The sequence below is a fragment of the Streptococcus sp. CCH5-D3 genome (genome assembly GCF_001556435.1).
Taxonomy (GTDB): Bacteria; Bacillota; Bacilli; order Lactobacillales; family Streptococcaceae; genus Streptococcus.
On the sequence record NZ_LSIW01000037.1, the window covers coordinates 57,672 to 168,902 of the forward strand.

Sequence of the window (111,231 nt, forward strand, 5' to 3'; positions counted from 1 at the left end):
GTGATGCTGTTGAATGCCATTGAATTTGGCTTAACGTTTTCAAGGAAGAAGGCACGAAGTGCTTCTTTGTCCTTATGCAAAGGAATTTGACCGTTAACAGGACGGTTAATTTCGTTGTTGAGGCGGAAGTATGAGACATCGCCAAGATTTTTTAAAGACATAATACAGATACCAGGCTTACTTAGTTTAATAGTATATTAAGGTTAAAACATTATACTAAGCAGACAAGTTCCTTTCTATTTAAAAACTTGATAATTAAAGGATTTCTTTAAGTTTAGTCGGTTGAAAACCTGAAAAGACGATATCGCCTGCTTCAATAACTGGAGCAGCAGTGAAACCAAGACTTTTTACGTAATCGATTTTCTCTGGTTGTTCATCAATGTTGATTTCTTCGAAATCAGCACCTTCCTTTTCCAAGAATTTTTTAGTCATTTTACACTGCATGCAGTTGTTTTTAGAAAACAATGTAATCTTTGCCATTGCAAATACTCCTTTGTAAAAAGATTTTAAGTGGCCAAGAGAGCCACTTTTTTAACTCTAATAGAATACCCAAAATATTGGGAAAAATCAAGCTAAATATCTTAAGGAAATACAATATTTTGTGTTTAGTATTGAAACACAACCCTATATCTTGTGTTTCAAAGGCTTTTTTAAGTTCTCTAAATTAAATAGAATTTGTTTATGAAAATGGCTAAAAAAGAAACATCTCACCATAAATGTTATATAATGTAACATCAAAATGCCGATTCTATTTGTTTTTTCAAAAATAACAGTGTAGAATAAAGAAAATTTTTAACTAATGGAGGTTCAAGTATGCAAGAATACTGTTCAAATCTAACTGTAAATGGTAAAACATTCTCTTTCTATGATCTCGAAAAAGCAGCAAAATCTCATGATGTTAAGGTCGGAGAACTACCTTATAGCATTCGAATACTACTTGAAAGTCTCCTTCGAAAAAAAGATGGTGTCGATGTTAAGGAATCTCACATTTCTAATCTAATAAAATTTCCGAATTTTCCAACAGTTTCTGAAGTACCTTTTAAACCAAGTCGTGTTATCTTACAGGATTTTACAGGGGTTCCTGTTGTTGTTGATTTAGCTTCCATGCGTGATGCTATAGTGGCTAATGGTGGTAAAGCCGAATTTATTAATCCCGAGATTCCAGTAGATTTGGTCATCGATCACTCTGTCCAAGTTGATTCATATGGATGTGATACTGCTCTTGAAGATAATATCAATCTAGAGTTTAAACGTAATAACGAGCGCTATGAGTTTCTTAAGTGGGCCGAACAGTCTTTTGAAAATTACCGTGCTGTTCCACCAGCAACAGGTATTATTCATCAGGTTAATATTGAATTTTTGAGTGATGTCATTATTGAAAATGATGGGCTCCTATATCCTGACTCTATGTTTGGTACAGATAGTCACACGACTATGATTAATGGTATTGGCGTTCTTGGTTGGGGTGTTGGTGGAATTGAAGCTGAAGCAGCTATGCTAGGTGAAGCGTCTTATTTCCCAATTCCAGAGGTTATTGGTGTACATCTGACAGGAGAGCTGCCTAAAACTGCCACAGCAACAGATTTGGCTCTCAAGATTACTCAGGTGCTTCGTTCTGAAAATGTGGTTGGTAAATTTGTTGAGTATTTTGGACCTGGCTTGAAGAGTTTATCTCTAGCTGACCGTGCTACTGTCGCTAATATGGCACCGGAATATGGTGCGACTTGTGGTTATTTTCCTATTGATGACGAGACTCTTAACTACATGCGTTTAACTAATCGTGATGAGGAACATATCCAAGTCACTGAAGCCTATACAAAAGCCAATCATCTTTTCTATGATCCAAGTAAAGAAGCCAAGTATACTAAGATTGTTGAAGTCGATTTGTCATCTATTAAACCTTCTATCTCAGGTCCTAAACGTCCACAAGATTTGATTCTATTATCTGATGCTAAGCAAGAATTTCAAGATGCAGTGGTACGTGAAGCAGGTGTCCGTGGTTTCGGTTTGAATAATGAAGAGTTAGCAAAAACTGCAAAAGTTGATTTTGAGGATCATTCAGAAACAATTCAAACGGGTCATGTTGCCATTGCAGCAATCACATCATGTACCAATACCTCTAATCCGTACGTTCTTATGGCAGCCGGTCTTTTAGCCAAAAAAGCGGTTGAGAAAGGATTAAAAGTATCTCCAACGGTGAAGACATCTTTGGCACCGGGTTCTAAGGTTGTTACTGGTTATCTCAAAGCTTCAGGCTTGCAAACCTATCTAGATAAGCTTGGCTTTAACTTGGTAGGTTATGGTTGCACAACTTGTATTGGTAACTCAGGAGATTTACGTCCTGAAGTGGCTAAGGCTATTGTAGACAATGATCTCCTAGCGAGTGCTGTGTTGTCAGGAAATCGTAATTTTGAAGGGCGTATTAATCCACTTGTTAAAGCGAATTTCTTGGCTAGTCCACCATTGGTTGTTGCTTATGCCTTGGCTGGTAACACAAATATTGATTTGACAACTGAGCCTCTAGGCTTTGACGACAATGGTCAAGCTGTTTATTTAGAGGAGATTATGCCATCTCGTGATGACATTGAGACTTATGTTGATAAATACGTCACCCGTCAACTCTTCCAAGATGAATATGCCAGTGTCTTTTCTGATAGCGAGAAGTGGAATGCCATTCCTACTGAACAAAGTCAAAATTATAAATGGAATCAAAACTCTACCTATATTCAAAACCCACCTTACTTTGATGCTTTAGGAGATGATTTGAGTATTAAACCATTGAATGATTTGAAGGTTTTGGCTAAATTTGGAGATACGGTTACAACAGACCATATTTCTCCAGCGGGTAATATTGCCAGAAATAGTCCAGCAGCTCGTTATTTGACTGAGAATGGTGTTGATTATCAAGAATTTAATTCTTATGGTAGCCGTCGTGGAAATCACGAAGTCATGATGCGAGGAACTTTTGCTAATATTCGTATAAAGAATGAGTTAGCAGATGGAAAAATTGGTGGATATACTAAATATGATGGTGATATTCTACCTATATATGATGCTGCTATGAAATATAAAGAAGCTAATCAAGATACGCTTGTAATTGCTGGTAAGGATTATGGTATGGGCTCTAGTCGTGACTGGGCTGCTAAAGGTGCAAATCTCCTTGGGGTAAAAGTAGTGCTTGCTGAGAGTTTTGAGCGTATTCACCGTTCAAATCTAGTTATGATGGGAATTTTACCAGTACAATTTATGGAAGGGGAAAATGCTGAAAGTCTTGGATTGACAGGACATGAGACCTTTAGCTTTGATCTTTCAGAAAATCCAGGTGTCCATGATGTTATCACTGTTACAGCTTCAACACCTGAACAAACCAAAACCTTTAAAGCCTTGGTACGCTTCGATGCAGATGCTGATATTCGCTACTATAAAAATGGTGGTATCTTACCAATGGTTGTAAGAAAAAAATTGAAGGGAGCCTAATATGACAACAGTTGAAATTAATGGACTTAAGGATATGATTGCCTGTAATACTAGGATTTCATCTATTATTGATGACCATTTATCCTATGCAGGATATGATATTTCCGAGTTTATGGAAAATAAAGCGTCTTTTGAGGAAGTGATTTATCTCTTATGGAATGGTCATCTTCCTACGCAAATGGAACTCAAGTATTTTGAAGCTGAGTTGCGTAAGAACTATGACATTTCAGATGCTGTAGAACAATGCATTCTTATCCAATCCCGTCCACATTTGCACCCAATGAGTGTTTTACGTTCAACAGTTTCACTTCTTGGGGTATACAATGTGGATGCTGAGGAGAGATCCATGGAAGCCGTTTATCAGCAAAGTATTGAATTGATGGCTAAATTGCCAACAATTATTACGACTTTTGCACGCTTACGCACTGGTAAAATGCCCCTCAAACCAAGAGAAGATTTAGGTTTTGCTGCTAATTTTCTTTACATGCTGAATGGTGTTGAACCTTCTGAAATTGAAGTTGAGGCTATGAATAAGGCCTTAATTCTACATGCTGATCATGAGTTGAATGCTTCAACTTTTGCAGCGCGTGTTTGTGCTTCGACTCTGACAGATATTTATTCTTGTGTTACAACAGCTATTGGTGCTCTAAAAGGCCCCCTGCATGGTGGGGCTAATGAACGCGTCTTTGATATGCTTAAAGAAATCCGCGAATCAGGTGATGTTTATGCTTACTTGCAGGAAAAACTTGACTCTAAAGAGAAAATCATGGGATTTGGGCACCGTGTATACAAGAAACAGGATCCTCGTGAAATTTTCTTAAGAGATATGGCTAAAAAGTTGACAGAGGGTACCGAGAATGAAGAATTCTTTAATATGTCTCAAGAAATTGAAGAGTTCATGAAAGATAAGAAGGGATTAATTCCCAATGTAGACTTCTATTCAGCCACCGTATACCATACTCTAGGAATTGACAGCGATATCTTCACACTTATCTTTGCAATGAGTCGTGTTGCCGGCTGGATTGCTCATATTCAAGAGCAGCAAAAAAATAACAAATTGATTCGTCCTCGCTCACAGTATATTGGACAAGAAAATATGACCTATATTCCTTTAGAAAAACGCTAGGGAGGAAAGCTATATGGCAGAAAAAATCGTAATGACAAATGGACAGCTTCAAGTTTCTGATAGTCCAATTATCCCTTTTATTGAAGGGGATGGTGTTGGACATGATATCTGGAAGAATGCCCAAGCAATCTTTGATAAAGCAGTAGAAGTAGCCTATGAAGGAAAGCGTCATATTGAGTGGCAAGAGCTCCTAGCTGGTAAGAAGGCTTATGATAAAACAGGAGAATGGTTGCCGAAAAAAACATTGGAGACTATTCGAGAAAGTTTAGTTGCTATTAAGGGTCCGCTTGAGACGCCAGTAGGTGGAGGGATTCGTTCTTTAAATGTAGCTTTACGTCAAGAACTTGATCTCTACGCTTGTGTTAGACCGGTTCGTTACTTTGAAGGAGTAGCAAGTCCTCTTAAGGAACCAGAAAAAACGAATATTACTATTTTTCGTGAAAATACTGAAGATATTTATGCGGGAATTGAATGGGAAGCAGGAACAACAGATGTTAAGCGCGTGATTGAGTTTCTCCAGACAGAAATGAATGTTAGTAAAATTCGCTTCCCAGAATCAAGTAGTATCGGAATCAAGCCAATTTCAATAGAAGGAAGTAAACGTCTCATTCGCTCGGCTATCGACTATGCTCTCAAGAACAATCTAAAAAAAGTGACCTTAGTTCATAAGGGGAATATTCAAAAATTTACAGAAGGTGGCTTCCGTAAATGGGGTTATGAATTGGCTCAGGAAGAATATAAAGAAGAATTGCTGGCTGGTCGTTTAGAGATTAATGATATAATCGCGGATAACTTTTTACAACAGATTCTTTTAAATCCAGAAAAATTTGATGTTGTTGCCTTAACCAACTTGAATGGTGATTATGCCAGTGACGCCTTAGCTGCACAAGTTGGTGGTATCGGCATCTCCCCTGGAGCCAACATTAACTATCAAACAGGCCATGCTATTTTTGAAGCAACACATGGAACAGCTCCGGATATCGCGGATCAAGATAAGGCTAATCCTTGCTCAGTTCTATTATCTGGCTGCATGCTTCTAGATTATATTGGTTGGACTGAGGCAGCTCAACTGATTACAAGTGCTATTGAAAAGACATTTAAAGCTGATATCTTTACAGCTGACTTGGCATTTGGGAAGCAAGCTTATTCAACGAGTGCCTTTAGCAATCAAATTCTTTCAATTATGTGATTGTTTTTGCTCGAAAATGAAAATTAACGATTGAAAACACCGTGAAAGAAATTTTCTGAAAATGTTGTAAATAACTAGAGACTAGTATTTGCTTATGATTTAAAAAATGAAAATGAGCAGTAAAATGAGAGACAGGCTTTTGAAAAACTTGTAGAAAGTACGTTTTAACCTTGATAATCTCAATTAGCTATGTTATAATTCTAAATTGTAAGGGTTATCATTGATAACTCAAATATTCCAAACTAAGAAGGAGAATCCATTATGGCTTCTAAAGATTTCCACATTGTTGCAGAAACAGGTATCCACGCACGTCCAGCTACTTTGCTTGTTCAAACAGCTAGCAAATTTGCTTCAGATATCACTCTTGACTACAAAGGTAAAGCAGTTAACCTTAAATCAATCATGGGTGTTATGAGCCTTGGTGTTGGTCAAGGTGCTGACGTAACTATCTCTGCAGAAGGTGCTGATGCTGATGATGCAATCGCAGCAATCGCAGAAACAATGACAAAAGAAGGATTGGCATAAGAATATGACAGAAATGCTAAAAGGAATCGCAGCATCTGATGGTGTTGCAGTTGCTAAGGCATATCTGCTTGTTCAACCGGACTTGTCATTTGAAACTGTAACAGTTGAAGATACAAGTGCAGAAGAGGCTCGTCTAGATGCTGCTCTAGCGGCGTCACAAGACGAGCTTTCTGTTATCCGTGAAAAAGCAGTTGAAAGCCTTGGTGAAGAAGCGGCAGCCGTTTTTGACGCTCACTTGATGGTTCTTGCTGACCCAGAAATGACTGGTCAAATTAAAGAAACTATCCGTGCTAAACAAGTTAATGCTGAAGCTGCTTTGACAGAAGTAACAGACATGTTTATCGCTATTTTTGAAGGTATGGAAGACAACCCATACATGCAAGAACGTGCAGCGGATATTCGTGACGTTACAAAACGTGTGCTTGCTAACTTGCTTGGTAAGAAATTGCCTAACCCAGCAACAATCAACGAAGAATCAATCGTTGTTGCTCATGACTTGACACCATCTGATACAGCTCAGTTGAACAAAAAGTACGTAAAAGCCTTTGTTACTAACATTGGTGGACGTACAAGTCACTCAGCTATCATGGCGCGTACACTTGAAATCGCAGCCGTTCTTGGAACAAATAACATCACAGAACTTGTCAAAGATGGTGATGTTTTGGCTGTTTCAGGTATTACTGGTGAAGTTGTTATCAACCCAACTGAAGAGCAAATTGCTGAGTTCAAAGCAGCTGGTGAAGCTTACGCTAAACAAAAAGCTGAATGGGCTCTCCTTAAAGATGCTCAAACAGTTACTGCTGATGGAAAACATTTCGAATTGGCTGCTAACATCGGTACACCTAAAGACGTTGAAGGTGTAAATGATAACGGTGCAGAAGCTGTTGGTCTCTATCGTACAGAATTCTTGTATATGGATTCTCAAGACTTCCCAACTGAAGATGACCAATATGAAGCTTACAAAGCAGTTCTTGAAGGTATGAACGGTAAACCTGTTGTCGTTCGTACAATGGATATCGGTGGGGATAAAGAACTCCCTTACTTCGATCTTCCTAAAGAAATGAACCCATTCTTGGGTTACCGTGCTTTGCGTATTTCTATCTCTGAAACTGGTAATCAAATGTTCCGTACACAATTGCGTGCATTGCTTCGTGCATCTGTTCACGGTAAATTGCGTATCATGTTCCCAATGGTTGCTTTGTTGACTGAGTTCCGTACTGCTAAAGGTATTCTTGAAGAAGAAAAAGCTAAATTGGTTGCTGAAGGTGTTGCCGTTGCAGACGATATCGAAGTAGGTATCATGATTGAAATCCCAGCTGCAGCTATGCTTGCTGACCAATTTGCTAAGGAAGTTGATTTCTTCTCAATCGGTACAAACGACCTTATCCAATACACAATGGCTGCTGACCGTATGAACGAACAAGTTTCATACCTTTACCAACCGTATAACCCATCAATCCTTCGTTTGATTAACAATGTTATCAAAGCGGCTCATGCTGAAGGTAAATGGGCTGGTATGTGTGGTGAAATGGCCGGTGACCAAACTGCTGTTCCACTTCTTGTTGGAATGGGCTTGGATGAGTTCTCAATGTCAGCGACATCTGTTCTTCGTACACGTAGCTTGATGAAGAAACTTGACACAGCTAAAATGGAAGAATACGCTAACCGTGCTCTTACTGAATGTGCAACAATGGAAGAAGTTCTTGAACTTTCAAAAGAATACGTTAACGTAGACTAATCATAAAAAGTGGAGGCTTAGGCTTTCACTTTTTTTATATCTAAACGGAGACAAAAAAATTGACTCATTCTTTAGTTAGGAGTAGAATACGGCTAACCTAGGTTAACAATTTTAACTATTTTTTGTCAAAATTTTCTGAATAATTCTCGTTTAAATCTTGGAATATTTCTAAAAAAATGATAAAATAGGTCTTATAATAGATAAAAGGAGTTACTATCTTGGCTAAACAATACAAAAACTATGTCAATGGTGAGTGGAAAACATCTGAAAACGAAATTACTATTTACGCACCTGCAAACGGTGAGGAACTTGGATCAGTTCCAGCGATGAGCCAAGCTGAAGTAGACGAAGTCTACGCAGCAGCTAAAGCAGCACTCCCAGCATGGCGTGCGCTTTCATATGCTGAACGTGCAGCTTACCTTCATAAAGCAGCAGATATCTTGGAACGTGATGCAGAAAAAATCGGTCAAGTTCTTTCTAAAGAAATCTCTAAAGGTTTGAAATCTGCAATCGGTGAAGTTGTTCGTACTGCTGAAATCATCCACTATGCAGCTGAAGAAGGTTTGCGTTTGGAAGGTGAAGTACTTGAAGGTGGTGCCTTTGACGCTGGTAGCAAGAAAAAAATTGCTGTTGTTCGTCGCGAACCAGTAGGTCTTGTACTTGCTATCTCTCCATTTAACTACCCAGTAAACTTGGCTGGTTCTAAAATTGCTCCTGCCTTGATTGCTGGTGACGTTGTTGCCTTCAAACCACCAACACAAGGTTCTATCTCAGGTCTTCTTTTGGTTGAAGCATTTGTTGAAGCTGGTATCCCTGCAGGTGTCTTGAACTCTATCACAGGTCGTGGTTCTGTTATCGGTGACTACATTGTTGAGCACAAAGCAGTTGATTTCATCAACTTTACAGGTTCAACACCAGTTGGTGAAAATATCGGTCGTTTGGCAGCTATGCGTCCAATCATGCTTGAACTTGGTGGTAAAGATGCCGCTATCGTTCTTGAAGATGCTGATCTTGACTTGACTGCTAAAAACATTGTTGCTGGTGCCTTTGACTATTCAGGTCAACGTTGTACAGCTATCAAACGTGTCCTTGTAATGGATAGCGTTGCAGATGAATTGGTAGAAAAAGTAACTGCTTTGGTAGGTAATATCACTGTTGGTATGCCTGAAGAAAGCGCAAGCGTTACACCACTTATCGATACAAAAGCTGCTGACTTCGTTCAAGGTTTGATTGATGATGCAGTTGAACAAGGTGCTACTGCTAAAACTGAATTGAAACGTGAAGGTAACCTTATCTACCCAGCAGTCTTTGACCATGTAACAACTGATATGCGTCTTGCTTGGGAAGAACCATTTGGTCCTGTATTGCCATTCATCCGTGTATCTTCAGTTGAAGAAGCAATCAAGATTTCTAACGAATCTGAATTTGGACTTCAAGGTGCTGTCTTCACACAAGACTACCCACGTGCATTTGCAGTTGCTGAACAACTTGAAGTTGGTACAGTTCACATTAACAACAAAACACAACGTGGTACAGACAACTTCCCATTCCTTGGTGTTAAAGGATCTGGTGCCGGAACTCAAGGTGTGAAATACTCTATCGAAGCTATGACTCGTGTGAAATCAACAGTATTTGATATCGCAAACTACTAAGAGTGTAGCTATTCAATCATTAAAAAAGTGTAAAGGGTCCCAATAATAGGGGCTCTTTTTCTTTTAAAATATGGTATAATAGAACTAAATTTCGAATATAGAGAGTTTTCTGACAATGAATAAATCTTATTTTTACTTGGTTATGAAGACGCATGAGTTAGAGGTACCATACACTGGTCAACTTCGTCGTGTGCGTGTTCTTCTACCTAAGAACTATGAAACGGATACAGATCGTTCTTACCCTGTCGTGTATTTCCATGATGGTCAGAATGTTCTTTATAGTAAGGAGTCGTTTTCTGGCTATTCTTGGAAGATTATCTCAACAATCAAGCGTAATCCTGATATTTCGCGCATGATTGTTGTAGCCATTGATAATGATGGTCCTGGCCGTATGAATGAGTATTCTGCGTGGAAGTACCAAGAATCTAATATCCCTGGTGTCCAGTTCGGAGGTAAGGGTGTAGAGTATGCAGAGTTTGTCATGGATGTGGTTAAACCCTTTATTGATAAGGAATATCGTACCCTCTCTGACCGTCAGCACACAGCTATGATTGGTTCATCTCTCGGTGGTAATATCACTCAGTTTATGGGGCTTGATTATAAGGAGCAGATTGGTTGTCTTGGGGTATTTTCTTCAGCTAACTGGTTGCATCAGGATGCTTTTGATTGTTACATGTCGCGTCAAAAGCTCGATTCAGATCAACGTGTCTACATATATGTAGGAACTGAGGAGGCTGATGATACTGACAAGACCTTGATGGCTGGTAATATTAAGCAGGCTTATATAGACTCTTCATTGAGCTATTATCATGATTTGATTGCTCGTGGGGTTGATTTGGAAAATATCAAGATTCACATTCAATCTGGTGCTGAACACAATGAAGAAGCTTGGGCCGAGAATTTACCAGACTGTCTTCGCTTTTTCGCTGAAAAATGGGACTAGTCTTTATTAACGCAAATTAATTTAATTTAGGAAAAGGAATATAAATATGAATATCGAACATCTTAGCCACTGGAGTGGTCAACTTAACCGTGAAATGTATGTTAACCGTTACGGGCACGCTGGTATCCCTGTTGTGGTTTTTGCCTCATCAGGTGGTAGCCATAACGAATATTATGACTTTGGTATGATTGATGCTTGTGCACGTTTTATCGAAGAAGGACGCGTACAATTCTTTACGCTTTCAAGTGTGGACAGTGAAAGCTGGCTTTGTGATTGGAAAAATCCACACGATCGTGCTGAAATGCACCGTGCCTATGAACGCTATGTTATTGAAGAAGCTATTCCATTTATCAAACACAAAACTGGTTGGTTTGATCCAATGATGACAACAGGTTGTTCAATGGGTGCTTACCATGCACTTAACTTCTTCTTGCAACACCCTGATGTTTTCAATAAAGTGGTAGCCCTCAGTGGTGTCTACGATGCCCGTTTCTTTGTGGGTGAGTTTGGAGGGGATGAAGCTATTTACCAAAATTCCCCATCAGATTATATCTGGAACCAAAATGATGGTTGGTTTATCGATCGCTACCGTCAAGCTGAGATCATCGTATGTACAGGTCTTGGTGCTTGGGAACAAGATGGTCTTCCATCTTACTATAAACTCAAGGAAGCCTTTGAACAAAAGAATATTCCAGCTTGGTTCTCTGAGTGGGGTCATGATGTCGCTCACGATTGGGAATGGTGGCGTAAACAAATGCCTTATTTCCTTGACAATATGAACCTATAATTTCTTTGTCCATCCCATCTAAATAACTATAAAAGAGGAATTACTAATGAATTATCTTGTTATTTCACCATACTATCCACAAAACTTCCAACAGTTTACAGTTGAACTTGCTAATAAGGGCATCACTGTTCTTGGTATTGGTCAAGAGCCTTATGAACAATTGGATCAACCTTTGAAAGAGGCTTTGACTGAGTACTTCCGTGTAGACAATCTGGAAAACTTGGATGAAGTTAAACGTGCGGTAGCCTTTCTTTTCTATAAACACGGACCAATTGACCGAATCGAATCTCATAACGAATACTGGTTGGAATTGGATGCTGCTCTTCGTGAACAGTTCAATGTTTTTGGTGCTAAGCCAGAAGATCTTAAGAAGACTAAATTTAAGTCTGAAATGAAAAAACTCTTCCAAAAAGCTGGAGTTCCAGTTGTACCTGGTGCTGTCATTAAAACTGATGAAGATGTGGATAAAGCTGTGAAAGAAATCGGTCTTCCAATGATTGCTAAGCCAGATAATGGGGTTGGTGCAGCTGCAACCTTCAAACTTGAAACAGAAGATGATGTCAATCACTTTAAGGCTGAGTGGGATCATGAAACAGTTTATTTCTTTGAAAAATTTGTAACATCAAGCGAAATCTGTACTTTTGATGGTTTGATTGATCATGATGGTAATATTGTCTTCTCGACAACTTTTGATTATGCCCACACACCTCTTGACTTGATGATTTACAAGATGGATAATTCTTACTACGTTCTTAAGGAAATGGATCCTAAGTTACGTAAGTATGGTGAGGCAATTGTCAAAGAATTTGGTATGAAGGAACGTTTCTTCCATATTGAGTTCTTCCGTGATGGTGACGATTATATTGCTATTGAATATAACAACCGTCCAGCAGGTGGTTTCACAATCGACGTGTATAACTATGCTCACTCTTTCGATTTGTACAAGGGGTATGCGGATATCGTTGCTGGCGAACCATTCCCAGCTTCTCAGTTTGAGCCACTTTACTGTTTGGCGACTTCACGTCGTGCAAACTCTCACTATGCTTATTCAGAAGAAGAACTTTTTGATAAGTATCGTGAACAACTTAAAGTTAAGAAAATCATGCCTGCAGCCTTTGCAGAGTTGCAAGGTGACTTCCTCTATATGTTGACAACTCCAAGTCGTGAGGAAATGGAACAAATGATTGAGGACTTTGGTAAAAAAGCCTAATCTGTATATGTTAAAAGCACTTCAGAGTAAACTGAAGTGCTTTTGTCGTGCCTTATTTTTCGTGAAGTTCTTGATTTTTAAGAACCAGTTCTGAAACTTTGGCGAATTTTTTAAGTTTTTTGAGGTCTTCTGGATGGGTTACAAAGCTAATGACGCTGCCTTCATTTCCCATACGACCAGTACGTCCTGCACGGTGAGTATAGGCTTCGCGATCTCGAGGAATATCGAAGTTGATGACTACCTCTAGATTTTCAATATCGATGCCGCGTGCCAAGAGGTCAGTACCTAGTAAGAGTGAAATCTCATGATTCTTGAATTTTTCCAAGATAACCTTACGGAATTTGACGTTGATGTCACTAGCCAATGATACCGCTGAAGCCCCGTTAAATTGGAGGCGTTCTTCAGTAGCCCCAAGGTCAGATAGACTGTTAAAAAAGACAAGGCCACGGAAGTCAGGGATATTGGAGAACTTACGGAGAAGTTCGACACGGTTACGTTTATCAACACTGATATAATAATGTTTGATGGTGTCAAGTTCTTGATCAGATAGGTCATAAACGATGGTATTTTCGACAAGATTTTGATCATCAATTTTGTTGGTTGCCGAAATATAAATCATTTGATGGTCACGAGGAACATGGTGGCTGATTTTTGTCACAAAGTGGTATTGGCTATCACTGAGAAGCTCATCAAATTCATCTAGGACGATGGTGTTGACATTCATCATCTTGATCTTTTTGAGTTTAATCAGCTCAAAGACACGGCCAGGTGTTCCGATGAGAATTTCCGGTCCTTTCTTCAGGCGTTCAATTTGTCTCTTTTGACTAGAGCCAGAAAGGAAGAGTTGGGCAGTGAGTCCTAGTGGCTCAGCCCATTGTTTGGTCACATCAAAAATCTGTCCAGCAAGCTCTGAATTGGGTGCTAGGATAAGCAATTGCTGAGATTTTTTGGGCTTGAGTGAGAGGAGCAATGGGAGAAGGTAGGCTAGAGTCTTACCTGTTCCTGTAGGACTGATACCTAGGATATTGTCTCCTTCAGTGATTGGTGCAAAGAGTTCTTTTTGAATGGCAGTCTCTGTAGTGATTCCTTTTTCTTTAAGGAGGTCTTGCCATTGTTCAGGAAAGTTTTTAAACATAAAAGTCTCATTTTCTATATGGATTTGCTTTTATTATATCATGATTTAGTGTAGAATAAATAAGAAAGACTATATTAGATAGGAATTTACCATGCCTAAAAAACCGATTATTATTGGGGTTACGGGTGGCTCTGGTGGAGGTAAGACCAGTGTTTCTCGTGCCATTCTATCAAATTTTCCAGATGAGAAAATTGCTATGATTGAGCATGATTCTTATTATAAGGATCAGTCACATTTGACTTTTGAAGAGCGTGTATCAACTAACTACGACCATCCCTTTGCCTTCGATACAGATCTTATGATTGAACACATCAATGAGCTGATTGCTGGGCGTCCAGTGGATATTCCGATTTATGACTACACCCAACACACTCGTAGTGAAAAGACTTATCGTCAGGAACCACAGGACGTCTTCATTGTTGAAGGGATTTTGGTACTTGAGGATAAACGCTTGCGTGATTTGATGGATATCAAGCTTTTTGTAGATACTGATGATGACATTCGTATTATCCGTCGTATCAAGCGTGACATGGAAGAGCGTGGCCGTAGCTTGGATAGTATTATTGAGCAATATATCAGTGTGGTTAAACCTATGTACCACCAGTTTATCGAACCTACGAAACGCTACGCAGATGTGGTGATTCCTGAAGGTGTCACAAATACTGTTGCTATCGATTTGATTAATACTAAGGTAGCAAGCATTTTGAAAGAAAGTCAGAAAGCCTAAGCAGGAGCTTGGCTTTTTTGGTATAATTGAAATGTTATGATTATTTTACAAGGAAACAAGATTGAGCGCTCTTTCTCAGGGGATGTGCTCTTTGATAATATTAATATTCAGGTAGATGAACGCGATCGTATTGCCCTTGTTGGACGTAACGGTGCTGGGAAATCAACCCTATTGAAAATTTTGGTTGGAGAGGAGGCGCCGACAAGTGGTGAAATCAACACAAAACGTGATTTGAATTTGTCTTACTTAGCTCAGGATAGTCGCTTTGAGTCTAGCAATACCATCTATGCGGAAATGTTAAATGTTTTTGCAGGTCTTCGTGCAGACGAAAAACGCCTTCGTAACATGGAAATGAAGATGGCTGAGTTAACTGGGGCAGACTTGGACAAGTTAATGACTGACTACGATCGCCTTTCTGAGGATTTCAGACAGCGAGGTGGTTTTACCTATGAATCTGATATCAGAGCCATTCTCAATGGTTTTAAGTTTGATGAAAGCATGTGGGAGATGCCTATTTCAGATCTTTCTGGAGGGCAAAACACGCGCTTAGCTTTGGCGAAAATGCTACTTGAGAAGCCTGAACTCTTGGTACTGGATGAACCGACTAACCACTTGGATATCGAAACCATTGCCTGGTTGGAGAATTACCTGGTCAATTATCAGGGAGCTCTAATCATTGTCAGTCACGACCGTTATTTTTTGGATAAGGTGGCGACAGTAACCCTGGATTTGACCAAACATAGTTTAGATCGTTATGTCGGAAACTATTCAAAATTCATGGACCTTAAGGCTGAAAAGTTGGCCACTGAAGCAAAGAACTTCGAAAAACAACAAAAGGAAATTGCTAAGTTGGAGGACTTTGTTAATCGTAATATTGTCCGTGCTTCTACAACTAAGCGTGCTCAAGCCCGTCGTAAACAGCTAGAGAAAATGGAACGTCTGGATAAGCCAACAGAAGGCCAGAAGTCAGCTAATATGACTTTTCATGCGGATAAAGTCTCTGGGAATGTGGTCTTGACAGTTAAGGATGCTGCTATTGGTTATGACGATGAGATTCTCTCAGAGCCTATTTCCCTGGATGTTAAGAAGATGGATGCCATTGCCATCGTTGGTCCAAATGGTATCGGGAAAACAACCTTTATCAAGTCGGTAGTGGGTAAATTGCCTTTTATCAAGGGAACGTCAACCTATGGTGCTAATGTTGAAGTGGGGTATTATGATCAAACCCAATCTGCCTTGACACCGTCGAACACAGTCCTTGATGAGCTGTGGAATGATTTTGCGACGACTCCTGAAGTTGAGATTCGTAATCGTCTGGGGGCCTTTCTCTTCTCAGGTGATGATGTCAAAAAGTCTGTTTCCATGCTTTCTGGTGGTGAGAAAGCTCGTCTGCTCCTAGCTAAATTATCAATGGAAAACAACAACTTCCTCATCCTAGATGAGCCGACCAACCACTTGGACATTGATAGTAAGGAAGTCTTGGAAAATGCCCTCATTGACTTTGATGGAACGCTTCTCTTTGTCAGCCATGACCGTTACTTTATCAACCGTGTGGCAACCAAAGTGATGGAAATTTCTGAGGATGGGGCAACCATTTATCTTGGAGATTACGATTACTACCTTGAGAAGAAGACGGAGCTTGAAGAGTTAGCACGTCTTGAAGCAGAGGAAAATCAAGTATCAGAGGAAGTCCAAGTCGCTTCAGCGGGTGCTACTGATTATCAAGCTCAAAAAGCCAATCAAAAAGAGATGCGTAAATTAAGCCGACGCATTGAGCAAATTGAAAATGAGCTAGAGACGATTGAAGAACGATTGGAGGAAATCTCTGCTGCCATGCTTGAAACAAATGACGTGGCAGAATTGTCTGACTTACAGAAAGAGCTGGATGACTTATCAGTTTCTCAAGAGGCTCTGATGGAAGAGTGGAGTGACCTATCAGAACAATTGGAAAGTTAAGGGATGATGAGAACCTTTTCATGTTTTGAGTTGTGAAAGGCTTACATTGTTGGTATAATAGTTTTAGTATATAAAAGGAGACTAACTTTATGAACAAAGTAAAGAAAAAAGTGTATCGTAACACAACATCTTTCAACATGATGGCATGGGGATCATTTGCCTTCTTCGTAATCTTGATGTTGGTAGGCCTTTATACCCTTAAAGAGCCTTTGATGGTTAAGGGTTACTACCTCATGGGATGTGTTGGTTTGATTTCATCTTCATTTACAGTATCTAAAGTTGTCCGTGATAACCAAGAAGATGAAGAAAACTATAATAAGCTCATCGCTCAACAAACTTTCGAACAATAAGAGGAGAAGCCTGAAAAGGCTTTTTCTTTTTGCAGAAAATGCACAAATATTCTGACTCTTCCCTAGTGGAAGTGTTATAATGGAGTGAAGAGGGTTAGATGATTTTGGAATGAGATAAGTCCAATTCATTATCCCAAATGCCTTATAAGACTAATTATCGTATAAGAATGCGTTAGTGAAAAGGTAGGTAATCTTATGGAATTCAAAGTGAAAGATGGTCAAATCATCTATTATCGTGATCTCGGTAAAGGCTTTCCAATTGTTTTTTTGCATGGCAATAATTTGTCAGGAAATTACTTTGGTAAGCAAGGAATTCTGTATCGAGACTATCGTTTAATTTTCATTGATAGTCGTAATCACGGCAGGTCCAGTCGTCAGAGTGTTAAGATGACCTTTGAACAGATGGCTGCCGATTTGGAGGAAATTTTGCAATATTTGAATATCAAGAAGGCCTTATTTGTCGGTCATAGTGACGGTGCTAATTTGGCTATGGTTTATGCTAGTCGTTATCCTGACCGGATTGCGGGACTCCTACTTAATGCAGGGAATATGACCTTTAATGGGTTGACGAGACGCTCAAGATTCGCGGTCTATATACAATATCTTTGCTTAAAAGCCTTGTCACCATTTTCATCTAAAATGGATATCATGGCTCAGGTAACGGGTCTGATGCTTCATGACTTGCCGTTAGATAGGGAACGTCTACATCAGGCTGCCTATCCTGTTTGGGTAGTTATGGGGCAAAGGGATGTTATCAGTATTAGGCATTCTAGAGAGATTTCAGAGCTCTTTCCGATTCATAAGCTCTATGTGCAACGTCGTGAAGGGCATCGTCTAGCTCAACGTAAATATAAGGTCTTTAATCAAATGATTCGTGAGCTTGTGAGAATTAGTCGAAACGAGGTGGTGGCATGAAGCGTCTTTTAGAGAGACTTCAACCTTTAAAAGCAGCCGTTAAATCCATCTTCTTTATCTCGATTACGGTTCTTGTCGTCATAGAATTGGTTCGTCTAAAACGGACCATCACTTTAGAGTCACTGGAGTCAGCTCTGTCCGGTTTGTCTATTTGGCATCTTATTTTGATGGCTGTCATCGGACTAGTCGCTGTCTCCCCCATGCTCTTTTATGACATCATACTGAATAAGGAGCTAGAAACGGATTATTCCAAATCCTATATCTTAGAAACAAGTTGGGCTGTCAATACCATTAATAACTTGGCTGGTTTTGCTGGTTTGGTCGATGTGGGACTACGATATTCCTTTTATTCTGAGGATGGGCAGGAAAAGACAGGTGTTAAGGCACTTTCTCGTTTATTGCCTTATTTTATGTCGGGTCTATCCCTTTTAAGTGGTTTGGTATTCGCTGTCTTTTGGTTCTTTCCTCTAAGTCCGGATTTAAGAAAGTATTGGTTACTCTTATTGGGTATTTTCCTTTATCTGCCTTTTATTTTCTTTGTTTCTAGTCGAGAAAAGTTAGCCTATTTTGGTCAAGTACCATTGAAAACGAGGCTAAGTCTTCTTTTAGCTTCGACAGCTGAATGGGGAACGGCCCTGGGGAGCTTTGTCAGTGTGGCTTATTTAATGGGCTTACATGTTCCACTTTATAATCTGGTTCCACTTTATTTCCTAGCGGTTATTATTGGTATCTTCTCTATGATTCCGGGTGGGATTGGTAGTTTCGATTTGATTGTGATTACCGGTCTGACCTCTATGGGGGTTAGCAATGCTCTTGCGGTTAGTCTGCTCTTGCTCTTTCGTTTAACCTACTACGTTATTCCCTTCTTGCTTGGTGTTGTCTTCTTTTTCAAACACATGGGAGGACGTATCAACGAGAAATACTTCAAACTTTCTTCACGAGTATTTGGTGGAAGTCTCCACCGTTTTCTCGTCTATTTGCTACGTTTTTTAGGGATTTTCTTGATTTTGTCTGCCCTAATCCCTGAACGCTTGGCTAATGTCTACTTTATTAGCCGTTTTGATCCTATTCAGGAGCAGTTGATTTGGCAATTCCCAAGTATCCTATTTGGAACCCTATTTGTTTTCATGGCTCGTCTCATTAGACGTCGGGTTAAGGGTGCTTTTGTTGCCTCCTTGATAACCTTTGTCTTGGCCTTAATTTATGTCAATCTCAATGGTATTTCATGGGCCATGTCTTTCCTAATTTTACTCTCTTTGGTGCTTATGTTGATCATTAGAAAGAGGTTGTATCATCGTTACTTTGTTTATAGTTGGGAAGACAAAACCAAGGATTTTCTTTTCCTAGCCTTTACGATTCTGGTTCTTCTCGTTTTGGGTGGCAGTGGTTTTTGGTCTCATTTGTTGCCACCTAAGAACCGGGATGTTCTTGGACATTTTGTTCATATTTGGTTTGATATTTTACTGGCATCAGTTATCATTGCAACCATAGTTTGGGGAGTCTTGAGAATTTTGGCACCCCGCAGGCCTTTTGGTCAAAGCATGGATGATGAGCGCTTCACAGCTCTCCTTGAGAAATATGGAGGTGCATCAGAAAGTGCCCTGGCTTATTTACATGATAAACGCCTCTTTTGGTATCGTGTCGATGGACAAGACCAGGTAGTTTTCCAATTTGCACAAACCAGTAACAAGTGTGTGGTTATGGGAAATCCGATAGGTAATGAAAACTATTACCGAGCAGCTTGGGAATCTTTCTTGAAGACCTTATCCGATTGGAATTTACAAGCCTTGTTTTATGAGGCAGATGAGAGTATTACCCTAATGCTTCATGATTATGGCTTTGATTTTATGAAATTTGGGGAAAATGCCATGGTTGATTTGACGTCATTTTCTGTTGATGGTAAGCATGGTAAGAAGTTCCGTAAGCCAACCAATCGTGTTGAAAAAGCAGGTTTCCAGTTTAAGTTACTTGATCCTCCATTTTCAGAGACTCAGATGCAAGAAATGAAGGCTGTCTCAGATATTTGGCTTAACGGTCGTAAGGAGAAGGGTTTCTCCCTTGGTTTCTTTGATGTAGCCTATTTGCAGCAAGCACCGATTGCTATTGTTGAGAGTGAGGAGGGAGAAATTGTAGCCTTTGCCAATATCATGCCAACCAAAAACAAACGTGTGGCAACGATTGACCTTATGCGTTATGACTTTGAAAAGGCTCCTGAAGGCATCATGGATTACCTCTTTGTGAAACTCTTCCAGTACTTCCAAGCAGAAGGAAAGCAGTATTTTGATATGGGAATGGCTCCACTTGCGAATGTGGGTACTGAAGAAGATAGTTTTTTGGAAGAGAAGGTTGCCAATTTGGTCTATGTCTTTGCGCAGCGTTTTTACTCTTTTAGTGGGCTCCAACGTTATAAGGAGAAGTTCTCTCCAATTTGGTCTCCCAAATACATTGTTTATCCTAAACGAACTTGGCTCTTGTTTGATATGATTGCCATTCTAAGGATTGATAATCGAAAAATTGAAGACAGATTGAAGAAAAGACGACTTTGGAAATAGATATGAAAAAATAGCGAAACCCTTAGGGTTTCGCTATTTTGCTATGTCATAGAATTATTTTTCAAATTCTGCTTTTGATTTAGTATCTGCGTATTCTTCAGCGACTTCGCTTGAAAGAATGTCATTGTAACTTGGCAATTTAATGTCTTGGCCATATTTGTTACGAAGGGCAGTAGTGACCAAACGGTAGGCCAGGTTGGCGTTACGAGAAAGAATTGGTCCATGGAAGTAGCTACCATAAACATTTTTATAGTGGACACCCTCAGAACCGTCTTCCTTGTTATTACCATTACCGTAGACCACTTTTCCTAGTGGTTTCTCATCATCAGAGAGGAAGGTACGCCCTTGGTGATTCTCAAAGCCATAGTAAGTTTCATCGAACTCTTCGTTATGGATCTTGATGTCACCAATATAACGATTATTTTCTTGATTGAGGGTGTAGTGGCCCATAACACCGATACCATCAATGCGAACACCATTAGCCTGGATGTAATATTGACCAAGAAGTTGGAAACCACCACAGATGGCAAGAATTACTTTGTTATCTTGGATGAATTGACCAATAGCCTCACGCTTAGTTGGGAGGTCTTTAGCAACGATGGATTGTTCGTAGTCTTGACCACCTCCAAAGAAGACCATGTCGTAGTGGTCCTTGTCGAAGTCATCACCAACTGAAACGATGTCGAAGGTCATCTTAGCACCAAGTTTTTCACCCACGTATTTGATCATAAGGACATTTCCGTTGTCACCGTAGGTATTGAGTAGATTACCATAAAGGTGGGCAACATTTAGGTCATAGGTGTAGTCACGATTTTCTGGAGATTTGAGTGAAGTATAAGTCATTAGTTCATCTCCTTTCCGACAGCATGACGTTGGGCAAGAATATCACGGAATTCAAGCATGGCAGTATAGGTCGCTAAGATATAGGCATGATCGCAATCTTGTTTTTCAATCAAGACCATAATATCTTCAAGTTTTTCTGCTTGCGTAATCTTTTCTTCTGGATAGCCGGTTACACGAAGACGGCGGGCAATTTCAGAATGGCGAACACCACCAGCGTTAATCTCAGGGATATCCATCTCGAGAATGCTTTCGAAGTTGGCATCCCAAATCCAGCTGGTGTCAATACCATCAGCATAGTTGGCGTTAAGAAGGACTGACAAGCTAAATGGATAATCTGAAAGTTTAATCATATCGAGAGCTTGGCTGGCTCCTACTGGATTCTTAATTAGTACGAGAGTACATGATTTGTCACCAATCTTAAAGGTTTCTTGGCGTCCAAAGACAGCACGACTCTTATCAAAACCAGCCTTGATTTGCTCTGGAGCTACTCCGAAGAATTCAGCGACAGAGACGGCAGCAAGGGCATTGTAGATGTTATAAAGACCACCGACATTAATCTTGTAATCTTGTCCATCAATGACAAATTCAGAAGTAGTGTTAGTGATTTTAGTCAACTCTGTTAGCTTATAGTCTAATTCTGGACGGTGGAAGTCACAGTTGAGGCATACATAGTAACCCAGATTAGCATAAGTATTGAGGCGATACTGAAGAATGCTCTCACATTTAGGGCAGACAATTCCTTCGGTATTATAATGCGCCAGCTCTGGAGCGTGTTTTTCAGTGTCAAAACCATAGAAGCGTACAGGATTGACCACTTCTTTAGAATTAAAGAGAGGACTGTCTCCATTGGCCAAAATAGTGGCCTCAGGTGCCTTAGCAGCACCATCTAAAATCATCTGATAAGTGGTATAGATTTCACCATAGCGGTCCATTTGGTCACGGAAAATATTTGTGAAGACAAAAAGACTTGGAGTGATGTATTCAGTGATTTTTGGAAGGCTAGCCTCGTCAATTTCCAAGACAGCGATTTTCTTACCAGACTTGGCTTTTTTTGCTGTTAGGAAAGTAGAAGTGATTCCTGTGATCATGTTGGCTCCACTAGGGTTGGTCACAATCTCACCAAAAGCTTCTTTAAGAATTCCTACTGTTAAAGCTGTTGTCAGAGTCTTACCATTGGTTCCAGTGACAACGACAATCTCGTAATCCTTGGCTAAAGTGTCTAAAATATCTTTGTCAAATTTAAGGGCGATTTTTCCAGGCAGGGTTGAGCCACGTCCCAATTTTGAAAGGACGAAATGGCTAGCTTTTCCCGCCAGAATTCCCATGGTAGTTTTCATAGTCATGAATTTATTTTATCACAAAAAGTAGTGATTGTAGTCTCAAAATAGTTAGAATTCGTGGTATAATAGAAACTGTTTAAAAATTAAAAGAAAGTGTGATATGTATGGGAATACTTTCGTCCATTGATATTGATTTTTGGCGGTCACTCTTTGATAGTCCGCTGAAAGTTATCGTCAATAGTTTGGACATATTGATTGTTGCTTTTTTAATTTATCGCTTTATTAGGGCCCTACGAGGGACAAAAATTATGACCCTTGTTCAAGGGGTTGTCTTGTTTATTTTAGTCAAACTGATTTCTGATTTTATAGGCTTCACGACGATTTCTTATTTGATGAATCAGGTTATCAACTATGGAGCCATTGCGGCGGTTGTAATCTTTGCACCAGAGCTTCGTTCTGCACTTGAAACCTTTGGACGGACACCTCAGCATTTTTTGCAAAATAAAGAGGTTAGCTCAGACGAGAAGTTGGTTCAAGCCTACGTTAAAGCTGTTAAGTACATGAGTCCTCGTAAGATTGGGGCGCTGGTTTCTATTGAACAGACTCAGACCTTACAAGAGCAGATTGTGACTGGGATTCCACTTGATGCGGTGGTGACTGGGGAACTTTTAATTAATATATTCATCCCAAATACACCGCTTCATGATGGGGCAGTTATCATCAGAGATAACAAGGTTGCGACGGCTTGTTCTTATCTGCCATTGACGGAATCTAATAAGATTTCCAAAGAGTTTGGGACTAGACATAGGGCTGCTATTGGTCTTTCAGAACAGACAGATGCACTGACCTTTGTTGTGTCTGAGGAAACTGGTGCGATTTCAATTGCGTACAAGGGAAATTTCATCCATGATCTCTCTGTTCAAGAATTTGAACAAGAGTTGAGTCTTATCTTGTTGAAAGAACAAGAACCACGTCAGTCATTCTTCCAACGTTGGATGGGAGGTAGCAAAAAATGAAGCGTTTTGTAAATTTCTTTAAAAACGATCGTCTATGGCAGATGCTAGTTGCTCTCTTCTTTGCTGTGGTACTCTTTTTCACGGCATGGTCGGGAAATACGCAAAATAAAAACAATAGCTCAAGTGCATCTAATACCTTTACACAAACCGTTGAGTCGGTTCCTGTGGATATTAAATATGATAGTGATAAGTACTTTATCAGTGGTTATTCCTATGATGCCGAAGTCTATTTGACAGCGACAACACAGCTGGCTTTAACGACTGAGACAAGTAGTGATACGCGTCACTTTAAATTAGTTGCTGATTTGTCGAATCTGGGTCAAGGAACCAGTCGAGTACCTATTCAGGTTAAGGATCTTCCAGCTGGAATGTCTGCGCAAGTATCGCCATCAACCTTGACGGCGACTATTGGTAAAAAAGCCAGCAAGACCTTTGACGTTGTAGCTAACATCACATCAGATAAGTTAGCAAATGGCTATGAAGTTAAAAAAGTTAGCTTGGATGCAACCAAGGTAGAGGTGACTTCGAGTGAAGATATCATTAACCAGATTGATCATGTTCAAGCAGTATTGGAAGGCGATTCCAACCTGTCTGAAGATTATGATGGGAACTTGGTCCTTCAAGCAGTTTCGACAAATGGAACAGTCCTAGCAAGTTCAATCTCACCAGCTAAGGTGCATGCCAAGATTAGTTTGCGAAAATTAAGCAAATCTGTTCCTGTTAAGGTCGAACTGACTGGAGATAAGGCTAGCAATGTGTCTAGTATCAGCTATAGCTTTAATCGTGGACATGTGACTATTGTTGGTAGCCAAGAAGCTATGGATAAGATTGATAGCATTACAGTCCCTGTGGACATTAGCCAAGTGACTAAGGACACTTCAAAAACAATAGACCTTAAGGCAGAAGGTGTTACGGTTCAGCCTGGCACTGTTAAGGTTAACTTAAAAGTTACGCAAAAATAGGGGAGTTACATTTTTCCTAAATTCATGTATAATGGATGGGATTGAGAGGGACTAATCTCATAAAAATGTAACCAATTAAAAATGTTTAAAATCAAGGGTTGAAAATATTGGCGAAATCTTATAAAGTTAGATTGTCTAGATAGATTTCACTAGATTGACTCTTGCTAAACAGCATCACAGTTTAAGGAGGATTTAGTGCTCAAGCACTAATAATAAAATTATGGGTAAATATTTTGGAACAGACGGTGTTCGTGGAGAAGCAAACGTTGAACTTACGCCTGAATTGGCCTTTAAATTAGGCCGTTTTGGTGGTTATGTGCTTAGCCAACATGAGACTGGCCGTCCTAAAGTTTTTGTGGCACGTGATACACGTATCTCTGGTGAGATGTTAGAATCTGCCTTAGTAGCAGGTTTGCTCTCAGTGGGTATTGAAGTCTACAAACTTGGAGTACTTGCGACACCTGGCGTCTCATACTTGGTCCGTACGGAAAATGCAAGTGCTGGTGTTATGATTTCAGCCAGCCATAATCCAGCTCTTGATAATGGTATCAAGTTCTTTGGTGGAGATGGTTTTAAATTGGATGATGCGCGTGAAGCGGAAATTGAAGCCCTTCTCGATGCTGCAGAAGATACGCTTCCACGTCCTTCGGCTGAAGGACTTGGAACACTTGTGGATTATCCAGAGGGTCTTCGTAAATACGAAAAATTCTTGGTAGCTACAGGTGTTGACCTCGGTGGCATGAAAGTTGCCTTGGATGCGGCTAATGGAGCAGCTGCGGTATCTGCACGTAACATTTTCCTTGACTTGAACGCAGAAATCTCTGTTATTGGTGACCAACCTGATGGCCTTAACATCAATGCTGGTGTTGGTTCGACACACCCAGAGCAGTTGCAAGCCTTGGTTAAAGAAACTGGCTCAGCTATTGGTCTTGCCTTTGATGGTGACAGTGACCGTCTCATCGCTGTTGACGAAAATGGTGATATTGTTGATGGTGATAAGGTGATGTATATCATTGGTAAACATTTGTCTCAAAAATGCGAGTTGGCTAAAAATACTATTGTAACAACGGTTATGTCAAACCTTGGTTTCCACAAGGCACTTGACCGTGAAGGCATTAACAAGGCAGTGACTGCTGTTGGTGACCGTTATGTTGTCGAAGAAATGCGTAAAAACGGCTACAACCTTGGTGGTGAACAGTCTGGACACGTTATTATCATGGATTACAACACAACTGGTGATGGTCAATTGACGGCAATCCAATTGACTAAAGTCATGGTTGAAACAGGTAAGAGCTTGTCTGAATTGGCTTCAGAAGTGACCATCTATCCACAAAAATTGGTTAATATCCGTGTGGAAAATAGCATGAAAGATAAGGCTATGGAAGTTCCTGCAATTGCCGCTATCATTGAAAAAATGGAAGCTGAGATGGCTGGAAATGGACGTATCTTGGTTCGTCCAAGTGGTACTGAACCTCTTCTTCGTGTTATGGCAGAAGCACCAACAGATGATGAAGTGAACTACTATGTTGATACGATTGCCGATGTTGTTCGTGCAGAAATTGGATTGGACTAAGTATGATAGCTAAGCTCAGAGCCTTCATGGCCACCGAAGTTTTCAAGTACCTGTTCTTTGGTGTCTTGGCAACTTTGGTTTATATGGTCAGTCGTACTTTGATTTTCCAGTTTACCCAACAAGGAACACTTTCAGCAGTCTTAGCGAATGCGATTGCCATTATCTTTGCCTTTTTTACAAATGACATGTTTGTCTTTAATCAGGAAAAGACAGGTATGGTTACGCGCTTTGTTAAGTTCGTGGGTGCTCGCCTATTGACCTTGGTCTTGGATTTGGCTCTGGCCTATTTCTTGGTCGATACCTATCCAGAAATTATTGGTCAATTTGTTGGTCATAGTCATGCTTGGGTAAACGGTATCGAGAGCCTCTTCTCTCAGGTCCTTATCATTGTATTGAACTATATTATTTCTAAATTCTTCGTCTTTACAGGCGAGAAAGTATAAGCAAAAAGGAAGTTGTTAGGAAATGTGTTAAAAGCATTTCTTACCAATCTCCTTTTTTGATATAATTGAAGAGACTTAAAAAAATAGAAAGATGAAATATGTACGTACAATTATCTCAACGCCTCAAGGACGTAGCAACCTATGTTCCCAAAGGCGCAAAACTCTTGGATGTAGGCAGTGATCATGCCTATCTCCCGATTTATTTACTTGAAAAAGGTTTGATTACTTCAGCTATTGCTGGTGAAGTGGTAAAAGGGCCTTATGAATCTGCTTTTGCTAATGTCTCAGCTTCTGGTTTCCAAGATAAAATCGAGGTGCGCTTGGCTAATGGCTTGGCTGCCTTCGAACCCGCTGATGAGGTAACAACTATCACGATTTGTGGTATGGGAGGACGTCTTATTGCTGATATCCTAGATGCTGGAAAGGACAAACTTAAGGGCGTAGACCGTCTGATTTTACAACCAAATAATCGTGAAGATGATCTCCGTATCTGGTTGATGGAAAATGGTTTTGAGATTATTGCAGAGTCTATCATGACTGAAAATGGCAAATACTACGAAATCATGGTGGCAGAAGCTGGACACATGAACCTTTCGGACAAGGAAGTGCGTTTTGGTCCTCATCTCATGAAAGACCAATCTAAGGTTTTCCAGCTCAAATGGCAACGCGAAATCAATAAATTAGAGCTTGCTTTAGGATCCATTCCACTGGCCAATCAGGCTGATCGTACAGCTATTGAAGATAAAATTCAAACCATTAAGGAGGTTTTGAATCATGTTAGCTAGTGAACTTATTAAGACTTATGAAGAATTTTGTCCACCGGAGCTTTCTATGGAAGGTGATGTGGTTGGCTTGCAGATTGATAGTCTGGACAAAGAGATTCAGAGGGTTATGGTCACCTTGGATGTTCGTGAAAATACGGTAGCCGAAGCCATTGAAAAAGGTGTGGACCTCATTATTGCTAAACATGCTCCAATTTTTCGTCCAGTTAAGGATTTGGTGTCTTCGCCTGACCGAGATATTTTACTTGACCTGGTTAAGCATGATATTGCAGTCTATGTGAGTCATACTAATATTGATGTCGTTAATGATGGGCTTAATGATTGGTTCTGTGACTTACTTGATATTAAAGACACCACTTATTTAACGCAGACTTCTGAAAATCATGGAATCGGTCGAGTAGGTGATATCGTGCCTCAGACTATTGAAGAACTTGCTCTTAAAGTCAAGTCTGTTTTTGGCTTAGATAGTGTTCGCTTGGTTCGTTATAATCATGACAATCCTCTAGTTAGCCGTGTGGCTATTTGTGGGGGTAGCGGTCAAGGATTTTACCAGGATGCTTTGAAAAAGGGGGCACAAGTCTTCATCACTGGTGATATTTACTACCATACAGGACAGGAAATGATTACTAATGGTCTCTTGGCAATTGATCCTGGGCACCATATCGAAGCCCTTTTTATCTCAAAGATTGCTGAGAAACTTGAGGCTTGGAAACTTGAGCATGATTGGAATGTGACGATACTTGAAAGTCAGTCCTCAACCAATCCTTTTGACCATTTGTAGGAGGATGTGTCTGTGACTTGGCTTTTACATCAAAATGTGGTCTTTTTGGCCTTGCTTGCTGGTCTTTTTACTTGGGGCTGTACCATTGTCGGCTCAGCCATTGTTTTCTTCTTCAAGAATATTAGCCGTAAATTGCTAGATATCATGATGGGCTTTGCGGCAGGTGTCATGATTGCGGCCTCTTTTTGGTCGCTTTTGGACCCCTCTTTAACTTATGCGACTCAAAATGGCTATGGAAGTGGTCATGGTTCCCTGCGGCAGCTGGTTTCTTGCTTGGAGGTGTTGCCCTTCGTTTGATTGATGCCGTCGTTCCCCATTTGCATTTGGGGAATGACATCTCTAAAGCAGAAGGTATTCAACCTCGTAAGAAAAAGTTGTCCAAGACAGCCCTGCTCTTTTTGGCTATCACCATTCATAATTTTCCAGAAGGATTGGCAGTCGGTGTGACTTTTGGAGCCTTGGCTGGTGGCAATATGACATTCGCGGGTCTTTTGGGAGCCATTGGTTTAGCTATAGGTATTGGTTTGCAGAATGTCCCTGAAGGTGCAGCCCTCTCAGTTCCTATTCGAGCAGATGGAAAATCTCGTATCAAGGCCTTTTATTGGGGATCTATGTCAGCTATCGTGGAGCCTATAGGGGCTGTTATGGGAGCTGCTCTTGTCATGTTGATGATGGCGATAATTCCTTATGCTTTGGCCTTTGCGGCCGGAGCCATGATTTTTGTGGTAACGGAGGAATTGATTCCTGAATCACAAACCAATGGTAATACTGACGTAGCAACCTTGGGCCTTATGGTTGGCTTTGTCGTCATGATGGTCATGGACGTGGCCTTGGGGTAAAAGAATAATAAAGAGCTGTGCCTATTGATATAGGACTCAGCTCTTTTCAAATAGATGGAGTAAAAAATGAAAATTGCAATTGTTGGAGCAGGTATTGTCGGTTCAACGGCTGCCTATTACTTATCAAAAGAAAAAGGCGTAGAAGTTACAGTATTTGATCATGGTCTTGGACAAGCAACCAAGGCAGCAGCAGGGATTATCAGCCCCTGGTTTTCCAAGCGTCGTAATAAGGCCTGGTATCGCATGGCCCGTTTGGGAGCAGATTTTTACCAAGATTTAGTTTCAAATCTTGAAAAGGATGGTTATGACACAAGCTTCTATGATCAGTCTGGTGTAGCCCTTCTCAAGAAAGACGATAGTAAATTGGACGCTTTGTACCAGCATGCAGAGACGAGACTAGAAGAATCACCCATTATTGGTGAACTCTCTATAAAAAATGCTGAGGATCTCCCTGAATTCATTGGATTTGACCATTATCTCTATGCTTCTGGAGGAGCCAGAGTGGAAGGGGCAGAGTTGACAGCTACCTTGATTGAGGCCTCTGGTTTTGTAAAGGTGGAGGGACCAGTTACACTCTCTCCTCTTGACAACGGCACTTACGAGATTAATGCTCAAACTTTTGATAAGGTCATTCTCGCTTGTGGTGCCTGGCTAGGTCAAACGCTTGAACCCCTTGGTTTTGAAGTAGATGTTCGCCCCCAAAAAGGTCAATTACGTGACTATTTCTTTGAGGGGTTAGATACTGGTAAGTTGCCTGTTTTGATGCCAGAGGGCGAACTAGATATCATCCCCTTTGCCGGTGGAAAGATTTCGGTAGGAGCCAGCCACGAAAATGACCAAGGCTTTGATTTGACAGTTGTTGAGACTGTACTTGCAAGTCTGGAGGAAGAGGCTAAGACCTATTTCCCTGACTTAAGTACGGTCAAGTCCTTCTCAGAACGTGTGGGAACGAGAGCCTACACGAGTGATTTCTCTCCTTTCTTTGGAGAAGTTCCAGAGCTTGAGAGTGTCTTTGTTGCTTCTGGTTTAGGATCTTCAGGGCTCACGACAGGGCCACTGATTGGAAAAAATCTGGTTGATTTGGCCATGAATCGACCTGGTAGCTTGGATAGTGCGGACTATCCAGTGGCTCAGTACATTAAGAAAAAAGACTAATAGTATTAAAGTTCTTCTAGATATTTAGACTCAAGAATCAGCTGGCTATTTCTCGCTATTGAGGGATGTTGGCTGATTCTTTTTTATTAGAGTTATTTACATCTATTTCTTATTTGATTAGAAAATGATAAAATAGTAACTGTTCATCAATTGTAGGTGAATACTAATAAAAAATGGGGAGGGACTATGTTCCAAAAAGTTAAAGTATATGTGACAGTCTTTGTTTCCTTGTTAGCCATAAGTTTAGGCTTGTCTGTCAAAGCAGGGGCAGCAGAAGACTTGGCTGTGACAAAGACAAGAATTGTCCTAGAGAGTTATGAGTTTGGTCCTGCTGTAACCAAAGTCATTTTTGAATTTAATCAGAAGGTCACACCAGAGGTTGTCCACAGCTCAACCCAGGTTACAACAGCAGGAGTTAGTCGTCAGGTAACGAATTCTTATGTGTCCGACGATCAGGGGCATGTGGTCTATTATGATAACAGCAAGTACGTGACGCTTGAATTGAGCCTACCTTCTTATAATCGCTACAACATGGGTGGAAATGCTGAACCTATGTATTTTAACCTTTCTACTTGGACTAACCAATGGCTGGAAAGTTATATGGTATCGATGAAAGATTTGTCAGTAGTGGCAGAAGGTAGTAGTCAGTCGCAAATGGTGTCTTCTGAGCAAGATGCCATCAATAATCGTTTGATGCCAACAACGGAGGTTTTCGATGAGCGAGGGCAAGTAGGTAACATGCAGTATGCGGCTTATAGTGCCCAGACCGGTACGGGAAATAGCACCAAACCTTTGATAGTCTGGCTACACGGCATTGGTGAAAGAGGGACAGATATGAATATTCCCCTTCTTTCAAATGACGTCTATGCACTCACCCAGCCTGATATTCAAGGCCATTTCTTAACAACTGGTGATCAGGCGCGTGGGGTTAATGTGCTTGCTGTTCAAACGCAGACACCTTGGGGGTCGGATAATGCAGCACAACTCAAAGAGACCATTGATACATACCTAGCTAATCACCCAGAGGTAGATAAGGGACGAATTTATCTTGCAGGGGTTTCCAATGGTGGTGGTATGGTCTTGACTATGGGAGCAACCTATCCAGATTATTTTGCAGCTCTCATTCCAATTGCTGCTCCCTTAACTGTTGACCAATCTGGGATTGATAAACTGAAGAACCAGCCTATGTGGTTGATTCACACGAAAGCGGACACAACAGTTCAACCAGAAAATAGTGTCTTGCCTCTATACAAGAGTTTGATTACCTCTGGAGCTTCTAACAAATGGTTTTCATACTTTGAAACAGCTACCGGGACTGATCTTCCTGGTACAGAGTATGATGGGCATTGGGCTTGGATTTATTTCTTCCATGACCAGGTGATTGGCGTTCAGCATCCTGAAAATACGAAAAATTGGGATGGTTATAGTGGTATGGTAGCCACTGACCCAACCTATGGCGGTGGCTCTCGAGCTAGTGTCAATGGGCAAACCTATAACAGTATCTTTGACTGGATGAGTGCACAAAGGCACTGAAGAAGATGATGATTACGCTTTCTAAGGAAAGTGCTACAAGAGGTTATCTTCAATCTAAAAGGGTTTCAATCGAAATCCTTTTTTCATTGGATTAAGAAAATGGACACTTGTGATTTTCTTAATGAAAGCTTAAGAACATAGGGTTTACCGTGACAAGAGGGCTGAAAAATGCTAAAATATAGGTAATATATTAGAGAAAAAGGAGCCTTCTTATGAAAGGTATTATTCTTGCAGGCGGTTCAGGGACGCGTTTGTATCCATTGACTCGTGCTGCATCAAAACAACTGATGCCGATTTACGATAAACCAATGATTTATTACCCACTATCAACGCTTATGTTGGCTGGTATTAAGGAAATCCTCATCATCTCAACCCCACAGGACCTTCCACGTTTTGAAGAGCTCCTTGGTGATGGTTCTGAGTTCGGTATTTCCCTTTCTTACGCAGTACAACCAAGTCCAGATGGCTTGGCTCAAGCCTTTATCATTGGTGAAGACTTCATTGGTGATGATAGTGTTGCCCTTGTTCTTGGGGACAATATTTTCCATGGCAATGGTCTTTCTGCCATGCTTCAACGTGCCGAAGCTAAGGAAAAAGGAGCTACAGTCTTTGGTTATCAAGTTAAGGATCCAGAACGTTTTGGTGTTGTTGAATTTGACGACAATATGAATGCCATCTCAATCGAGGAAAAACCTGAGCATCCAAAATCAAACTTTGCTGTAACTGGTCTTTATTTCTATGACAATGATGTCGTGGAAATTGCCAAAAATATCAAGCCAAGTCCTCGTGGCGAACTTGAAATCACGGATGTTAACAAGGCTTACTTAGAACGTGGTGACCTCTCTGTTGAACTTATGGGACGTGGCTTTGCTTGGTTGGATACAGGCACTCACGAAAGTCTCTTGCAAGCTGCTCAGTACATTGAAACAGTTCAACGTTTGCAAAATGTTCAAGTGGCTAACCTTGAGGAAATTGCCTATCGCATGGGCTACATTACTAAAGAGCAGGTCCTCGAATTGGCACAACCACTTAAGAAAAATGAATACGGGCAATATTTGCTCCGTTTGATTGGAGAAGCATAATGACTGAACAATTTTTTGGTAAAGAATTAGCTGCACGTAAGATTGATGCTATCCCAGGTTTACTTGAATTTGATATTCCAGTACATGGGGATAACCGTGGTTGGTTTAAGGAAAACTTTCAAAAAGAAAAAATGTTGCCGCTTGGTTTTCCAGAATCATTCTTTGCAGAAGGAAAATTGCAAAACAACGTTTCTTTCTCACGTAAAAATGTTTTACGTGGTTTGCACGCTGAGCCTTGGGATAAATACATCTCAGTAGCAGATGAAGGAAAAGTTCTTGGCACATGGGTTGACCTTCGTGAAGGCGAAACGTTTGGGAATACTTACCAAACAGTGATTGATGCCTCAAAAGGAATCTTCGTTCCTCGTGGTGTTGCCAATGGTTTCCAAGTTTTGTCTGACAAAGTATCCTACAGCTACCTTGTGAACGACTACTGGGCACTTGAACTCAAACCAAAATACGCCTTTGTCAACTATGCTGACCCAAGCCTTGATATCAAGTGGGAAAACTTGGAAGAAGCAGAAGTCTCAGAAGCAGATAAAAACCACCCATTACTCAAAGACGTTAAACCCCTAAAAGCAGAAGATTTGTAAAAAACATAGCTCTTAAAACAATTAATAAAATCATTATATAGTTTTTAGCTTTGCTATAAACGAGCGAAGCGAGCTATATGCTTAGCTTTCAGCTGTGAGAAAAGCACCTGAACCATTTTGTTTCAGGTGCTCGGAAGTTTTGAGACATTAGGCTCAAAACTTAGTCATGGAACTTCGTAGAAGTTCGCTGACGTCCGTACTTACCTAAGGAAAGCTAAAAAAAATTGATTTAAGGAACAATCAAAAAAACTATTTGGAGAAAAAATGACTGAATATAAAAATATCATCGTAACTGGTGGCGCAGGTTTCATCGGTTCAAACTTCGTACACTATGTCTACAACAATCATCCAGACGTGCATGTGACTGTCCTTGACAAACTCACTTACGCTGGTAACCGTGCTAACATTGAAGAAATCCTTGGTGACCGTGTTGAATTGGTTGTTGGTGATATTGCTGACGCTGAATTGGTTGATAAATTGGCTGCTAAGGCTGATGCTATTGTTCACTACGCGGCTGAAAGTCACAATGATAATTCATTGAACGACCCATCACCATTTATCCACACAAACTTTATTGGTACATACACACTTTTGGAAGCTGCTCGTAAATATGATATTCGTTTCCACCACGTGTCAACAGACGAAGTGTATGGTGACCTTCCATTGCGTGAAGATCTCCCTGGACATGGTGAAGGTCCTGGTGAAAAATTCACAGCAGAAACCAAATACAACCCATCATCACCTTATTCATCAACTAAGGCTGCTTCAGACCTTATCGTTAAGGCATGGGTGCGTTCATTTGGTGTTAAGGCAACTATTTCAAACTGCTCAAACAACTATGGACCATACCAACACATCGAAAAATTCATCCCACGTCAAATTACCAATATCTTGTCAGGTATTAAACCAAAACTTTATGGTGAAGGTAAAAACGTCCGTGACTGGATTCACACTAACGACCATTCAACTGGTGTTTGGGCTATCCTCACTAAAGGTCGTATCGGTGAAACTTACTTGATTGGTGCTGATGGTGAAAAGAATAACAAGGAAGTGCTTGAGCTTATCCTTGAAAAAATGGGTCAACCAAAAGACGCATACGACCGTGTTACAGACCGTGCTGGTCACGATTTGCGTTACGCGATCGATTCAACAAAATTGCGTGAAGAACTTGGTTGGGAACCACAATTCACAAACTTCGAATCAGGTTTGGAAGAAACAATCAAGTGGTACACAGATCACCAAGATTGGTGGAAAGCCGAAAAAGACGCTGTTGAAGCTAACTATGCTAAGACTCAAGAAGTGCTTAAATAATTGGAAAGTCTATCACTTTAAAGTTAGTGATAGATTTTTGTATTAAGAATTGTTAGGAGAAATGATGAATCGAAAAGAATGGATTGAATATTTCGAAGCGATTAATAATCGTAAGCCCACCATTCAGGAGTGTCAGCAGGCCCTTCTAAATGGCGAATTTGTTATGGAAGGAAAACAAGTTGATTTTTCCAACAATGGAAATTCCGTGACTGCAGGAGCCATGCCTTTATCTAATCAAGTGACTGGTCAAATGGTCAGTCAACCTAGGACACAGCAAATGGTCTTTGTTAAGCAGAAAAAGTTTGGGAAGAAGACTTTTATTGGTCTTGGTATTGCTTTATTTCTTATTGTAGCAACAAGTCTTGGGTTCTTTTTGTTTTCTTCCAAAGGAACAAACTTGGGTGGTTTGTGGGTAACTAATGATAATGTTGGTTTGGTTTATGATTTAAGTGGGAAGAAGTCAAAACTTGTTGCAGGTTATAGGGAAGAAGAAATCACAGAAATCTCTATTGGTAAGAAGGTTAGACAGAAATTTGAAACAAGCTTAGAGGAGCTCAGTGATTCAAAACTAAAAACGATTGCTGATTTTGACAAGAAATACCATTTACAGACCAAAGAGATCATACTGGTTAAGACGGGATGGTTTGGCTACTATAATCTGATTCAGAAGGATGGGACAAACTTAGTTCTAGATTTAACCTTATCAGATCTCTACTACGGATCAAGAAGAACCAAAGATTTAAAAAAGAAATGCCTTTTTCATAAGGCAGAGGTTCCAAAAGATTTTGTTGGAAAATGGAAGATATTTGATGATGAAGGTGAATCAGAAGGAGAATTGACTATCTCTGAAAATGGTGTTATGACTACAGATTCTGATGATATAGATATCTTAATTGCTAAGCCTTTAGATATCTTAGTTGCTAAGCCTTTAAAAGAATATCTGGCGGATCAATCAGGCAACGTAGATAATGGTAAGGTGCAAAAAGAGTTTGCTAAAATACAGAAGTCTCTTAAGTCACATGGTTATCAGGCTAAGAGTGTTAATGACATCTACCACAATGCGAGAAAGTCATACTATTATGTCGTTGTAGATGGTGGCAAGCGCATTATTGTCTTGGAGGATAGCTCCAACCTTCCCTCTATACGGGTTATATTGAAAGAGAAGACAAATAGTAATTAGGATACCTCTAGCAGATAAGAAGTGCTTAGATCATATCCCAAAGCCTATCATTCCTCAAGGAGTGATGGGCTTTTTTTTACTAGTGAATACGATATTAACTTATAACAGCGATACAAATAATTACATAAATGTTACAAAATTACACAAAACACTTGATTTTTGTAACAAAATAGATATAATAGACATATAGAAAAGAGGTTTATGAAAATGAAAAGAAAAGTTATTCGTGTTTGTTCCCTTGTTTTGTTGTCTGTAGCTGTTTCTACAGCATTTGTTGGATGTGGCTCTAAGTCAGAAAAAGACACTGCAGCATCATCTACAACGTCAACTTCTAAAGTAGTGAAGTCATCTGCTAAAACAAAAACATCTGAGAAGAAGTCTGCTAAAAAGGCTAAGACAGAAGATTCATCTTCAAAGGATTCTCAAGGTCAAGAAGAAGCGAGTGCTCCTGAAGCTAGCTCTTCAAAAAATCAAGCTACAGCTGGAAATGATGCTCAAGGAGGAACAAGTGGCAGTGCTGCATCTGAGTCAAACAAGTCTAGTCAAGCAACACCTGATACTCAAAGTGACGCTCCTGTTCCAGCAGGTTTGGTTGGAACTTGGACTGGTACGAGTCCTCAAGCAACAGACATTAGTTTTACAGTTGATGCTGATGGAAACATCACTTCAAAAGCTAATTTCAATGTAGATTACGAACCCTATCGTCAAAGTTCAACAACTGCAAAAGCTGTTCAAATTTCTGGAAATCTCTACGTTTGGGAGGGTGGCGATTTTTCAACCTTGCTTCCTGGTATTACTGGACTAGGGGGAGCTGGTTTCCAAGCTAAGCCTGGTTTTATTCTTGAAAATGGAACCTACACGCCAGTGCAATTCATTTCAGACTTGGGCCCAACCTTTGATTATAGCAACTACAATGCTTTCCCATTCTCATTAACAAAATAATAGGAAGAGGCTATCTGAAGAGATAGCTTCTTTTTTGCCTCAACTCTTATCATTCATGGTCTCATTTCTGCTTAAAAAATGGTAGAATAGTTACATGCAAACAAAACCAACGTCAGCCTATGTGCATATTCCATTTTGCACACAAATTTGTTACTATTGTGACTTTTCCAAGGTCTTTATTAAAAATCAGCCCGTTGATGACTACCTACGGGCTTTGATTCGTGAGTGGGAGCTTTTAGATATCAAGGAGCTTCGCACCCTTTATATTGGTGGAGGGACCCCAACAGCTATTTCTGCCGAGCAATTGGACTACCTTTTAAGTCATCTTCAGAAAAACTTGGATTTGTCAAAGCTGGAGGAGTTTACCATTGAGGCCAATCCTGGTGATTTGACGGTTGATAAGATTGAGGTGCTCAAAAAATCTGCTGTTAATCGGGTGTCTTTAGGGGTTCAGACTTTTGATGACAAGCACTTGCGTCAAATTGGCCGCAGTCACAATCAAGCACAGATTTATGAAAGCATTGATAGCTTGAAGTCTGCTGGTTTCCATAATATTTCCATTGACCTCATTTATGCGCTACCTGGTCAAACCATGGATCAGGTCAGGGAAAATGTGAGAAAGGCACTGGAACTGGATATTCCACATCTAAGTCTCTACAGTTTGATCTTGGAACATCACACGGTCTTTATGAATAAGATGCGTCGGGGTAAGCTCAATCTCCCAACTGAGGATTTGGAAGCAGAGATGTTTGACTATATTATCCAAGAGTTGGAAAAAAATGGTTTTGAGCATTATGAGATTTCCAACTTTACCAAACCTGGGATGGAGAGTCGTCACAATCTCATGTACTGGAATAATGATGAGTATTATGGTGTTGGTGCTGGAGCCTCTGGTTATGTCAATGGTGTTCGTTATCGCAATAGAGGACCTATCCAGCATTATCTAAAGGCTATAGCTGAGGATGGTCATGCTAGACTCCAGGAGGAGCATCTGACTAAGGCGGAAATGATGGAGGAGGAGTTCTTCCTTGGTTTACGTAAAAAGTCAGGTGTGTCTATCAAACGTTTTGAAGAGAAGTTTGGTTTGTCATTTTCGGATACTTATGGAGACATTGTGAAAAAACTACAGGAAGATGGTCTCTTGGTCAAGGATCCAGAGGTGGTTCGTATGACAAAACGAGGACTCTTTCTGGGAGATAGTGTCGCTGAGCAATTTATCTTGGAGGATTAGATGGGATTAAAATTTAGTATTCCTTATCAGATTCCGTTTTATGAGACGGATATCATGCATCAGGTGAAGTTACCACACTTACTGGCTTTTTCATTGCAAGTATCAGGCATGCAGTCAGAGTCTCTGGGAAATACGGATAAGGAAGTTTTTGATAAGTACGGTCTAGTTTGGATTGTGACAGACTATGCGATTGAGATTGACCGTTTGCCTCGTTACAATGAAAAGGTGATCATTACAACGGAAGCCGTTTCCTATAATAAGATTTTCTGTTACCGTAATTTTTACATCACAGATGAAACTGGTCAGCAAATTATGCTCTTTAAGACTACTTTTGCTCTTATGGATTATGAAACGCGTAAGGTAGCAGAAGTGCCAGATGAAGTGGTAGCACCTTATGGAGCTGATAAGACTAAAAAGTTGCTTAGAGGGCCTCGCTATAAGGCTTTGGAAAATCCAATTGAGACTTTATATCGTGTGCGTTATTTTGACCTAGACATGAATGGCCACGTTAATAATAGCAAGTACTTGGAGTGGATGTTGGATGTTTTCGATTTGGATTTTTTGACTAAGTACACACCAGCCCATATTGACCTCAAGTATGTTAAGGAAATTCATCATGGGTCAGAGATTTATTCAGGCTACGAGTTTGACCAAGAAAGTTTGAGCAGTCAACACCAGATTTGTGTGGATGGCAATATTCATGCTCAGGCCATTATCCAATGGAAAAAAATAGGAGACGAGTAGGATGACATATAAAGGTTATTTGATTGATTTAGATGGAACTATTTACAAGGGGAAGGACCGTATTCCTGAGGGAGAAGCCTTCGTTAAGGAGCTACAGAAGCGTCAGATTCCCTATCTTTTTGTGACTAATAACAGTATGCGTACACCAGAGATGGTGCAAGAGCTTTTGCGTAATCAATGTGAATTGGAAACACCTCTTGAGACCATTTACACAGCTACTTTGGCGACAGTTGACTACATGAACGATATGAATCGTGGCAAGACGGTTTATGTTATCGGTGAGACTGGGCTTAAATCTGCCATTGCGGAAGCGGGGTATACGGTAGATGAGGAAAATCCTGCCTATGTTGTGGTGGGCTTGGACCGTGAAGTCACTTATGAAATGTTGGTTAAAGCAACGCTTGCTATCCACAAAGGGGCTATATTTATTGGAACTAACCCAGATTTGAATATCCCAACTGAACGTGGTCTTCTTCCAGGTGCTGGTTCCCTCTTGGCCCTTATTGAGGTGGCTACCCGTGTGAAACCAATCATTATTGGTAAGCCTAAAGCTATTATCATGAACAAGGCTCTTGAAATCCTTGGGACAGAACGTAGCCAAACTATCGTGGTTGGTGACAATTACTTGACTGATATTACAGCTGGCATTAAAAATGACTTTCCAACACTACTTGTGACAACTGGATTTACCAAGGCGGAAGAAGTTGCGGATTTACCAGTAAAACCAGACCATGTGCTTTCTAGTCTAGCGGAGTGGGATTTTGATGCGAACTAAGATTGAGGCTGTTCTGACTCCGATTTGGCTCTTGGCCCTGTCTATACTAGTGACGATTTATCTGGCATGGGGCTTTTATTATTTTGATATTGACTGGATGCATCTTTTGGACTATGTCATTCTTGGCAAGACAGAGCTCTGGCATAATTTCAATATCCTCATGCAGTATCTGACATTTCCTTGGGTTGGTCATCTGTCCATGCCTGATTTTCCATCGTCGGAGAGTGGGCTTAAGCATTTCCATGATGTGAAGTGGCTCTTTCATTTGGTACAGGGGCTTGTTATTCTACTAGCTTATCCAGCAGTAAGCTCTCTTTGGCGTAATGTGAAGAAAGGGACCTTTGGTCTTTATCGTAGGCTTTATATGAGTTTAGCTGTTTTACCAATCCTTATTGGAGTAGTGGGAGTTTTTCTCGGATTTGATGAGTTTTTTACGCTCTTTCATGAAGCCCTCTTTCCTGGAGATAGCAGTTGGCTCTTTAATCCAATCTTGGATCCGATTATCAATGTTTTACCAGAAGAGTATTTCCTTCAATGTTTTGTGATTTTCTTTATTATTTATGAGGGGTTGATGGTGAGTTTGACCTGGTTGGCTCATAAGCAGCTTACAATGTATTTGAAAAATAAGGAGTAGTTATGTCTATTCGTGATAACCATTTGCATACCCATCATTCCTATGATTCGGATGCGAACTTTACTGACTATTTGACACATTTTGATGGGGAAATTGTAACGACTGAGCATTACGATCTCTCTAATCCTTATACCAAACAGGACGATGTGCCCGAGTACGAGGCTTATAGTCACGAAATCGAAAGTCTTAACCTCAAGTATGGCAATCGTATTAAACGTGGCATCGAGATTGGTTATTACCAGCCTAGAGAAAGCGATATTTTAGACTTTTTGGATGGTAAGGACTATGATCTCAAACTGCTTTCTGTTCACCATAATGGGGTCAATGATTATCTTGATGATGAGGTAGCTGATATGGACAAGGCTAGCATTATTCAAGAGTATCTGGACAAGTTGGAGTACGCTATTGGTCGTGTGGACGCAGATGTTCTGGCCCATTTTGACTATGGTTTCCGACTTTTTGACGTGACTGTTGATGAGCTAAAAGCCTATGAGGAGCAGCTCAAACGCATTTTCCAGAAAATGCTTGCTAATGATTTGGCTTTTGAGCTGAATGCAAAGAGTATGTATCTCTATCATCACGAAGATCTTTATCGTTATGCCTTGGGGCTTGTTAAGGATTTGGGATGTTGCAAGTATTCTATTGGCTCTGATGGGCATAAATTAGAGCATTTCCGTCTGAACTTTGATAAGATTCAGGAGATCTTGAGAGAATTTGATATTACTGAAGATATGATTATATAGCGAAGATGGCTTCAACTGAAGCTGTCTTTTTCTTAAGGAAAACTTAAAGGAAAAGCGTGGTTGTGGGATTTATAGAAGATTTTAAGCTTTGCTTGTTATGCTAATTTCAAGCAAAAGAAACTTATGGTTTCTATCCTATCTTTCAAAATTGGAGGTTTTCTATGAAATTTCTCAAAAGGCATGCCTATGCCTTACTCTTTACCCTTTTTCTGATGGGGGCAAATGTCTACTCTCTCTTAAAGGTCTTTGTCATCCCTTCTGCGGTGTCGACGGTTTCAGCCAATACGACTAGCTCAAGCACAGCTTCGTCAACGGCGTCTACCAGCACTGGTAAGGTAACTAAGACAGATACGACCTATAAAGATGACAATATGGATATCAAAATCACAACGGGTAAAACCAGTGATACTACTTACTATGTGGCAGATATCAAGCTGTCAAGTGCTGACTACCTTAAAACAGCTTTGGCACAAAATACCTACGGGACTAACATCACTGACACGACATCAAGTATTGCCCAGCAAAATAATGCTATCTTTGCCATCAATGGTGACTACTATGGGGCTAATCAGTCAGGTTATGTGATTAAGAATGGTCAAGTCTATCGTGATACTGATCGAAACAGTGATTACGAGGACCTTGCCGTTTACTCAGATGGTAGCTTCAAGACCTTTAAGGAAAGCGATACAACGGCTCAAAAATTGGTTGATTCAGGTGTGGTGAATACCTTTGCCTTTGGTCCAACCTTGGTTGAAAATGGCAAGGTAGCTGTATCAGAAAATGAAGAGGTTGGTCAAGCCATGGCTGACAATCCACGTACAGCCATCGGAGTTATCGAAGAAAGTGACGGCAGTGTGCACTATATTGTCATTGTCTCTGATGGTCGTACCAGTGAGTCGTCAGGATTGACTCTTTATGAAATGGCCGAGTTGATGAAATCCTATGGTGTGACGACAGCCTACAACCTTGACGGTGGTGGCTCATCTACCATGTACTTCAATGGTCAAGTCATTAACAAGCCAACCACAAATGGAAACAAAATCTCAGAAAGGGCGGTGAGTGATATTGTTTACATCGGTTACTAAAAAATCAGCCAGCAAGCACTTTTTCACCTACATTGGTTTAACTATTTTTAGCCTAGTCTTTACCTTTGTCTATGAACGCTTTTCTTATGGCGAATCATCCATGTTTATGCGCATGATGTTCTTCGCACCTCTGGTCGGAGCTTTAATTTATCTGCTAACAGGAATGGGAATTTCTTGGGTGAGAAATCGTGCCTCAAAACTTCTCTTTAATTCAGCCATCGCTGTTGTCGCTAGTGCCTGTTTAGTTAAAGGTATTGTTGAAGTCTCAGGACGTACAACTAGTGTAGATATGCCCTATTGGTATGTGGCAGCTGGACTACTTTGTTTGAGTATTATGACAGGATTTATCAGACCTAAAAGACTGGCTTAACCATGAGAGCTTGGAGCTGTGCTTCAGGCTTTTTGTCTTGCTTTGAAAAATTATTTAGGATAAATATACAAATTATATTATGAAGAAATGATTTCAATTTGGGAAATAGTACAAAGAAATTGTCATAAAAAATAACTGAGCAAGATTTTTTGTGATAGGAATTTAGATAGAACGAGATCTTCTGTAGTGATGAAAGTACTTGAAAAAAGTAGTGGTTTCCAGTTAAACTATCACAGTCAGAAGTCTCTTTAGGGATCCACTTGGTTTGTAAAAAGATACCGCATCAACTTTTTATTTACTTGAACTCAATTTCACAGCAGTTTGTTTTGGCTATTAAATATACAAGGATTTCAAGTTTTTATAAAAATATACAAAAAAGGCTTGCTTTGTTCTGAATTTTCATGTAGAATAATCTCAAATAAAATCGTTGAGAGAAAAAGTCAGATCGTTTCACAGAGAGTGCGGGAAGCTGAGAACGCATGAGATCAAAGACGACACATTCTTGAGAGCGTATGCGAACTCTGAATGACAGTAGTGTACGACGGGTGGTTCCGTTAGAGACTGGGAGTTACAAGTGCGTCTTTGTGACTTCATGAGGAAGAGGGGGTGACCCCTGTTCGAATTAAGGTGGAACCACGTGCCAACGTCCTTGCAAAAGTTATTTTTGCGAGGACGTTTTTTGTTACTCTTTTTTAGAGTGTGTAGCGAGAGGTACACTTGGTTAGAGTTGAACAGAAAGGAAAAACTATGGAAATCAAAGGATTACGAAAGATTGAACCCTATGTGGCGGGTAGTCAGCCCAGTGAGAAAAATATCATTAAGTTGAATACTAATGAAAATGCCTATGGACCAAGTCCAGCAGTCCATCAAGCTTTAGCATCCTTCGATGCCCATCAGTTACGCAAGTATTCGACTTTGGATCAAGCGGCTTTACGTCAGGCTTTGTCTGATCAGTTGGGTGTGCCTGCTGATCAATTGATTATTGGAAATGGATCAGACGATATTTTGTCAATGGCTTTTCTGGCTTTCTTTAACAGTGAGGAAGAAATCTTGTTCCCAGATTTGACTTATGGTTTTTACAAGGTATGGGCAGATTTGTACCGCATCCCATTTAGAGAAGTGCCCTTGAACTCTTCATTTGAGATTGATACTCAAGATTACCTGGTTGAAAATGGTGGGATTGTCCTTACTAATCCAAATGCGCCAACAGGTATTTATAAACCTCTCGATCAAATTGAGGAAATCGTAAAGGCCAATCAGTCAGTAGTTGTGATTATTGATGAAGCCTATATTAACTTTGGTGGGGAGACTGCCTTACCTCTTCTAGAAAAGTATGACAATGTGTTTATCACAAGGACCTTTTCTAAGGACGCCTCACTTGCAGGCTTGCGTGTCGGTTATGGCATCGGAAGTCCAAAGCTAATGGCTGTGATCAATGCCGTCAAGAATTCGGTCAATCCCTATAATGTGGATAGCATTGCAGAAGTCCTAGCGACTGTAGCCGTTAAGTCTTGGGATTATTATGAGGATAGCTGTGCTAAGATTATGGCCACACGTGACTGGTTTAGTAAAGAATTGCAAGCTATTGGTTTTGATGTGCTTCCTTCAAAAACCAATTTTGTTTTGGTCAAACCGCACGGAGTGACAGCAGGGCAATTGTTTGACTATCTCCAAAGTAAGAAAATTTATGTCCGTTATTTTCCAAAAGTGGAGCGTATTTCAGACAGACTACGCATCTCGATTGGAACTCAGGATGAGATGGAGCGCGTACTAATGACAATACAGGAGTTACAAGCATGAAAAAAACGACATTAGCCTTAGGAATGCACGATAAACTTTTCAAACGTGCCCGTACCATGTATCAGATTGAGCATCGTATCTGTGACTTGTTGATGACAAAGGGTTTCCTTCGAATTGAGACACCAACCTTGGAGCATTTCGAAGTCTTTAGCGATCTTGTGGACAATGGTAACTACAATTTCTTTGATAAAAATGGAGATCTTGTTAGTTTACGTCCTGATATTACCAGCCAAATTGGACGCGTGATTGCTTCGACACAAGTTCATACACCGATTAAATTTTCTTATTCTGGAAAAGTCTTTAACTACAATGAGGAGATGCGTGGCCTCTCAAATGAGCATACGCAGGCTGGTATTGAAATTATAGGATTTCCCGTTCACCAGGCCATGGAAGAAGCTGTGATCTCTGCTAAAGAGGCTCTGGATGCTGCCGGTGTCAAAAATTACAAGTTTGAGTTTTCACATGCTCGCCTCTTGCAACTCATTTTTGAAGAATTAGACCTTCCAGCTGTAAAAGAAGCAGAGTTAGCGGCCTATATCCGTGATAAGTCAATCACAGGGCTCAAGGAATTCACCAAAGAAAATCCAAGTCAATATGACAAGGTCTTGGAGCAGTTGCCTTTCCTCTTTGGTGAGACAAAGGCTGTTTTGACCAAGGCTAGACAGTTGACAGACAGTGAAGCCTTTTTGACGGCCTTGGATAGTTTGGAAGTCTTAACCAATCGCCTAGCAGATAGTCTCCCAGAGACGACGCTTGATTTGGCTCAATTGCCAGCAGTGCCTTACTACACAGGCATGATGTTTAAGGTCTTTGGTGATAAGGTGCCAGATGCCTTTGTATCAGGTGGCCGCTACGATAAACTATTTGAACGCTTTGGTGCTACCGAGTTAACAGCTGTTGGTTGGGCGATTGATGTCGATTCGGTCTATCAAGCAGTGCATGATGATGTGGAATTTGGAGGTGACTTGGATGACTAGCAATCAAATCACAATTGCCTTGACCAAGGGACGTATTGAGAAAGATACGGTTAAATTACTAGAGAAAGCTGGCTTTGACATGTCTTTCATGGCTGATAAGGGCCGTAATTTGATTTTCGAAAGTCCTGACAAACGTTTCCGTTTTCTATTGGTCAAGGCTCCAGATGTGACCACCTATGTCCGACATGGTGTCGCAGATATTGGGATTGTCGGGAAGGATGTTTTGGTTGAACATCCGACAGGCTATTTGGAAATGTTAGACCTTAATTTTGGCCTTTGTAAATTCTCCGTAGCATCAACAGAAGACTATAACCCTGATGACCATAAGCGTAAACGTATTGCTACCAAGTATCCAACTATTGCGACGGACTATTTTAATCAAAAAGGTGAGGATGTCGAGATTATTTCGATTCAAGGGAGCGTTGAGATTGCCCCTGTCATTGGTCTAGCAGATGCCATTGTCGATATTGTGGAAACAGGGAATACCCTTGTTGCTAATGGCTTAAAAGTTTATGAAGATATTTGCAGGATTTCAGCACGAATGATTGTTAATAAGGCTTCTTTGAAAAATAACAAGGAAGTTCTACCATTCATTTGTAAGATTGAATCACTTGTAGGGAACGAGGAGGTACCGTTCGAATGAAACGATTAACTGGAACAAATAAAGAAATTGCGGAGCTTCTTTATCAGGAGCAATTGGAACTGTCAAAAGAAAATAGAGACGTTGAAAGCACTGTTCAGGCTATCATTGAGGACGTCAAAAAACGTGGAGACGAGGCCCTTCGTGACTATTCAGCTAAATTTGATAAGGTTGACTTGACTGATTTTGAAGTTGGACAGGACTTAATTGATCAAGCCTTTAAAGAGATTGATCCAGAGGTTTACCAAGCCCTAGTTAATGCCAAAGAAAACATTGAATCTTATCACAAACATCAGTTGGAGACTGGTTTTGAGGACCAACCAAGTGAGGGTGTTATTCGTGGTCAATTGATTCGTCCTATCAATCGTGTGGGTGTTTATGTGCCTGGAGGAACTGCGGCTTATCCGTCATCAGTTCTTATGAATGTTATTCCTGCCAAAATTGCTGGGGTAAAAGAGATTATTATGATTACGCCGCCTCAAGAGCACTTTGTTCCTGCGATTCTGGTAGCCGCAAAATTGGCTGGTGTGGATAGCATTTACCAAGTCGGTGGGGCTCAAGGGGTTGCGGCCTTGGCCTTTGGTACAGAAACAATTCCAAAGGTGGACAAGATTACAGGTCCTGGTAATATTTTCGTGGCGACTGCCAAGAAACAAGTTTACGGTATTGTCGGTATTGATATGATTGCAGGACCATCAGAAATTGGTGTCATTGCTGATAGTAGTGCCAATCCAACATACGTGGCAGCCGACCTCTTGTCTCAAGCAGAGCACGACACACGTGCACGCGCCATTTTGGTCACAGATTCTGAAGCCTTGGCTGATGCGGTTGAAAGTGAGATTGAACGTCAACTCAAGCTTTTGCCACGTGAGGCAATTGCGCGTCCATCTGTCGAAAATAACGGTCGTATTATTATTGCCAATGATACAGATGCCATGTTCGAACTCATGAACTTGGTTGCGCCAGAACATTTGGAAATTGCTATGGACAATGCTTATGATTACTTGGAAAAAGTGGAAAATGCTGGTTCCGTCTTTCTTGGTCACTTTACTAGCGAACCAATTGGTGACTACTATGCAGGTGCCAACCACGTTCTTCCAACGACAGCGACTAGCCGCTTTTCATCAGCTTTAGGCGTGCACGATTTTGTCAAACGTATCCAATATACGCAATATGACAAGGCAGCAGTCAATAAGGCTCAACACGATATTACAACCTTGGCTTATGCGGAAGGCTTGCAGGCCCACGCTAAGGCTATTGAAGTCAGAAACGACAATAATTGAGAGAGTAGAGGAAGAAGTTATGAGACAAGCAGAAATTGAACGTAATACCTTTGAAACCAAAATTAAGTTAAGCCTCAATTTGGATGCTCAAGAACCAGTAGATATTCAAACAGGTGTCGGATTTTTTGACCACATGTTGACCTTGTTTGCCCGTCACGGCCGCATGTCTTTGGTGGTGAAGGCTGATGGCGACCTTTGGGTTGATAGTCACCACACCGTTGAAGATGTCGGTATTGTCCTTGGTCAAGCTCTTAAAGAGGCCTTGGGCGACAAAGCAGGTATCAACCGTTATGGAACGGCTTTTGTGCCTATGGATGAAACCCTTGGAATGGCAAGCTTAGATTTGTCTGGACGTAGCTTCCTGGTCTTTGATGCTAGTTTTGATAATCCCAAATTGGGTAATTTTGACACAGAACTGGTTGAAGAATTTTTCCAAGCCTTGGCCTTTAATGTTCAAATGAATCTCCACCTCAAGATTCTCCACGGAAAAAATAATCACCACAAGTCAGAAAGTCTCTTCAAGGCAACAGGACGTGCCTTGCGTGAAGCCATCACAGTCAATCCTGACATTCACGGCGTAAACTCGACAAAGGGGATGCTATGATTATCGTCATTGATTACGATGCGGGGAATACCGCAAATGTTCTGCGCGCCCTTGAAAAAATCGGGGTGACTGCAGAATTGTCTGCTGACAAAGAAAAAATCCTAGCTGCAGATGGTTTGATTTTACCTGGTGTGGGTGCTTATCCAACAGCCATGGCAGAGTTGGAGCGAAGAGGTTTGGTAGCTGTGATCAAAGAGGCCGTAGCAAAGGGAGTTCCGCTCTTAGGAATTTGCTTGGGCATGCAGATTCTAACAGAGAAAGGACTGGAGCATGATGAAACAGATGGCCTTGGCTTTATTCCTGGTGTTTGCCGAGCCATTCCTGCCAGCAAGGAGCAGCCTGTCCCACATATGGGGTGGAATGATTTGGCTGTTAAGCAAGCCAGCCCTTTGACAGATGGCTTAGCTGGCCAAGCTGTTTACTTCGTTCACAGTTATTTCACAGATGTCCCTAGCCAATACATTGATGTGACTGCAGATTATAGTATTGAGGTGCCAGCCATGATTCATAAAGACAATGTTTATGGTGCTCAATTTCATCCCGAAAAATCAGGTGATATTGGTTTAGGTATTATTGAAAAGTTTGCAGGTTTATGCAAAGCCTAGAAGCTCTTGAGAGCAAAGTTTTTTCACTTAGAAAGGATGGTAGGGGAGATGCAAATTCTACCAGCAATTGATATAAAGGATGGACAGGCTGTTCGTCTCTTCAAAGGAGATTTCAACCAACAAACCGTTGTCAATCCAGATGTTATTGAGCAGGCAAAGACCTTTAAGGATGCTGGCATTCAATTTATTCACGTCGTCGACTTGGACGGTGCCCTTGATGGTCGAGCCACTAACCGTGACTTGATTGCAGAGGTCAAGAAGGTTTCTGGACTTGGCATCGAAGTTGGTGGCGGTATCCGTACCTTGGAGCAGATTCGTGATTATTTGGCAGTTGGCATTGACCGTATCATTATCGGTTCAATGGCCGTTAAGAATCCTGATTTCGTTCGAGCAGCTTTAGAGGAATTTGGTGCCGATAAAATTGTCGTAGGTATTGATGCCAAGGCAGGGTTTGTCGCTACTGAAGGCTGGTTGGAAACCAGCAATGTGGACTATATTACCTTGGCCAAGGAAATGGAAAAGATGGGCGTAACCCTCTTTGTCTATACTGATGTTGATCGAGATGGCACACTGACAGGACCCAATCTTGATCACTACAAACGTTTGGTATCTGAACTCACAACCGCCAAAGTCATCGCTTCCGGTGGGATTGCAGAAGTAGCTGACTTAGATCACCTACAAGAGATTGGTGTGGCAGGAACCATTGTCGGTAAAGCTTACTATAACGGTAATATCACATTAGACCAACTCAAGTCTTTCGGAGGTTAAGATGCTTAAAAAACGTATTATTCCTTGTTTGGATGTCAAGGACGGTCGTGTCGTTAAGGGGGTTAATTTTGTGAATCTGACAGATGTTGGTGATCCTGTTGATTCTGCACGTGCTTACTATGAGGCTGGCTGTGACGAACTTGTTTTCTTGGATATCACAGCGACTTCAGACAATCGTGAAACAACGGTTGACATGGTACGTCGTGTCGCAGACCAAGTTTTTATCCCCTTCACGGTTGGTGGTGGTATTCGTTCAGTTGAAGACATGAACAAGATGCTCAAAGCCGGTGCTGACAAGGTTGCGGTCAATTCCTCAGCCCTTGCCAACCCGCAACTAATCGCTGATTGTGCTCAAAAATTTGGCAACCAGTGTGTAGTGGCTGCGATTGATGCCAAAAAGATGGCTGATGGGAGCTGGCATGTCTTTGTGGCGGGTGGCCGTAAGGATACAGGTAGGGACCTCATCCAATGGGCTCAAGAAGTCGTCGCTTTGGGGGCTGGAGAAATTCTCTTGACCAGTATGGACAAGGACGGCACTAAGTCTGGTTTTGATTTGGAAATGCTTAATCGTGTGGCAGAAGTCGTTGATGTTCCGATCATTGCTTCTGGTGGTGCTGGAAATATTGAGGACATTGTAGAAGTCTTTGAAAAGACAACAGTGACTGGTGCACTGGCAGCCTCTATCTTCCACTTCGGTGAGGTAAATATAGGTGAAACCAAACAAGTCTTGGCAAAAGCAGGAATTGAGGTGAGACGATGACAGAGGTTAAACTTGATTTTGAGAAACAAGGAGGACTGGTTCCGGTTATTGTGACAGACTACAAGACGGGACAGGTGCTCATGTTGGCCTATATGAATGAGGAGTCCTATCAGCTGACCCTTGAGACCAAACAAATGCATTACTGGAGCCGTTCCAGAAATGAGCTTTGGCATAAGGGCGCCACATCTGGTCATTTCCAACATGTCAAAAGCATCAAGACTGACTGTGATCAGGACACCTTGCTTATCGCCGTGGAACAAGAAGTAGCAGCCTGTCATACAGGAGCCTACAGCTGTTTCTTTACGGATATATATGATGACAATCGAGACAGATAGGAGTAGCTATGTTAGAAACACTTTATAAGGAAGCCTTAGATCGTAAAAAGAATCCCAAAGAAGGGTCTTATACCAATTACCTTTTTGACAAGGGGCTGGACAAGATTCTTAAAAAGGTTGGCGAAGAAGCGACAGAAGTTGTGATTGGGGCCAAAAATGCTGATAAAGAAGAAATTGCCAACGAGACAGCAGACGTCCTCTATCACCTAGCAGTCATGCTCGTTGAAACAGGGGTCAGCCCTGAAGACGTTGAAGCCGTACTTAAAGCTCGTCAAGGCAAGCAAAGCAATGTCCATGACCGAAAAGAAGTAACGGATTATTGAGGATTATCTCAACCGATTTGAACCAAGATGAAAAGTCTGAAGTGATGCTTCGGGCTTTTTTGCTAGAGGAATTTTAATCATTTTGTTCCTATAACTACCATGGGAAAGCGCTTTAAAATGCTATAATAAAAGTGAAGAAAACTTGTTTATTTTGAAAGATTCGGTGTGCTTGTTTTTACAAATGATTGAGGAAAGGAAGGATGTCTTATGAAGAAACTAACTCCTTATATCATAACTCTTCCTCGTTTAGTTATTGTCCTTCTCTGTTCTAGTCTTTTAGTTGGTTGTACAGTTATACTTCCAAATTCTTACTCAAAAGCCAAGGAAAAAACGCAAAAAATCTTGGCTCATAATGGTTTTAAGGGGAAGGTCCAAGTTAAGAATATCAAAAAGGTAATTCTAGATAGTGCAGGCATTTATGTCGATTATATCTATTCAGAAGAAACCTACGATAATCAAACCATATCATTAGATTCACAAATTACTTTTAACCTGGACTGGACAATTGATCGTGAGGAATATGAGACTCCTGGCCTTTACTCGCAAACCTATTTACAACAAAAATCTGTAAAAAAAGAAGAGCAAAAACTCTTCAAGGAACTTAAAAAGCAATCTTTAGACCTTGATATTGAAGAATTCTCCTTCAGTGATAATACTTTGATAGATCAAGAAGCTAATAATCGTAAAGCTCATTTAGCTGAAGAAAACCGTAAAAATGGGAAGAATGATTTTTATGGGTATTATCAAATTCCCTACCAAACAATGATTGATGAACACCTTGTCACTATGAGAATAGAATTAGGCGATACAGAAAATACTAGTAAGAACGATTTAAAAGAGGCAGCGAATAAACTAGATGCTAGCAAACTACCAGACGGAGAGTACGAATTTTATTATTTCTCAACTGATGAAGATAGTAGTGATTATAACAAGGACAAGTACATCCACCACACTTTTAACGTACAAGATGGTAAGGTTATCCCATATGAATATGATTAGCAGATATTTTACTTTCTGCCGATAATCTAGTATGTCATACTAGGGTATTAGAAGTGAGGGTTATAGCTAAGTGAAAATGTTAACCTCAAAAACATGCAAAAACATCTCCAAAAACTAGTTGGAGATGTCTTTTTGTCTTACAAATTCTTTTTCTTTTTAGCTTTTTTGGTTAGGGCAAGGTCACAATTTTCAATGCTTGAGATCAGGTGATTCGTCAATTGGAAGTCGTCCACTTGAGGATTCAAGTCCACTTCGTAGACTAGTTGCATGGTCTCACCTCCACCTGTGGTGTTAAGGGAGATTAGGTCACATTCGCTAGTGAAATTGAGTAAGGCTTTAGTGATTTTTTGATCAATCAAGTCCTGATGGGAGACATTAATGGTCAGGAGCCTACGACGTTGGTTGTCGGTACGACTTTGACGATTTTCCAAAAGGAGCCAAACTGCCAACAGAAAGGCGGTGAAGAGGACGGCTAGTAAGAGATAGCCTGTCCCAGATGCCAGACCAATAATCATGGCCATAAAGACGGCGATTAGTTCTCTGGAACCACTGGTAGCCGAACGAAAACGAATGAGACTAAAGGTCCCCGCCACGGCGATAGAGGTCCCCAAACTACCATTGACAAGGAAGATAACTAGGGTCATCAAACATGGAAGTAGGGTTAAACTGATGGCAAATTCTCTGGTGTAAAGGGTCCGGTATTTGTAAGTCCAGGTTAGGGCCAAGCCTAAAACGAGGCTGACCAGTAAGGCCAGCATGAGTTGAAGGGGACTTGCAGTTGCGGTTGCATCATTAAAGATAGAATTGAAGAGATTAGACATAGGCAGCACCTCCTTTTTCTTGAACTGGATGTGGCCCGTAATCTAGACCTTGAGACTTATGATAGGCACAGCTGTATTTTGAGAATTTCTGCTCTTTCAAACCATGTTTGTCTAAGATAGATTGAAGCCAGTCTGGCTTTTGGCCAGGTGACTTGATTTCCATGATAATCGTATCTTCATCAAGAAGGGGAAACCCATGATTTCCCTTAAAGAGACTGACGTCTTCATCACGGTAAGTCAAATTTTGGTCAAGGGTAACACGAACTTTATTGTATGCATAGCCTTGGATAGTCTCTTTTTCTTTCATTGAGAAGCGGTCGTAGTAGATATACATGCGAGGTTTGAGGCCTCCATCATAGCGCTGGCGTAACTGATGGATATCTTGCAAGAGCTGACGATCAGTGATTTGACCATCATTCTTACCGTCTGTCATCAAGTTAGTGATGGCAAGGGGAGTTGAAACGAGGCGAAACTTATGGCCGATTCCCTCCTCATCTTTGGCTTTGACCTCTAGAAAAACCTTACTATCAATTTTGGGATTGGCTAGGTAGGTACGCATGCGGATTTTCTCTTGACGGTGATTACCATCTAAGGCATCTTGGATGACGTCAAAATTATCCGTATCAAAGTAAATATTTGAAATGGTAGATGTCGGATAATCATCCTCTACCAAATACTCCTTAAGATCAGTGAGCAGGTCCTCGAGATTATCCTTTGAGACCACATATTTCGTTTCAATACGTTTAAAACGTGTTTCCAATTGTTTAACCATGAAAAAACTCCTTTTATAGATAAGATACAAAGCCGTAAAACAACTCTCAGGAAAATAGGGGGACCAGTCGCAGGAGTTTATCTCCAAACAGGGCCCATCTTTTCCCCCGAGTTGTAGGCGAGTTCAATTAGATAAGATACAAAGCCATCACTTTCAGATTTGGCTTTTATTTTTATAGTAGGAAATTAAGTTGAGGGCAAATGTACTATTTTATATAGCACTTACTTGCTCGCCTATTAGTCTATGGAACTTTTCTGAAAGAAGTCCTAAGTCAAACTTTCACCAAACTTAACTTAAGAAAAGTTTTAGTTAACCTTCAGAAATGTTTTAGGGAAGTCCCGTAAACTGTAATCATCAAAACGAACCCGAGAGGAAAACATATGAAATCAAAAAAACTAAAAAAATGGACGACTTTATTAACCTGTGCGACAGCCCTAACAGTCATGACAGCTTGTAGCCAATCAAACAGTCAAGCAACTGGAACAACGTCAAGCATGACATCAAAAACAAGTGCTGTAACCGCAACAACTAGTAAGAAAACGGCTAATAATAACAGCAACTATTTCACCTCGAAAGACTCAGACACATCTTATGATGAAAGTTCAGCCTCTAAGATTAAGTTATCAGGCTCATCTGCGGATGTTTCAGGTGATGGCGTAACGGTATCAGATTCAACCGTAACCATCTCCAAAGCTGGGACTTACGTCATTTCTGGAAAATCAGATGGTGTGCAAATCAAGGTGGACGCTGGTGATTCAGACGATGTCCATATTGTTCTAGATGGTGCTACCATGACAAATACAAATGCACCAATCAACGCTACAAAAGCCGGGCATGTCTACCTAACGCTTAAAGATGGAACCACTAGCACCCTCTCTGATTCAAGTTCTAATAGTGATGAAGATGTGGATGCCGTGATTTTCTCTAAGGGAGATTTGACCATTAATGGGTCAGGTACTCTAAACATTGATGCCAAGAAAAACAATGGTATTAAAGCAAACGACAGTCTTCATATAACAGGCGGTACTTACAAGATTACTTCAGTCGGTGATGCCTTCAATGTCAATGATGAACTTAATATCACAGGAACAACCATGACCATTGAAGCGGAAGAAGATGGCGTTAAGGTCGACAATGATGACGACACATCGGTAGGGACCATGTATCTGTCTGATAATACCATGACTATCAAGGCCGGTGATGACGGTATTCATGCCTCTGGTGACCTGATTATTGATAGTGGTACTTACAAGGTTGAAAAATCAACTGAAGGTATCGAAGGTAAATCTGTGACTATAAATGGTGGAAATATCGATGTCTATGCAACGGATGATGGTGTTAATGCCGCCAATGCTAATGCCAGTCAAAGTGAAATTGTCTTCAAAATGACCGGTGGAACCCTAAATGTCGAGGTTGGCCAGGGCGATACCGACCCAATCGATTCTAACGGCGATATTATTGTATCGGGTGGAACAATCAATTTGACTGGTCAGTCTGGTTTTGACTTCGATGGTTCAGCGACCTATACCGGTGGTGACATTACTATCAATGGTGAGAAACAAACTAAGATTGAAAACTCAATGCCTGGCGGCGGTGGCCCTCAAGGTGATGGTGGTCCCCAAGGTGGTGGGCAACCAGGTGGCTTTGGCGGAGGTCACTAAAGAGTCATAGGATGAAACAGAAAGGAAGTGCCTATGTATATTATTATTCCAGCTTATGAACCAGATATACGACTGATCCAGGTGGTTCAAGATATTACCATAAAACTCCCAACAGCCCGTATTATTGTCGTTAATGATGGAAGTGGCCCAGACTATGGCGACTATTATGACGAAACAGCCCTCTTCGGGGCAACCGTCCTAAGTCATCCGGTCAATAAGGGTAAAGGAGCAGCTCTCAAGACTGCTTTCGCTTATATTCAAGAAGAAGTGGTTAGCCAACATCAATCAGCTCAGCCTATAGTCACGGTCGACAGTGATGGTCAACATCTAATTAAGGATATTGTCCGTGTGGCCGAGGCAACCGAGAATAATCCAAGCCATCTTATCTTAGGTGCGCGTGCCTTTGTTGGTAAGGTACCAGCACGTAGTCGCATCGGCAACAAGGTGACTGCAGGGCTCTTCCATCTGATAACTGGTCAGAAGGTAACAGATACTCAGACAGGACTTCGAGGTATGTCAACCGACCTGATTCCATGGCTTCTTAACCTGGACGGCAATCGATTCGAGTACGAGTTTAATATGCTACTTGAAGCCAAAAAGTCAGGCTACCAAATCTCTGAAGTTCCTATCGAAACCGTTTATCTGGAGGAAAATAAAAGTTCGCACTTTCGGCCCGTTCGTGATTCCATCCGTATTTACAGCCCTTTTTTAAAGTTCTCTGGCACGGCCGTTTTGGCCTCAGTCATTGATGCAACAGCCTTATTCGTGCTCTTTGCCTTGACGAAAAATCTGCTCCTTTCGGTCGTGCTAGCTCGTGTGATTTCGGCTTCCAGCCAGTGTCTACTGAACGCTAATGTGGTCTTTAATCCGACAAGCTCCCTCTTTAGGTCGAGTGTTCGCTACTTTATGTTGGTCCTAGTCCTCCTGGCCTGTAATTATTTTTTACTTAGTAGTCTAGTTGCTATTGGTTTAGGCCTGGTTCTGGCAAAATTGGTTACAGAAACCTTGCTCTTTTTAGTCAGCTATAGGGTCCAACATAACGTCGTTTTTGCTTAATAGCTGACTTGAAAATCGCTAACTGATTGAATAGAGATAGCTTATTTACCTCCCGATTACTTCTAAAAATTTTCCTAAAAATAGAAAAAAACTACCGTTTTCGATATTCGGTAGTTTTTAATGATTGTCGAAATGTTTTTCAATTTACATTATGATTAAAAATTGAAATGACTTGATAAAGACTCGAAATGGCTGAAAAAAATATGCTATAATGAAATTGTTTGAATTATGTAGATTTCATTCAAACTAGGAAAATGAAAAGAGGACCTAAAATGGGAAAAAAGGTACATTATAAGCTTCACAAAGTTAAGAAGCAGTGGGTGACGATTGCCGTCACTTCGGCAGCACTTGCCTCTATCGTAGGTGGTGCTACAGTTGCCAATCAAAAGGTTTCAGCTGATGAAACAACTCAACCAGTTGCCTCTACGACAGCTGAAAGCGATGTTGTCGTTGAAACGCATGAAGTAGCCGCTCCTGCAGCAACTGCTACGACAGATGCGACAGCAACAACAACTGACAAGGCTGCTGATACTGCAACGGTCGAAACTCCTGCGGCAGCAACCACTGCAGCAGATACAACTACTAATACTGCAACACCAGCAACAACTGATCGTGCAGCAGTAGCAAATGGTGCGACAACAGAAACACCAGTTGCAGCAGCGACAGATACAACGCTTACAGTAGCTGAAAAACCAAAATCTGGTGTTACTGAAAAAGAAGAAACAGCAGCACTCTCTTTGGACAACATCAAACAAGTTGATGGTAAATACTATTATGTCAAAGAAGATGGTTCATACAAAACAAATTTTGCTGTTTCAGTAAATGGCCAGTTACTTTACTTCGGTAAAGACGGTGCTTTGACAAGCACATCAACACACTCATTCACACCAGGTACAACTAATCTAGTTGATGCTTTCTCTTCACATAATCGTGCTTACGATTCTAAGAAAGAAAGCTTTGAGTTGGTAGATGGTTATTTGACACCTAATAGCTGGTATCGTCCAGTCACTATTTTGGAAAATGGTGAAAAATGGCGTGTATCAACTGAGAAAGACTTCCGTCCACTTTTGATGGCATGGTGGCCTGATGTAGATACACAAGTTGCCTACCTCAATACTTTCTCTAAACACTTTAACCTTAACGCAACTTATTCAACCAGCCAAAGTCAATCTGAATTGAATGCAGCTGCTAAGACAATTCAAATTAAGATTGAACAAGAAATTTCAGCTAAAAAATCAACTGAATGGCTTCGTCAAGCAATTGAGTCTTTTGTAAAAGAACAAGACCAGTGGAATACTACAACTGAAAACTATACCCTTGCTGACCACCTTCAAGGGGGAGCTCTTCTTTATATCAATAATGACAAGACACCTTGGGCAAATTCTGATTACCGTTTGCTTAACCGTACACCAAGTAACCAAGATGGTTCTCTAAATGGTACAGGAAGATACTTGGGTGGTTATGAATTCCTACTTGCCAATGACGTTGATAACTCAAATCCAGTTGTGCAAGCTGAGCAGTTGAACCAAATTCACTATCTTGTGAACTGGGGATCAATTGTTATGGGTGATAAGGATGCTAACTTTGATGGTATCCGTGTTGATGCAGTTGACAATGTCGATGCAGACCTTCTCCAAGTTTATACAAACTACTTCCGTGCGGCCTTTGGTGTGGATAAATCTGAAGCCAATGCACTCGCTCACATTTCTATCCTTGAAGCTTGGGATTTAAATGATAATGCTTATAATCAAAAACATGATGGTGCAGCCCTTGCCATGGATAATAACCTTCGTTATGCAATTATGGGTGCACTTTATGGATCGGGCTCTTCATTGAAAGATTTGATTACTAGCAGTTTGACAGACCGTACAAATAATAGTAAGTATGGAGATACACAAGCTAACTATATCTTTGCGCGTGCTCATGATAACCTTGTTCAAGATATCATTCGTGATATTGTTCAAAAAGAGATCAATCCAAAATCAGATGGTTATACCATGACTGATGCTGAATTGAAACGTGCCTTTGAAATCTATAATGAAGATATGAAGAAGGCAGAAAAACGTTATACTATTAACAATATTCCAGCTGCCTATGCTTTGATTCTTCAAAATATGGAGCAGGTAACTCGTGTTTATTATGGAGATCTTTATACGGATAACGGCCAATATATGGCTACCAAGTCTCCTTACTACGATGCTATCACAACGCTCTTGAAGAACCGTATGAAATATGTTTCAGGTGGACAATCGATGAAAGTCGACACGTTCAATGGAAAAGAAATCTTGTCATCTGTTCGTTACGGTAAAGATATTATGACTGCTGACCAAACTACGGGTGTAGCAGAAACAAGTAAACATTCTGGTATGTTGACCCTTATTGCCAATAATCAGGATTTCTCACTGGGTGATGGTACTTTGAAAGTTAACATGGGTAAACTTCATGCTAACCAAGCCTACCGTCCATTACTTCTTGGTACTGATAAGGGAATTGTCACTTACGAAAATGATGCAGCAGCAGCTGGAAAAATTAAATACACTGATGCTGAAGGGAACTTGACTTTCAGTGGAGATGAAATCAAGGGGTATCGAACTGTTGATATGAGAGGTTATCTTGGTGTTTGGGTACCAGTAGGTGCACCTGATAACCAAGATATCCGTGTTAAAGGTTCAGATAAGAAACTTGACAAGACATTTTCTGCTACTGAAGCATTGGACTCACAAGTTATCTATGAAGGTTTCTCAAACTTCCAAGATTTTGTTGAAAAAGATAGCCAATATACTAATAAATTGATTGCAGAAAATGCAGAACTCTTCAAGTCATGGGGAATCACATCATTCGAGATGGCTCCTCAATTTGTATCGGCTGATGACCGTACCTTCCTTGATTCTGTTATCCAAAATGGTTATGCCTTTACTGACCGATATGACCTTGCCATGAGCAAGAATAACAAATACGGTTCTAAAGAAGATCTTCGTGATGCACTTAAAGCCCTTCACAAGCAAGGTATTCAAGCAATTGCTGACTGGGTACCAGATCAACTTTACCAATTGCCAGGACAAGAAGTTGTAACAGCAACACGTGCTAATAGTTATGGTACTCCAAAGGCCAATGCTTATATCAATAACACTTTATATGTTGCAAATTCTAAATCATCAGGTAAGGATTTCCAAGCTCAATATGGTGGTGAGTTCCTTGATGAGCTCCAAAAGAAATATCCACAGTTGTTTGAAGATGTGATGATATCAACTGGTAAGAAGATTGATCCATCTGTTAAAATCAAGCAATGGTCTGCTAAGTACATGAATGGTACTAATATCCTTGGTCGTGGTAGTCGTTATGTTCTCAGCAACGATGCTACTGGTCGCTACTATCAAGTTACTGATAATGGTATCTTCTTGCCAAAACCTTTGACAGATCAAGGTGGTAAGACAGGTTTCTACTATGATGGTAAGGGTATGGCCTACTTTGATAATAGTGGTTTCCAAGCTAAGAATGCCTTCATTAAATATGCTGGAAATTACTATTACTTCGATAAAGAAGGTTATATGTTAACTGGTCGTCAAGATATCGATGGTAAGACTTATTTCTTCTTGCCAAACGGTATCCAGCTTCGTGATTCTATTTATCAACAGGATGGTAAATATTATTACTTTGGTAGCTTTGGTGAGCAGTACAAAGATGGTTACTTTGTATTCGATGTACCGAAAGAAGGTACTTCAGAAACAGAAGCTAAATTCCGTTATTTCTCACCAACTGGAGAAATGGCTGTTGGCTTGACTTATGCTGGTGGAGGATTGCAATACTTTGATGAAAATGGCTTCCAAGCTAAAGGTACTAAGTATGTTACTCCAGACGGAAAACTCTACTTCTTCGATAAAAATTCAGGTAATGCCTACACAAATCGTTGGGCTGAAATCGATGGTATCTGGTATGAATTCAATGATCAAGGCTATGCACAGGCTAAGAAGGGTGAATTCTACACAACAGATGGCTCAACATGGTTCTACCGTGATGCAGCTGGTAAAAATGTGACAGGTGCCCTTACTTTGGATGGTCACGAATACTACTTCCGTGCAAATGGTGCCCAAGTTAAAGGTGAATTTGTTACTGAAAATGGCAAGATTAGCTACTACACTGTAGATAATGGTTACAAGGTTAAAGACAAGTTCTTCGAAGTAAACGGCAAGTGGTACCATGCTGATAAGGATGGTAACCTCGCCACAGGTCGTCAAACAATTGACCACCTTAACTATTACTTCAATGCTGATGGAAGCCAAGTCAAATCTGATTTCTTCACTCTTGATGGTGGTAAGACATGGTACTATGCCAAAGATAATGGTGAAATCGTGACAGGTGCCTATAGCATTGGCGGTAAAAACTATTACTTCAAAGAAGATGGTAGCCAAGTTAAAGGTGACTTTGTTAAGAATGCTGACGGTTCACTTTCATACTATGATAAAGATTCAGGGGAGCGTCTCAATAACCGTTTCTTGACAACTGGTAACAATGTTTGGTACTACTTCAAAGATGGTAAGGCTGTAACAGGACGCCAAAATATCGATGGTAAAGAATATTACTTTGATCATTTGGGACGTCAAGTTAAAGGTAGCCCAATCAGTACACCAAAAGGAGTGGAATACTACGAATCAGTTCTTGGAGAACGTGTGACAAACACATGGATCACTTTCCAAGACGGTAAGACTGTCTTCTTCGATGAAAATGGTTATGCTGATTTTGATAAATAATCAATCAATCTAATCTTAATCTGAGAGATTAAGTGAAAAACGATATGATTTGACATGAATTTATAGGTGAAATTTCTTGAAAACGAGAATCGTTTAAAGAAATTTTGCCTTTTTTTGCTCCTTAAAGAAAAAAATCTGACAAATATCAATTTTGAGTCAGAATCGTTGTAAAAGCCATTGTATCAAGGGGGTTGACGATTTTTATAGAAAATAGTTTCACTTATCAAATGATATGAAAATGAGAATTGAAAACATATGAAATAGGTGTGTTACAAAACTTTTCTAATATTACTGTTATGTTACATATAATTTATAAAAAAACAATTAATTTGAGAAATAGTTAGAAAATAATGATATAATGTAATTGTTTGAAATCGGATAGATTTCAGTCTGATTTTGACAAATAAAATCACGGGGAAAATTATAATGGAAAATAAGGTACACTATAAGCTTCATAAAGTTAAGAAGCAATGGGTTACAATTGCAGTTGCCTCTGCAGCACTTGCTACTGTCGTAGGAGGATTGTCTGCAACAACATCTTCAGTTTCAGCGGATGAAACTCAAGATAAGACAGTAACTCAACCAAATTCAGATACAACAGCCGACTTAGTTACTTCTACAGAAGCAACCAAAGAAGTCGATAAACGTACAAATACAAAAGAAGCAGATGTTTTAACGCCTGCTAAAGAAACAAATGCTGCCGAAACAGCAACTACAACGAACACACAAGCAACAGCTGAAGCAGCTACAACAGCAACAACTGCTGATGTAGCAGTGGCAGCTGTTCCAAATAAAGAAGCAGTTGTGACAACAGATGCACCAGCTGTTACAACTGAAAAAGCAGAAGAACAGCCAGCTACCGTCAAGGCTGAAGTCGTCAATACAGAAGTTAAAGCTCCTCAAGCTGCTTTGAAAGATTCAGAAGTGGAAGCAGCACTTTCTTTGAAAAACATCAAATACACTGATGGTAAATATTACTATGTTAATGAAGATGGTTCACACAAAGAAAACTTTGCCATTACTGTAAATGGTCAATTGCTTTACTTCGGCAAAGATGGCGCCCTTACAAGTTCATCAACACACTCTTTCACACCTGGAACAACAAATATTGTTGATGGTTTCTCAATCAATAACCGTGCCTACGATTCATCTGAAGCAAGTTTTGAATTGATTAATGGTTATTTGACTGCTGATAGCTGGTACCGTCCAGTTTCTATCATCAAAGATGGTGTGACTTGGCAAGCATCAACTGCAGAAGATTTCCGTCCACTTTTGATGGCTTGGTGGCCAAATGTAGATACGCAAGTTAATTACTTGAACTACATGTCTAAAGTCTTCAACTTGGAGGCTAAGTACACAAGCACAGATAAGCAAGCAGACTTAAATCGTGCTGCTAAGGATATCCAAGTTAAGATTGAACAAAAGATTCAGGCTGAAAAATCAACACAATGGTTGCGTGAAACTATCTCTGCCTTTGTTAAGACACAACCACAGTGGAACAAAGAAACTGAAAACTATTCAAAAGGTGGAGGAGAGGATCACCTTCAAGGTGGAGCCCTTCTTTATGTGAATGACTCACGTACACCATGGGCAAATTCTAACTATCGTCTTTTGAACCGTACGGCTACTAACCAGACTGGTACGATTAATAAGTCAGTTCTTGATGAGCAGTCTGACCCAAACCACATGGGTGGCTTCGACTTCTTGCTTGCTAATGACGTAGACTTATCTAACCCAGTTGTTCAAGCGGAACAATTGAACCAAATTCACTACCTTATGAACTGGGGTTCAATTGTTATGGGTGACAAGGATGCTAACTTCGATGGTATCCGTGTCGATGCGGTAGATAATGTCAATGCTGACATGCTTCAACTCTACACAAACTATTTCCGTGAGTACTATGGTGTAAATAAATCTGAGGCGCAAGCTCTTGCTCATATCTCAGTTCTTGAAGCGTGGAGTCTTAACGACAACCATTACAATGACAAGACTGATGGTGCTGCGCTTGCCATGGAAAATAAACAACGTTTGGCCCTCCTTTTCTCATTGGCTAAACCAATTAAGGATCGTACACCAGCTGTAAGTCCTTTGTATAACAATACTTTCAATACGACTCAACGCGATTTTAAGACTGACTGGATTAACAAAGATGGAAGCACTGCCTACAACGAAGACGGTACAGCTAAACAGTCTACAATTGGTAAATACAATGAGAAATACGGAGACGCGTCAGGAAACTACGTCTTTATCCGTGCCCATGATAACAACGTTCAAGATATTATTGCTGAAATCATTAAGAAAGAAATCAATAAAAAATCAGATGGTTTCACTATCTCTGATTCTGAAATGAAGCAAGCATTTGAAATTTACAACAAAGACATGCTCAGCAGCAATAAGAAATATACCTTGAATAACATCCCTGCAGCTTATGCTGTAATGTTGCAGAACATGGAAACGATCACTCGTGTCTACTATGGAGACCTTTATACAGATGACGGTCACTATATGGAAACTAAATCACCATATCACGACACCATCGTTAACTTGATGAAGAACCGTATCAAGTATGTATCTGGTGGACAAGCGCAACGTTCTTACTGGTTGCCAACTGATGGTAAGATGGACAATTCAGATGTTGAACTTTACCGCACAAGTGAAGTCTACACTTCAGTACGTTATGGTAAAGACATCATGACAGCTGACGATACAGAAGGTTCTAAATACAGCCGTACCTCTGGTCAGGTAACTCTTGTAGTGAATAATCCAAAATTGACTTTGCATGAGTCAGCTAAACTTAATGTTGAAATGGGTAAAATCCATGCCAACCAGAAATACCGTGCTTTGATTGTTGGTACAGCTGATGGTATCAAGAACTTTACATCTGATGCAGAGGCAATCGCAGCAGGTTACGTGAAAGAAACAGACAGCAATGGTGTCTTGACTTTCGGCGCTAATGACATCAAGGGTTATGAAACATTTGATATGTCAGGTTTCGTAGCAGTTTGGGTTCCAGTCGGAGCTTCAGATGATCAAGATATCCGTGTAGCACCTTCAACAGAAGCTAAAAAAGAAGGCGAATTGACCCTTAAAGCGACTGAGGCTTATGATTCACAATTGATCTACGAAGGATTCTCAAACTTCCAAACTATCCCGGATGGTTCAGATCCTTCAGTCTATACTAACCGTAAGATTGCTGAAAATGTTGATTTGTTCAAATCATGGGGCGTAACATCATTTGAAATGGCACCACAATTTGTATCTGCCGATGACGGTACCTTCCTTGACTCAGTTATCCAAAATGGTTATGCCTTTGCAGATCGTTATGATCTTGCCATGAGTAAGAACAATAAATATGGTTCTAAAGAAGATCTTCGTGATGCTCTTAAAGCCCTTCACAAAGCGGGTATCCAAGCAATCGCTGACTGGGTTCCAGACCAAATTTACCAATTGCCAGGTAAAGAAGTCGTAACAGCGACTCGTACTGACGGTGCAGGACGTAAGATTGCAGATGCTATCATTGATCACTCACTTTATGTAGCTAACTCTAAGTCATCAGGTAGGGATTACCAAGCTCAATATGGTGGCGAATTCTTAGCTGAACTTAAAGCTAAGTACCCTAAAATGTTCACGGAAAACATGATCTCAACTGGTAAACCAATTGATGATTCTGTTAAATTGAAACAATGGAAGGCTAAATACTTCAACGGAACAAACGTTCTTGACCGCGGTGTTGGCTATGTACTTAGCGATGAAGCAACTGGTAAATATTTCACTGTCACTAAAGAAGGTAACTTCATTCCTCTTCAATTGACAGGAAATGAAAAGGCTGTTACTGGGTTCTCAAATGATGGTAAGGGAATCACTTACTTCGGTACAAGTGGTAATCAAGCTAAATCTGCCTTTGTTACTTTCAATGGAAATACCTATTACTTTGATGCACGTGGTCACATGGTTACAAATGGTGAATACTCACCAAATGGTAAAGATGTTTATCGTTTCTTGCCAAATGGTATCATGTTGAGCAATGCCTTCTATGTTGATGCTAACGGTAATACTTACCTTTATAACTATAAAGGTCAAATGTACAAGGGTGGTTACACTAAATTTGATGTAACTGAAACTGATAAAGATGGTAATGAATCTAAGGTTGTGAAATTCCGTTACTTCACTAATGAAGGTGTCATGGCTAAAGGTCTTACTGTTATCGATGGTTCCACACAATACTTTGGTGAAGATGGTTTCCAAACTAAAGATAAGTTAGCAACCTATAAAGGTAAGACTTATTACTTCGAAGCTCATACTGGTAATGCTATCAAGAACACTTGGAGGAACATCGATGGTAAATGGTACCACTTCGATGAAAATGGTGTTGCCGCTACAGGTGCTCAAGTTATCAATGGTCAAAAACTTTACTTTAATGAAGATGGAAGTCAAGTTAAAGGTGGCGTTGTTAAGAATGCAGATGGTACTTATAGTAAGTACAAAGAAGGTTCTGGAGAGCTAGTGACTAACGAATTCTTCACAACTGATGGCAATGTTTGGTACTATGCAGGCGCTAATGGTAAGACTGTTACAGGTGCTCAAGTTATCAATGGACAACACCTCTACTTTAATGCAGACGGAAGCCAAGTTAAGGGTGGTATTGTTAAGAATGCAGATGGTACTTATAGCAAGTATGATGCTGCAACAGGTGAACGCTTGACTAATGAGTTCTTCACAACAGGAGACAACAATTGGTACTATATCGGTGCTAATGGTAAGTCAGTGACTGGTGAAGTTAAAATTGGTGACGATACTTATTACTTTGCTAAAGATGGTAAACAAGTAAAAGGGCAAACAGTAAGTGCTGGCAATGGTCGAATCAGCTATTACTATGGTGATAGTGGTAAGAGAGCTGTTAGCACATGGGTAGAAATTCAACCAGGAGTTTACGTTTACTTTGATAAGAATGGTCTTGCTTACCCACCTAGAGTGCTAAACTAATTGATTTAAAAAGGAGAACTTCGGTTCTCTTTTTTATATTTTCTAGGAAAAGGTTCTTTTTGAAAAATACCCTTTCAAGTCGCTTACATGACGGATTTTTAATTTAATATTAAGATGGTAAAAAAGTCATTAAAATAAGTTGTATTAAGTTTTTTTGATAGTGAAAAATGATATAATAAGTAAGTCTTTAAGGTGTAGATTTTAAGACAAAAAATATATTGGGGAAAAATTGAATATGGAAAATAAAGTACGCTATAAACTGCATAAAGTGAAGAAGCAGTGGGTTACTTTGGCTGTCGCTTCAGCAGCTTTGGCTACCATTGTAGGTGGTAGTGTTGCCACATCTTCACTCACCTCTGCAGAAGAAATAAATAATACTAATGGATCACCTTCAACAACTACAGTCGGGGAAAATACAAATCCTGTGGTTGAAAAAGAGGTAGGCACAACAACTGAGGTAGGAAATACTTCAAATGCCACAACAACAGAGCGAGCAGCAGTTACTGCTGACAAACCAGCTGAAACGACTGTTCAACCAAATTCAGGAACAACTAGTGATAGAGCTGCAGCAGTAGAGGTTGAAGCCAAACCTGAAACGACTGCTAAGCCAGAAGTTGCTGCTAAACCAGAAACTGCTACAACATCGGAAGTAGCTGCAAATGCTGGAGTAGCTGCTCCAACGGCTGAGAAGTCTAAAGAGCTTTCTGAAGCTGAGATTAAGGCTGCAGTCTCACTTGATAATATTAAAAAGGAAAAAGATGGTAAATATTACTATCTTCTAGAAGATGGATCACACAAGAAAAACTTTGCCATTACTGTAAATGGTCAGGTCCTTTATTTTGATGAAAATGGTGCCCTTTCAAGCACATCAACTTATTCATTCACACAAGAAACAACAAATCTTGTTACTGATTTTACAAAAAATAATGCTGCCTATGATTCAACAAAAGCAAGCTTTGAACTTGTTGATGGTTATTTGACAGCAGATAGTTGGTACCGTCCAAAAGAAATCCTTGAAGCTGGTACAACTTGGAAAGCGTCAACTGAAAAAGATTTCCGTCCACTTTTGATGTCTTGGTGGCCTGATAAGGATACTCAAGTAGCTTACTTGAACTACATGACTAAGGCTCTTAGCAACGGTGAAGAAACAAAAGATGTCTTTACGATTGAAAATTCTCAAGCTAGTTTGAATGCCGCTGCTCAAATCATCCAACGTAAGATTGAAGTTAAGATTGCTGCTAATAAGTCAACAGACTGGTTGCGTCAGTCAATCGAGGCCTTTGTTAAAGACCAAGATAAATGGAATATTAACTCTGAATCTCCAGGTAAAGAACACTTCCAAAAAGGAGCTCTCCTCTTTGTTAATAGTGATTTAACGAAGTGGGCTAACTCAGACTACCGTAAACTTGATCAAACAGCGACAAGCCGTTTGGCAAAAGACAAGATCAAGAGTGGTAGTGATGCTGGTTATGAGTTCTTGCTATCAAGCGATATCGACAACTCAAACCCAATTGTGCAAGCTGAAATGCTTAACCAATTGTATTACTTCATGAACTGGGGACAAATCGTCTTTGGTGACAAGGACAAAGATGCTCACTTTGATGGTATCCGTGTTGATGCAGTGGACAATGTCAGCATCGATATGCTTCAATTGGTGTCTTCATACATGAAGGCAGCCTACAAGGTAAACGAGTCTGAAGCACGTGCCCTTGCTAATATCTCAATTCTTGAAGCTTGGTCTCAAAATGACCCATATTATGTTGACGAACACAATACAGCTGCCCTTTCTATGGATAATGGTCTCCGTTTGTCTATTGTTCATGGATTGACTCGTCCGGTAACGAATAAGGGTACAGGTGCACGTAATGCATCAATGAAGGACCTTATTAACGGTGGTTATTTTGGTCTTTCAAACCGTGCGGAAGTTACCTCATATGATCAACTTGGTTTTGCAACCTACCTCTTTGTTCGTGCACACGACTCAGAAGTTCAAACGGTTATCGCAGACATTATCAGTAAGAAAATTGATCCTACAACAGATGGTTTCACATTCACATTAGACCAATTGAAACAGGCTTTCGACATTTATAATGCGGATATGTTGAAAGTTGATAAGGAATATACACACTCAAATATCCCTGCTGCCTATGCTTTGATGCTTCAAACAATGGGTGCAGCAACTCGTGTATATTACGGAGACTTGTATACTGATAACGGTCAATACATGGCTAAGAAATCACCATACTTTGACCAAATCACGACACTTCTTAAAGCTCGTTCTAAATATGTAGCCGGTGGACAAACATCTTATATCCATAACCTTGCTGGTGATGGCGTGTCATCTGCTAAAGACAACAAAGAAGTTCTTGTCTCTGTCCGTTACGGTCAAGATTTGATGTCTAAGACAGATACAGAAGGTGGAAAATACGGCCGCAATTCTGGTATGTTGACCCTTATTGCTAATAACCCAGATTTGAAATTAGCAGATGGTGAAACGATTACTGTAAATATGGGTGCAGCCCACAAGAACCAAGCCTACCGTCCACTCTTGCTTGGTACGGATAAAGGTATCGTGTCATCATTGAATGATTCAGATACTAAGATTGTTAAATATACAGATGCACAAGGAAATCTTGTCTTCACAGCTGATGAAATCAAAGGCTTTAAGACTGTTGATATGAGTGGTTACCTTTCAGTTTGGGTACCAGTAGGTGCGACTGACGATCAAAACGTTCTTGCTAAACCATCAACAAAAGCCTACAAAGAAGGGGATAAGGTTTATAGCTCTTCTGCAGCCCTTGAAGCACAAGTGATTTACGAAGGTTTCTCAAACTTCCAAGACTTTGTTAAAGAAGACAGTCAATATACTAATAAATTGATTGCAGCTAATGCAGACCTCTTCAAGTCATGGGGCATTACGTCATTTGAAATTGCACCTCAATATGTCTCATCTAAAGATGGCACTTTCCTTGATTCTATTATTGAAAATGGTTATGCCTTCACAGACCGTTATGACTTTGCCATGAGCAAAAACAATAAATACGGTTCAAAAGAAGACCTTCGTGATGCCCTCAAGGCTCTTCACAAACAAGGTATTCAAGTCATTGCTGACTGGGTTCCAGACCAATTGTATACTCTCCCAGGTAAAGAAGTAGTGACAGCTACTCGTACAGATACACATGGTAAGGTGCTTGATGATACTAGCTTGGTTAATAAACTCTATGTGACAAATACTAAGTCATCAGGAAATGATTTCCAAGCACAGTATGGTGGTGCCTTCCTCGACAAACTTCAAAAACTTTATCCAGAAATCTTCAAAGAAGTTATGGAAGCGTCAGGTAAGACAATTGATCCATCTGTGAAGATTAAACAATGGGAAGCTAAGTACTTTAACGGTACAAATATCCAAAAACATGGTTCTGACTACGTTCTCAGCGATGGTAAATTGTACTTCACCGTTAACGATAAAGGTACCTTCCTTCCAGCAGCCTTGACTGGTGATACAAAAGCTAAAACTGGATTTGCTTATGATGGTACAGGGGTAACTTATTACACAACATCTGGTACTCAAGCTAAGAGTCAATTTGTGACATATAATGGCAAACAGTACTACTTTAACGATAAGGGTTACCTTGTAACTGGTGAACAAGCTATCGACGGTTCAAACTATTTCTTCTTGCCAAATGGTGTTATGTTTACTGATGGTGTTATTAAAAATGCCAAAGGTCAATCATTGGTTTATGGTAAGTCAGGTAAATTGACGACTCAAACTGGTTGGAAAGAAGTTACCGTTAAAGATGATAGTGGTAAGGAAGAAAAATTCTATCAATACTTGTTCAAAGGTGGAATCATGGCCACAGGTTTGACTGAAGTAGAAGGTAAGGAAAAATACTTCTATGACAATGGTTACCAAGCTAAAGGTATCTTCATTCCTACAAAAGACGGCCATTTGATGTTCTTCTGTGGTGATTCAGGTGAACGTAAGTACTCAGGCTTCTTTGAACAAGATGGTAACTGGTACTACGCTAATGATAAGGGCTATGTTGCCACTGGATTTACTAAGGTAGGTAAACAAAACCTTTACTTCAATGAAAAAGGTGTTCAAGTTAAGAACCGCTTCTTCCAAGTTGGTGATGCCACATACTATGCAAACAATGAAGGTGATGTTCTTCGTGGTGCCCAAACCATCAATGGTGACGAGCTCTACTTTGATGAGTCAGGTAAGCAAGTTAAAGGTGAGTTCGTGAACAATCCTGATGGTACGACTTCATACTACGATACAATCACAGGTGTGAAACTTGTTGATACATCACTAGTAGTTGATGGTCAAACCTTTAATATCGATGCTAAGGGTGTTGTGACTAAGGCACATACACCAGGCTTCTATACTACTGGGGACAATAACTGGTTCTACGCAGACTCACATGGTCGTAATGTGACAGGTGCACAAGTTATCAATGGTCAACATCTCTATTTTGATGCTAATGGTCGTCAAGTTAAGGGTGGCTTCGTAACGAACACTAACGGTAGTCGTTCATTCTACCACTGGGATACTGGTGATAAGATGGTTTCTACCTTCTTCACTACTGGTCATGATAAATGGTATTATGCTGATGATAAGGGTAATGTCGTTACTGGAGCTCAAGTAATCAACGGTCAAAAACTCTTCTTTGGTACTGATGGTAAGCAAGTTAAAGGTGGCTTTGCAACAAACGCTAATGGCACTCGCTCATATTACCATGGGGCTACCGGAGATAAGTTAGTATCAACTTTCTTCACTAGCGGAGACAATAACTGGTATTATGCTGATGCTAAAGGAGAAGTAGTTGTTGGCGAACAGACTATCAACGGCCAACACCTCTACTTTGACCAAACTGGTAAACAAGTGAAGGGTGCCACAGCTACGAATCCTGATGGATCAATCTCTTACTATGATGTCCATACAGGTGACAAGGCTATTAATCGCTGGATTCGAATTCCTTCAGGGCAATGGGTATACTTCAATGCTCAAGGTAAAGGTTACGTGTCAAATTAAGATTAATGAATGAAAGAAGTCAATCACTTTTGTGGTTGCTTTTTTCGTAAAAAATTGTCAAACTTTTATACATTCAGGTCATTTGTCTGGCCAAAAAGTGGTATAATAACTCTTGCTAAATCTTTATTTTGGAGTACACATGGCTAAGTCAAAAAATACTATTGAAAGTCGGATAGATTACTCGATTCTCTTGCCAGTCCTTATCCTACTACTGGTTGGTCTGGTCTCGGTATTTATCGCGACAAATTTTGATTACCCAAAGAATCTTGTGCAAGTCATGTCTCAGCAAGTACTATGGATTTTTCTAGGTTCAGTACTTGCTTTTGTTGTCATGTTATTTAATACAGAGTTTCTTTGGAAGGCAACCCCCTGGCTCTATATGTTTGGCCTGGGGCTTATGGTTCTACCTCTCGTTTTTTATTCACCTGCTTTGGTTGCCTCGACAGGGGCAAAAAACTGGGTCAGCATTGGATCAGTCACCCTTTTTCAACCATCAGAATTTATGAAGATATCCTACATCCTTTTTCTTTCGAGAATAGGTGTTTGGGCTAAACAAGGAAAGGAAGTAACTGAACTTCAAGATGACTGGTTGCTACTTTTCCAATATGTAGCGGTCACGCTTCCTGTCCTAGGTTTACTGGTTCTTCAAGGTGATATGGGGACAGCCTTAGTCTTCCTCGCTATTTTAGCAGGTATAATAGTTGTTTCGGGAATATCCTGGCGTATTATCTTGCCGGTAGTTCTAGCTTTTGCAGTGGGGTTAGGCTTGTTTGTAATGGTATTTACCACAGATTGGGGTAAGGAAGCTATGCTCAAGATGGGGGTACAAACCTACCAGATTAACCGTATCTCAGCTTGGTTGGATCCCTTCACTTATGCAGATGGTATCGCCTTTCAACAGACGCAGGGGATGATTTCGATTGGTACTGGAGGAATCTATGGTAAAGGCTTTAATCATCTGGAGTTGAACGTACCGGTTCGTGAGAGTGACATGATTTTCACAGTTATTGCGGAAGACTTTGGTTTGGTAGGTGGTGGATTGGTTCTTCTAACCTATCTCTTCCTTATTTATCGCATGTTGCGGGTGACATTCAGGTCTAACAATCGTTTCTATACCTTTATTTCGACAGGTTTTATCATGATGATTGTCTTCCATATTTTTGAAAATATTGGGGCAGCAGTGGGAATTCTTCCTTTGACAGGTATTCCTTTACCCTTCATTTCCCAAGGGGGATCATCACTCATCTCTAACTTGATTGGTGTTGGTTTGGTGCTTTCGATGGCTTATCAAACCAATCTCAACGAGGAAAATAAAATTCTCTTGGCAATGTCTCGTCGGATGCGTACGTCTGGAACTAGTCAAGTGAAACCTGTTTCTAAGAGTAAGTCTAAGAAGAACAAGTCTTCGAAGAGTGTTACTAAGGCCTCTCAAGAATTGGGTAAGGCTAAAGATAAGGTTGATAAGGCCACTGAGAAAATGCGTCAAACCATTTCTCAAAATACGCCAAGCATTCATCAAGGCAAGCGTCGTAAGGGTTCAAAAAAGAAACCGACACGTAAACATTAAGAAGAAGCAAGTTGGTTAATCCAACTTGTTTTTCTTTGAAAAAAATTAAGGTCTGTGACCTTTTCTTTGCCCCTGCCTATGGTATAATAGAAGTCGACTATTTCGAAAAGGGGTTTGCTATGATAGAGACAGCCAAACAGCAAGAACGTTCTATTTTAGTAGGTGTTGAATTGCAAGAGACAGAGCATTTTGACATGTCAATGGAGGAACTTGCCAGTCTTGCCAAAACTGCAGGGGCAGAGGTTGTAGCTAGCTATACCCAAAAACGTGAACGCTATGATAGTAAGTCTTTCGTGGGTTCAGGAAAATTAGAAGAAATCAAGGCCATGGTGGATGCGGATGAGATTAGCACTGTCATCGTCAATAACCGTTTAACGCCTCGTCAAAATACCAATCTTGAAGCTGCATTTGGCGTAAAAGTTATTGATCGCATGCAACTAATTCTGGATATCTTCGCCATGAGGGCTAGAAGCCATGAAGGTAAACTTCAGGTACACCTAGCTCAGCTTAAGTACATGTTGCCTCGTTTGGCTGGTCAAGGGATTATGCTCAGCCGTCAAGCAGGGGGCATTGGTAGCCGTGGACCTGGTGAAAGTCAGTTAGAGCTCAATCGTCGTTCGATTCGTAACCAGATAGCCGATATTGAACGCCAGTTAAAGATTGTTGAGAAGAACCGAGAAACCATTCGCGAAAAGCGTGTTGATTCAAGTACCTTTAAAATTGGCTTGATAGGTTACACCAATGCTGGGAAGTCAACAATCATGAACCTTATGACGGATGATAAGCAGTATGAGGCCAATGAACTTTTCGCGACCTTGGATGCAACGACTAAGAAAATTTACTTAAAAGATCAGTTTCAAGTGACCTTGACAGATACGGTTGGTTTTATCCAGGATTTGCCAACAGAATTGGTTGCTGCCTTTAAGTCAACGCTTGAAGAAAGTCGTAATGTGGACCTCCTTTTGCATGTCATTGATGCGAGTGATCCTAATCACGAAGAGCACGAAAAGGTGGTCTTAGACATTCTCAAAGACTTAGACATGACTGATATTCCTCGCCTAGCAATCTACAATAAGATGGATGTAGCTGATAATCTAGTAGCAACAGTCTTTCCTAATGTTCGCCTCTCAGCACGTGACAAGGGAAGTCGTGAGGCCCTCAGAAGACTCTTGATTGATGAAATTCAACAGATTTTTGAACCCTTTAGTATTAAGGTACATCAGGATCAAGCTTATAAACTTTATCAGTTGAGTCAATTGGCCTTGCTAGATAGCTATAGTTTCGAGACAGAAGTGGAAGAAATCACAGGTTATATTTCACCGAAAAATAAATGGAAATTGGAAGAATTTTATGACTGATTATATGGATTTAGCTTTAAAATATGGTGGTTTTACAAGTTTAGATAAGGTCTATCTGGAAAATACCTTGTCAGATCTTTCAGACAGTCAAAAATTGGCCTTCATTACACCACCACCAAGCGTGATTAATGCTTATTTTGCAGAGATTTACCAGAAGCAATCTCCTGAAGCAGCGACGGATTACTACTTGGAACTTTCAAAAGAGTTGAACCTCTTTAACCCTGCACCATCTTTTGATGAGCACAAGCCCTTTATTCGTCTCAATCTTTCAGGAAAATCTTATGGTTTTTGCTATGAAAATGCCGATGAAGTGGCCCTAGTCTTTGCAGAGCATTCAGAGGTTCCAACGGCTAGTATTTTGTTTGAGCTTGCTCAGGTTTTCCCACAGTATAAGGTTTATCTTGAAGGAACTCAAATTAAAATGGCCAAGGTTTACTTTGATGAAGAAGTGTTGGAAGAGTTGACACCAGAGACTCAGTTACTAAGTCGTGTAACTAAACTGAAGGGAAATGTCATTAAGTTGGCTAGCTTTAATCAAGATGAATTAGTGGAACTTTTGTCTCAATATAAAGGGCAAACCGTTTATTATGACTTTGCTCAGCGTGAATGCCTGGCTTATATTGTCCAGAAATAAGAAAAACGATAGATAGAAAGTATAGAAAGTCATGGAATTACAATTTTTAGGGACGGGCGCCGGACAGCCATCCAAGGCTCGTAATGTATCGAGTCTGGTTTTGAAGCTACTCGATGAAATCAACGAAGTCTGGATGTTTGACTGTGGGGAAGGAACCCAACGTCAGATTTTAGAAACAACAATCAAACCTCGTAAAGTTAAAAAAATCTTTATCACACATATGCACGGGGACCATATCTTCGGTCTACCTGGTTTCTTGGCTAGTCGTTCCTTCCAATCTAGTGAAGAACAAACTGACCTTGAAGTTTATGGTCCAGTTGGTATTAAACAATATGTTATGACCAGTCTTCGTACCTCTGGGACACGCCTACCTTACCATGTGCATTTTAAGGAAATTGATGAGCATAAGCTAGGCTTGGTTATGGAAAATGACAAGTTTGCGGTTTATGCAGATAAGTTGGATCACACCATTTTTTGTGTTGGTTACCGTGTGGTTCAAAAGGATCTTGAAGGAACTTTGGATGCTGAGGCCCTTAAAGCAGCAGGTGTGCCATTTGGACCACTTTTTGGTCAAATTAAGAATGGTCAAGATGTGGTTCTTGAAGATGGAACGAAAATCATTGCCAAGGACTTCATTTCCGCGCCTAAGAAAGGTAAAGTTATCACTATCTTAGGTGACACCCGTAAGACAAATGCCAGTGTTCGTCTTGGATTGGGGGCAGATGTCTTAGTTCACGAGTCTACTTATGGTAAGGGTGATGAAAAAATTGCCAAAAGCCATGGGCATTCAACCAATATGCAAGCAGCACAGGTCGCTAAAGATGCATCAGCTAAACGCCTTCTTCTAAATCACGTATCAGCACGTTTCTTGGGGCGTGATATCGGTAAGATGGCAGCAGATGCTAAAACAATTTTCGAAAACACCCACATCGTTCGTGACTTGGAAGAGGTAGAGATTTAATGGCTAAACAACGTATTATTGCTATTACTGGTGCCTCAGGAGGCCTTGCTCAAGAAATTGTCAAGCAGCTCTCACCCAGTGATGGTATTATCCTCTTAGGACGAGACAAGGACAAACTTGAGAAATGTTATCGCCATGTGGAAAATAAAACCTGCCTTGCCATTGACCTTAGAGACGACAATGCTATTAAAAAAATGGTAGATTATCTCTATCAACGATTTGGACGTATTGACGTCTTTATCAATAATGCTGGTTTCGGTGAATTCAAGTCTTATGATAACTACACTAGCCAAGAAGTCCGTGATATGTTTGATATCAATACCTTTGCGACGATGACCTTTTCACGTCTGATGGCTGAGAAAATGGTGGAACAGGGCAATGGGCATATCGTTAATATTGCTAGTATGGCGGGAAAAATTGCGACAGCCAATTCAAGTGTTTATGCAGCGACAAAGTTTGCGGTAATTGGCTTTTCAGATGCCCTTCGTTTAGAGCTTGCTGATAAGGGAGTCTATGTGACAACGGTCAATCCTGGTCCAATTGAGACATCTTTCTTCAATCAAGCTGATCCCTCTGGAGCTTATCTTGAGAGTGTTAAGAAATTTGTCCTCAGTCCTAAATACGTGGCTAAAAAGATTGTCCGTATTCTGGGCAAAAATAAACGTGAAGTCAATCTACCACGACTCTTAGCAGTTGCCCATAAAGGCTATACGCTATTTCCACACATCTCGGACAAACTAGCTACCAATGTGTTTAACTACAAATAGGAGGATACTAGATGGCCGCAAATATCCAAGCGTATTTAGAGAATCTCAAGCAACCCTGGGGTCAAATCTATTATGATATTCTTTTTGACCAATTACAGGACATCAAGGGAAAGCGAGTGATTGATTTTGGTAGTGGCTTTGGCCTTGTAGCCAACCACCTAGCGCAAGAAAATAAAGTCCTTGCTGTGGAGCCTAATGAAGAAATGGTGGCCTTGCGTACCCAAGATCACACCTACCAACAACTAGTCGGAAGTCTGGACCAGTTGGCAAGCCTTGAAGATGCCAGCTTTGATGTCATCCTCTGTCACAACGTTTTGGAATATGTAGAGGATCGCAAGGTGCTTCTCAAGGAATTCATCCGCCTCTTGAAACCAGGAGGCCTGCTCTCTATCGTCAAGCACAATGAAGTCGGCCGAGTCCTACAGACCGTCGTCTTCGAAAATGATACTCAGAAGGCCCTCGATTTACTAGCAGGCCAAGATCTGGAAACCCACTCCATGGGTTTGGCTCAGGCCTATGATCTTGATGCAGTAGTAGAAAATTTAGCTCTTGAAATTAAAGACTACCAAGGGATCCGTGTCTTTTATGCCTTGCAGGACAATCGCTTCAAAGGCCAAGAGGGATGGCGAGAGTCTATGCTTAAGATGGAGCTGGCGGTCTGCCAAAAGTCCCCTTATCGGGATATCGCCTTCTTCCAGCATTATAGGTTAAAAAGGAGTTAAGATGTTAAATTATAAAAAAGAGATTCCAGCGATGACAGACCTACTCGCACTGTACAGTTCAGTCGGCTGGACCAATTATACTAACAATCCAACCATGCTAGAAGAAGCTGTCAAAGCCAGTCTATGGCAGTTGGCGGTCTATGATAAGGAAGAGTTAGTAGCCTACATTCGCTTAGTAGGGGATGGCCATTCTGTCATTTTTGTACAGGACCTCTTGGTGCGACCAGATCACCAGCGACAAGGCATTGGCACGAAACTCTTAGAAGAGGCTTTAGCGACTTTCCCCAATGTCTATCAACGGCTCCTTGCCACTGATCGTAGCGAGAAAAATTTAGCCTTTTACCAATCCCTGGGATTTGTCGAACTTTCAGAGCAAGCTTGTACAGGGATGATTTATAAATATTGATGTAGAGGATTTCCAAATAGGGAATCTTTTTCTTGTTTTTCCTAATATTACTTGAAAATGATAGTAGAATAGAGTTAGTTAACGTAAAGAGGAAAAGGGAATATCTGAGAAAACACAAGTCAAAAAGGGAACAATATCCAGACTATTATTTTGTCTAGAAAAGCAGGTCTTGATTGGAAGTGTACCACGAGTCTAAACACCTTCCGATGTTTGACATTCTCTTTTTAGGAAACTTAGCTTTCTATCCACTATGATAAATTTTTTCATGTTATAATAGATAGACTAGATGACAGGGAGAAAAGATAAAAACATGATTACATCAACGTATGATTGGAAAATAAACACAAAAGAGCCAGATGCTGGCTTTTTTAAACTTGCCAAAGAACATGGACTGGCAGAAACAGCAGCCAAGATTGCCTATGAACGTGGCATTACGACAGAAGATGCTCTTGAAGGCTTTCTAAAGGCTGATTTATCACACCTTCATGATCCTTATCTTCTTCATGATATGGATAAGGCAGTGGCTAGAATTCGTCAGGCCATTGAAAATTATGAGCAAATCTTAGTCTATGGAGACTATGATGCGGATGGGATGACATCAGCATCGATTGTCAAGGAAGCTCTTGAAATGATGGGAGCTGAGGCTCGAGTCTATTTGCCTAACCGTTTCACAGATGGTTATGGGCCAAATGAAAGTGTCTACAAGTACTTTATTGAGCAGGAAGGCATTTCACTCATTGTTACAGTGGATAATGGGGTAGCGGGGAATGAGGCTATCGCTTATGCGCAAGAGCAAGGTGTGGACGTTATCGTTACAGACCATCACAGTATGCCGGCCCAGCTTCCAGATGCCTATGCGATTGTCCATCCAGAGCATCCAGATGCCGATTATCCTTTTAAGTATTTGGCAGGTTGTGGTGTAGCTTTCAAATTGGCAACTGCCCTCCTTGAAACTATTCCTACTGAGATGTTGGACTTGGTAGCCATTGGTACCATTGCCGATATGGTTAGCCTAACGGATGAAAATCGTATTATGGTCAAGGTCGGTCTGGAAATTCTAAAGACTACTGAGCGTATTGGACTGCAAGAGTTACTCCGCATTTCAGATGTAGACCCAACAACGATTTCTGAAGAAACGGTAGGATTTAAACTGGCTCCTCAACTCAATGCCTTGGGGCGCTTAGATGATCCAAATCCAGCCATTGAACTGCTGACCGGATTTGACGATGAAGAAGCCCAAGCCATTGCTTTGGAAATCAATGCTAAAAATGAAGAACGTAAGGAAGTTGTTCAAAAAATCTTTGATGAAGCCATGACTATGGTGGATTTGGATAAACCTGTTCAGGTTTTGGCCAAGGAAGGTTGGCATCCTGGCGTCCTAGGTATTGTGGCGGGGCGTATCATGGAACAAATCAGTCAGACAGTAGTGGTTTTGAATATTGAAGATGGCTTGGCTAAGGGTTCAGCCCGTAGTTTGGAATCTATCAATATCTTCCATGCCCTTGATGACCACCGAGACATCTTTACTGCTTTTGGAGGACATGCTGGAGCGGCGGGGATGACCCTTCCAGAAGAAAATCTTGGACGACTATCAGAGATTTTGTGTCATTTTGTCTACGATAATAACATTGATACGAGTGCCAAAAATACGTTAAATTTAGACGAGGAGCTCCAACTCAGTGAGCTTAGCTTGGATACCATTAAGAGCCTAGAAAAACTAGCACCTTTTGGTATGGATAATAAAAAGCCAGTCTTTTGGCTACATGATATTACCGTTACTCAAGCTAGGACTATGGGACAAAATGGAACCCATCTTAAGTTTAAGGTTAAGCAAGGCAAGGATAGCTTTGATGTTGTTGCTTTTAACAAAGGTAATCTTCTTCAAGAATTCCAACAAGCTCAGGGTTTGGAATTGGCAGTGACCTTGTCTGTTAATGTTTGGAATGGTCAGACAACGCTCCAGCTCATGCTAGAAGATGCACGTGTGGATGGTGTTCAATTATTTGATTTTCGCTCAAAAAATATGGCACTGCCTGAAGGCCTACCAACGGTAGAAGAAGCATCAGACACTGAACCTGCAGTTGTCCTCAACACCCTACCGAATTCAGCGATGGAATTAAAAGAGTGGTTTGACGGTAAGGAATTCCAGGCTATTTATTTTAAGAATAGCATTAAGGAAGCCTATTATCTGACTGGATATGGAACGAGAGAGCAATTTGCAAGGCTCTATAAAACCATTTACCAATTCCCAGAATTCGATGTCCGCTATAAACTGGATGAGCTCAGTCATTACCTTAAAATCGATAAGATACTTCTGATTAAGATGATTCAGATTTTTGATGAATTGGATTTTGTGACTATTGATAATGGTGTTATGACAATCAATAAAGAAGCTGAAAAACGTGAGATTGAGGACAGCAAGATTTTCCAAGATCTTAAACATCTCGTCAAGTTCCAAGAACTTATGGCTTTAGGGACACCACAGGAAATTTATGACTGGCTTTATAAGTAGAACTAGTGCTTAATCTAAAGGATTCATCTCGAAATGAGGGTTAGCATTTTCTAAATCTGAAGATTCATGCTATAATGGTATGTAAATATTTTTTTTGGCGAAAAGCCTATAGGAAGAACAAATGAAATTAGAAGATTATATTGCATCTATTGAAAACTACCCTAAAGAAGGGGTTACTTTCCGTGATATTAGTCCTTTGATGGCTGATGGAAATGCTTATAGCTATGCTATCCGTGAAATCGTTCAGTATGCGACTGACAAGAAGATTGACATGATTGTTGGTCCCGAAGCACGTGGTTTCATCGTTGGATGTCCAGTTGCCTTTGAACTTGGTATCGGATTTGCGCCAGTTCGTAAACCTGGTAAATTGCCACGTGAAGTGATTTCAGCAGATTACGAAAAAGAGTATGGTGTCGATACACTTTGTATGCATGCTGATGCAATCAAACCAGGTCAACGTGTACTTATCGTTGATGATCTCTTGGCGACTGGTGGTACCGTCAAAGCTACAATTGAAATGATTGAGCGCCTAGGTGGTGTCGTTGCTGGCTGTGCCTTCTTGATTGAGCTTGATGGTCTTAATGGACGCAAAGCTATTGAAGGTTACGATACTAAAGTATTGATGAACTTCCCAGGATAAATCTATCTATGAATTAACAAAAGGCCTTTGGGCCTTTTTAACTCTTTTAAAACATAAGTGTTCTCTAAGTATAGGTTAAAGCTATAGCTAACTAGAGAAAATATATATTTGATAACAATACCTCCCCGGTTTATAATATGAAGATAGAATAAATAAGGATGGAGATATTGTTATGCCTATAAAACTTGATAATAAGTTGCCAGCTCTTGATGTATTGCGTTCGGAAAATGTCTTCATCATGGATGAGAACAGAGCTAGTAGCCAGGATATTCGACCAATGGAGGTCTTAATCCTAAATCTTATGCCAACTAAAGAAGTTACAGAAACTCAGTTACTACGTCTTTTAGCTAATACGCCACTTCAAATTAACGTCGAGTTTCTTTATATGGCTAGTCATAAGTCAAAAAATACACATGCCGAACATATGGAAACTTTCTATAAGACTTTTGATGAAATTAAGCATAAGTATTATGATGGTCTCATTGTAACAGGTGCTCCTGTTGAGCAAATGCCATTTGAGGAAGTGGATTATTGGCAAGAATTAACACAAGTTTTTGATTGGTCTAAAAAGCATGTTTATTCAACCCTTCATCTGTGTTGGGGAGCTCAAGCAGGTCTCTATTACAAGCATGGAGTCGACAAGGTTCCATTGTCAGAGAAATTATCTGGAATCTATAAACAAACTGTTGACATGCCTGAAAACTTCCTTATGAATGGCTTTGATGATAGCTTTATGTCACCGCACTCACGCTATACAGAGGTTAGGCTCGAGGATATTAAAAACAAGACGGATTTAGATATTGTTGTGTCAGGACCAGAAGTTGGCTTATCCATTCTAGCAAGTAAGAATCTTCGTGAAGTATATAGTTTTGGTCATTTTGAATATGACCGTGATACTCTGGCAAGAGAATACCGAAGAGATTTGGATGCAGGCATTAATCCAGATGTACCGGCAAACTATTTCCCAGAGGATGATCCAAGTCAGGAGCCTAAACTTCGTTGGAATCTTGCGGCATCTGCTTTCTTTAGCAATTGGATTAACTATGCGGTATATCAAGAAACACCTTATCGTTTAGAAGAGTTGGAAGACGATTTTTCATTCTACGGTTATTTGTAGTAGACAGTCTCAAAGGACTTATGTGAGAGCATTTGACTTTTTGGGGTGTCTAGCTACTCTGAAAGGTAAATATGAGTTTTTTTGAACAGTATCGATCAGGTAATCTGGTCCTTCCTAATGCTTTATTTTTCCACTTTAAGGATATTTTCCCATCTGCGGATGACTTTCTGGTTTGGCAGTTTCTCTATCTACAAACGACAACTCAGATTGGAGAAGTGGCTTCTAGTCAGATTGCGCAAGCAACTGGGAAGACGCCAACTGAAGTTAATAAAAGTATTACGACATTGACTGAGGCTGGACTTCTTGATTTCACGACTATTAAGATTAACAATGAAATTGAGATGGTTGTAGATGCCTCACCTGCCTTGGCAGTGTTGGACAAGTTAGTGAGCAATGAAAAGACAACGGTAGGGCCTGTCGTTGGTCAGCCAACAAATACCCAGCTCATCAAGCAATTAACAGATGAATTGGAACAAGCTTTGGGAATCTTGAATCCAATGGTTGTCGAAGATTTAAACAAGGAAATCCAAGAAGAACATACTGATCCCGAACTTATCCGTGAGGCTTTGAAAGAAGCAGTATTTAACCGCAAGACAAATTGGAATTATATAAAAGGAGTTCTTCGTAACTGGAAATTAAGTGGTATTACAACTAAAATTCAAGTTGAAGAGCGTCGTTTGGAGCATCAAGGTAAGAAGCACCATCATCAGGTTTCTGATGACTTCAAAACAGGAATGGATGCCGCCCGTCAATTATGGGGTGGCCAATAATGTTAGGAAGAAAACGTGTTAATGAGGCTCTAGCTCTCATGGGAGAGATGTTTCCCAATGCTCATGGAGAGTTGGAGTGGGAAACGCCTTTCCAGCTATTAGTTGCTGTTATTTTATCAGCCCAGACAACAGACAAGGCTGTTAATAAGATTACACCAGGCTTATGGGCGCGTTATCCAGAAATTGAGGATTTGGCTTCTGCCAACCTCGATGATGTTGAGATGTGTTTGCGAACGATTGGTCTTTACAAGAATAAAGCAAAGAACATCATCAAGACTGCTAGATCTGTTTTAATGAATTTTGATGGACAGGTTCCGAAAACGCATAAGGAATTGGAAAGTCTACCTGGTGTGGGACGAAAAACGGCTAATGTGGTTTTAGCTGAGGTTTATGGCATTCCTTCGATTGCAGTAGATACCCACGTCTCACGTGTTTCCAAAAGGCTAAATATCGCCCCAGAGGATGCTAGTGTAGAGGAAATCGAAGCAGAATTGATGAAGAAAATCCCAAAGAAGGATTGGATTATCAGCCATCACCGTATGATTTTCTTTGGACGCTATCATTGCTTAGCTAAGAATCCTAAATGCCAGACCTGTCCTCTTCAAAGTTATTGTAAGTATTATAAAGAAACAACTAAGAAATAAGCTGAAGAATGTGATTTTCTTCGGCTTTTTACAACTGTAAGAATTTGTTACAAACTAGTAACTTGACAAAAGTCTCAGGCTTTAAGAAAATAGAAGAAACGATTTAGAAGCAGGAGCGATTTAGTGAATGGCTGAATTCAGTAATGAAGAGTATCTGAGAGCCTTAGCTGATAATGGTGATAGAGAAGCAGCCAAAGAATATGAGCAAGCTTTGGATAATTGTATTTTTCAGTTGCAGATTTCATTGGCTCAAACGAGTGATCCACAGGGTCGTAGGGAAGTGCAAAAGCTCTTGGAACAAGAGGAAAAGAAAAAAAGGGACTACTTTCAAGAAAAAGAGGAAAAAGCTGTGAGCGAATTTAGACGTCGTAAAAATGAAACTACAAAGGGAAGAAAAGTTTCGAGTTTTGACAAACTCAAAGATCCTAAAATCATTAGATGGGTAATTGGAGTTGTTGCAGTACTTGCAGTCGTTATTCCTGTTGTTACCTTGATGTGGTATAGTAATAACCAAAAAGAGAGTGAAACAAATCCATGGAAAAACGGTCAGTTGGCAAAAAGTAAGGAAGCAGCTGCAGCATCATCTGATAATCAATCCTCTCAAGTTGATACCTCATCTTTGTCTGATCAACAGTTAGAAGACTGGGTTGTTTCTACCTATGCTAAAGAACAAGGTTCAACTGGAGAAAATTATAAAAATCTAGGTTGGAATGTTTATTCATGGACGGATGATGATGATAACCTAGTTTATGCTCAACTTTATGATGCCTATGGTAATGATGTTCTTCTTTTCCGTGTAGATAAGAAGGGACAACTTGAAGCCTATGGTGGTATTGACGGTTCAAGCGATTCTTGGGACGTCGTTTCAAAAAAATATACAACCGATTAATGAAACCATATAAAACACCTGACAATGGTGGTTGAGACTGTCTTTTGACAGTCTTTTTTGGTATAATTTTAAGTAATCGTGTATACAATTAAAAAGCCGACTGAGAAGATTTGGGGATGATGGTTCTGCAGAACTTTTTTAATGTCTTCAGGTTTTCAAGGATAGCTTAAATAAAGGAGAGTTGTCGTGTCAGACTATTTATCGGTCACATCCTTAACCAAATATTTGAAAATGAAATTTGACCGTGATCCTTATCTAGAGAGGGTATATTTGACGGGACAGGTTTCCAATTTTCGTCGCCGCCCGAGTCACCAATATTTTTCGCTTAAGGATGAAGGAGCTGTTATTCAGGCGACGATCTGGGCTGGAGTTTTCAAAAAACTTGGTTTTGAACTCGAAGAAGGGATGAAGATCAATGTCGTAGGTCGTGTCCAGATTTATGAGCCTAGTGGCTCTTATTCCATTATTATCGAGAAGGCTGAGCCGGATGGTATTGGAGCTTTGGCTATCCAGTTTGAACAGCTTCGTAAAAAATTGACTGCAGAAGGCTACTTTGAAAATCGTCATAAGCAAGCGCTGCCTAATTTTGTCAAAAAAATTGGGGTTGTCACAAGTCCTAGTGGTGCGGTTATTCGAGATATTATTACGACCGTTAGTCGTCGTTTTCCAGGGGTAGAAATTTTACTTTTCCCTACCAAGGTTCAAGGTGAAGGAGCTGCGCAGGAAATTGCTGAAAATATTCAAAAAGCCAATCAAAGGGATGACTTAGATTTACTTATCGTTGGTCGTGGTGGAGGTTCTATTGAAGACCTCTGGGCTTTTAACGAGGAAATTGTTGTTCAGTCCATTTTTGAGAGTCGTCTACCTGTGATTTCAAGTGTTGGTCACGAAACAGATACGACTTTGGCCGACTTTGTTGCAGATCGTAGGGCTGCTACACCTACAGCAGCGGCAGAACTTGCTACTCCAGTATCAAAGGCCGATACCTTGGTTTGGATTCGTGAAAGACAAAATAGAGCTTATCAAGCCTGTTTGAGACGTATACAGTACAATCAAGAACGTTTAGCTAAACTGTCACAATCTGTTGTCTTTAGGCAACCTGAGCGCCTATATGATGGTTATTTACAAAAGTTGGATCGACTAACAACAAGGCTTGAAACCTTCGTGAGTCAAGATTTCGAGCGAAAGCAAAAAAAAGCGGAACTTTTGAAACAACGGTTACAAGGCTTAAATCTTCTGACCAGTGTTCAGAACTATCAAGACCGTCGAGAGTCTTTGCAACGTTTATTGGTGACCACAACCAAGAACACCATTAATGGTAACCGTGTGAGATTAGAAAAGGCACGGGATGCTTTATTGTCTCTAGATACTAGCCGTATTGTTGCAAGGGGCTATGCCATTGTCAAAAAAGATGATAAACCTTTAACCAGTACCAAGAATATTACCGAAGGTGATCAATTAACCGTCCAAATGAGAGATGGAGAACTAGAAGTAGAGGTGAAAAATGTCAACTAAAAAAACATTTGAGGAAAATTTACAGGACTTAGAAGCCATTGTCACTAAGCTCGAAACAGGTGATGTTGCTCTTGAGGATGCTATTGCTGAGTTCCAAAAAGGTATGGCCTTGTCTAAGAATTTGCAGAAGACCTTGGAAGATGCTGAAAAAACACTAGTTAAGGTTATGCAAGCAGATGGTACAGAAACGGAAATGGATGCCTAATGAGCAAGCTAAATAAAATTGATGCGGCTATCCGTGATTACTACCAGAAAAAGAATCTTCCTGTATCAGGTGATTTAATCACTGCTATTCTTTATTCAGTTGATAGTGGCGGTAAGCGTATTCGTCCACTGATTTTCTTAGATTTACTTGAAGGATTTGGTTTAGAGCTAACTCCTAGTCATTTCGATGTTGCAGCGAGTCTTGAAATGATTCATACTGGAAGTCTGATTCACGATGATTTGCCGGCTATGGATGATGATGATTACCGTCGAGGACGTTTAACCAACCATAAGAAATTTGATGAAGCAACGGCGATATTGGCTGGCGATTCTCTCTTTTTGGATCCCTTTGATCTCCTGGCCCAAACAGAGCTATCAGCAGAAATTCGAGTTCAATTGATTCAAGCATTGTCTCATTCCTCAGGGACCTTCGGTATGGTTGGTGGCCAGATGTTGGATATGAAGGGTGAAGGTCAGGAACTAGATTTATCGCAACTGGCTAAAATTCATGAGCATAAGACAGGTATGCTTTTAACCTTTCCTTTTGTGGCGGCTGGTATTGTTGCTCAAAAAAATCTAGAGGTTTTGGAAAATCTGAAAGAAGCTGGTCGCCTGATTGGTCTTGCCTTTCAAGTCCGTGATGATATTTTGGATGTGACTGCTGATTTCGAAGAACTTGGAAAGACACCTGGAAAAGATGTAGTAGCGGGAAAATCAACCTATCCGGCTCTTCTTGGTCTGGAAAAATCACATGCTATCCTCGAGGAATCACTTAGTAAAGCTGAGGCTATTTTCCAAAATCTAGCTGAGACTCAAGGTTTCAAGAAAGACAGTATTATAGAAATCATAGAAAGGTTACGACTCCATGCCTAAGGAAAGAGTAGACGTCTTGGCTTATAAACAAGGCCTTTTTGAAACACGAGAACAAGCAAAACGTGGCGTAATGGCAGGTTTAGTTGTTAATGTTATCAATGGTGAGCGTTACGATAAACCTGGTGAAAAAATCGACGACGGTACAGAGTTGAAGCTTAAAGGTGAAAAACTTAAGTATGTGAGTCGTGGAGGGCTCAAACTTGAAAAAGCTTTGGAAGTTTTCAATCTGTCAGTTGAAGGTATGACGACCATTGATATCGGAGCCTCAACAGGTGGGTTTACTGATGTTATGCTTCAAAATGGGGCCAAACTGGTTTATGCTGTTGATGTCGGTACCAATCAGTTGGTTTGGAAATTGCGTCAAGATGAACGTGTTCGTTCCATGGAGCAATATAATTTCCGTTATGCTGAACCTGTCGATTTCACAGAAGGACTACCGTCTTTTGCATCAATCGATGTCAGCTTCATCTCTCTTAATCTGATTCTACCGGCTTTGGCTAAGATATTGGTTGATGGGGGGCAAGTTGTTGCTCTTGTGAAACCACAATTTGAGGCTGGCCGTGAACAAATTGGGAAAAACGGGATTGTCCGTGAGAGCAGTGTCCATGAAAAAGTGTTAGAAACAGTGACTGCTTTTGCGGTTGACTATGGCTTTTCAGTTAAGGGGCTGGACTTTTCACCTATCCAAGGTGGTCATGGTAACATTGAGTTTCTCGCACACTTGGAGAAGACAAATTCTCCTCAAAATGATGCTCAAACCTCTATTAAGGAAGTTGTAGCACAAGCACACAAGGAGTTTAAAAAGAATGAAGAAGAATGATCGTTTGGAGTTAATCCGAAAGATTGTCCAAGAAAATAAAATTACGACTCAAGGAGAATTGGTAAAATTACTCCAAAATGAGGGATTAAAGGCTACTCAAGCGACTGTATCGCGTGATATCAATGAAATTGGTATTACCAAAGTACCAACTGAAGACGGTTCTTACATCTATGGGCTCTCAACTGCTCCTAGACGAGTAGGTGGAACCTCTGTTGCGACTCGTCGCTTGTTACGCGTTGATCGTCAACATGCCTTTATGAATATCGTTGTTCAACCTGGGACAAGCCGCCTCATCAAGAAGATTCTTTTAGATGAGTACAAGCATTTGATTTTTAGTGTTATTGCTGATGATGATACCCTCTTTTTAGTGGCTCAGTCAGAGTTAGCAGCTATTGAACTACAGGGGCAAATCATTAAGTGGGTTGAAGAATAGGAGGGCCTATGCTTCTCGAAATTACGATAAAGAATTTCGCAATTATTGAAGAAATTTCTCTAAACTTTGAGAATGGTATGACCGTCCTTACTGGTGAAACAGGTGCTGGTAAGTCCATTATTATAGATGCTATGAATCTTATGTTGGGTGCTAGGGCTTCTAGTGAGGTCGTCCGTCATTCAGCATCTAAGGCTGAAATTCAGGGCTTCTTTTCAATCGAACAAAATCCTGCCTTGGTTAGTATCTTGGAAGATAATGGGATTCCTGTTGAGGATGAATTGATTATCCGTCGTGAAATCTTCCAAAATGGTAGAAGTGTTAGTCGTATCAACGGGCAGATGGTCAATTTAACGACGCTTAAGGCTGTTGGGCACTTCTTGGTAGATATCCATGGACAACATGACCAGGAAGAGCTTATGAAACCTGCTCTCCATATTACCATGCTTGATGCCTTTGGTGACAAGGAATTTTTCCAGACTAAGAAAGAGTACCAGGAGTATTTTGACCGCTATCGTGAGTTAAGAAAAGCTGTTCTTGAAAAGCAGAAAAATGAGCAGGAGCATAAGGCTCGAATTGAAATGCTAGCTTTTCAGATTGCAGAAATTGAAGCAGTCTCTCTAAAATCAGGAGAAGATTTGGCTTTGATGCAGGAGCGAGACAAGCTTCTTAATCATAAGCAGATTGCTGATACCTTAACAAATGCCTATGTCATGCTGGATAATGAAGATTTTTCAAGCCTTTCAAATGTTCGTTCTGCCATGAATGACCTCCAGTCTCTTGAAGAGTATGACTCTGATTACAAAGAACTCTCTGGAAATCTATCAGAAGCCTATTATGTTCTGGAAGATGTCACTAAGCAACTAGGTGATTTTTTGGATAATCTGGACTTTGATGCTGGGCGTTTGCAAGAGATTGAACACCGCTTAGATACCATTAATGCCATTACTCGTAAATATGGTGGGACTGTCGATGACGTCTTGGATTATCTGGAAAATTCAAGTAAAGAATACAATCTTCTGACAGGAAACTCTAGCTCGTCAGATGCTATGGAACAAGAGCTTAAGCAACTTGAAAAGGACCTGCTTGCGTCTGCGGAGACCCTACAAACAGCACGCCATCAAATTGCTACGGCTCTTGAAGCTGAGATTAAGAACGAGTTATGCGACCTCTATATGGATAAGGCTGATTTTAAAGTCACCTTTACTAAGGGGAAATTTAATCGTGATGGCAATGAGCAGGTTGAGTTTTATATCTCAACCAATCCAGGTGAGGGCTTTAAACCGCTTGTTAAGGTAGCTTCAGGTGGCGAATTATCTCGACTCATGTTAGCGATTAAGTCAGCCTTTGCCCGCAAAGAAGATAAAACAAGTATCGTCTTTGATGAGGTTGACACTGGCGTTTCAGGACGTGTTGCCCAAGCCATCGCTCAGAAGATTCATAAGATTGGGAGTCATGGTCAGGTCTTGGCCATCAGTCACCTTCCGCAAGTTATTGCTATTGCTGATTATCAGTTCTTTATTTCTAAGGAAAGCGATAATGAGACAACTGTCTCTCGTGTTCGTCTTTTGACACCTGAGGAAAGGGTGCAAGAAATCGCTAAGATGTTAGCAGGTGATAACGTGACGGAGGCTGCCTTGAGCCAAGCAAGAGCTTTGTTAAAGGTGGATGACTCTCTTTAGGAAAAGACTTGGGAAAAACTTTCCAGTCATGCTATAATAGAATAAAAATTTGTGTTAAGCGAGAAAATTATGAGTAAAATCAGAATTGTAACCGATTCGTCAATCACGATTGAACCAGAATTGGTTAAAAAATATAATATCACTGTTGTCCCATTGTCGGTAATGGTGGACGGTGTCATCTATTCAGATAGTGACCTTCGAGAAGAAGGCCGTTTCTTGGAAATGATGAAGCATAGTAAAGAGTTACCAAAGACAAGCCAACCACCTGTAGGTTTGTTTGCTGAGACATATGAAAATCTTGTCAAAGAAGGTGCAGAACAAATTGTGGCAATCCACATTATGCACACACTCTCTGGGACATGTGAAGCCTCACGTCAAGGAGCTAGTCTTTCAGGAGCAGATGTAACTGTCATCGATTCAGGCTTTACGGATCAATGCCTCAAGTTTCAAGTTGTTGAGGCAGCTAAATTAGCCGAAGCAGGAGCTAGTCTTGATGAGATTGTAGCCCATGTTGAAGAAGTGAAAAATAAATCTGAACTTCATATTGGTGTTTCTACCCTTGAGAATCTGGTTAAAGGTGGTCGTATTGGACGTGTAACAGGTCTTCTGTCCTCATTACTCAATATCCGTGTCATCATGGAGTTGAAAGACTATCAGTTGAATACGGTTGCTAAGGGGCGAGGAGCTAAGACTTTCACGAAATGGTTAGATTCTTATATTAATGGTATCAAGGATAAGGACCGCAAAGTGGCAGAGATTGGTATTTCTTATGCAGGGACACCTGATTTAGCACATGAACTGGCTGAAAAACTTGAGGTTTTGGGTGCTCCAATTTCAATCCTTGAGACTGGTTCCATCATTCAAACGCACACTGGTGAAGGCGCCTTTGCCGTAATGGTTCGTTATGAATAAGTGGAAAGAATCAGAATTAGTTAGAAGCCTCGTAGGCTTCTTCTTGCTTTTCCTCTTATTTGTCGGCTTCTTCATTTTTATCGTTCCTAGTACGCATCAGTCATCAAAAATTGCAGAAAAGATTAAATCTATCAAAAATGAAAATGTGACCTATGTTGCTATTGGTGATTCCCTTACTCAAGGGGTAGGTGATAGTAGTAATCAAGGAGGATTCGTTCCTGTGCTATCACAGGCATTAGAGTCAGATTTTGACTGGCAAGTGACTTCTCGTAACTACGGTATTGCGGGGAATACGAGTAATCAAATTCTCAAAAGAATGCAAGAAAAGAAGGATATCCAAAGAGATCTCAAAAAGGCTAAAGTGATGACTCTAACAGTTGGTGGTAATGATGTGATCCATGTCATTAAGGATAATATTACGAATCTTAATGTATCTACCTTCACTAAGCCTGCTCAGGCCTATCAAAAGAGATTAGGACAGATTATTGAGCTAGCTCGCAAGGAAAATAAAACATTACCAATTTATATTGTTGGTATTTACAATCCTTTTTATCTTAATTTTCCAGAGATGACAGAAATGCAAACTATTGTAGATAATTGGAACCAGTCTACTGAAGAGGTGTGCAAAGAGTACGATAATGTGTATTTTGTTCCTGTAAATGATTTGCTTTATAAGGGAATTGATGGTAAGGGCGGTGTTACAAGTTCTGATGATACCTCTCAGTCTAGTAAATCTTCTCAAGATAGCCTGAACGATGCTCTTTTTGAGGATGATCATTTTCATCCAAATAATACAGGTTATCAAATTATGTCAGATGCCATTTTGAAACGTATTAACCAAACAAAGAAGGAGTGGTCAGGTGAGTAAGATATGGAAGTGGCTATTTTTAGGACTCTTGGCCTTAAATCTAGCCCTAGTAAGTGTTGTGACATATAGAATCATGACTCCAGTGGAGACGACAAGTTCTGTATCCCTACCCAAGGGAGCAACTAAAATTGGAAAATATAGTATGACTAAGGATGAGCTTGACGCTGCTCTTACAGGCTTTGCCCAGGATTATTCGACTGATAAGATGCGTTTCAAGGTCAAGGTTACCAATTCTAAAATTGTTTTTGAAAGTAGCTATAAGGTTTTAGGTCATCCTGTTCCTCTATATGTCTATTTTACGCCGGTTGTTAGTGAATCAGGAGCAATTGTACTGCATGTTTCTGAGCTTTCAGCTGGAACCTTGAAACTGCCTGTTTCGGATGTCCTTAAGATGATTAAACGTTCAACGAACCTTCCTGACTACATCGCAATCGATAGTAAGAAGGGAAAGGTTACCCTAAATATTCAGTCTATGAAGAATGAGAAGGGGATAACAGCACGTGCTCAAAGCCTAGATTTGGTTAATGACCGTATCGAATTTGACATCTATAAGACAATAAATTAAAAAGCCTTTACTTTTTGCAAAAAAGCGATTAAATTAGCGTTTATTACTTGACCTCATAGGCCTTTTAGGATAAGATAATACTTGTTCAAGCGCTAAAAAAACTATTCGCTTAGAAATAAATTGGAGGATTGTTACAATGGCTAACAAACAAGATTTGATCGCTAAAGTTGCAGAAGCAACTGAGCTTACTAAAAAAGATTCAGCAGCAGCTGTAGATGCAGTTTTCGCTTCTATCGAAGAATTCCTTGCTGCAGGTGAAAAAGTACAATTGATCGGTTTCGGTAACTTTGAAGTACGCGAACGCGCTGCTCGTCAAGGTCGTAACCCACAAACTGGTGAAGCTATCTCAATCGCAGCTTCTAAAGTTCCTGCATTTAAAGCTGGTAAAGCTCTTAAAGACGCAGTTAAATAATGTAAAAACCCCTAAGATTTTAGGGGTTTTGATTTATACGAAATAAGTTAAGGAAATCTATGAAAACCATAACAGTGGTATTGATTTTTCTTTTGGTTTTTACTGTTATTAAACTATCAGGTATTGTTGCTATTAGCAAACTAATGAAGCCAAGTGAAGAACAAATTGAAGAAGCGCGTCAGAAACGTCTTCAAGCTGAAAAAGAGGGCAAGGACCCTTTTGAAGATTGGGATGAACGCGATGATGATGGTCTTGTCTAATAAGAGAATCTTCATCAAATAACAAAAAAGTTTGGAAGATTTTCCAAACTTTTTTTGTAGACTAGTCAATGTAGTGAAGTTTTCCTCGGAAGTCTTCAAGAGTTTCGTAACCTTTTTCTTCCATGATTTCTTTAAGTTCTTTAGTAATACGGTCAAAAATAGCGACACCTTCTTTTTGAAGGGCAGTACCAACTTGTACCATACTTGCACCACAAAGGATGTGTTCAAAAGCATCTCGACCAGATTTTACACCACCAGTACCAATAATTTGGATTTCAGGTTTCAAACGTTGGTAAAAAGCATGAACGTTTGCCAAGGCAGTAGGTTTGATGTAGTCACCACCTATACCACCAAAACCATTCTTAGGTTTGATGACAACAGACTCATCTTCAATGTAAAGGCCATTACCAATTGAGTTCACACAGTTAACAAAGACAAGTGGGAATTGGTTGAAAACGGCAGCAGCTTGATCAAAGTGCACAATATCAAAGTATGGTGGTAATTTCACACCAAGAGGTTTCGTAAAGTAAGAAAAGACTTCAGTTAGGATCTCGGTTGTTGTTTCAAAATCGTAAGCGATTTGAGGTTTACCCGGAACGTTAGGACATGAAAGGTTGAGTTCAACCAGCCCTTCATAGTCACTTTCTTGAACTTTTTTAAGAATGGTGTGTGTTTCCTCAGGTGAAAGACCAACGAGAGAAAGAAAATGATTTTTTGTATTTGGTTGCTTTTGTAATTCAATGACATAGTCAAGGTAGTATTCGAAACCGTTATTTGGCAATCCCATTGAGTTGATTGACCCAAGAGGTACATTCACATAACGTGGTTCAGGATTACCGGGACGGGCCTCAAGTGTTCCTGTTTTTGTGACAAATGAACCTGCAGCTGAAGCCTCAACCTCCGCCAATTCTTCCTTAGTCATACAATGAACACCAGCGGCATTCATAAGACAGTTATCAAATGTAAACTGACCAACTTTTGTAGCAGTAGAAACCATAAGATCCTCCTTAAAGATCACAAAGTAAAATGTTACTATTTCATCTCATTTTAGCATGAAAAGGGGCCTAAAACAAGGAAATATTGGACGGGCTAAAGCCTCTAAAACGAAATTCTGATATCGTCTCTTTTTGCCAAGACAAGAAGCAATAGAATTTTACAGAATTTTTTGGATTTTGCTAGCTTTTTCAAGGTTTTTTGGGTAGAATAGATACAGTAAATGGGTTTAACCCAAAATAAAAAGGAGACATAACTAATGGTAAAATTGGTTTTCGCTCGCCACGGTGAGTCTGAATGGAACAAAGCTAACCTTTTCACAGGTTGGGCTGACGTAGATCTTTCTGAAAAAGGTACTCAACAAGCTATCGACGCTGGTAAATTGATCAAAGAAGCTGGTATCGAATTTGACCAAGCATACACATCAGTATTGAAACGTGCGATCAAAACAACTAACTTGGCTCTTGAAGCATCTGACCAACTTTGGGTTCCAGTTGAAAAATCATGGCGCTTGAACGAACGTCACTACGGTGGTTTGACTGGTAAAAACAAAGCAGAAGCTGCTGAGCAATTTGGTGATGAGCAAGTTCACATCTGGCGTCGTTCATACGATGTATTGCCTCCAGCAATGGATCGTGATGATGAGCACTCAGCACACACTGACCGTCGTTACGCTTCACTTGATGACTCAGTAATTCCAGATGCTGAAAACTTGAAAGTTACTTTGGAACGTGCCCTTCCATTCTGGGAAGATAAAATCGCTCCAGCTCTTAAAGATGGTAAAAACGTATTCGTAGGTGCACACGGTAACTCAATCCGTGCCCTTGTAAAACACATCAAACAATTGTCAGATGACGAAATCATGGATGTTGAAATTCCAAACTTCCCACCATTGGTATTCGAATTTGACGAAAAATTGAACGTTGTTAGCGAATACTACCTCGGAAAATAAGCTGAGATAAGTAGTTATCATTAACAAATAAAAAGTTGACTTCGGTCAGCTTTTTTCTTTTCTTGAAAAAGAAATGTAAAAAGTGGTCAGAAAAGTCAGTCAATTCAGTAATTTTTCCTTGACTTTCAAGTTGGAAAGATGTATCATATTAACCAAGATACATCGAAAGGAATTGAGTCAAATGACATTCGCAACTACAACTGTTTTGCTATTGCGTAATGAGGGCTAGTGCAAAAGCATTAGTCCTGTTTGGCTTACCAAGCGGGAGGTAAAAACATCTCGCTTGGGTTTCCGAGTGAGATGTTTTTTTACTACTATCGTTTTTACTTTTAGAAAGAGGATTGTCTATGCGTAAAGTTGAATTTTTTGATACAAGTCTTCGTGATGGGGAACAAACACCAGGTGTTAACTTTTCAATCAAAGAAAAAGTTGCCATTGCTAAGCAACTTGAAAAATGGGGAATTTCTGTAATCGAAGCAGGTTTTCCTGCAGCTAGCCCAGATTCATTTGAGGCAGTAAAACAAATTGCAGAAGCTATGACAACAACTTCTGTTACCGGCTTGGCTCGCTCAGTAAAATCTGATATTGATGCTTGTTATGAGGCTTTGAAAGATGCCAAGTATCCACAAATTCATGTCTTTATCGCAACAAGTCCGATTCACCGTGAGTTTAAATTGAAGAAATCAAAAGAAGAAATTCTTGAAGCTGTAAAAGAGCATGTGACTTATGCGCGTGAACGTTTCGATGTTGTTGAGTTTTCACCAGAGGATGCTACTCGTACTGAGCTTGATTTCTTGACTGAAGTTGTTCAAACAGCGGTTGATGCTGGTGCATCATATATTAATATTCCAGATACAGTAGGATTTACGACTCCAGAAGAGTTTGCACGTATTTTTGATCATTTGACTGAAAATATTAAATCAGACCATAAAGTTGTTTTTGGTGTTCACTGTCACGATGACCTCGGTATGGCAACTGCAAATACTTTGACAGCAATTAAACACGGTGCTGGACGTGTACAGGGAACTGTTAATGGTATCGGTGAACGTGCGGGTAATGTTGCTCTTGAAGAAGTAGCTGTTGCTTTGAAAATTCGTGAAGACTTTTTCCAAGCAACAAGTGATATTGTTCTTAATGAAACAATGAATACTTCAGAGCTTGTTTCTCGCTTCTCTGGAATTCCTGTTCCTAAAAATAAAGCTGTTGTTGGTGGAAATGCCTTCTCTCATGAATCAGGTATCCACCAAGATGGTGTTCTTAAGAACCCACAAACTTATGAAATTTTCACACCAGAATTGGTAGGTGTGAAGAGTAACAGTCTTCCTCTTGGTAAATTGTCAGGACGTCATGCCTTTGTTGAAAAATTGAAAGAACTTGAGCTTGACTTTGTGGAAGAAGATATCAAACCACTCTTTGCCAAATTTAAAGTCTTGGCTGGGAAAAAACATGATATTACTGATGCAGATATTCGTGCCCTTGTTGCTGGTACAAGTGTAGATAATCCAGAAGGTTTCCACTTCGAAGATCTTCGTTTGACTACTAATGCTGATGAAACAATCACTGCTACAGTAAGCTTGGCTAATGAAGATGGTGAATCTGTTGAATTTTTGGCAAATGGCCAAGGGTCAGTTGAAGCTATCTTCAATGCTATTGACAAATTCTTCAACCAAACAGTTCGCTTGACTTCTTATAATATTGACGCAGTAACTGATGGTATTGATGCACAAGCGCGTGTACTTGTAACTGTAGAAAATGTAGATACAGATACTATTTTCAATGCATCTGGTTTGGACTTTGATGTCTTGAAAGCATCAGCAATTGCCTATATCAATGCTAATACATTGGTTCAAAAAGAAAATGCTGGTGAGATGGCACGTAAGGTTTCTTATCGTGACCTTCCATAAGCCGATGAGGAGTTAAACATGACAAAGAAAATTGTAACACTTTCAGGTGATGGAATTGGACCTGAGATTATGGCAGCAGGTCTTGAAGTTCTTGAAAAAGTAGCTTCAAAAATTGGATTTGATTACGACATCGATGCTAAACCATTTGGTGGTGCTGGCATTGATGCCGAGGGTCATCCACTTCCTAAGTCAACTTTGGATGCTGCTAAATCAGCAGATGCTATCCTCTTGGCTGCAATTGGTGGACCTAAATATGACAATGCGCCAGTTCGTCCTGAACAAGGACTTTTGGCCATTCGTAAGGAGTTGAATCTCTTTGCTAATATCCGTCCTGTCCGCATCTTTGATGCTTTGAAACACTTGTCACCTCTTAAACCTGAGCGTATTGAGGGCGTAGACTTCGTCGTTGTTCGTGAGCTCACAGGTGGTATTTATTTTGGTGAGCACATTTTGGAAGAAGATAAGGCCCGCGATATCAATGATTATTCAGCAGATGAGATTCGTCGTATCATGCGACGTGCTTTCAAGATTGCTCAAGGTCGTGGCAAAAAGGTCACTAGCATTGATAAACAAAATGTTTTGGCAACTTCTAAATTGTGGCGTAAGGTTGCTGATGAAGTTTCTTTGGAGTTTCCAGATGTAACTCTTGAACACCAGCTCGTTGATAGTGCCGCAATGATTATGATTACCAACCCAGCTCGTTTTGATGTGGTTGTGACAGAAAACCTTTTTGGTGATATCTTGTCTGATGAATCAAGTGTCCTTCCAGGAACTTTAGGTGTTATGCCATCTGCCAGTCATTCTGAAAATGGTCCAAGTCTTTATGAACCAATCCACGGTTCGGCACCAGACATCGCTGGTCAAGGTATTGCCAATCCAATTTCAATGATTTTGTCAGTAGCTATGATGTTACGTGAAAGTTTCAATGAAACTGAAGGGGCAGAATTGATTGAAAATGCTGTTGATAAGACCTTGAATCAAGGCATCTTGACACGTGATTTGGGTGGTCAGGCTTCGACTGCTGAAATGACAGCAGCTATTATTGGCAATCTCTAAAATCATGACACTGAAATTAGTGTTACTAAGTTTTTTGTTGGTGTGGAATCTAGTCGTCTTATCCGTTTATGGCCTTGATAAACATAAGGCTATCCGACATAAGAGACGGATTTCTGAGAAGGCATTATTATTACAGACACTGATCTTTGGTGGTATTGGTGCCTTTCTAGGTGGGAGACTTTTTAGACATAAAATTAACAAATGGTACTTTAAGCTTTGCTGGCTTATAGGAATTGTTATAGATGTCTTTCTTTTATACCTTATTCTAACAAGACTTTCGGATTAGCTAATCCTTAGATTATAATTGGAGTATTTTATGAGCGGAAAATCAATTTTTGATAAACTTTGGGAACGCCACGTCGTTACTGGAAATGAGGGCGAACCACAATTGATGTATGTGGATCAGCATTATATTCACGAGGTTACAAGTCCACAGGCCTTTCAAGGACTTCGTGATGCTGGACGTAAAGTTCGTCGCCCAGATTTAACTTTTGGTACGACAGACCACAACGTTCCTACGGTTGATATTTTTAACATTCGTGACCTTATTTCTAAAAACCAAATTGATACTTTGGCGAAAAACGTTGAGGAATTTGGTATTGATGCGGCTACCCACGGTACTGCTCGTCAGGGGATTGTCCACATGGTTGGTCCTGAAACAGGTCGTAGTCAACCAGGAAAATTTGTCGTTTGTGGAGATAGTCATACGGCTACTCATGGTGCCTTTGGTGCTATTGCCTTTGGTATTGGTACATCTGAGGTAGAACATGTCTTTGCGACACAATGTTTGTGGCAAGTGAAACCGAAGAAAATGAAGGTTGAATTTGTTGGTAAACCACAGCCAGGTGTTTATTCAAAAGACTTTATTCTTGCACTTATTGCACGCTATGGCGTTGATGCTGGTGTAGGATACGCAGTTGAATATTGTGGTGAAGCTATCGATGCTCTTTCAATGGATGAACGCATGACCATCTGTAACATGTCTATTGAATTTGGTGCTAAGATGGGTCTTATGAATCCAGACCAAAAAACTTATGATTATGTTGAGGGGCGTCCATGCGCACCTAAGGGTGAGAAATTCGAAGAAGCAGTAGCCGACTGGAAAACTTTGGTTTCAGATCCAGATGCTGAATATGATAAAGTGATTACTATTGATGTTTCAGAATTGGCACCTATGGTTACATGGGGAACTAACCCTGAAATGGGTGTTGAGTTTGATCAACCATTCCCAGAAATCAAGGACTTTAATGATGAACGTGCCTACGAGTATATGGACGTTAAGCCTGGTGAATATGCTAAAGATATTGATCTTGGTTATGTCTTCATTGGTTCTTGTACTAACGCACGTCTTAGCGACCTTGAGTTAGCTGCTAAATTTGTTAAAGGAAAACATATCGCACCGACATTGACAGCTATTGTTGTTCCAGGTTCGCGTCCAGTTAAGAAAGAAGCTGAACGTCTTGGTTTGGATAAAATTTTCATGGATGCGGGATTTGAATGGCGCGATCCAGGTTGTTCAATGTGTCTTGGTATGAACCCAGACCATGTTCCAGAAGGTGTGCACTGTGCATCTACAAGTAACCGTAACTTCGAGGGACGTCAAGGATATGGAGCTCGTACTCACCTTTGTAGTCCAGCAATGGCAGCAGCTGCAGCAATCGCTGGTAAATTTGTAGATGTCCGCGATATGCCAGAAGTTCAAGCATAAGGGAGAAGATAATGGAAAAATTTACCGTCTATACAGGGAAATCAGTACCTTTGATGAATGATAACATCGATACGGACCAACTCATTCCCAAACAATTCTTGAAAGCTGTTGATAAAAAAGGTTTCGGTAAGAATTTGATGTTTGAATGGCGTTACCTTAATGATGATTACGATGAAAATCCTGATTTCGTCTTCAATAAACCTGAGTATCGCGATGCGACCATTTTGGTTACTGGTGATAACTTTGGTTCGGGGTCATCTCGTGAACACGCTGCATGGGCATTAGAAGATTACGGTTTCCGTTGTGTTATTGCTGGATCATTTTCAGATATTCACTATAACAATGAATTGAAGAATGGTATGTTACCAATCGTTCAACCCTTGGAAGTACGTCAAAAATTGGCTGCTCTTCCTGCAGGTGAGGAAATTACGATTGACCTTCCAAACCAAGTGATTAAATCTTCAGCAGGAGAGTTTCCATTTGATATCGATCATGAGTGGAAACGTAAATTGGTTGAAGGGCTTGACGATATTGGAATCACTCTTCAATATGAAGATTTGATTGCTGCCTATGAAAAACAACGTCCATCATATTGGCAATAAGAAACAATGATGTGTTTGTAAAATAATAATGAGGACTTAAAAGAATGGGATAAGGACAATGTTTAAGGTGTTGTTCTATCTCATTCTTTTTGTTTGAAACAGTTAACATGGTAGAAGCGTTTTTACAAGGAGCGTATGCTATAATAGAAAGATAGAAAGGAGGCCTTCATGTTTGCACAATTGGATACAAAATCCGTCTATAGTTTCATGGATAGTGTTGTAGATTTGACCACCTACGTTGAGCGTGCCAAAAAGCTTGGCTATCAAGCCCTTGGTTTGATGGATCGTGACAATCTCTATGCTGCTTATCATTTTGCCCAGCTTGCAAGTAGAAACGGTTTACGTCCTTTGATTGGTATGGAAGCTAATCTATTTTACGAGGGGAGAAAAATTCCTTTTCGTCTATTAGCAAAAAATAATCAGGGCTATAAAAATTTGATGAAGTTGGCAACAGAGCTCTCCTCAGGGCAACGCGAGTTTACAGCTTTTTCGGACTATCTGAATGCTATTGCCCTCATCCTTCCGAGTGAAGACTGGGAGCCAGGAATGACTCTTGGTTCAGAGTTTTTTATTGGGGTAAGGCCAGAGGATGCTGGCAAAGAGTTTGATTATCCTGTAATTCCTTTACATACAGTGCGTTATTTTGAGAATGTAGACCGCTCGACGATTCAGATGTTACACGCCATCTCACAAAACGTTTCCTTGTCAGAGGCCTCTATTTGTCCTATGAATCAGCTTCTTTTCTCGCCTCAAGAAATGGAAAGTGCATATAGTGATATTCCAGAGGCTTTGAACAATTTGGAGCAACTTGTTTCAGACATTACTTATCAATTTGATACGGATTTGAAACTTCCCCGTTTTAATCGTGATATGCCAGCAGTTGACCAATTACGTCAATTAGCCCAATCTGGATTAGAAACTAAAAAATTAAGCGCAGCAGTTTATCAGGAACGTTTAGACAAAGAATTATCTATCATTCATCAGATGGGCTTTGATGATTATTTCTTGATTGTCTGGGACTTATTACGCTTTGGGCGTAGCCGTGGTTATTATATGGGAATGGGACGTGGGTCTGCTGCAGGAAGCTTGGTGGCTTATGTCCTTGATATTACTGGAATTGATCCCGTTAAAAATGACTTGCTTTTCGAGCGTTTTCTAAATGAAGAACGTTATAGCATGCCTGATATAGATATCGACTTGCCTGATATCTATCGAAGCGAGTTTCTTCATTATGTTAGGGACCGTTATGGTAGTAAGCACTCTGCTCAGATTGTTACTTTTTCAACTTTTGGGGCCAAACAGGCTATCCGAGATGTTTTTAAACGTTTCGGAGCCAAGGAATTTGAACTGTCGCAACTTAGTAAAAAGATTTCTTTTCGTGACACCTTGACCTCTGTCTATGAGAAGAATATGTCATTTAGACAGTTGATCAATCAAAGACAAGAATTTCAGAGGGCTTTCGAGATTGCTAAGGCTATTGAAGGTAAGCCAAGACAGACCTCAATCCATGCTGCTGGTATAGTGATGAGTGACGATGACCTGACCAACCATATTCCTCTAAAAGCTGGTGAGGATATGATGATTACTCAGTACGATGCCTCCGCGGTCGAAGCCAACGGCTTGCTTAAGATGGATTTCTTGGGTCTCCGTAATTTGACCTTTGTTCAAAAAATAAAGGAGAAACTTGAAGAAGAGCAGGGAGTCGCTATAGATATCAAATCAATTGATTTGGAAGATCCACAGACCCTAGCTCTTTTTGCCAAGGGTAAAACTAAGGGAATATTTCAGTTTGAGCAGGCGGGTGCCATAAACCTCCTTAAACGAATTAAACCTGCTAAGTTCGAAGAAGTGGTAGCGACAACCTCTCTTAACCGTCCTGGAGCTAGCGATTATACAGATAATTTCATTGCTCGTAAATTCGGTAAGGAAAAAGTAGATCTCATTGATCCAGTAGTTGCACCAATCCTTGAGCCTACTTATGGCATCATGCTCTATCAGGAGCAGGTTATGCAGATTGCCCAAGTATTTGCGGGCTTTACACTCGGAAAAGCCGATTTGCTTCGTCGAGCGATGTCTAAAAAAGATGCCAATGAAATGTCCAAGATGTCCGAAGAGTTCATGGAAGGAAGTCGTCAGTTAGGACGTGACCCACAGATTGCTGAACGCCTCTTTAGTATGATGGCTAAGTTTGCAGGTTATGGCTTTAATAGAAGTCATGCCTATGCTTACTCAGCACTAGCCTTTCAGTTAGCCTATTTCAAAACGCACTACCCACAAATATTCTATGACGTTATGTTGAATTATTCGTCTAGTGATTACATTAAGGATGCAATTGAAAATGGCTTCTCCCTAGCTAGCCTCGATATTAATAGGATTCCCTATCTGGACAAGATTTCAAATGGAAAGATCGTATTAGGTCTTAAGACTATCAAAGGCTTACCAAGAGATTTTGCCCTTTGGATTATTGAGGATCGCAAACAAAATGGCAAATACGTTTCTATAGAAGACTTTTTAACACGTATTCCTAGTAAATATCAGAAAGTCGATATTTTGACACCTCTCATCCAGATTGGTTTGTTTGATATTTTTGAACCAAATCGACAGAAAATTATTGGTAATTTAAGCAACCTCTTTACTTTTGTCAATGAGTTAGGAAGCTTGTTTGCAGAGTCCTCTTATTCTTGGGTTGATTATGAAGACTATAGCCAGACGGATCGTTATAATTTAGAACAGGAGTTACTAGGAGTTGGGCTTAGCCCTCATCCTCTACACCTAGCTCAAAAAATGGCCTCACGTCCCTATCAACCAATTTCTGATTTGACTGTTAATAATAAGGCGACGGTTTTGGTTCAGCTAGAGTCCGTTCGAATTATCAGAACTAAAAAAGGTGATCAGATGGCCTTTCTGAACGTGACTGATGGGATCAATAAACTTGATGTTACCTTATTCCCAGAAACTTATTTCTATCATAAGGACAAATTAAGTGAAGGTGGTCTCTTCTATCTTGATGGACGGACCCAGGAGCGTGATGGACGCATTCAGTTAATTTTGTCCAACATGGAGGAAGCTAGTACGGAGCGTTTCTGGATTTTACTTGAGAATCATGATAAGGACTTAGACGTTTCTCAAATCTTAGCTAAGTATCCTGGAAACATCCCTGTCATTATTCGTTATCAAGGAAGTAAGGAAACCATCGTTAGTCAAAGATATAGAGTAGCCAAGAACGAGGAACTTAATCAGGAATTAGCACCTTATGTGTTGAAAACGGTTTTACGATAAAAAAAAAACAATAAATCTTTTCAAATTTAAAGCCATTTAGAATTCTTTGTGTTATAATGAAAATGTTAAATATATAAAAGGAGTATCAGGAATAATGAAACGTATTGCTGTTTTGACTAGTGGTGGAGACGCCCCTGGTATGAACGCTGCCGCTCGTGCAGTTGTTCTCAAAGCAATTTCTGAAGGAATTGAAGTATTCGGCATTAACCGTGGATACGCTGGTATGGTTGAAGGAGATATCTTCCAACTTGATGCCAAAGGCGTAGACAACATCCTAAGCCGTGGTGGTACTTTCCTTCAGTCTGCTCGCTACCCTGAGTTTGCCCAACTTGAGGGTCAACTTAAAGGTATTGAGCAACTTAAAAAACATGGAATCGAAGGTGTAGTAGTTATTGGTGGAGATGGTTCTTACCATGGTGCTATGCGTTTGACTGAACATGGTTTCCCAGCTGTTGGTCTTCCAGGAACTATCGATAACGATATCGTTGGTACAGACTACACAATTGGTTTTGATACTGCTGTTGCAACTGCAACAGAAGCTATCGATAAGATTCAAGACACTGCTTTCAGTCACGGACGTACTTTTGTCGTTGAAGTTATGGGACGTAACGCTGGTGATATCGCTCTTTGGGCTGGTATTGCTTCTGGTGCAGACCAAATTATCGTACCTGAAGAAGAGTACGACATCAACGAAGTTGTCCGTAAAGTTAAAGAAGGTTACGAATCAGGTGCTAAAACTCACCACGTAATCGTACTTGCTGAAGGTGTTATGGGTGCTGAAGAATTTGCAGCGAAAATGAAAGAAGCTGGCGATACTTCAGATCTTCGTGCAACAAACATTGGACACGTGGTTCGTGGTGGTTCACCAACTGCGCGTGACCGTGTTCTTGCTTCATGGATGGGTGCTCATGCGGTTGACCTCCTTAAACAAGGTATTGGTGGTGTAGCTGTTGGTATCCACAATGAAGAGCTTGTTGAAAGCCCAATCCTTGGTACAGCAGAAGAAGGCGCTTTGTTCAGTCTTACTGAAGACGGTAAAATTATCGTTAACAATCCACACAAAGCTCGTCTTGACTTTGCAGACCTTAACCGTTCATTGGCTAACTTGAGCTAATCTTGGTTATTTAAATTATTGTTAATCCGTCGCTAGGGCGACAAAAAATATAAGGGAGTTTTTATTTATCATGAATAAACGCGTAAAAATCGTTGCAACACTTGGTCCTGCGGTTGAAATCCGTGGTGGCAAAAAATTTGGTGAAGATGGTTACTGGGGTGAAAAACTTGACCGTGAAGCATCTGCTAAAAACATTGCTCAATTGATCAAGGAAGGTGCCAACGTTTTCCGTTTCAACTTCTCACATGGTGACCACGCTGAACAAGGTGAACGTATGGATGTCGTTCGTATGGCAGAAGACCTTGCTGGTCAAAAAGTAGGTTTCCTTCTTGATACAAAAGGACCTGAAATCCGTACTGAATTGTTCGAAGGTGATGCTAAAGAGTATGCATACAAAACTGGTGAACAAATTCGTGTTGCTACTAAACAAGGTATCAAATCAACTCGCGACGTTATCGCTTTGAACGTTGCAGGTGCACTTGACGTTTTTGACGATGTAGAAGTTGGTAAACAAGTTCTTATCGATGATGGTAAACTTGGTCTTCGTGTTGTAGACAAAGATGCTGAAAAACGTGAATTCATCGTTGAAGTTGAAAATGATGGTATCATCGCTAAACAAAAAGGTGTAAACATCCCTTACACTAAAATTCCTTTCCCAGCACTTGCTGAACGTGATAACGCTGATATCCGTTTTGGTCTTGAACAAGGTCTTAACTTTATCGCTATCTCATTCGTACGTACTGCAAAAGACGTACAAGAAGTTCGTGCTATCTGTGAAGAAACTGGTAACGGTCACGTTCAATTGTTGGCTAAAATCGAAAACCAACAAGGTATCGATAACATTGATGAAATCATCGAAGCTGCTGACGGTATCATGATCGCTCGTGGTGACATGGGTATCGAAGTACCATTCGAAATGGTTCCAGTTTACCAAAAAATGATCATCACAAAAGTAAACGCTGCTGGTAAAGTTGTTGTTACAGCTACTAACATGCTTGAAACAATGACAGATAAACCACGTGCAACTCGTTCTGAAGTATCTGACGTATTCAACGCAGTTATCGATGGTACAGATGCTACAATGCTTTCTGGTGAATCTGCAAATGGTAAATACCCAGTTGAATCAGTTCGTACAATGGCTACAATTGATAAAAACGCTCAAACTCTTCTTAAAGAGTATGGTCGTCTTGATTCATCAACATTTGACCGTTCAACTAAGACTGAAGTAGTTGCGTCTGCAGTTAAAGATGCTACTAACTCAATGGATATCAAACTTGTTGTTGCTCTTACTGAATCAGGTAACACTGCTCGTTTGATTTCTAAATACCGTCCAGAAGCTGATATCTTGGCTGTAACATTCGATGAAATTACTCAAAAATCATTGATGCTTAACTGGGGTGTTATTCCAGTAGTTACTGAAAAACCAAGCTCAACTGATGATATGTTTGATGTTGCTGAAAAAGTTGCATTGGAATCAGGTCTTGTAGAATCTGGTGATAACATTGTTATCGTTGCTGGTGTTCCAGTAGGTACAGGTGGTACAAACACTATGCGTATCCGCACAGTAAAATAATTTAAGTAGAACTTAAATTGAAAGAAGATCTTTGGATCTTCTTTTTTTGGCTCTATAATCGATTTAGTAGGTTAAACTATTGAAGAGATTATAGAGCTTTTTTCGTAGGTAGGTAAATCAATTGGATAATAATAACAAGTGAAGAATATCATATTTATTCCAAATGGTTTAAAGCAAGATGGCTGATTTGGTTTGTATTTACAACAGATTTAGTTCTAAGTGTCATATGACTTAGAAGGTATTTAGAGAAGAGGTAAATTATCTTTTCAAAGAAATTTTACTTTTCTTGAAAACAAAAGGAAAAAAATGTCGTTAAATAGGCTTCTAAACTATAGTTAAGATGGTTATAAGCAATATTTTTTAGAAGGACTGGGTAGATAACCAACCATTTTTATTTCAATAATGACTTACTAATTTAAAAGTTCTAATGAATTATTAATTCTGAAAATCGATTTTTGAAAAAAATGAAATCATAAGTTTCTTTTTACTGACAATTCTAAAAGTAAATAATTATAAAATTATTAATTGAAATGTTTATAAAAATAGTGATATCTATAATCATTCTACTGTTTACATGATTATTTTTAAGTGAACCTTATAAAAAAATTGAAAATAAGAGCATTTCTTTTCACAAATATTAGGAATTTTGTTAAAATATTTAACGATTAGTATTTTTAAATACTTTTAATCTCATTGAGGGGTGAGATACTTAATAGTATAAGTGTGGAGGATTACCAAAGTGGGTAAAGATTTATTTAATGATCGTATAAGTCGATTTTCGATTCGTAAGCTGAATGTAGGGGTTTGCTCCGTTCTTCTTGGAACTCTGGTTATGGTTGGTACTGCTAGTCAAGTATCTGCCGATGAAACAGCTAACCAAGTCCAAGCAGGAGATGTAGCTAGCACTACTGCTACAGTGAGTGATGAGACATCTTCTCAGAATGCTGTTGCTGCTCAAGCTTCAACGGAAGTCGCAAATATTTTATCTAGTACTGAGACTAATAGTCAGTCTCAAACTGTTTCAAATGCTAGCGCAGCTACCTCTGAAACGTCTACAACACAAGCTTCTAGTGAGACAACATCTCAAGCAGCTACATCAACGTCAGCAACTACTGCAGCATCTACCACTAGTGTTGCTGGCTCTACAAGTGTAGGCAATACTACGGGAGTTTCGACAACAGCCTCTGTTACATCAGCATCATCTGAGACACCTGCTTCAGAAACAGCATCTGAAGTACAAGGTGTGGACGTTCAAGCAGAAGCTTCTACAACGAATGCTCTTTCAAGTGGTGCCGAAGCGTCTGCTGTAGTGCAACCTGTTGTAACAGCAGAAACTTCTGGTCGACGTCGTTCACGTCGTGCAATAGGTGACCCTAATGACGAAAGCTTGATTGGGGATGATGTTGAAGATGCAACTTCAACTCCAAAAGTTGAAAAACCTGGCTTTACAACAAATGTTGATGCCAAATCTATGGCTAGCTAAATCTCATGGTTGGACTTTGGAGATGTAGCTAACTGGACAGGAACTACTACAGTATTAGTTCCTAAAAGTGAAGTTAAACCAACTGAGAACTTAGAAGAAAAATTGGCTCTTCAAGTTGGGTCTACCTATACCAAGGAAATCATGCCTGGTTATGTAGTTACTGTAAAAGTCAAATCCTTGAAACCTTTCCAAGCGACTGAAATCTATAAGAAACGGATGGAAAATCAAGGGGCTACAGAAGCTGAAAAAGCAACCTATGATCCAAATGCAAAAAATGGTTATGTAAGTGGAGTCACTTCAAATGCTGCTAAGCAAGCTTTTAACAATGGTGAAGAAGCCAAAATCGTCGCTGATGCCCAAAATAATTGGACTGAAATCAGATTTGAGAATATTGATACGAAAACCAAGAAGACTACCATAAGTTCAGCTTTGAATGGTGGAAATATTGGAGTTCAGTTTGAAATCTCTGCAACCTTCCGTGGCAAGACAGTTAAGCCAGCTATTGTTATGGCTGATGGGGAGTCTGCTAACCCAGGTGAATTAGTTATGTTTACTACCAATGGAGAAGGTTGGCAGCATATTGGAGAATGGAAAAAGTTTACCAGACCAAAAACTTCTGTAACTTATGAACCACAAGATACTGAAAATCTTTTTGGACCTAATCCTAAATTTAATAATACCAACTTAAACCAACTTCGTAGATCTACTGAAGTTGGACCAGAAAAGAAACCAGTAGCTTGGAAGTATTTTGGAAATCCTGACCAAGTTACGGGTGGTCTAGGAACCGGTATATTTGGACCTAACATTTCTGAAGGAAATAGAACAGTTCCAATTGTGATGACGCGTGGTGCCTCTGAAGTTGGACTTTATGTCGCTTCAGGTGGTAAACAGTCAGCAATGCTAGGATTCTTCCCAATTGATGAAGGGGACGCTCCTGAGTCATACGGTAAGGCGATGCATACCATTGCAACTGTAGACGGTGTCACTGGTGCCAAAGTAAATCAACCATACCTTGGTAACGTCAGCCCTGATATGGATGAGAATACTGTTCTTGACTGGTTCGGTGATGATAACGCAACTACGGCCGATGAAGGGATTGATCAAATCTTACCAGATGACCTTAAGGGTTCAACAAATGAAATGATTAAGATGGACCGAACTCGTCCTGGTAATTACACCTTAACAGTTCAAGCTCATACGGATGGTGCTGATAAAGCCTATCTCTATGCTTGGGTTGACTTTAACCAAAATGGTAAATTTGATGATAATGAGCGCTCTGAACTTGGTACAATTACAAAAGATGGTAATGTTGAGCTGAAGTTCAATAATGCTCCTGCTCTTGTTGATCCAAGTGTGAAAGAACTAGGTGTTCGTGTTCGTATTGCCAAGAATGCTAAAGAAATTGAAAGCCCAACTGGTATGGCTCTTTCAGGTGAGGTGGAAGACTTCTTGACGCAGGTTACCTTCCCACCAAAAGGGGAACGTAAGGAAACAACAGGCGTTCAAGGTGCTAAACAAACTGCCACTGTAGCCTTCACGGCTCAAGGTATGTCTAAATACAGCCGTACTGAAAATGCCGTTATCGATGAATCCGTTGCTCCGGTTATGATTGACAACAAAACGAAACAAGTTGTTACTCCAGGAGCAGATGGTTATTATGCTGTCGCGGGTCAAGGAAAATACAAGATCACTGCCAAAGGTACAGATGTTGATGTTGAGTTTATTCCTGAAGATAACTTTGTAGGAACAGCAGATGGTATTTCAATCCGTCGTACGGATAACAACGGCTATACAACTGATTGGCTTTCAAAAGACAAAGTTGCACTTCCTTCTATTAATGAAGTCTTGGATAACATGGATGGTCTATACATTCCAACTGTTACTCCGAAGGAACTTGAAGGGGAAGACAAGACATCTACGGATGTTCAAGGAGCTAGTCAAACTGGTACGCCAGAATTCGCTATTGAAGGAACAAACAGTAATGGTGATAAAGTTAAAATCACACCTGATTTTGATTATCCGGCTAAGTTTGTCGATCCAACGACTGGAAATGTCATCAATGATCCTGTTTTGACTGTAGAAGGAGAAGGAATCTACTATCTAGACGAGTTGACTGGTAAGGTTACCTTTGTACCAGAGCCAGGATTTACTGGAACTGCCAAGGGTGTAACAGTTTCTCTTACGGCTCCTGTTGGTCGCGACAAAGATGGTAGAGTGCCAGATAATGCTCTTAAGACTGCAACTGCTAAGTACACACCAACTGTCACACCAATCACCGTGACTCCTACAGATAAGGTTTCTGCAGATGTTCAAAACGTTCCTCAAACACAAACACCAACCTTTGATTTGAGTAACGACAAGACTGCGAAAATTACAAGTAAAAAATTGGTAGATCCAGCAACAGGTCAACCTACTGATGAAACTACAGTGAATGTAGCAGGTGAAGGTAGCTATACAATCGATCCAACAACTGGGGCGGTAACTTTCACTCCAGAAAAAGACTTTGTTGGTACTGCTAAAGGTGTGACCGTTCAGGCAACTGCTACGATTACAAATGCCAACGGCGAGACAACAACCATCACTTCAGATGCAAGTTACACACCAACAGTAGTAGCTGCTGTTCCAACTGCAAGCCCTGCAACTTCTAAAGATGTTCAAGGTGCAACACAAACAGGAACACCAACATTTGCAGGAACTACTGTCCAAGTAAATGGTGAAGATAAAGCTATTACGATCAAAGATAATAGCTACACGCTTTTGGATAATGACGGTAACGAAGTTTCAAGCACACCAGCTTATGCAGCAGATGGTACAACTGAAATCGGTATTTTCTCAATTGACCCAGCAACTGGCCAAGTAACCTTCACACCGACTGATAAATCATACACTGGTGCGGTAACTCCAGCCAAGGTTCAAGCGGAAAGTTCAAACGGTATTAAAGTTGATACAACTTACACACCAGAAATCGTTCCAGTAACTCCAACAGCAACACCAGCTGAAACCACTGACATTCAAGGTGCTACTCAAAAAGGTAAACCTGAATTCAAGGGCGGAACTGTAACAGTTGATGGTGTTGAGAAGACTGTTGAAATCAATGAAGCTGTTCCAGCAACCTTCGATGATGGCTCAACAACTAAGACAGTAGAAGGTGTTGGTACTTACACAGTAGCAGCAGACGGAACAGTTACATTTGTACCAGAAAAATCATTCGTCGGAACTGCACCAGCTGTAACTGTTGTTCGCGAAGATAAGAACGGAACAAAAGCTTCAGCAACCTACACACCAACAGTAACACCTGTAACACCAACAGCAACACCGGCAGAAACTACAGACATTCAAGGTGCTACTCAAACAGGTAAGCCTGAATTCACTGCAGGTGATAGCCGTGTGCCAATGAATGATGACGTTCCAGCAACCTTTGATGATGGCTCAACAACTAAGACAGTAAATGGCGTTGGTACCTACACAGTAGCAGCGGACGGAACAGTTACCTTTGTTCCAGAACCAAGTTTTACAGGAACAGCACCAGCGGTTACAGTCGTTCGTGAAGACATGAACGGAACAAAAGCTTCAGCGACTTACACACCAACAGTAACACCAATTACAGTGACTCCTACAGACAAGGTTTCTGCGGATATTCAAAACGTTCCTCAAACCCAAACACCAACCTTTGATTTGAGTAATGATAAGACTGCTGAAATCACAAGCAAGAAATTGGTGGATCCCGCAACTGGTCAACCAACTGATGAAACAACAGTGATAGTAGCAGGTGAAGGTAGCTATACTATCGACCCAACGACTGGAGCAGTAACATTTACGCCAGAAAAAGACTTTGTTGGTACTGCAAAAGGAGTAACTGTTCAGGCAACTGCTACTATTACAAATGCTAACGGTAAGACTGCAACAATTACATCCGATGCAACCTACACACCAACAGTTGTAGCGGCTGTTCCAACAGCTCAACCAGCTACATCTAAAGATATCCAAGGTGCCACTCAAACAGGCACACCAACCTTCGCAGGAACAACTGTTCAAGTGAATGGTGAAGATAAAGCTATTACGATCAAAGATAATAGCTACACCCTTTTGGATAATGATGGCAATGAAGTGACAAGTACACCAGCTTATGCTGCTGATGGTACAACTGAAATCGGTACTTACTCTATCGATTCAGCTACTGGTCAAGTCACTTTCACACCGACTGATAAATCATACACAGGTGTAGTAACACCGGCCAAGGTTCAAGCTGAAAGCTCAAACGGTATCAAGGTGGACACAACTTACACGCCTGAAATCGTACCGGTAACACCGACAGCAACACCAGCTGAAACAGAAGATATCCAAGGTGCTACTCAAACTGGTAAACCTGAATTCAAGGGTGGAACAGTAACCGTTGATGGTGTTGAGAAAACAGTAGCTATCAATGAAGATGTTCCAGCAACATTTGATGATGGTTCAACGACTAAGACAGTTGATGGAGTTGGTACTTACACAGTAGCAGCCGACGGTACGGTGACATTTGTTCCTGAGAAATCATTTGTCGGAACTGCACCGGCTGTAACGGTTGTTCGTGAAGACAAGAACGGAACCAAAGCCTCTGCGACTTACACCCCAACAGTAACACCAGTTACACCGACAGCGACACCAGTTGAAACAACAGGTAAACAAGGTCAAACCCAAACAGGTAAGC

90 protein-coding genes and 3 pseudogenes (1 of these 93 cut by a window edge) are annotated in these 111,231 nt (G+C 40.4%); 85 read left to right on the forward strand and 8 right to left on the reverse strand.

All coding sequences use genetic code 11. The features are described from left to right. Nucleotides 1–161, reverse strand: partial view of a class 1b ribonucleoside-diphosphate reductase subunit alpha gene (gene nrdE / locus AX662_RS01695; RefSeq protein WP_002890676.1) — the 5' end (the start) only. The gene continues 1,999 nt to the left of window position 1, outside the view; 161 of the gene's 2,160 nt are visible here — the first part of the coding sequence; it begins with the start codon at nucleotides 159–161; its stop codon lies beyond the left edge, outside the window. 94 nt (nucleotides 162–255) lie between these two features. Next, entirely contained in the window at nucleotides 256–480 is a 225-nt protein-coding gene (gene nrdH / locus AX662_RS01700; protein WP_004182714.1) for a glutaredoxin-like protein NrdH, read from the reverse strand. A 333-nt stretch (nucleotides 481–813) separates the two neighbouring features. Between nrdH and acnA the strand changes: the two genes are divergently transcribed. The 9 genes from acnA to AX662_RS01745 all read left to right on the forward strand — a co-directional run bounded on the left by acnA (nucleotide 814) and on the right by AX662_RS01745 (nucleotide 12,647). Then, nucleotides 814–3,477: an aconitate hydratase AcnA gene (gene acnA / locus AX662_RS01705; RefSeq protein ID WP_060971442.1), complete on the forward strand. Its 2,664-nt coding sequence runs from the start codon at nucleotides 814–816 to the stop codon at nucleotides 3,475–3,477. Between the two features lies 1 nt (nucleotide 3,478). Next, on the forward strand, nucleotides 3,479–4,603 hold the full coding sequence (locus AX662_RS01710) for a citrate synthase (RefSeq protein ID WP_060971443.1): 1,125 nt from the start codon (nucleotides 3,479–3,481) through the stop codon (nucleotides 4,601–4,603). Between the two features lie 13 nt (nucleotides 4,604–4,616). Next, nucleotides 4,617–5,792 carry an NADP-dependent isocitrate dehydrogenase gene (gene icd / locus AX662_RS01715; RefSeq protein WP_060971444.1) on the forward strand — a complete coding sequence of 392 codons (1,176 nt, stop codon included), beginning with the start codon at nucleotides 4,617–4,619 and terminating at the stop codon, nucleotides 5,790–5,792. A 261-nt stretch (nucleotides 5,793–6,053) separates the two neighbouring features. Further along, nucleotides 6,054–6,317: a phosphocarrier protein HPr gene (locus AX662_RS01720; RefSeq protein ID WP_002884015.1), complete on the forward strand. Its 264-nt coding sequence runs from the start codon at nucleotides 6,054–6,056 to the stop codon at nucleotides 6,315–6,317. Between the two features lie 4 nt (nucleotides 6,318–6,321). Further along, the gene (gene ptsP, locus AX662_RS01725; RefSeq protein ID WP_002890681.1) at nucleotides 6,322–8,055 is read left to right on the forward strand and encodes a phosphoenolpyruvate--protein phosphotransferase; all 1,734 of its coding nucleotides are present in this window, start codon (nucleotides 6,322–6,324) and stop codon (nucleotides 8,053–8,055) included. A 218-nt stretch (nucleotides 8,056–8,273) separates the two neighbouring features. Then, nucleotides 8,274–9,707, forward strand: a complete 1,434-nt coding sequence (locus AX662_RS01730; protein WP_060971445.1) for an NADP-dependent glyceraldehyde-3-phosphate dehydrogenase — start codon at nucleotides 8,274–8,276, stop codon at nucleotides 9,705–9,707. Nucleotides 9,708–9,822: 115 nt separating this feature from the next. Further along, the gene (locus tag AX662_RS01735; RefSeq protein ID WP_060971446.1) at nucleotides 9,823–10,650 is read left to right on the forward strand and encodes an alpha/beta hydrolase; all 828 of its coding nucleotides are present in this window, start codon (nucleotides 9,823–9,825) and stop codon (nucleotides 10,648–10,650) included. A gap of 46 nt (nucleotides 10,651–10,696) precedes the next feature. Then, a complete protein-coding gene (locus tag AX662_RS01740) occupies nucleotides 10,697–11,437 on the forward strand; it encodes an esterase family protein (protein WP_002884014.1) in 741 nt (246 codons plus the stop codon). 46 nt (nucleotides 11,438–11,483) lie between these two features. Then, complete coding sequence (locus AX662_RS01745; protein ID WP_060971447.1) at nucleotides 11,484–12,647, forward strand: ATP-grasp domain-containing protein; 1,164 nt, start codon at nucleotides 11,484–11,486, stop codon at nucleotides 12,645–12,647. A 52-nt stretch (nucleotides 12,648–12,699) separates the two neighbouring features. Here the strand turns inward: AX662_RS01745 and AX662_RS01750 are convergent, their stop codons facing one another. Beyond that, on the reverse strand, nucleotides 12,700–13,782 hold the full coding sequence (locus AX662_RS01750) for a DEAD/DEAH box helicase (protein WP_060971448.1): 1,083 nt from the start codon (nucleotides 13,780–13,782) through the stop codon (nucleotides 12,700–12,702). 91 nt (nucleotides 13,783–13,873) lie between these two features. Between AX662_RS01750 and udk the strand changes: the two genes are divergently transcribed. The 5 genes from udk (at nucleotide 13,874) to mprF (ending at nucleotide 20,282) form a co-directional block, all read left to right on the forward strand. Further along, complete coding sequence (gene udk, locus AX662_RS01755) at nucleotides 13,874–14,509, forward strand: uridine kinase (RefSeq protein ID WP_002890688.1); 636 nt, start codon at nucleotides 13,874–13,876, stop codon at nucleotides 14,507–14,509. 36 nt (nucleotides 14,510–14,545) lie between these two features. Further along, nucleotides 14,546–16,465, forward strand: a complete 1,920-nt coding sequence (locus AX662_RS01760; RefSeq protein ID WP_060971449.1) for an ABC-F family ATP-binding cassette domain-containing protein — start codon at nucleotides 14,546–14,548, stop codon at nucleotides 16,463–16,465. A gap of 89 nt (nucleotides 16,466–16,554) precedes the next feature. Next, entirely contained in the window at nucleotides 16,555–16,815 is a 261-nt protein-coding gene (locus AX662_RS01765) for a YiaA/YiaB family inner membrane protein (protein WP_002883990.1), read from the forward strand. Nucleotides 16,816–17,010: 195 nt separating this feature from the next. After that, the gene (locus AX662_RS01770; RefSeq protein ID WP_060971450.1) at nucleotides 17,011–17,730 is read left to right on the forward strand and encodes an alpha/beta fold hydrolase; all 720 of its coding nucleotides are present in this window, start codon (nucleotides 17,011–17,013) and stop codon (nucleotides 17,728–17,730) included. Beyond that, on the forward strand, nucleotides 17,727–20,282 hold the full coding sequence (mprF, locus tag AX662_RS01775) for a bifunctional lysylphosphatidylglycerol flippase/synthetase MprF (protein WP_060971451.1): 2,556 nt from the start codon (nucleotides 17,727–17,729) through the stop codon (nucleotides 20,280–20,282). Before AX662_RS01770 ends, mprF begins: the two co-directional genes overlap by 4 nt. Before the next feature lie 54 nt (nucleotides 20,283–20,336). Here mprF and gatD read toward each other — a convergent pair whose 3' ends face one another. Both gatD and murT read right to left on the reverse strand, forming a co-directional pair. Then, complete coding sequence (gatD, locus tag AX662_RS01780; RefSeq protein WP_037600521.1) at nucleotides 20,337–21,125, reverse strand: lipid II isoglutaminyl synthase subunit GatD; 789 nt, start codon at nucleotides 21,123–21,125, stop codon at nucleotides 20,337–20,339. Beyond that, nucleotides 21,125–22,468 (reverse strand): lipid II isoglutaminyl synthase subunit MurT, encoded by a 1,344-nt coding sequence (murT, locus tag AX662_RS01785; protein ID WP_060971452.1) that lies wholly within the window; start codon nucleotides 22,466–22,468, stop codon nucleotides 21,125–21,127. Before murT ends, gatD begins: the two co-directional genes overlap by 1 nt. A gap of 101 nt (nucleotides 22,469–22,569) precedes the next feature. Between murT and cdaA the strand changes: the two genes are divergently transcribed. From cdaA to AX662_RS01945, 32 genes and pseudogenes are all read left to right on the forward strand, one after another. Continuing rightward, a complete protein-coding gene (gene cdaA / locus AX662_RS01790) occupies nucleotides 22,570–23,421 on the forward strand; it encodes a diadenylate cyclase CdaA (RefSeq protein WP_060971453.1) in 852 nt (283 codons plus the stop codon). Further along, entirely contained in the window at nucleotides 23,418–24,383 is a 966-nt protein-coding gene (locus AX662_RS01795; protein ID WP_002890696.1) for a CdaR family protein, read from the forward strand. Before cdaA ends, AX662_RS01795 begins: the two co-directional genes overlap by 4 nt. A 220-nt stretch (nucleotides 24,384–24,603) precedes the next feature. After that, nucleotides 24,604–25,956 (forward strand): phosphoglucosamine mutase, encoded by a 1,353-nt coding sequence (glmM, locus tag AX662_RS01800; RefSeq protein ID WP_060971454.1) that lies wholly within the window; start codon nucleotides 24,604–24,606, stop codon nucleotides 25,954–25,956. Nucleotides 25,957–25,958: 2 nt separating this feature from the next. Further along, entirely contained in the window at nucleotides 25,959–26,399 is a 441-nt protein-coding gene (locus AX662_RS01805) for a GtrA family protein (RefSeq protein WP_013990768.1), read from the forward strand. 98 nt (nucleotides 26,400–26,497) lie between these two features. Next, a complete protein-coding gene (locus AX662_RS01810; RefSeq protein WP_060971455.1) occupies nucleotides 26,498–27,184 on the forward strand; it encodes a tRNA (adenine(22)-N(1))-methyltransferase in 687 nt (228 codons plus the stop codon). After that, nucleotides 27,174–27,962: a Nif3-like dinuclear metal center hexameric protein gene (locus AX662_RS01815; protein ID WP_060971456.1), complete on the forward strand. Its 789-nt coding sequence runs from the start codon at nucleotides 27,174–27,176 to the stop codon at nucleotides 27,960–27,962. Before AX662_RS01810 ends, AX662_RS01815 begins: the two co-directional genes overlap by 11 nt. Before the next feature lie 12 nt (nucleotides 27,963–27,974). Continuing rightward, nucleotides 27,975–28,801, forward strand: a pseudogene (locus tag AX662_RS01820) (ZIP family metal transporter). A gap of 66 nt (nucleotides 28,802–28,867) precedes the next feature. Beyond that, on the forward strand, nucleotides 28,868–29,956 hold the full coding sequence (locus AX662_RS01825) for an NAD(P)/FAD-dependent oxidoreductase (RefSeq protein WP_014634277.1): 1,089 nt from the start codon (nucleotides 28,868–28,870) through the stop codon (nucleotides 29,954–29,956). Nucleotides 29,957–30,142: 186 nt separating this feature from the next. Then, on the forward strand, nucleotides 30,143–31,489 hold the full coding sequence (locus tag AX662_RS01830) for an acyl-CoA thioester hydrolase/BAAT C-terminal domain-containing protein (protein ID WP_014634278.1): 1,347 nt from the start codon (nucleotides 30,143–30,145) through the stop codon (nucleotides 31,487–31,489). Between the two features lie 212 nt (nucleotides 31,490–31,701). Beyond that, nucleotides 31,702–32,571: a glucose-1-phosphate thymidylyltransferase RfbA gene (rfbA, locus tag AX662_RS01835; RefSeq protein ID WP_002883992.1), complete on the forward strand. Its 870-nt coding sequence runs from the start codon at nucleotides 31,702–31,704 to the stop codon at nucleotides 32,569–32,571. Beyond that, on the forward strand, nucleotides 32,571–33,164 hold the full coding sequence (locus AX662_RS01840) for a dTDP-4-dehydrorhamnose 3,5-epimerase family protein (protein ID WP_002884062.1): 594 nt from the start codon (nucleotides 32,571–32,573) through the stop codon (nucleotides 33,162–33,164). Before rfbA ends, AX662_RS01840 begins: the two co-directional genes overlap by 1 nt. Before the next feature lie 264 nt (nucleotides 33,165–33,428). Beyond that, nucleotides 33,429–34,475 (forward strand): dTDP-glucose 4,6-dehydratase, encoded by a 1,047-nt coding sequence (rfbB, locus tag AX662_RS01845; protein ID WP_060971457.1) that lies wholly within the window; start codon nucleotides 33,429–33,431, stop codon nucleotides 34,473–34,475. Nucleotides 34,476–34,539: 64 nt separating this feature from the next. Beyond that, nucleotides 34,540–35,655, forward strand: a complete 1,116-nt coding sequence (locus AX662_RS01850; protein ID WP_229040603.1) for a hypothetical protein — start codon at nucleotides 34,540–34,542, stop codon at nucleotides 35,653–35,655. A 201-nt stretch (nucleotides 35,656–35,856) separates the two neighbouring features. Beyond that, nucleotides 35,857–36,597, forward strand: a complete 741-nt coding sequence (locus tag AX662_RS01855) for a hypothetical protein (protein ID WP_060971458.1) — start codon at nucleotides 35,857–35,859, stop codon at nucleotides 36,595–36,597. Between the two features lie 94 nt (nucleotides 36,598–36,691). Beyond that, complete coding sequence (hemW, locus tag AX662_RS01860) at nucleotides 36,692–37,828, forward strand: radical SAM family heme chaperone HemW (RefSeq protein WP_060971459.1); 1,137 nt, start codon at nucleotides 36,692–36,694, stop codon at nucleotides 37,826–37,828. After that, the gene (locus AX662_RS01865; protein ID WP_060971460.1) at nucleotides 37,829–38,572 is read left to right on the forward strand and encodes an acyl-ACP thioesterase domain-containing protein; all 744 of its coding nucleotides are present in this window, start codon (nucleotides 37,829–37,831) and stop codon (nucleotides 38,570–38,572) included. A 1-nt stretch (nucleotide 38,573) separates the two neighbouring features. After that, the gene (locus AX662_RS01870) at nucleotides 38,574–39,347 is read left to right on the forward strand and encodes a TIGR01457 family HAD-type hydrolase (RefSeq protein WP_060971461.1); all 774 of its coding nucleotides are present in this window, start codon (nucleotides 38,574–38,576) and stop codon (nucleotides 39,345–39,347) included. Next, entirely contained in the window at nucleotides 39,337–39,981 is a 645-nt protein-coding gene (locus AX662_RS01875; RefSeq protein ID WP_060971462.1) for a TIGR01906 family membrane protein, read from the forward strand. The genes AX662_RS01870 and AX662_RS01875 overlap by 11 nt, the downstream gene beginning before the upstream one ends. 8 nt (nucleotides 39,982–39,989) lie before the next feature. Beyond that, nucleotides 39,990–40,724 (forward strand): PHP domain-containing protein, encoded by a 735-nt coding sequence (locus AX662_RS01880; protein ID WP_060971499.1) that lies wholly within the window; start codon nucleotides 39,990–39,992, stop codon nucleotides 40,722–40,724. A gap of 161 nt (nucleotides 40,725–40,885) precedes the next feature. After that, nucleotides 40,886–41,809 carry a phosphodiester glycosidase family protein gene (locus tag AX662_RS01885; protein WP_060971463.1) on the forward strand — a complete coding sequence of 308 codons (924 nt, stop codon included), beginning with the start codon at nucleotides 40,886–40,888 and terminating at the stop codon, nucleotides 41,807–41,809. After that, a complete protein-coding gene (locus AX662_RS01890) occupies nucleotides 41,790–42,179 on the forward strand; it encodes a hypothetical protein (protein WP_060971464.1) in 390 nt (129 codons plus the stop codon). Before AX662_RS01885 ends, AX662_RS01890 begins: the two co-directional genes overlap by 20 nt. Before the next feature lie 747 nt (nucleotides 42,180–42,926). Further along, nucleotides 42,927–43,979 (forward strand): histidinol-phosphate transaminase, encoded by a 1,053-nt coding sequence (gene hisC, locus AX662_RS01895; RefSeq protein ID WP_060971465.1) that lies wholly within the window; start codon nucleotides 42,927–42,929, stop codon nucleotides 43,977–43,979. Beyond that, entirely contained in the window at nucleotides 43,976–44,956 is a 981-nt protein-coding gene (locus AX662_RS01900; protein WP_060971466.1) for an ATP phosphoribosyltransferase regulatory subunit, read from the forward strand. Before hisC ends, AX662_RS01900 begins: the two co-directional genes overlap by 4 nt. Then, nucleotides 44,949–45,599, forward strand: coding sequence for an ATP phosphoribosyltransferase (hisG, locus tag AX662_RS01905; protein ID WP_002883998.1), 651 nt, complete (start codon nucleotides 44,949–44,951; stop codon nucleotides 45,597–45,599). The genes AX662_RS01900 and hisG overlap by 8 nt, the downstream gene beginning before the upstream one ends. Beyond that, nucleotides 45,596–46,879 (forward strand): histidinol dehydrogenase, encoded by a 1,284-nt coding sequence (hisD, locus tag AX662_RS01910; RefSeq protein WP_004182681.1) that lies wholly within the window; start codon nucleotides 45,596–45,598, stop codon nucleotides 46,877–46,879. Before hisG ends, hisD begins: the two co-directional genes overlap by 4 nt. A gap of 19 nt (nucleotides 46,880–46,898) precedes the next feature. Then, nucleotides 46,899–47,483 (forward strand): imidazoleglycerol-phosphate dehydratase HisB, encoded by a 585-nt coding sequence (gene hisB / locus AX662_RS01915; protein WP_002884025.1) that lies wholly within the window; start codon nucleotides 46,899–46,901, stop codon nucleotides 47,481–47,483. Beyond that, the gene (hisH, locus tag AX662_RS01920) at nucleotides 47,480–48,088 is read left to right on the forward strand and encodes an imidazole glycerol phosphate synthase subunit HisH (protein WP_060971467.1); all 609 of its coding nucleotides are present in this window, start codon (nucleotides 47,480–47,482) and stop codon (nucleotides 48,086–48,088) included. The genes hisB and hisH overlap by 4 nt, the downstream gene beginning before the upstream one ends. Before the next feature lie 48 nt (nucleotides 48,089–48,136). Beyond that, entirely contained in the window at nucleotides 48,137–48,856 is a 720-nt protein-coding gene (gene hisA / locus AX662_RS01925; protein WP_060971468.1) for a 1-(5-phosphoribosyl)-5-[(5-phosphoribosylamino)methylideneamino]imidazole-4-carboxamide isomerase, read from the forward strand. Between the two features lies 1 nt (nucleotide 48,857). Beyond that, complete coding sequence (gene hisF, locus AX662_RS01930; RefSeq protein ID WP_060971469.1) at nucleotides 48,858–49,616, forward strand: imidazole glycerol phosphate synthase subunit HisF; 759 nt, start codon at nucleotides 48,858–48,860, stop codon at nucleotides 49,614–49,616. Beyond that, entirely contained in the window at nucleotides 49,613–49,951 is a 339-nt protein-coding gene (hisI, locus tag AX662_RS01935; RefSeq protein WP_060971470.1) for a phosphoribosyl-AMP cyclohydrolase, read from the forward strand. Before hisF ends, hisI begins: the two co-directional genes overlap by 4 nt. Nucleotides 49,952–49,959: 8 nt before the next feature. After that, complete coding sequence (gene hisE / locus AX662_RS01940; RefSeq protein ID WP_002884043.1) at nucleotides 49,960–50,274, forward strand: phosphoribosyl-ATP diphosphatase; 315 nt, start codon at nucleotides 49,960–49,962, stop codon at nucleotides 50,272–50,274. 207 nt (nucleotides 50,275–50,481) lie between these two features. Continuing rightward, nucleotides 50,482–51,273, forward strand: a complete 792-nt coding sequence (locus AX662_RS01945) for a hypothetical protein (RefSeq protein ID WP_229040601.1) — start codon at nucleotides 50,482–50,484, stop codon at nucleotides 51,271–51,273. Nucleotides 51,274–51,410: 137 nt separating this feature from the next. On the opposite strand, the gene AX662_RS01950 is transcribed toward AX662_RS01945, so the two are convergent. Together AX662_RS01950 and AX662_RS01955 are read right to left on the reverse strand one after the other, a co-directional pair. Further along, nucleotides 51,411–52,094: a DUF4956 domain-containing protein gene (locus tag AX662_RS01950; protein WP_060971471.1), complete on the reverse strand. Its 684-nt coding sequence runs from the start codon at nucleotides 52,092–52,094 to the stop codon at nucleotides 51,411–51,413. Next, nucleotides 52,087–52,866, reverse strand: a complete 780-nt coding sequence (locus AX662_RS01955; RefSeq protein ID WP_060971472.1) for a polyphosphate polymerase domain-containing protein — start codon at nucleotides 52,864–52,866, stop codon at nucleotides 52,087–52,089. Before AX662_RS01955 ends, AX662_RS01950 begins: the two co-directional genes overlap by 8 nt. A 380-nt stretch (nucleotides 52,867–53,246) precedes the next feature. On the opposite strand from AX662_RS01955, the gene AX662_RS01960 reads away from it, so the two are divergent. The 29 genes and pseudogenes from AX662_RS01960 to AX662_RS02100 all read left to right on the forward strand — a co-directional run bounded on the left by AX662_RS01960 (nucleotide 53,247) and on the right by AX662_RS02100 (nucleotide 91,877). Next, a complete protein-coding gene (locus tag AX662_RS01960) occupies nucleotides 53,247–54,527 on the forward strand; it encodes a carbohydrate-binding domain-containing protein (RefSeq protein WP_060971473.1) in 1,281 nt (426 codons plus the stop codon). Nucleotides 54,528–54,560: 33 nt separating this feature from the next. Then, entirely contained in the window at nucleotides 54,561–55,583 is a 1,023-nt protein-coding gene (locus AX662_RS01965; protein WP_060971474.1) for a glycosyltransferase, read from the forward strand. Between the two features lie 272 nt (nucleotides 55,584–55,855). Next, nucleotides 55,856–60,331, forward strand: coding sequence for a glycoside hydrolase family 70 protein (locus tag AX662_RS01970; RefSeq protein WP_060971475.1), 4,476 nt, complete (start codon nucleotides 55,856–55,858; stop codon nucleotides 60,329–60,331). 426 nt (nucleotides 60,332–60,757) lie between these two features. Then, nucleotides 60,758–65,314: a glycoside hydrolase family 70 protein gene (locus tag AX662_RS01975; RefSeq protein ID WP_060971476.1), complete on the forward strand. Its 4,557-nt coding sequence runs from the start codon at nucleotides 60,758–60,760 to the stop codon at nucleotides 65,312–65,314. A gap of 235 nt (nucleotides 65,315–65,549) precedes the next feature. Continuing rightward, the gene (locus AX662_RS01980; protein ID WP_060971477.1) at nucleotides 65,550–70,349 is read left to right on the forward strand and encodes a glycoside hydrolase family 70 protein; all 4,800 of its coding nucleotides are present in this window, start codon (nucleotides 65,550–65,552) and stop codon (nucleotides 70,347–70,349) included. Nucleotides 70,350–70,488: 139 nt separating this feature from the next. Then, nucleotides 70,489–71,658, forward strand: a pseudogene (locus AX662_RS01985) (FtsW/RodA/SpoVE family cell cycle protein); the annotation flags it as partial. A gap of 377 nt (nucleotides 71,659–72,035) precedes the next feature. Continuing rightward, nucleotides 72,036–73,274 carry a GTPase HflX gene (hflX, locus tag AX662_RS01990; protein WP_060971501.1) on the forward strand — a complete coding sequence of 413 codons (1,239 nt, stop codon included), beginning with the start codon at nucleotides 72,036–72,038 and terminating at the stop codon, nucleotides 73,272–73,274. After that, the gene (locus AX662_RS01995) at nucleotides 73,267–73,908 is read left to right on the forward strand and encodes a hypothetical protein (RefSeq protein ID WP_060971479.1); all 642 of its coding nucleotides are present in this window, start codon (nucleotides 73,267–73,269) and stop codon (nucleotides 73,906–73,908) included. Before hflX ends, AX662_RS01995 begins: the two co-directional genes overlap by 8 nt. 31 nt (nucleotides 73,909–73,939) lie before the next feature. Further along, on the forward strand, nucleotides 73,940–74,869 hold the full coding sequence (gene rnz, locus AX662_RS02000; protein WP_013990735.1) for a ribonuclease Z: 930 nt from the start codon (nucleotides 73,940–73,942) through the stop codon (nucleotides 74,867–74,869). Beyond that, complete coding sequence (locus AX662_RS02005) at nucleotides 74,869–75,636, forward strand: SDR family NAD(P)-dependent oxidoreductase (RefSeq protein WP_060971480.1); 768 nt, start codon at nucleotides 74,869–74,871, stop codon at nucleotides 75,634–75,636. Before rnz ends, AX662_RS02005 begins: the two co-directional genes overlap by 1 nt. Before the next feature lie 11 nt (nucleotides 75,637–75,647). Beyond that, on the forward strand, nucleotides 75,648–76,358 hold the full coding sequence (locus AX662_RS02010; RefSeq protein ID WP_060971481.1) for a class I SAM-dependent methyltransferase: 711 nt from the start codon (nucleotides 75,648–75,650) through the stop codon (nucleotides 76,356–76,358). Between the two features lies 1 nt (nucleotide 76,359). Continuing rightward, complete coding sequence (locus tag AX662_RS02015) at nucleotides 76,360–76,764, forward strand: GNAT family N-acetyltransferase (RefSeq protein ID WP_060971482.1); 405 nt, start codon at nucleotides 76,360–76,362, stop codon at nucleotides 76,762–76,764. Nucleotides 76,765–77,074: 310 nt separating this feature from the next. After that, nucleotides 77,075–79,276: a single-stranded-DNA-specific exonuclease RecJ gene (gene recJ, locus AX662_RS02020; protein WP_060971483.1), complete on the forward strand. Its 2,202-nt coding sequence runs from the start codon at nucleotides 77,075–77,077 to the stop codon at nucleotides 79,274–79,276. Nucleotides 79,277–79,397: 121 nt separating this feature from the next. Continuing rightward, nucleotides 79,398–79,916, forward strand: a complete 519-nt coding sequence (locus AX662_RS02025) for an adenine phosphoribosyltransferase (protein WP_002890753.1) — start codon at nucleotides 79,398–79,400, stop codon at nucleotides 79,914–79,916. 172 nt (nucleotides 79,917–80,088) lie between these two features. Continuing rightward, the gene (gene metA, locus AX662_RS02030; protein WP_060971484.1) at nucleotides 80,089–81,033 is read left to right on the forward strand and encodes a homoserine O-acetyltransferase MetA; all 945 of its coding nucleotides are present in this window, start codon (nucleotides 80,089–80,091) and stop codon (nucleotides 81,031–81,033) included. 71 nt (nucleotides 81,034–81,104) lie between these two features. Continuing rightward, a complete protein-coding gene (locus AX662_RS02035; protein WP_060971485.1) occupies nucleotides 81,105–81,803 on the forward strand; it encodes a DnaD domain-containing protein in 699 nt (232 codons plus the stop codon). Further along, complete coding sequence (gene nth / locus AX662_RS02040; RefSeq protein ID WP_060971486.1) at nucleotides 81,803–82,447, forward strand: endonuclease III; 645 nt, start codon at nucleotides 81,803–81,805, stop codon at nucleotides 82,445–82,447. Before AX662_RS02035 ends, nth begins: the two co-directional genes overlap by 1 nt. Before the next feature lie 127 nt (nucleotides 82,448–82,574). Then, nucleotides 82,575–83,336 carry a hypothetical protein gene (locus AX662_RS02045; RefSeq protein WP_060971487.1) on the forward strand — a complete coding sequence of 254 codons (762 nt, stop codon included), beginning with the start codon at nucleotides 82,575–82,577 and terminating at the stop codon, nucleotides 83,334–83,336. 186 nt (nucleotides 83,337–83,522) lie between these two features. After that, nucleotides 83,523–84,851 carry an exodeoxyribonuclease VII large subunit gene (gene xseA / locus AX662_RS02050; protein WP_060971488.1) on the forward strand — a complete coding sequence of 443 codons (1,329 nt, stop codon included), beginning with the start codon at nucleotides 83,523–83,525 and terminating at the stop codon, nucleotides 84,849–84,851. After that, nucleotides 84,841–85,056 (forward strand): exodeoxyribonuclease VII small subunit, encoded by a 216-nt coding sequence (locus AX662_RS02055; RefSeq protein WP_002888853.1) that lies wholly within the window; start codon nucleotides 84,841–84,843, stop codon nucleotides 85,054–85,056. The genes xseA and AX662_RS02055 overlap by 11 nt, the downstream gene beginning before the upstream one ends. Next, a complete protein-coding gene (locus AX662_RS02060) occupies nucleotides 85,056–85,928 on the forward strand; it encodes a polyprenyl synthetase family protein (protein WP_060971489.1) in 873 nt (290 codons plus the stop codon). Before AX662_RS02055 ends, AX662_RS02060 begins: the two co-directional genes overlap by 1 nt. Continuing rightward, the gene (locus tag AX662_RS02065; protein ID WP_002884054.1) at nucleotides 85,921–86,748 is read left to right on the forward strand and encodes a TlyA family RNA methyltransferase; all 828 of its coding nucleotides are present in this window, start codon (nucleotides 85,921–85,923) and stop codon (nucleotides 86,746–86,748) included. Before AX662_RS02060 ends, AX662_RS02065 begins: the two co-directional genes overlap by 8 nt. Continuing rightward, nucleotides 86,735–87,181: an arginine repressor gene (locus tag AX662_RS02070; RefSeq protein ID WP_002890762.1), complete on the forward strand. Its 447-nt coding sequence runs from the start codon at nucleotides 86,735–86,737 to the stop codon at nucleotides 87,179–87,181. Before AX662_RS02065 ends, AX662_RS02070 begins: the two co-directional genes overlap by 14 nt. An 8-nt stretch (nucleotides 87,182–87,189) precedes the next feature. Continuing rightward, complete coding sequence (gene recN, locus AX662_RS02075; RefSeq protein WP_037601101.1) at nucleotides 87,190–88,860, forward strand: DNA repair protein RecN; 1,671 nt, start codon at nucleotides 87,190–87,192, stop codon at nucleotides 88,858–88,860. 69 nt (nucleotides 88,861–88,929) lie between these two features. Beyond that, nucleotides 88,930–89,772, forward strand: coding sequence for a DegV family protein (locus AX662_RS02080; RefSeq protein WP_060971490.1), 843 nt, complete (start codon nucleotides 88,930–88,932; stop codon nucleotides 89,770–89,772). Then, complete coding sequence (locus AX662_RS02085) at nucleotides 89,765–90,640, forward strand: SGNH/GDSL hydrolase family protein (protein ID WP_060971491.1); 876 nt, start codon at nucleotides 89,765–89,767, stop codon at nucleotides 90,638–90,640. Before AX662_RS02080 ends, AX662_RS02085 begins: the two co-directional genes overlap by 8 nt. Beyond that, nucleotides 90,633–91,205, forward strand: coding sequence for a YpmS family protein (locus AX662_RS02090; RefSeq protein WP_037598856.1), 573 nt, complete (start codon nucleotides 90,633–90,635; stop codon nucleotides 91,203–91,205). Before AX662_RS02085 ends, AX662_RS02090 begins: the two co-directional genes overlap by 8 nt. Nucleotides 91,206–91,341: 136 nt before the next feature. Continuing rightward, nucleotides 91,342–91,617 carry an HU family DNA-binding protein gene (locus AX662_RS02095; protein ID WP_002884048.1) on the forward strand — a complete coding sequence of 92 codons (276 nt, stop codon included), beginning with the start codon at nucleotides 91,342–91,344 and terminating at the stop codon, nucleotides 91,615–91,617. 59 nt (nucleotides 91,618–91,676) lie between these two features. Next, a complete protein-coding gene (locus AX662_RS02100) occupies nucleotides 91,677–91,877 on the forward strand; it encodes a hypothetical protein (RefSeq protein ID WP_002890779.1) in 201 nt (66 codons plus the stop codon). Nucleotides 91,878–91,938: 61 nt separating this feature from the next. Here AX662_RS02100 and AX662_RS02105 read toward each other — a convergent pair whose 3' ends face one another. Then, nucleotides 91,939–92,874, reverse strand: a complete 936-nt coding sequence (locus tag AX662_RS02105; protein WP_060971492.1) for a dihydroorotate oxidase — start codon at nucleotides 92,872–92,874, stop codon at nucleotides 91,939–91,941. Between the two features lie 255 nt (nucleotides 92,875–93,129). Between AX662_RS02105 and AX662_RS02110 the strand changes: the two genes are divergently transcribed. The 10 genes and pseudogenes from AX662_RS02110 to AX662_RS02155 all read left to right on the forward strand — a co-directional run. Continuing rightward, nucleotides 93,130–93,822: a phosphoglycerate mutase gene (locus AX662_RS02110; protein ID WP_000240128.1), complete on the forward strand. Its 693-nt coding sequence runs from the start codon at nucleotides 93,130–93,132 to the stop codon at nucleotides 93,820–93,822. A 347-nt stretch (nucleotides 93,823–94,169) separates the two neighbouring features. Then, nucleotides 94,170–95,726: a 2-isopropylmalate synthase gene (locus AX662_RS02115; RefSeq protein ID WP_060971493.1), complete on the forward strand. Its 1,557-nt coding sequence runs from the start codon at nucleotides 94,170–94,172 to the stop codon at nucleotides 95,724–95,726. Between the two features lie 18 nt (nucleotides 95,727–95,744). After that, the gene (gene leuB, locus AX662_RS02120) at nucleotides 95,745–96,782 is read left to right on the forward strand and encodes a 3-isopropylmalate dehydrogenase (RefSeq protein WP_002890787.1); all 1,038 of its coding nucleotides are present in this window, start codon (nucleotides 95,745–95,747) and stop codon (nucleotides 96,780–96,782) included. Between the two features lie 4 nt (nucleotides 96,783–96,786). Then, complete coding sequence (locus AX662_RS02125) at nucleotides 96,787–97,068, forward strand: DUF1294 domain-containing protein (RefSeq protein WP_060971494.1); 282 nt, start codon at nucleotides 96,787–96,789, stop codon at nucleotides 97,066–97,068. Nucleotides 97,069–97,098: 30 nt separating this feature from the next. Beyond that, entirely contained in the window at nucleotides 97,099–98,490 is a 1,392-nt protein-coding gene (gene leuC / locus AX662_RS02130; RefSeq protein WP_048674602.1) for a 3-isopropylmalate dehydratase large subunit, read from the forward strand. 11 nt (nucleotides 98,491–98,501) lie between these two features. Further along, complete coding sequence (gene leuD, locus AX662_RS02135) at nucleotides 98,502–99,092, forward strand: 3-isopropylmalate dehydratase small subunit (RefSeq protein WP_002890790.1); 591 nt, start codon at nucleotides 98,502–98,504, stop codon at nucleotides 99,090–99,092. A gap of 168 nt (nucleotides 99,093–99,260) precedes the next feature. Further along, nucleotides 99,261–102,371 carry a DNA polymerase III subunit alpha gene (locus AX662_RS02140; protein WP_060971495.1) on the forward strand — a complete coding sequence of 1,037 codons (3,111 nt, stop codon included), beginning with the start codon at nucleotides 99,261–99,263 and terminating at the stop codon, nucleotides 102,369–102,371. Between the two features lie 94 nt (nucleotides 102,372–102,465). Further along, nucleotides 102,466–103,485, forward strand: coding sequence for a 6-phosphofructokinase (gene pfkA, locus AX662_RS02145; protein WP_060971496.1), 1,020 nt, complete (start codon nucleotides 102,466–102,468; stop codon nucleotides 103,483–103,485). A gap of 70 nt (nucleotides 103,486–103,555) precedes the next feature. Beyond that, nucleotides 103,556–105,058 carry a pyruvate kinase gene (gene pyk, locus AX662_RS02150; protein ID WP_060971497.1) on the forward strand — a complete coding sequence of 501 codons (1,503 nt, stop codon included), beginning with the start codon at nucleotides 103,556–103,558 and terminating at the stop codon, nucleotides 105,056–105,058. Nucleotides 105,059–105,797: 739 nt separating this feature from the next. After that, nucleotides 105,798–111,231: pseudogene (locus tag AX662_RS02155) on the forward strand (CshA/CshB family fibrillar adhesin-related protein); the annotation flags it as partial.

What these genes read in the sequence shown, in the direction of transcription:
- nrdH (WP_004182714.1), bottom strand. Translation starts at nt 480, where the DNA reads ATGGCAAAGATTACATTGTTTTCTAAAAACAACTGCATGCAGTGTAAA.
- acnA (WP_060971442.1), top strand. Translation starts at nt 814, where the DNA reads ATGCAAGAATACTGTTCAAATCTAACTGTAAATGGTAAAACATTCTCT.
- AX662_RS01710 (WP_060971443.1), top strand. Translation starts at nt 3,479, where the DNA reads ATGACAACAGTTGAAATTAATGGACTTAAGGATATGATTGCCTGTAAT.
- icd (WP_060971444.1), top strand. Translation starts at nt 4,617, where the DNA reads ATGGCAGAAAAAATCGTAATGACAAATGGACAGCTTCAAGTTTCTGAT.
- AX662_RS01720 (WP_002884015.1), top strand. Translation starts at nt 6,054, where the DNA reads ATGGCTTCTAAAGATTTCCACATTGTTGCAGAAACAGGTATCCACGCA.
- ptsP (WP_002890681.1), top strand. Translation starts at nt 6,322, where the DNA reads ATGACAGAAATGCTAAAAGGAATCGCAGCATCTGATGGTGTTGCAGTT.
- AX662_RS01735 (WP_060971446.1), top strand. Translation starts at nt 9,823, where the DNA reads ATGAATAAATCTTATTTTTACTTGGTTATGAAGACGCATGAGTTAGAG.
- AX662_RS01740 (WP_002884014.1), top strand. Translation starts at nt 10,697, where the DNA reads ATGAATATCGAACATCTTAGCCACTGGAGTGGTCAACTTAACCGTGAA.
- AX662_RS01745 (WP_060971447.1), top strand. Translation starts at nt 11,484, where the DNA reads ATGAATTATCTTGTTATTTCACCATACTATCCACAAAACTTCCAACAG.
- AX662_RS01750 (WP_060971448.1), bottom strand. Translation starts at nt 13,782, where the DNA reads ATGTTTAAAAACTTTCCTGAACAATGGCAAGACCTCCTTAAAGAAAAA.
- udk (WP_002890688.1), top strand. Translation starts at nt 13,874, where the DNA reads ATGCCTAAAAAACCGATTATTATTGGGGTTACGGGTGGCTCTGGTGGA.
- AX662_RS01760 (WP_060971449.1), top strand. Translation starts at nt 14,546, where the DNA reads ATGATTATTTTACAAGGAAACAAGATTGAGCGCTCTTTCTCAGGGGAT.
- AX662_RS01765 (WP_002883990.1), top strand. Translation starts at nt 16,555, where the DNA reads ATGAACAAAGTAAAGAAAAAAGTGTATCGTAACACAACATCTTTCAAC.
- AX662_RS01770 (WP_060971450.1), top strand. Translation starts at nt 17,011, where the DNA reads ATGGAATTCAAAGTGAAAGATGGTCAAATCATCTATTATCGTGATCTC.
- mprF (WP_060971451.1), top strand. Translation starts at nt 17,727, where the DNA reads ATGAAGCGTCTTTTAGAGAGACTTCAACCTTTAAAAGCAGCCGTTAAA.
- gatD (WP_037600521.1), bottom strand. Translation starts at nt 21,125, where the DNA reads ATGACTTATACTTCACTCAAATCTCCAGAAAATCGTGACTACACCTAT.
- murT (WP_060971452.1), bottom strand. Translation starts at nt 22,468, where the DNA reads ATGACTATGAAAACTACCATGGGAATTCTGGCGGGAAAAGCTAGCCAT.
- cdaA (WP_060971453.1), top strand. Translation starts at nt 22,570, where the DNA reads ATGGGAATACTTTCGTCCATTGATATTGATTTTTGGCGGTCACTCTTT.
- AX662_RS01795 (WP_002890696.1), top strand. Translation starts at nt 23,418, where the DNA reads ATGAAGCGTTTTGTAAATTTCTTTAAAAACGATCGTCTATGGCAGATG.
- glmM (WP_060971454.1), top strand. Translation starts at nt 24,604, where the DNA reads ATGGGTAAATATTTTGGAACAGACGGTGTTCGTGGAGAAGCAAACGTT.
- AX662_RS01805 (WP_013990768.1), top strand. Translation starts at nt 25,959, where the DNA reads ATGATAGCTAAGCTCAGAGCCTTCATGGCCACCGAAGTTTTCAAGTAC.
- AX662_RS01810 (WP_060971455.1), top strand. Translation starts at nt 26,498, where the DNA reads ATGTACGTACAATTATCTCAACGCCTCAAGGACGTAGCAACCTATGTT.
- AX662_RS01815 (WP_060971456.1), top strand. Translation starts at nt 27,174, where the DNA reads ATGTTAGCTAGTGAACTTATTAAGACTTATGAAGAATTTTGTCCACCG.
- AX662_RS01825 (WP_014634277.1), top strand. Translation starts at nt 28,868, where the DNA reads ATGAAAATTGCAATTGTTGGAGCAGGTATTGTCGGTTCAACGGCTGCC.
- AX662_RS01830 (WP_014634278.1), top strand. Translation starts at nt 30,143, where the DNA reads ATGTTCCAAAAAGTTAAAGTATATGTGACAGTCTTTGTTTCCTTGTTA.
- rfbA (WP_002883992.1), top strand. Translation starts at nt 31,702, where the DNA reads ATGAAAGGTATTATTCTTGCAGGCGGTTCAGGGACGCGTTTGTATCCA.
- AX662_RS01840 (WP_002884062.1), top strand. Translation starts at nt 32,571, where the DNA reads ATGACTGAACAATTTTTTGGTAAAGAATTAGCTGCACGTAAGATTGAT.
- rfbB (WP_060971457.1), top strand. Translation starts at nt 33,429, where the DNA reads ATGACTGAATATAAAAATATCATCGTAACTGGTGGCGCAGGTTTCATC.
- AX662_RS01850 (WP_229040603.1), top strand. Translation starts at nt 34,540, where the DNA reads ATGAATCGAAAAGAATGGATTGAATATTTCGAAGCGATTAATAATCGT.
- AX662_RS01855 (WP_060971458.1), top strand. Translation starts at nt 35,857, where the DNA reads ATGAAAATGAAAAGAAAAGTTATTCGTGTTTGTTCCCTTGTTTTGTTG.
- hemW (WP_060971459.1), top strand. Translation starts at nt 36,692, where the DNA reads ATGCAAACAAAACCAACGTCAGCCTATGTGCATATTCCATTTTGCACA.
- AX662_RS01865 (WP_060971460.1), top strand. Translation starts at nt 37,829, where the DNA reads ATGGGATTAAAATTTAGTATTCCTTATCAGATTCCGTTTTATGAGACG.
- AX662_RS01870 (WP_060971461.1), top strand. Translation starts at nt 38,574, where the DNA reads ATGACATATAAAGGTTATTTGATTGATTTAGATGGAACTATTTACAAG.
- AX662_RS01875 (WP_060971462.1), top strand. Translation starts at nt 39,337, where the DNA reads ATGCGAACTAAGATTGAGGCTGTTCTGACTCCGATTTGGCTCTTGGCC.
- AX662_RS01885 (WP_060971463.1), top strand. Translation starts at nt 40,886, where the DNA reads ATGAAATTTCTCAAAAGGCATGCCTATGCCTTACTCTTTACCCTTTTT.
- hisC (WP_060971465.1), top strand. Translation starts at nt 42,927, where the DNA reads ATGGAAATCAAAGGATTACGAAAGATTGAACCCTATGTGGCGGGTAGT.
- AX662_RS01900 (WP_060971466.1), top strand. Translation starts at nt 43,976, where the DNA reads ATGAAAAAAACGACATTAGCCTTAGGAATGCACGATAAACTTTTCAAA.
- hisG (WP_002883998.1), top strand. Translation starts at nt 44,949, where the DNA reads ATGACTAGCAATCAAATCACAATTGCCTTGACCAAGGGACGTATTGAG.
- hisD (WP_004182681.1), top strand. Translation starts at nt 45,596, where the DNA reads ATGAAACGATTAACTGGAACAAATAAAGAAATTGCGGAGCTTCTTTAT.
- hisB (WP_002884025.1), top strand. Translation starts at nt 46,899, where the DNA reads ATGAGACAAGCAGAAATTGAACGTAATACCTTTGAAACCAAAATTAAG.
- hisH (WP_060971467.1), top strand. Translation starts at nt 47,480, where the DNA reads ATGATTATCGTCATTGATTACGATGCGGGGAATACCGCAAATGTTCTG.
- hisA (WP_060971468.1), top strand. Translation starts at nt 48,137, where the DNA reads ATGCAAATTCTACCAGCAATTGATATAAAGGATGGACAGGCTGTTCGT.
- hisF (WP_060971469.1), top strand. Translation starts at nt 48,858, where the DNA reads ATGCTTAAAAAACGTATTATTCCTTGTTTGGATGTCAAGGACGGTCGT.
- hisI (WP_060971470.1), top strand. Translation starts at nt 49,613, where the DNA reads ATGACAGAGGTTAAACTTGATTTTGAGAAACAAGGAGGACTGGTTCCG.
- hisE (WP_002884043.1), top strand. Translation starts at nt 49,960, where the DNA reads ATGTTAGAAACACTTTATAAGGAAGCCTTAGATCGTAAAAAGAATCCC.
- AX662_RS01945 (WP_229040601.1), top strand. Translation starts at nt 50,482, where the DNA reads ATGAAGAAACTAACTCCTTATATCATAACTCTTCCTCGTTTAGTTATT.
- AX662_RS01950 (WP_060971471.1), bottom strand. Translation starts at nt 52,094, where the DNA reads ATGTCTAATCTCTTCAATTCTATCTTTAATGATGCAACCGCAACTGCA.
- AX662_RS01955 (WP_060971472.1), bottom strand. Translation starts at nt 52,866, where the DNA reads ATGGTTAAACAATTGGAAACACGTTTTAAACGTATTGAAACGAAATAT.
- AX662_RS01960 (WP_060971473.1), top strand. Translation starts at nt 53,247, where the DNA reads ATGAAATCAAAAAAACTAAAAAAATGGACGACTTTATTAACCTGTGCG.
- AX662_RS01965 (WP_060971474.1), top strand. Translation starts at nt 54,561, where the DNA reads ATGTATATTATTATTCCAGCTTATGAACCAGATATACGACTGATCCAG.
- AX662_RS01970 (WP_060971475.1), top strand. Translation starts at nt 55,856, where the DNA reads ATGGGAAAAAAGGTACATTATAAGCTTCACAAAGTTAAGAAGCAGTGG.
- AX662_RS01975 (WP_060971476.1), top strand. Translation starts at nt 60,758, where the DNA reads ATGGAAAATAAGGTACACTATAAGCTTCATAAAGTTAAGAAGCAATGG.
- AX662_RS01980 (WP_060971477.1), top strand. Translation starts at nt 65,550, where the DNA reads ATGGAAAATAAAGTACGCTATAAACTGCATAAAGTGAAGAAGCAGTGG.
- hflX (WP_060971501.1), top strand. Translation starts at nt 72,036, where the DNA reads ATGATAGAGACAGCCAAACAGCAAGAACGTTCTATTTTAGTAGGTGTT.
- AX662_RS01995 (WP_060971479.1), top strand. Translation starts at nt 73,267, where the DNA reads ATGACTGATTATATGGATTTAGCTTTAAAATATGGTGGTTTTACAAGT.
- rnz (WP_013990735.1), top strand. Translation starts at nt 73,940, where the DNA reads ATGGAATTACAATTTTTAGGGACGGGCGCCGGACAGCCATCCAAGGCT.
- AX662_RS02005 (WP_060971480.1), top strand. Translation starts at nt 74,869, where the DNA reads ATGGCTAAACAACGTATTATTGCTATTACTGGTGCCTCAGGAGGCCTT.
- AX662_RS02010 (WP_060971481.1), top strand. Translation starts at nt 75,648, where the DNA reads ATGGCCGCAAATATCCAAGCGTATTTAGAGAATCTCAAGCAACCCTGG.
- AX662_RS02015 (WP_060971482.1), top strand. Translation starts at nt 76,360, where the DNA reads ATGTTAAATTATAAAAAAGAGATTCCAGCGATGACAGACCTACTCGCA.
- recJ (WP_060971483.1), top strand. Translation starts at nt 77,075, where the DNA reads ATGATTACATCAACGTATGATTGGAAAATAAACACAAAAGAGCCAGAT.
- AX662_RS02025 (WP_002890753.1), top strand. Translation starts at nt 79,398, where the DNA reads ATGAAATTAGAAGATTATATTGCATCTATTGAAAACTACCCTAAAGAA.
- metA (WP_060971484.1), top strand. Translation starts at nt 80,089, where the DNA reads ATGCCTATAAAACTTGATAATAAGTTGCCAGCTCTTGATGTATTGCGT.
- AX662_RS02035 (WP_060971485.1), top strand. Translation starts at nt 81,105, where the DNA reads ATGAGTTTTTTTGAACAGTATCGATCAGGTAATCTGGTCCTTCCTAAT.
- nth (WP_060971486.1), top strand. Translation starts at nt 81,803, where the DNA reads ATGTTAGGAAGAAAACGTGTTAATGAGGCTCTAGCTCTCATGGGAGAG.
- AX662_RS02045 (WP_060971487.1), top strand. Translation starts at nt 82,575, where the DNA reads ATGGCTGAATTCAGTAATGAAGAGTATCTGAGAGCCTTAGCTGATAAT.
- AX662_RS02055 (WP_002888853.1), top strand. Translation starts at nt 84,841, where the DNA reads ATGTCAACTAAAAAAACATTTGAGGAAAATTTACAGGACTTAGAAGCC.
- AX662_RS02060 (WP_060971489.1), top strand. Translation starts at nt 85,056, where the DNA reads ATGAGCAAGCTAAATAAAATTGATGCGGCTATCCGTGATTACTACCAG.
- AX662_RS02065 (WP_002884054.1), top strand. Translation starts at nt 85,921, where the DNA reads ATGCCTAAGGAAAGAGTAGACGTCTTGGCTTATAAACAAGGCCTTTTT.
- AX662_RS02070 (WP_002890762.1), top strand. Translation starts at nt 86,735, where the DNA reads ATGAAGAAGAATGATCGTTTGGAGTTAATCCGAAAGATTGTCCAAGAA.
- recN (WP_037601101.1), top strand. Translation starts at nt 87,190, where the DNA reads ATGCTTCTCGAAATTACGATAAAGAATTTCGCAATTATTGAAGAAATT.
- AX662_RS02080 (WP_060971490.1), top strand. Translation starts at nt 88,930, where the DNA reads ATGAGTAAAATCAGAATTGTAACCGATTCGTCAATCACGATTGAACCA.
- AX662_RS02085 (WP_060971491.1), top strand. Translation starts at nt 89,765, where the DNA reads ATGAATAAGTGGAAAGAATCAGAATTAGTTAGAAGCCTCGTAGGCTTC.
- AX662_RS02095 (WP_002884048.1), top strand. Translation starts at nt 91,342, where the DNA reads ATGGCTAACAAACAAGATTTGATCGCTAAAGTTGCAGAAGCAACTGAG.
- AX662_RS02100 (WP_002890779.1), top strand. Translation starts at nt 91,677, where the DNA reads ATGAAAACCATAACAGTGGTATTGATTTTTCTTTTGGTTTTTACTGTT.
- AX662_RS02105 (WP_060971492.1), bottom strand. Translation starts at nt 92,874, where the DNA reads ATGGTTTCTACTGCTACAAAAGTTGGTCAGTTTACATTTGATAACTGT.
- AX662_RS02110 (WP_000240128.1), top strand. Translation starts at nt 93,130, where the DNA reads ATGGTAAAATTGGTTTTCGCTCGCCACGGTGAGTCTGAATGGAACAAA.
- AX662_RS02115 (WP_060971493.1), top strand. Translation starts at nt 94,170, where the DNA reads ATGCGTAAAGTTGAATTTTTTGATACAAGTCTTCGTGATGGGGAACAA.
- leuB (WP_002890787.1), top strand. Translation starts at nt 95,745, where the DNA reads ATGACAAAGAAAATTGTAACACTTTCAGGTGATGGAATTGGACCTGAG.
- AX662_RS02125 (WP_060971494.1), top strand. Translation starts at nt 96,787, where the DNA reads ATGACACTGAAATTAGTGTTACTAAGTTTTTTGTTGGTGTGGAATCTA.
- leuC (WP_048674602.1), top strand. Translation starts at nt 97,099, where the DNA reads ATGAGCGGAAAATCAATTTTTGATAAACTTTGGGAACGCCACGTCGTT.
- leuD (WP_002890790.1), top strand. Translation starts at nt 98,502, where the DNA reads ATGGAAAAATTTACCGTCTATACAGGGAAATCAGTACCTTTGATGAAT.
- AX662_RS02140 (WP_060971495.1), top strand. Translation starts at nt 99,261, where the DNA reads ATGTTTGCACAATTGGATACAAAATCCGTCTATAGTTTCATGGATAGT.
- pfkA (WP_060971496.1), top strand. Translation starts at nt 102,466, where the DNA reads ATGAAACGTATTGCTGTTTTGACTAGTGGTGGAGACGCCCCTGGTATG.
- pyk (WP_060971497.1), top strand. Translation starts at nt 103,556, where the DNA reads ATGAATAAACGCGTAAAAATCGTTGCAACACTTGGTCCTGCGGTTGAA.